Source organism: Gemmata sp. SH-PL17, assembly GCF_001610855.1.
In the GTDB taxonomy this organism is placed as follows: Bacteria; Planctomycetota; Planctomycetia; order Gemmatales; family Gemmataceae; genus Gemmata; species Gemmata massiliana.
In genome coordinates this window covers 7,482,672-7,598,014 of the sequence record NZ_CP011271.1, presented here as the reverse complement: position 1 = coordinate 7,598,014, position 115,343 = coordinate 7,482,672, and the positions used below count along the sequence as shown (strand labels likewise).

Here is a 115,343-nt window from a genome sequence, read left to right as displayed (position 1 = left end):
GACGGGTCCACGATGATGGGCAGGTGGCTCTGGCCCTTCACGTTCGGCACCGCGCTCATGTCGAGCATGTTCCGCGTGCTGTCCTCGAAGCTCCGGACCCCGCGCTCGCAGAGCACCACGTCCTTGTTGCCCTCGGACAACACGTACTCGGCCGACATGAGCAGGTCTTTGACGGTCGCGCTCATGCCGCGCTTCAGGAGCACCGGCTTCATCGCCTTGCCGCACTCTTTCAGCAGGTCGAAGTTCTGCATGTTCCGGGCGCCGATCTGGAGCATGTCCGCGTACCGGCACACGAGGTCGACCTGCCGCGGGTCCATGACTTCCGTCACGACGGGCATGTCGTACTTGTCGCCCACGTCCCGGAGGATCTTCAGCCCGTCTTCGCCCATCCCCTGGAAGGCGTAGGGGCTGGTGCGCGGCTTGAACGCGCCGCCGCGGAGGATGTTCGCGCCGCCGGCCTTCACGTACTTCGCGATCGTGTCGAGGACTTCGTACCCCTCAATGGCGCACGGCCCGGCGATCATGGCGAGACTGCCGCCGCCGATCTTCACCTTGCCCACGTAGACCGAACTGTCCGACTTGTGGAACTCGCGGCTCGCGAGTTTGAACGGCTTCATGATCCGCAAAACTTGCTCGACGCCCGGGATCGCGGAAAAGTTCTCCGTGCCGGGCTTCGCTTCGTCACCGATCACGCCGATGATGGTCCGGCTCTCGCCCCGGCTCATGTGCGGGGTATAGCCCAGGTCGCGCACCCGCTCGATCACGTGGTCGATCTGTTCAAGCGTCGCGTCGGGCCGGATGACGAGGATCATGAAAGAGCTATAGGGTTAAGTGGAGAGACTGCATGAGCAGGTGTAATAATCTTACTAACCGGAGCAGAATAATGCAGGGGGCGGACCGCACCAATTGCGCGGCCCGCCCCCTCGATTTCTCTTCGGGTTTATTCGCCGTCCGCCCGGGCTAACGGGAACGAGCCGAGAACGGTCACGGACTCGCACATGTCTTCGAGAACGGCGAGCACCTTCTTCACCCGCGTGTCCTCGCGGTGACCGTCGAAGTCCACGAAGAACACGTACTCGCCCTTTGCCTCGCGGAACGGGAAGGACTCGATCCAGGTGAGGTTGATCTTGTTCTGCTTGAACGCGGTCAGCACGTCGGCCAGCGACCCCGGCGTGTGAGCGATCTGGAACATTAGGGCCGTCTTGTCGGTGCCGGTCTTGGTCGAGTCCGTGGCGCCGATCACGGCGAACCGAGTTTCGTTGAACGGCGAGTCCGCGATGTTTTCCGCCAGGATGCCGAGGTTGTAGCGCACGGCTGCCTCGCGGCTGGCCACCGCCGCGACGTTCGGCTCGGTTTGCACGAGTCGCGCCGCGTCCGCAGTGCTGGAGACGGGGTGGAACGTCGCGTTCGGCAGGTTCTTCGAGAGCCAGTTGCGGCACTGGCTCAGCGCCTGTTCCTTCGAGTACACGCGGCGCACTTCGGCCTGGGCGCAGTTCGCGAGCAGGTGGTGTCGCACGCGGAGCCGGATCTCGGAGCAGATCTTCACTTGGTCCGGGAACCGCATGAACATTTCCAGCGTGTCCACCACCCGACCGTCGGTCGAGTTTTCCAGCGGCACCACGCCGAAGTCCGCGTGCTTGCGGTTCAGTTCCTCGAACACGGCCGCGATGTTGGCCGTGCGGTTGTAGATCGACGCTTCGCCGAACCGCTGGATCGCGGCGAGGTGGCTGTAACTGTACTCCGGCCCCAGGTACGCGATCTTCTGCTGCTTCTGGATCGCACGCGACCCGCTGATGAGTTCGCGGAAGATCGCCTTCACGGTGATCGTGGAGAGCGGCCCCTTGTGCGCGTCGAGGACGTTCGTGAGAACCTCTTCCTCGCGCGCGGCGGAAAACACGTTGCCGCCCTGATCTTCTTTGACTTTCCCGATTTGCGCCGCGACCGAGGCCCGCTTGTTGAGCAGTTCGAGAATGTTCAGATCGAGCTTGTCGATCTGCCCCCGAAGTGCCGCCAGATTCGAGGCGCCTTTGTCGGGCGCGGAGTTGGAATTGGAGTCGCTTTTGCTGCGTGCCATATCCGGGTCCGCGTGCGGTAGTTCACTGATGAATGCGGTGACTCTACCGGTGTGATATGAGTGCGTCAACGAAATGGGGGCACTCGGGTGACCAAAGTGGCTCGAAACGGGTGAATGGCCGCTCACCCCTGTGCGAGATTGGCCCGAGCTGCAATCCCATCACTGACGGGGAGTTGCGGCGAGACTGCTGATTTGGCAGGCGGCGAAAAAGTTGCGATCATGTCTCGTCTTGCAGCAACGTCACAAGTCGTGAAATTACCAGTTGTTGTGCGATTGCTGCCGAAGCAAGTGGGTAGTCGGCATGGTGATTGCAGTGGAAGCGGGAAAAACTTTGAATCGCTGAAGAGTTTGGGGCATCCAATCTCGGTGAAATGACACAACCCCGGACCGACCGACTCGGTGTCACAGAGCGCCCTGAACGAGGGATAAACTGACAGCGGGTTTTGGTGACGAGTGACCGGGGGAAACAGTAAAATTAACGTCACAAACAGGAGATAGCAAAATGGCCGAAGAAAAAATCATCGGTATCGACTTGGGCACCACGAACTCGGTCGTCGCCGTGATGGACGGCACCTCCGTGAAGGTGATCCCGAACCAGGACGGTAACGCCACCACCCCGAGCATCGTCGCGTTCACGGACAAGGGCGACCGGCTCGTCGGCGACCAGGCGAAGCGCCAGGCGGTCACGAACCCGAAGCGGACCATTTACTCGATCAAGCGGTTCATGGGCCGGCGCCACAACGAGGTGGAGAGCGAAGAGAAGCTCGTTCCCTACAAGCTCGTCGGCGGCCCGAACGATCTCGTGAAGGTAGACATCGACGGCAAGCAGTTCTCGCCGCCGGAAATCTCTGCCATGATCCTCCGCAAGTTGAAGGAAGCGGCGGAAGCGTACCTCGGGCACACCGTGCGCAAGGCAGTCATCACCGTCCCGGCGTACTTCAACGACGCCCAGCGCCAGGCCACCATCGACGCGGCGGCCATCGCCGGGTTCGACACCGAGTACGAGATCCGCGGGAAGGACGGCAAGATCGTCAAGCAGCGGATGCGGATCATTAACGAGCCGACCGCGGGCGCGCTCGCTTACGCGCTGGACAAGAAGCAGGATCAGAAGATCGCGGTGTTCGACCTCGGCGGCGGGACGTTCGACATTTCGATCCTCGATGTGGGCGAGGACGGCGTCTTCCAGGTGAAGAGCACCAACGGCGACACCCACCTGGGCGGCGACGACTTCGACCAAGTGCTGATGGACCACATCGCCGACGAGTTCAAGAAGCAGAACGGGATCGATCTGCGCAAAGACGCGATGGCGATGCAGCGGCTCAAGGTGGCCGCGGAGCAGGCGAAGAAGGACCTGAGCCAGCAGGTGAACGTGGACATCAACCTCCCGTTCATCACGGCCGACGCGGACCGCAACCCGCTCCACTTGGTGATGTCCATCAACCGCAACCAGTTCGAGCGGTTGGCGGAGCACCTCATCGAGCGGTGCAAGAAGCCGGTGCTCGCGGCCCTCAAGGACGCGAAGTTCACGCCGGCCCAGATCGACGAAGTGGTGATGGTCGGCGGGATGACCCGCATGCCCCGCGTGCAGCAGTTGGTAAAGGAGATCTTCGGTAAGGAGGGGCACAAGGGCGTGAACCCGGACGAGGTCGTCGCGATCGGCGCGGCGATTCAAGGGGCGCAACTGCTCCTCGGGGCCGCGGCCGACATCCAGTTGCTCGACGTGACCCCGCTCTCGCTCGGGCTGGAAACGCTCGGCGGCGTGCTCACGGTCATGATCCCGCGGAACACGACGATCCCGAAGAAGGCGAGCGAGAAGTTCACCACCGCGGCGGACAACCAGCCGTCGGTCGAGATCCAGGTGTTCCAGGGCGAGCGCCCGATGGCCCAGGACAACAAGCTGATCGGCAAGTTCCACCTGGACGGCATCCCGCCCGCGCCGCGCCAGGTTCCGCAAATCGAGGTGACGTTCGAGATCGACGCGAACGGCGTGCTCTCGGTCGGCGCCAAGGATCTGGGGACCGGTAAGGAGCAGCAGATCCGCATCGAGGGCTCGTCCGGGATGAACAAGGACGAGGTCGAGAAGATGAAGCGCGACGCGGAACTGCACGCGGACGAGGACAAGCAGAAGCGCGAGTTCGCGGACGCCAAGAACGGCGGCGAGACCCTGATCCACCAGATCGAGAAGATGTTCGCGGACGCCGGCGACAAGCTGACGGAGGCGAACAAGGCCCCGATCAACGCGGCCATCGGCAAGCTCCGGGAAGCGATCGGCCGCCACGACCTCGCCGCGGTGAAGGCCGCGACCGCGGAACTACAACAGTCGTCGCAGGCCATGTCGCAGCACATGCAGGCGAACGCGGGCGGCGCTTCGCCTGCGGGGGCCGAGGGCAAGAAGGACGGTCCGGACGACGTGATCGACGCCGAGTACGAAGTGAAGAAGTAACCTCCTGGGCCGAATGGCTCGGGTAACACGGTCCGCGGGTGGCGCCTGTTTGCGCGATCCGCGGACCGTTGTTTTTTGGTGGATCGGTCCGGAAGTTCACAAACACTCGGCGGGCGGGTATGTTAGGGTTGGTGGACACGTCCCCAAGAGGTTCCGTTATGCCGGCACCACAACCCACAACTCCTCCCAAAAATGCTCCCGCGAACGGAAAAGAGCCGTTCGTCGTCGAGGGGCCGCCGGACGAAGAATTCTGGGAGCGCTACAACCGTCGACTGGAGTTCCCGCTCGCGACGGTCGCGACGGTGTTCTTCCACGTGCTCGTGGGCGCGGTGCTCGTGTACGTCCTCGTGGGGCTGATGAGCGACGCGGACACCTCTGGCCCGACGATGCAAATCGCCGCGGTCGGAGGAATGGACGACACCGGTGAAGGCTCCGAAGGCTCCGGCGGGCAAGAGGATCCGGATCTCATTCGCGACGTTAAGCCGATCACGGCCGCGCAACAGGTGCTACCAACCCCGCAAGCGCTTGCGGACGCCAAAGAGACCATCCAGAAGATCGTGCTAGATGATCCAAATGGAAGGCTTCCTATTGCGCCGTCTAATGCGGCCACGTTCAGCCAGATCGACGAGAGCTTGCGGAAGAAATTACTTGGTGTGGGCGCTCAGAAGGGTGAGGGGAACCAGGGCGGTAAGGGGAGCGATGGCTCGGCGGGCACCGGCCCGGGGGGGACCGGCGCGGACTCCACCCGTGCACGCGGGCTGCGGTGGGTGCTGCGCTTCAAGGTCGCCAATGGGCGCGATTACCTCGCGCAGTTGCAGGCGATGAAGGCCGAGATTCTCGTTCCGATTCCCGGCACCGCAGACAGTATTCTGATTAAGGACATCAGCAACCCGGGCGCGCAGCGCAAGGCTTCGGACGCCGACCTGCGCGACCTGGCGAAGAAGATCCAGTTCAGCGACACGCGCCGCGATGCGGTGCAGGGCGTGGCCGGGGCGCTGGGGTTGGACTTCACGCCGAAGACGTTCTTCGCGTTCTTCCCGAAAGGGTTAGAAGAGGATCTCGCGCGGCTGGAGACGAGCTATCGCAACCGCCGCGCTGAGGACATTGAGGAGACGATCTTCCGCGTCACCATTCGCGGCGGGACTTACGAGTTCGTGGTGGACGAGCAGCAAATCAAGCGGTGATTACGAGTGAACCCCGACCGCGAGGTCGGCGGGTTGCACCCGATTGGCTGCGCCACCCGCCGACCTCGCGGTCGGGGTTCTCCTTTTAAGCCAGTATCTTCTCGATGACGTGCCCGTGAACGTCGGTCAATCGGCGGTCGGTGCCGTCGTGCCGCACGGACAGCAGCGTGTGGTCGATGCCCATCAGGTGCAGAATCGTCGCGTGGATGTCGTAGCAGTAAGTTCGATCTTTTTCCGTGCGCCAGCTCCACGGGTCGCTTTCGCCGTGGCTCACTCCGCCTTTCACACCCGCACCGGCCAGCCACGCGACCGACGTACCCTGGTTGTGATCGCGCCCAGTCGCGCCCTGAGTGAACGGCTGCCGCCCGAACTCCGTGCTGAACACAACCAGCGTGTCGGAGAGCATCCCGCGATCGTGCAAGTCCTGAAGGAGCGCCGCGGACGGTTGGTCGACGGATTTCGCCATCGGCGGCAGTTCCCGGATGATGTCGGTGTGGTTGTCCCAGTTGTTCGTCGGCCCGCCGGCGCCGCTCCACACCTGAACGAACCGCACGCCGCGTTCGAGTAACCGGCGGGCGAGCAGGCACCGGCGCCCGAACTCGGCGGTCGCGGGCTGGTCGAGGCCGTACTTCGCGCGCGTTTTCTCCGACTCGCGGTTGAGGTCGAGCGCTTCGGGCGCGTGCTGCTGCATCTTCGCCGCCAGTTCGTAGCTCTCGATGCGCGCTTCCAACCGCGAATCACCGGGGCGCGCGTCCGCGTGGGCACGGTTCACTTTGCCCAACAGTTCCAGTGCGTCCTTGTCCGCGCTGGAGGAGACGAATTTCTCTTTGGGGGACGGTGCGAGGTCCGGGATGGGCGGGTTACCGCCCGCGTTGAGAATGGTGCCCGCGTGCGCGACCGGGAGGAAGCCCGAACCGAAGTTGCCCCTCTGGTTGTACGGCAGCCCGCGCGCGTCCGGCAGCACGACGAATGTGGGCAGGTTATCGGTCAAGCGCCCCAAGCCATACGAGAGCCACGCGCCCATGCACGGGAACCCGGGGAGGATGAACCCGGTGTTCATCATGTAGCTGGCGGGGCCGTGAACGTTCGACTTGGACGCGACCGCCATGAGAAACGCCATGCGGTCCACTTGCGTCGCGAGGTGCGGGAACATCGAACTGACCCAGCGCCCGCACTGCCCGTGTTGCTTGAACGGGAACGGCGACTTCATCAGGTTGCCGGGCGTGCTGGTGACGCCCTCGACCTTCTCGCTGGTGCCGGGATCGAACGGCTTGCCGTGCCCTTTCTCCAGTACGGGTTTGTAGTCGAACGTGTCGGGCTGGCTGACGCCGCCGTTCATGAACAGTTGCACGACGCGCTTGACCTTCGCGGCGTGGTGCAGCCCGCCGTTGAACTCGGCCTTCGGCTTCACCGCGCCAGGCAATTCGCCCGCTTCGGCCATGAGTTGCGCGAGCGCGAGCCCACCGAGTCCGCCACCAAAGGACCAGAGGAAGTCGCGGCGCGAGTGCGTGGTCATGGGGAGAGGCCCTGCAGCGCGGAGAGTTCGGGCGGGCTAACGTGCCATCGGTCTTGAAAAGACGGCGGGACGATCAATGGTAACCCGGGTGCACGCGGAATGCGAGCGCCTGATTACCACCGATCGTCCCGCGTGGGAAACTAACCGTTGTTTAGTCGATGATCTTGGTAAGCGGGTACTCGACGATCCCGCTGGCACCGGCTGCTTTTAGTTGCGGGATGATGTGCCGGACCGTGTCCTCGTCGATGATCGTGTTCACGGCGACGAAATCCTGATCGGCCAGTGGCGCGATCGTTGGGTTCTTCAGTGCCGGGAGCTGCGCGAGCACGCGGGACAAATCGGCCCGGCGCACATTCATCATCAGCCCGACCTTCCCCTCGGCGGCCATTGCGCCCTTCAGCATGAGGATGAGGTCGTCCATCTTCTGGCGCTTCCACGGGTCCGCGGCCGCGTCCGGGTTCGCGACGAAACGCGTCGTGCTCTTCAGGAGATCGCACACGATGCGCAGGTTGTTCGCCTTGAGCGAACTTCCCGTTTCGGTCACCTCGACGATCGCGTCGGCGAACTTGGGCGGCTTCACCTCGGTCGCGCCCCAACTGAACTCGACCTGCGCGGTCACGCCGTGTGACGCGAGCCACTTCCGTGTGATGTTCACGACCTCGGTGGCGATGCGCTTGCCCTGCAAGTCCTTCGGCCCCTGGATCGGCGAATCGTTCGGCACCGCGAGCACCCACCGCACCGGCCGGCGGCTCACCTTGCTGAAGACGAGTTCGCTGAGTTCCACGACGTTGGCGTCGCTCTCCACGATCCAGTCGTGCCCGGTCAGCCCGCAGTCGAGCGACCCGTCGGCGACGTAGCGGCCCATTTCCTGCGCGCGGATGAGCGTGCAGTGCAGTTCCGGGTCGTCGATGGCGGGGTAGTAGCTGCGGGACGGGAACGTGATCTTGTACCCGGCCTTGCGGAACAGTTCGGCGGTGGCCTCTTGTAGCGAGCCGGCCGGGAGCCCCAACTTCAACACGTTGTTCATAATGCGAAAGCGTCCGAAACGCGGAGAGTGAACCGATCGCGAGCCGGTGCCCGGAACCGGTCCGAGTGCGCCGCAACCTTTCTGTCTTTTCTATTCCGCGGTCCGCGTTCCGCACTCCGCGTTTCGGACGACTTCGTGCCCCGGAAAAACGATACCGCCCGCGGTTTGGACCGCGGGCGGGAGCGTGCGTTCGGCCGGAAGCAGGAGATCAATACCGGACCTGGAGGCCGAAGGTGACGCCGCCCAACCAGTAATCGGACTGGAGGAGGGAGACGCCCGGGCCGCGGACCGCACCGCCCGTCCCGTAGTTCGACCCGAACGGGATCGCGGCGCTGCTGACGACCGGGTTCACCTGGTTGCCCGGGCGGATCACGTCCGGGAGGTACAGGAAGTTCACCCCGACGTACCCGGTCAGGCCCCGGGTGAGAGCGATACCGAGGGTTCCACCGAATTCCGGCATGTAGGTGAACCGGTCGTCGGTGTAGGTGCCGATGTTGCTCGGGTTCGCCAGCACCCCACCGTAGGCCCCGCCCGCCCCGCCGCCGGTGCCGCGGACGACCGGGGTGCTGATCTGCGAGCCCGACGCGCCCGTGAAGTCGATGAACGAGCTGCCGCCGAAGACGTCCAGGCGCTGGTGCAAGTTACCGATCGAGATCTTCGCACTCGCACTGGCGCTCACGATACCGCAGCGGGCCTCGGAGCGGAGCCCGAAGGACGCCCCGTTGAAGTTGTTGGTGGCCCGGAACGAGTCGCGAACGTTGACGAACGACGGCGTTTGGATGATGACCCCGCCGAAATTGGTCTGGTTCGGGACGACCCGCGTACCGACCTGCGTGACGATCCCGAACGGACCGGTCTGGAAGATCGGCAGGACCAGGCCGCTGTTCAGGGCCGTGAGGCTGTCGATCCACAGGTCTTCCTTGAGCTGGAAGAACCGGTACCCGGCCAGGAAGTCGACCGACCAGGACCGCCGTGCCCCGGGAGCGGACCGGTACAGGTTCCAGACCGCCGACGGTTCGATGCTGAACGTCGAGGTGCTGGTACCCACCTGCACGCTCGCCGGGCCGAAGTCCGCACTGGAGAGCACGATCGTGCTCGTCACCTGGTTCGCGTCCACGAACGGGCGGGCCAGCACCGGGATGCCCGAGAAGTTCCCGAGGCCACCGAAGTCCTGAATGTTCGACCGCTTCTCGGTGAAGAACCCGGTCAGGTTGAACCCGAACCGTCGGTCCGCGTCACCGAAGAACCCGGCCGACAACCGCATACCGCTCATGGCGTTGTAGCCGAGCGTCCCGCGGTCCACGAGGGCGACGGTGCTCGCCGCACCGAGGACGCCCTGGTCCGCCGGGGCGCTGGAGGTCAGCAGCGGGTAGCGGACCGGTTGGCCCTTGGTGAACCACAACAGGTACTCACCGTCCACCCACCAGCGTGGCGCGCTCCCGAGTTCGCCCGCGCCGCCCCCGGCCGGTGCCGGCTGGTACGACTGCGCCCCGTAGGGGCCGGGCATCGGGTACATCGGGCCGGGCGGCGGCCCGAACCCACCGACCGGGCCGAGGCCCAGTGGGTCGTCCGGCGGGCCGTAGTTGCCCGGCGGCATAATGACGGGCGCCGGCGCGCCCGCCCCAGCCCCTCCCACCGCGGGCGATCCGCCCAACGGCGCGCCCACACCGGGAACCCCGGCGGGTAGAGGAGTCGGTTCAACTGGAGACTGCCCCCAAGCAGCCCCCGCTCCGGCGGCCAGAGCCGCGATCGATCCCAACAAGCCTTTTCGCATGGCACGCTCCTGCTCTGCCAGCCGTGGCGGGACGAGGCGGCCGGCGGCCGAGCACTCCCCCAGATTCCGGCACTCCGAATCGTGGTCCGCGGGCATCCCCCGATACACCGCCCCCAACCCGGACAACGCACGTCGTCCTGCTACATGGAACAATCGGCACGATCAGATACGGACCTTGAGGCAGATTGCGATTTGGAGCGAGTGTGTCGGAAACGACGAGCAATTGGTTTCGTGGAGTTGGGATGGATTGGCGGATTCGGAGCAGGGCCGTTCCTTGTTTCATGTTGTGGATTTGAGTGCGGTTGGGTAATCGGGGCGCGTTGCCTCTTGGTCCCGGAGTTGCGCATGCCCCCTCGCACCCTGTACGACGCGCTCGCCACGCTCCCCGACCCACGCAGTCGCCACGGTCGTGTCCACCCCTTGCCTGCCGTTCTGGGACTCGTCGCGTTGGCCCTGCTCATGGGACGCAAGAGCCTCTCCGGGATCGCGCGATTCGGGCGACAACACGGAACCCCACTGGCCCACGCACTCGGGTTCCGACGGGGCCAAACGCCTACCACGTCCACGCTCTCGCGCACGCTCCGACGATTCGACGCGCAACAACTCGAAGGCGCCCTGTCGCGCTGGATCGAGGGGCGCATCGACCCCGCCGCGTTTGAACACCTCGCGCTCGACGGCAAGACCCTGCGTGGGAGTCGCGACGGGGACGTGCCCGGACTGCACCTGGTCGCCGCGTTCGCGCCGGCGGTCGCGGCGGTTCTAGCTCAGGTGCGCGTCGATTCCCGGACCAACGAACACAAGGCCGCGTTGGAACTGCTGGGGATCCTGCCCCTGACGGGCAAAGTGGTGACGGGCGACGCGATGTTCTGCCAACGGGATCTGGCGAAACAGGTGATCGAAGCCGGGGGCGATTACGTCCTCGTGGCCAAGAACAACCAACCGGCCCTGGTCATCGACATCGAGGGCGGGTTCGCGTTCGCAACCGCCGCCCGCTCGATCGCGGCGGCTACTTCCCCCTGAACCGGTCCCGACGCCCGCGCCGTCGGGCCGGTCGGCCACCTCAACGGACAAGGGCCACGGGCGTCGGGAGACGCGCACCCTTGAGGTCACGCGGATCCTGACGGTGAGCCCGATGTGGAAGGGACTCAAACAGGGCTTCAAGGTAACGCGCGAGCGCATGGTGAAGGGCGCGCGGACGGTGGAGGTGGTGCACGGGATCACCAGCCTCTCGGCGGAGCGAGCGGACGCGGCGACACTTCTGGGCCTGGTTCGGGATCACTGGCGCATCGAGAATCCGTTGCATTACGTCCGGGATGTAACTCTGGGCGAGGACGCGTGCCGGGTGCGCAAGGGCACCGCCCCTCAGGTTCTCGCGGCCTTGCGCAATGCCGTGGTTCATTTGTTGTCCGGAGTCCGGGCCAAGAATCACCCCGAGGCCATCGAACAACTTCAAATACACCCGGACCAAGCACAGGCGCTTATCGGCATCCCGCAGTGTGAATAAAGGAACGGCCCTGGGATTCGGAGGATTGGGAGGCGATTGCGATCGTGTTGACGCGGTTCGCCCAAGCTGCTATTGGCGGGCTGCGAAATTTGGGCAACGGGACCGTCTCATGACCGAAAACTCGCCGAGCCGCCTCACCCGCCGCGATTACGCACTCCTCGCCGCGTTCTGTTTCGCGCTCTTCTCGTTTTGCGCGCTCTTCGCCAAGACGCTGACCGGGCACGAATCGGTAGTCGCACAGAACAGTCGCGAGATGCTGGCAGGCGGCGACTGGATCGTCCCCCGCGTGGGAGGAGAGCCGTGGCTCGAGCGCCCGCCCGCGTCGGCGTGGTTCATTTGCGCGGTGTACGCAATCGCGGGCACGTCCACCAGCGACGCGGTCGCGCGCCTCGCGGCGGTGCTGATCGCGGTGCCACTCGTGCTGCTCGTGGCGCGCACTGGGGCTCTCTTCTATGGCCGCAACGCGGGTCTGGCCGCGGGCGGCATCTTCGCCACGATGCACGAGTTCTACGGCTACGCGAGCAACCCCGAAGCGGACATCTTCCTGTGCCTGATCGTGACCGCGACTGTTGCGGTGTTTGCGCAACTGGAATTCGGCCCGCGGGCGAGTCGCGTGAACGAATCTGGCTCGTTCTTCGGCTCGCGCCCGTTACTGGTGCTCGCGTTCTTTGCGCTTCTGGGAGCGACCAATCTGGCGAAGGGCGTGATCTTCGGCACCGTGATGGCGGGACTGCCGATCGCCGGTTACTTGCTGTGGAACCACTCGTGGGGGCAACTGAAACGCTACGTGTGGCTCTGGGGCGGGTTGGCCGCGGCGGGCGTCGCGCTCGCGTGGCCGATCGCGGTGATATCCCGGCACCCGGAAATCATCGATTTGTGGCGCGACCACTACCTCAATCGGTTGAACAAGGGCTACCTACAAGAGCCGTGGTGGTACTACGCGGTCAACGTGCCGTTCGTGCTGTTGCCCTGGACGCTCCCCGCGCTCGTCGGGCTGTGGCAAACGCGCCGGGCGGCTTTCGCCGGACCGGGACCGGAGCGCTTCTTGTGGTGCTGGGCAATTCTCCCGCCGCTCGTGTTCTCCGCGTCGGACGGGAAGCACCATCACTATTTGCTCCAGTGCATGGCACCGTGGGCGCTTCTCTCCGTGGGTGGTGCGGTCGCGATGTGGTCGTTCGCACGCGAGCGCATGCCGGCGTGGGTACGTAACCCGTGGGCGTGGGCCGGGCTGGTTGGGTGTGTGGCGGTGTGGGCCGCCATGAAGTACCGCGGAGCGATTGGCGCCCCGGAATGGCTCCTCGTGAGTTTGGCCGTTTCGTTGCCGCTGCTCACGTTCGCGTTCGTGCGGTTCGCGAACCACCCGAACCAGCGCGCGGCAATCGTGGGCGTGCTCCTTGTGTTCGCGGTGGCGTATTCCGAATGGACGTACCTCCGCGCAGCTACCCGCGATGCTTACGCGCCCGACAACGCGATGCTGCACCGCACCCCCGAGTTCGTCCCGTCGGACGCGCCGATTTACGTTCAGTACGACTGGCTTCGTCCGCTCGAAACGTTCTGGGTGCTGTACCACACACCGCAGCCGGGTACACTCGTGCGCGACCCGTGGGATCTGAAAGAGAAATCCGGCGGGCGCGAGAGCGCGTTCATTCTGGCGCGCCGACAGGACGCGGAGCAGTTCGCGGTCATTGGCTCAGTGGAACCGCTCCTGGAGAGCGAGAAGACGCGCCTCGAACCGCACGCCGGCTATCGGCGCACGCTCTATCGTGTGAAGTTCCACGCGACGGCCCCGCCCGCGCCCCCCGAAGTCTTGGCCGAGAGCCGCCGCACATTGTGGTAAGGGGTGCTTGTGTCGGGCGGGCGGGACGGTAGGCTGAGTACCGTGTCGCTCGCACGTCGTGAGTTCTGCCATGCTCTCACTTGCCGGTCGGCCGTCGCGTAACTGTTCCGGCCCCTCACGGCGCGAGTTCCTCCGCGCGGGCGGGTTGGCCGTTGGTGGGCTGAGCTTGCCGACGCTGCTCCGCGCACGAGCGGGTGAGTCGGCGAACAAAAACAAACCGCGCGCCAAGTCGTGCCTGCTCATCTTCATGGACGGCGGGCCGAGTCACCTCGAAATGTGGGACATGAAGCCCGAAGCACCGGCCGAGGTGCGGGGCGAGTTCAAACCGATCCGATCGAGCGTGACGGGCGTCACCGTGGGTGAACTGCTCCCGCTCACCGCACGCGAGATGCACCACTTCGCACAAGTGCGGTCGGTCCACCACGGCGTCAACGACCACAACGCCGGGAGCTTCTACATGCTGACCGGGAAGCACCCGGCGGACGGCTCGAAGCTCGTGCAGACCGACTCCGCGAGCACGTTTCCACCTTTTGGAGCAGTAGCCGCAAAACTGCGACCTGTCGAAAAGGCGATTCCGCCCTACGTGCTACTGCCCGAATACCAGTGGAACAACGGCGTCGACATCGGCGGGCAGAAGGGCGGGTTTCTCGGCGCGAAATCCGATCCGTTTGTGAGCGGCGATCCGAGCCTCCCGAGCTTTAGTGTGCCGGGGCTTGATCTGCTCCCGGAAGTGCCGCTCGATCGCCTCAATCAGCGTGACGATTTACGCAACGCGCTCGATGCGGCAATCGCCAAACGCGGGGACTCGGCCGCGGCTCAGCGACTGAACGTTTTCCAGCGGCAGGCGGTGGAAGTGGTCACGTCGCCGGACGCGCGCCGGGCATTTGATCTGACGCACGAACCCCGGGAGTTGCGCGAGCGCTACGGTACCGACGTGGGGAGTGATCGCAGTATCGAGGCGCGGAAGTTCGGCGGGCTGCCGCACATCGGTCAGACGTTCTTAATGGCCCGGCGCATGATCGAGGCCGGTGTGCGCCTCGTGACGGTAATGACCGGTCGGCGCATCGATCAGGCGTGGGACACGCACCGCGATCACTTCGGGCTGATGAAGAAGGCGCTGTGCCCGCCGTTCGATCAGGCGCTCTCGGCGCTGATCTCGGACATGGACGCGCGGGGGCTGCTCGATGAAACGCTGGTGGTCGTCATGGGCGAATTCGGGCGCACGCCGAAGATCGGGTTCGTGACGAGCAGCGCCGGGGCGTCGAAGAGCAACGGGCGCGACCATTGGCCGTACTGCTACACGGTCCTCTTCGCGGGCGCGGGCGTTTCGGGCGGCACGATCTACGGCTCGTCGGATCGCACCGCGGCGTTCCCGCGCGAGAACCCGGTCGGCCCCGAAGACATCGCGGCAACCATTTACGAACTCCTCGGAATCGACCCCACCACGGAACTCCACGACACGCAGAACAAGCCCTATACACTTTGCACCGGCAAGCCGATCTGCTCCGTGATGAGTTAGAATGGGAGGAGAGGAGGAGGAGATGCCGATTCACGATTGGACCCGAGTCGATCACGGGACGTTCCACGACTTCCATCAGGGTTGGGCGCCACAAATTCGGTCCGCGCTCAACAACGGGTTGTTGCCTCCGGATTACGAAGCGAAGGTCGAGCAACATACCGATGACGGTATTCCCGACGTCCTTGCCTTGCGCCTGACTTCCCTATTGGGAGGGAACGGCGAGGGGGCGCATCCGGGGCCAATTGGTGGGTTATCAACGGTCGCAATTGCTCCGCCGAAGGTTTCGTTCACGTCTGAGTTCGCGAGCGACCCGTACACACGGTTGCGAAAGACCATCACCGTTCGTCGCGACGATCGAATCGTTGCGCTAATCGAACTGGTTTCGCCGGGTAACAAGTCGAACCGCCACGGGATTCAGGCGTTCGTTCGGAAGGTGACCGCGGCCATCGACCACGGGATTCACGTTTTGGTTGTGGACCTGTTCCCGCCGGGGCCGCGCGACCCGAACGGGGTGCATCCGGTCATCTGGTCCGAGTTCCGGGACGAGCCGTACTCGCCACCCGCGAACCAACCGCTCACCCTCGTCTCTTATGAAGCGGGTGTGGTGAGTCGCGCGTACATTCAACCAATTGCCGTGGGGGAAGTGCTCCCGGAGATGCCACTGTTCCTCGAACCCGGTGCTTACGTGAACGTTCCGCTCGAAGCGACCTACATGGCCGCATTCGACGGCATCTCGCGCCGGACCCGCGACGAACTAACTGAAACAGGACAATGAACGGAACAGGTGGGCCTGCGCGAAACTTGGACCCACTCCACAAAATCGTCACTTCGCCGGCTTGTATCCTTCTGGGGGCAGGATCACCTCGAAATCCGAGCCTTTAACCTTTCGCAGTTCCTCGTGAAGCACCGGAATGCGCTCGTCGGGGGCGCACGAGAGCGCCCAGTCGATGCCGTTGTCCGCGACCAGCATCCCGTATTTCTTCAGCGCTTCCAGAATCACCTTCACTTCGGCCGTACACTTCGACGCGTCGAAGTCCTTCCGCAGCCGGATGCGCTCGCCCATGCGCGGCAGGTCCGCTTCGGTCCGGCGGCTCGCGAAGTGAGTCGCGGGGTAAACGTAAGATTTGGCCGACCTCGCCACGGTCACGCGCATCGCGTGCTCGATCGCGCCGCGCTTCAATTCGTCGTGGCGGATGATCGCGGGGAAAATTGGTAGCCCGGCCGCGTCGGAACTCGTCCAGCCGCTCGGTCGGAGCTTGTTGCTCTTGAGGTCGAACGTCGCCTCGCACGCGGCCTGCCAGCCCGTATCGGTCTTCTTCAGTTGGTAGAACTCGTACAGCATTCGGTTGGTCGGGTCGACGACGATCGCGTGTCGGTCGCCGTTCTCTTTCAACTTGTCGCGTTGAACGTCTTCGAGCGTGACGTCCTTCAGCTTGGCGTTTCGTTTGTAGTGTGCGGGCCAGCCCTCAATGGGCACGACGTCGGGCAGTGGGTACGGCCCCTTATCGGACTCTTTCGGGTAGCTCACGAGCTTCACATCGATCTTCTTCTCGCCGGGCGGGACCAGCACGAAACTCATGTCCGGGTTGCACCGTAGCGGCTTATTCGCGCCGATCGACGCGACGATTTCCTTCGATTTGGGGTGTAGCGGCCAGTCACTAACGACGAGGTTCCACGGGTTGTCTTCCGGGAACACTTCGAGCGCGGCGAGGATCGCATCGGCTTCGGGGGTGTCGAAGGAGACGGGCTTGTCGATCTTCGGCATCGCAGCCTTGCGGATGCGCTCGACGCGCGCCGGATCGCCCGAAACCAGCGGTTCCTGTGGGAACGCGACGCCGCTCGCCGTGGCCATCAACAACAGACACGCGATTCGCGAGCGCATAACGGCTCCGGGTTCATCGTGAGCGGACGAAAGCGACGAGGCCGACGAACGAGATCAGAAACATAACGGCGCTCGTTCGTGCGAGCGCCGGGTACTTCTTGCGGAAACGGTCGCTGCGCGCGCTTCCCGGTTCACCTCGAAACACGAAGCAAAAACTCACGACCACCACGAGCGCGACCAGCGCGCCAAGTTTCTCCCACGCTTCAAAATCGGTCCCGAATAACATGGGCGTGATCCCCAGTTATAGCTGCGTTTCGGCCACTTCGATCGCGCGAAGCAGGCTCGCGGCTTTGTCCACGGTTTCCTGGTACTCGGCCGCGGGGACGCTGTCCGCGACCAGCCCGGCGCCGGCCTGAACGTAAGCCGTTTGGCCGAGCAGCACCATCGTGCGTAGCGCGATGCACGTGTCCATGTTACCGCTGAAGTCAACGTACCCGACGGCCCCGCCATACGGCCCGCGGCGGTGCGGCTCCAGTTCGTCGATGATTTCCATCGCCCGCACCTTCGGCGCGCCCGAGAGCGTGCCGGCCGGGAGACTCGCACGCAGCGCATCGAACGCGGTCAGCCCCGGCCGGAGCTTACCCGTAACGGTGCTCGAAAGGTGCATGACGTGGCTGTAGCGCTCGACCGTGAGCAGGTCGCTGATCTTCACGCTGCCCAGTTCCGCGACGCGGCCGACGTCGTTCCGCGCGAGGTCCACGAGCATGATGTGTTCGGCCCGCTCCTTCGGGTCCGCGACCAACTCGGCCGCGAGCGCCGCGTCTTCTTCGGGCGTGACCCCGCGGCGCCGGGTGCCGGCCAGCGGGCGGTTCGTGATGACGCCGTTCTCGACGCGGCACATGATTTCCGGCGACGCCCCGACGAGCGTGACCTCGCCGGCGCGCACGAAGAACATGAACGGGCTCGGATTTACCACGCGCAGCGAGCGATAGATGTCGAACGGCCGCGCCCGCGTTTCGGTGCGGAACCGCTGGCTGAGCACGATCTGGAACGCATCGCCCGCGTTGATGTACTCGCGCACCTTCTCCACCGCGGCCTCGAACGCGGGGCGCGTGAAGTTCGATTGGATTCGCGCGTCGGGGATCGGCGACCGGGGCTCGGTAGAGGCCCGGCGCTTCGGGTCGATGTCCGTCAGTTGAATGTCCGCGACGCCACGCTGGAGGCGCCCGACCAGTTCATCGACCCCGCGGCACGCGGCCTGGTACGCCGCCCGCAGGTCGTCTTCGCGGTACTCCGAGCCCGACGCCTGGTACCCGTCCAGCCGGGCGTGCGCCACGACCAGGATCGTCTTCGCGGCGTGGTCGAAGATGACCATTCGGTCGTAGAAGCCGAAGCTCAGGTCGGGCAGTTTGCGGTCGTCCTCTGGGGCGTTGGGCAGGTGCTCCACGTACCGAACGGTGTCGTAGCCCGCGTAGCCGACGGCGCCGCCGCAGAACCGCGGTAAGCCGAACACGCTCGGGGCGCGGAACCGCGCGATCGTTTCTTCCAGGAGCCGGAGCGGGTCTTCGCACGTGAACTCGCGGCCCTCGCGCTCGCCCGCGTTCCGGACGACCACGTTTTTCCCGCGCGCCTGGAACGTCATGAACGGCCCGGCGCCCAGAAAACTGTACCGCCCCACGCGCTCGCCGCCGACGACGCTCTCGAACAGGAACGACCAGTCCCCTTCTTGCAACTTGCAGAACGCGGACACGGGCGTGAGCGTGTCGCCGGTGAGCTGGCGGTACACGGGCACAACGGTGTGCTCGCGCGCGAGTGCGGTGAACTCGTCGAACGTCGGACGGTGTGGCATGACAAACTCGTCGGAATGGGGACGAGTTTATTGTCGCTGACGGGGCGCTTTTCGGCGAGCGTGCGCGCCCCTGCAACAAAAAGAAAGAGCGCACCGGATGGAAGCCCGGTGCGCTCGACTCGGAGGCGCGTGCGGACTACTTCGGCTTGACCACTTCCATGTCGAGGCGGGCAATGAGAGCCCGTGCCGTGTCGAGCGTTTCCGTGTCCCCGCTGAGGACGATCGAGTTGGTGCGCGGGTCCGCCGTCATGGTGCCGTTCGGGAACAGCTTTTGAAGCACCGTGACCAGTTCTTCGGCTTTTGCGTGCTTTAATGTGAACACGTTGACGAACCCATCCGGCTTCCCGGGCGTCCCCGAACCACTCACGCGGGGCGTTGCGGGGGTATCGAGTTCCTTGATCCGCTTGAGCGCGCTCGTGAGGTCGTCCGGCGTGCTCGCGATGATGACCACCGCGTTCGCAGCGCGATCGGCCACGCTCTTGAACCCCTTCTTCTCGAATTCCTTCTGGAGCACTTTCACCACGTCGTCCGCCTTCGCGTTCTTCAGCGTTGCGACGCGGAACAGGTTTTGGTCGAGTGCGCCCGGGTTCGGGTTCGCACGCGGGCTGAATGGGTTCGTGCCGCCACCGCCTTCCGTACCACCACCGCCGGACGCGCCTTTGTTACCGGTTCCACCGCGAGCGGCCTCGTTTCGTGCGTGGTACTTGAGGTACTCGTCTTTGGTCATCGTGCCCTTTTCGGGGAGCGGAACACCGCCCGTTCGTTCGGTCATGCTCTTCAGGAAATCGCGCGTTTGTGGGGGGATCGCACCGAGATCCACGGTGTCGCCGGTGCTGTTCGTGAGCCGTTGGAGCATTTGCCAACTGCGCTCGGGGTCTGCTGACGCGCCGCGATTTCCGCCACCGCCGGTGCTACCACCGCCCCCGCCACCGAAGTTTCCTCCGAATCCGCCGCTACCTCCCCCGCCACCTGGGAAGTTGCCTCCACTACCGCCGAAGCCCCCGCCGCCCGGGGAGCTACCTCCGCCACCGAACCCACCTCCGCCTGGTTGACCGAATCCGGCTCCACCGAAACTGCCGCTACCTCCACCACCGAAGGGGTTGAAGCCGCTCGCTCCGCCCTTGGATTTCTTGAACACGAGGACGAGTTCCGCCGGACCGAAGCGCTCGGACGAACAGAATTCCCACCCGTCCTTGCCGTGCTGCGTGATGGCCGACTCGAACGCTTTGCGGTCGCTCCTCACGTCCACGAACTTGTATTCCCATGCGGGCGAAGCGGCTGTTCTGCCCGAACCGGTAGAACTAGTGGTCCCGCTCGCCGTGCTCGTACTCGTTCCGGTGTCATCCGCACCGGAGGAACTCGTTCCACTCGTCGTACCACTCGTCGTACCACTCGTCGTACCACCTGTGGATCCAGAACTACTCGTCGTGGTGCCGCTCGTCGTTCCGCCGCTTGAACTGGTGCCGGTCCCGCCCCCGGGCGGTTGGGCGTCGGCCTTCGACAGCAGCGCCGCGCCGCCCGTCAGCCCGAGCGCGGTGATTACCACGCTCACCATCATCAGTTTCACGCGCATTGTGATACCCTCGGTAAATCCGCGAGCGAGCACCGACGCGGCTTTCGAGGCCGCGGTCGGTGTGCTGGGAAAGGTTCTGACCGCGTTGAACAGTCGGCCCGGCACCGCGCCGGTGGTGCTGGCCGTTACTCCGATGCCGATCGCGACCGCGGGCGCGACCCCGCGGGCACTGAGTCGCTCCATGAGTCGCTGACGTGCTTTGCAGAGGCGCCCGGACAGTGACCCCAGCGGCCAGCCCAACCGCGCCGCGGCGTCCGGCTGCGACACGCCCTCCAGGTCGCACATCACGAAGGCGGTGCGCTCCACTTCCGGGAGCTGCTGAACTTCTTCGTGAACGGACCGGACGAGCGCGTCCCAGCTCGCGGACGCCACGGGGCGCTCGGACTCGGCGTGGGACGCGATCTGTTCCCGCTGGCGCCGGCGGGCGCCCGAGCGCTTCGCGCGGGTGGCGACGCGCACCGCGACCCCGTGCAACCACGCGGGCACAGTCCGGCCGTCGCGGATGGTCGCGGCGGACCGCACGAGCGCGAGGAACACGGCCTGAAACGCATCTTCGGCGTCGGCGTGGTCGGGGAGCATGTGCCGGCACACGGCCCACACGAGTGGCCCGTGTCGGCGCACCAGTTCTTCAAAGGCGGCGTGGTCCCGGTCGCGCGTGAACCGCGCGAGCAGGTCGGCGTCCGGGGTGATCGCCTCGGCTCTGCGGGCGACCGCGTGCAGCAGTGTCGTCATCACAACTAGGTTCCCGCGCCGCGGCGGTTCCTACCAGTGATGCGAAAATGAGAAACCCCGGTCGGCGCGCACGAGGCGCACCGACCGGGGCAGAAGGGAGAGAACGGGTTACGGCTTGGGTGCCACGAATTCTGTTGCAATCACTTCTTCTCGGTCGGGACGCGAACCCAGTTCACGGTGAGGCCGTTAGCGATCTCGAGAGCTTTGCCGTCCACCTTGATCGCGCTGGCAAATTTGATGGGTACCGGCGGGTTCACGTTTTCCGGGCCGAACTGCGCCGCGCAAGTACCCACGATTTTCGTCATCAGGGCCAGCGAGAAGCCACTCAGTTGCTTCCCTTCCGCGTTATAAGCCACGTTGTCGAGTGAGATCGTGCCGATCCCATCGGCTTTAAGTTCGATGGTTGCAGTCCCCTTACCCTGGAGCAGATTGATTGCGTCGGGGTCGGTCACTGCGATCGTCAGTTCCGGCCGGCGGTTCGGTTCTTCGACGGCCTCGATACCCAGGTTCTTGTAGCGGAAGGCGACCGTTAGCGTCGGGGCGCTGAACGCCGCCGGCGGTTTGGGTGTGGCCATCACGGGCGGTGCGGGGATCTGCACCACAGGAACCTCGATCGGGTCACTCGCGCCGTAAGGGGTCGCGACCTTGACCTCCACGTACAGTTTTCCGTCCTTCCGCAACGGCACGATCGTCTTGGGTACGGTCACCTTTACGACCGTACGGCTCAACACCTCTGCCACACAGGTCTTGCCCCCGGCGAACACACGGGTGTCGGCAGTGAAGTCGGTGCCGGTGAGCACGAGATCCGTGTCGCGCTCAAGGACGACCGTCTGCTTGTCGCCGATCTTGTTGAGGACGGGCGGGACCGGGTTCTTCGGCGCCGGCGCCGGTTCCGGCGGCGGCCCGAGAACCGGGATGCGCAGCGGCCCGCCCACCCCGTAGGGCGTGGCCAGGCGGACGTCGATGAACTTGCCGCTCTCGCTGTACAACCCGGCCTTGTCCTCGCTTACGGCCGCATTCTCTGGGATTGTGACACTCACGACCTGGCGGCTGATGAGCCTGGGCGTAACTTGTTTGCCCCCGGCGATGATGTTCGTGTTGACGACGCTGAAGTTGTCCCCCATGAGGAACAGCTCGACGGCCTTGCCCTCGTACCCGGCCGCGCCGTACCAGCCGCGGAGCTGCGGGGCCAGGTCGGTGATACCCGAGTTGAAGAACTCGAACCCGCCGAGCGTGTTCTCATAGGGCACCGGGAACTTCATGTCCTGGAGCGGGAGCCGGGCCGAGAGCATCTTGGCCTTGGCCTGCAGGCGGTTCAGCTCGCCGGCCTGGTAGCGCTCCAGGTCGCCCTTGGGGCACACTGTTTCGATCGCGTGCAATCGGCGGCTGAGTTGCACCGCCTCCTTCGTGCTGTGGCTCTTGTGCTTGGGGTCGTTCAGATTGAACCACGAACTGCTCACGTTGATCTCGGCGAACGGGACGAACGACGGCATGATGACCAGTGCGACGCACTCGCGCTGCCCGGGCTCCAGGCGCCGCTGGTGGACCTCCTGCCGCTTGGAGAACGCCTTCCCGCCGATCAGGTCGCGGGTCAGCACGGTCAAGTTACCGGGGATCTCCGGGGTCTGGAACCGCGGGTAGAAGCGCCACCCGAACGTGTTGTCCCCGTGCGAGAACCCGACCACGGTGCGGTTCAGATCGATGGTTTGGTAGTCGGCCTCCAGCCGCCGGGCGAAGCGGGTGAAGCTCTCCGCGGAGATGTTGCCCGACGCGAACGCGAGCGACAGGGCCAGTTGGAGTTCCCGGCGCTGGCTGAGCGTGTCCTGGACGTTCTGCTGCTCCGTAACCGGGTCCACGGCGAACGTGTACATGGGCCAGCGACACGCAACGTAGTCGTTGAACGCGCGGCGCGCGGTCGGGCTCGGCTCCGGGTGGAAGTAATCCTGCCACCCCTCCGCCGTGGGGACCGCGCCCTTGTGGGTCATCGTCTCCTTGATATCACGCACGAGTTGATCGTTCAGGAGCGCTGACTCGAGCAGCACCGCCCAGCCGAGGGCCTTGATCGCGAGCCGGTCGGACTCGATGCTCTTTTGGCCCCCGGACTCGCGCGCGAGCATTTTATCGTACTGGGCACGGTAATGGGCAATCGTGGTACCCCCGGTGGTACCGTTCACGTCGCGAACGGCCCGGGCCAAGTCGTGCGTGCATAGTGCCCATGTGTGCGGGTTGGCGGTGGTCAGAAACCGGTACCCCGCGACGACCTGTTCGCGGACCGCTGCGCGGGTGTCGTGCAGGTGAATCACCTGGTCCCGTTCGAGTTCGACCCTGTAGTGGGCCATAGCAGCGACGACGAGCGATTGAACGAAGGTCTCGCCGAACAACTCCTCGAGGTGGTTCATCGGGAACGCGTATTCGGCGTGGCGCGACGGTCGTGCGGCCGTGTATTTGGGGCGCACACGTGATACCATCTTTTGGAGATATTCCTTCTCCGTCGCCTTGGGGTACTTTTCCCGAGCGGCCGCGACTTTATCGGCCGATATGCCGGCTTTGTCGCCGAGGGCGGCGATCAGAGACTCGCGATCCGAGTTAAGCGCGACCGTCATCAGCTCGCTGAACTGATCGACCATGTCGTTGGTGACGAGGCTGCGGAACGTGCTCGGCAGCAGGTCGTCGCCGATAATGGGCTTGACCGACATCATGATTTCCGCCCCGTGGCCGGAATCGGTCCGCTTGCCCGGGAGCACCGAGACCGGCACTCGCACTAGGTACAGGGCGTACCCGGGCGAGTCGGCAGTGTCGTCCCCCTCGTTGACGCGGCGGATCTGGTTCAGGTGATCGAGAAACCGCTTTTTCTCGTCGAGGATGATCGTCGGTTCGAGCTGAAGACCCGTGGGGCCGGTGAACCCCGGTAGTTCGGGCAGCCGTGGAACGGTCCGCGTCACGTCCATCTTAGAATCCACGAAAGTCCTGAAATCGCTGGGGATCGTCGCGCCCTTGGGGATCTCAACAGTTTTCGGTACGGCCGTATTAAATGTTTGTTTTAAATCATCACCGGTATTGGCCTTTGATGTGGTATCCGTCGAACTCTTCTGGTTGTTCTTCACGACGGGGTCTTTGCCCGCCTCGTTGTCGGTAGAGTTGCCAATACCCACCGTGCCCGTCGAGTCACCGGTGGAATTGGACGTTAGCGTTCGTGTGCCCGTTACAACTGTGACCGGGTTCGGGTCGAGTAGCGCCGCCTGCCGCCCAGAAAAGGCGGCGTTGATCGCGACAGCCTGCGCGAGGAACGCCTGATCGGCCCGCGCGCGGGCGCCCTGGAACGCGGTCACCTTCTCGTCGATTTTGGCCGGGTTCTTGAGTTCCAGAGCAAAGATGGTTTCCACGTCCTGTTGGTACTTGGTCATGCGGGCTGAGCCCCACACGTCAGGGTGCTTCGTGGTGATGCTCCCCCAGAGGTCGATGTGCTTCTCAATGTGATCGATGTCACTGGCCACCGCTTCGAGGGTGGGATCTTTGTGACACGCGGGCGTGAGTCCGCCCGTGTCCCCGCACGGCTCCGGTGGCTTAATGAGCGTCTGACACGCCGCCAGTGCGAGAGGGAGCGCTAGCGCCGCTCCGCGCCCCAATCTTTGCAGTCTCGTTCTCATGAGCGATTCCCCCGAGTTACCTATCCCCTCTGGGCGATCCCGGCCCCCGCCGGGATACACCGACCACAGCACCGAACTGATTGTCTCAGAAGTGGTCGACTTTTATGGTCCACTGGCTTGAAGCGAATATGTGACTTGTAGCGGCGCGAAAATGATCGGCGGGATCGGTACTGTCTCAAGATCGCTCGGCGCGTGTACGAACGGTGTTCGGCCACCAACTTCTTGACGCGCACGTGCCCCGGGAGACAATGGCGACCGGTACCGTTCGTCACTCTCCCGGAGTTCCTCTCATGGCCACCGCCACCGCGCCCGCCACGAAACCCGCTCGCACCAAGCCCCGCGTCGTCGATCAGAAGATGCTGATCGGCGGCAAGTGGGTGAACAGCGCGAGCGGGAAGACGTTCGCCACCACCGACCCGACGGACGGGTCGGTCATCTGCAACATCGCGGAGGGGGACAAGGCCGACATCGATCTCGCGGTTAGGGCCGCGCGCGAGGCGTTTGAAAACGGACCGTGGGCGCGCATGAACGCGAGCGAACGCGGCCGACTGCTCAACAAGCTCGCCGACGCCGTGGAGGAGCACAAAGAGGAGCTCGCGGCGCTCGAATCGCTCGACAACGGCAAGCCCCTCAACGACGCGATGGGCGCCGACCTACCGCTCAGCATCGCCTGCTACCGCTACTACGCGGGCTGGGCCGACAAGATCTTCGGCCAGACCATCCCCATCAACGGCCCGTTCTTCACGTACACGCGGCACGAACCGATCGGCGTCGTGGGGCAGATCATCCCGTGGAACTTCCCGCTCCTCATGCAAGCGTGGAAGTGGGGACCGGCCCTCGCGTGCGGCAACACTCTCGTGCTGAAGCCCGCCGAGCAGACCCCGCTGACCGCGCTCCGCGTCGCGCAACTTGCACAGGAAGTCGGGTTCCCCGACGGCGTGATTAACGTCGTCCCGGGGTACGGCCCCACCGCGGGCGCGGCCCTCTCCGGACACATGGACGTGGACAAGATCGCGTTCACGGGCGAAACCGGGACCGGCAAGATCGTGATGACCGCCGCGGCGCAGTCCAACCTCAAGCGCGTGTCACTGGAGCTCGGTGGGAAGTCCCCAAACATCGTGTTCGCCGACGCGGACCTCGACGCCGCGGTCGAAGGGGCGTACTTCGGGCTGTTCTTCAACCAGGGGCAGTGCTGCTGCGCCGGGAGCCGGCTGTTCGTGCAGGACTCGGTGTACGATGCGTTTGTCGCCAAGATCGTCGAGAAGGCGAAGGGGCGCAAGGTCGGCGACCCGTTCGCGTCGGACACCGAGCAGGGGCCGCAAGTGAGCCAGGAGCAGTTCGATCGCGTGCTCGGTTACATCGCGGCGGGGCAGAAGGACGGCGCGAAGATGCTCACGGGTGGCGGGCGCGTGGGCGAGAAGGGGTACTTCGTGCAGCCGACCGTGTTCGGTGACGTGAAGGACGACATGAAGATCGCACAAGAGGAGATCTTCGGGCCGGTGATGAGCATCTTGCGCTTCAAGGATACCGACGAGGTAATCGCACGCGGGAACCGCACTCAGTATGGCCTCGCGGCCGCGGTGTGGACGAAGGACGTGAAAAAGGCCCTGCGCCTGGCGAACGGGCTGCGGGCCGGGACGGTGTGGGTGAACTGCTTCGACGTGTTCGACGCGGGCGCGCCGTTCGGCGGGTTCAAGATGTCGGGCATCGGGCGCGAGTTGGGGCAGTACGCGCTCCAACTCTACACCGAAGTGAAGACGGTCACGATGGCGATGTGAGCGGCGCGGGTGCCGCATAAATGAGCAGATGATTCTGTTCGCGAACGCACTTATATGAATGTGCCTCACCGGTGCAACGAATGCGTTCGCGACTTGCTCATTCCGGGAATAGACATTGATTATTAATTTTACTTGATTGATTAAGCTATTTTAAGCTGGCCAGTCCCCTTGCTTTTCCCGGACCCCCGTCCGTAAAATACACACCTCGCTCAATTCGGTTCGGTTGCCCGCCATCGCCCCGCCCGCCTTGCCGCCGATCGCCTACTAACTCGCCCCGGTTTTGAGGACTTTTTAAAGAGCGGCCCCGTTCGAGGTGGTACCCCACCTCCGGCGCGAGCGCGCAATTTTTCAGAACTTCAAATCTTCGGCACACGAGCGTGTGGGCTCGTTCGGATCTATTTCTCTCTCTAGGTCTGGAGTCTTGAATGAGACGGAACCGCGCATTCACATTGATCGAGTTACTCGTCGTCATTGCCATCATCGCCATTCTGATCGGGCTCCTGCTCCCCGCGGTGCAAAAGGTTCGTGAAGCAGCGGCCCGCATGAGCTGCCAGAACAACCTCAAGCAGTGGGGGCTGGCCATGCACAATTACCACGACGCGAACAACACGCTCCCCTACGCGGGCCAGCGCACCCCGCGCCGGACGTTCTACGTCGAACTCTGGTCGTACCTGGAACAGACGGCCCTGGCGAACCAGTACAACCGGAACGGCGGGTTCTACGAGTCGCCGAACTGCGTCATGAACCAGTTCACCGGGCTCGTGGCGCTCCCGCAGAAGATGTACTACTGCCCGAGCGACCGGCCGGGCGCCCTGTGGTCGTATGACCCGTACTACCGCGTCCGCGGGAACTACGTCGCGAACTACGGGGGCAACTACCTGTTCGCCGAGGGCACCGGCGTCGACCCCGCCGACGGCCCGTTCGGGTGGGTCTCCAGCGGCGGGTTCGGGGGCTACGTCCCGTACCGCCGCACGCTGGTCGGGATCAGCGACGGCACGTCGAACACGCTCATGCTGTCCGAAACGCGGCTCCCCGCCCAGGACAACGCCAGCGACGGCCGCGGGGACGTCATGAACGACGGCAACTCGCACTGGTTCATGACGCTCAATACCCCGAACGCGGGGATCGACCGGAACTCGAACGTGTGCTGGCCGAGCGTGGCCGCGAACCCGGACCAGACGATGCCCTGCGTCCAGGCCGGCGACAACCTGATGAGCGCCCGGAGCAAGCACACGGGCGGGGTGAACGCCGTGCGGTGCGACGGCTCGGTCGCGTTCTACACGAACTCGATCAACGCGGTCGCATGGAAGGCCCTGGGAACCGCCACGCACGGAGACATGGTCAATGAGTAACCGAAGCCGAATGTGGACCCGTGCCCTGTTCGCCGCCGTTGTCCTGACCAGCGCGTTCCTGGCCGGGTGCGGAGGGACGCCGAAAGCCGAAGTGACCGGTACCGTGACCCTGGACGGCGTGCCCGTCGAGAACGGGATCATCCAGTTCTACCCGGCGGGTGGCGCCGGGCAGAGTGTCGGCGGGGGTATCGAGAAGGGTAAGTACAAGGTCGAAGCCTCTGTCGGTGAAATGACGGTCACCATCAATGCGTCGAAGGTGGTCGGCAAGCACAAGATGTTCGACACGAAGGAAAGTCCGGAAGTGGACACGCTCCAGGAACTGGTCCCGGACGAGTACAACAAGCAGAGTACGCTCAAAATCACGCTGAAAGAGGGCGTGAACGAGAACGTGAACTTCGAGTTAAAGAGCACCAAAAAGAAGAAGTGAGCACCGGCAGTTGATACGGGTTCTCTTTCTGGGACATGTTTCAGAAGAAATCCTCGACGTTCTCTGGCCCGGAACTGCCGATGGTAGTTCCGGGCCAGAGTCGTTTTGCAACCGTGAGAGTGCGATTTTCGGCCCCACGATCCCGACATTGCTGGGCCGCGGGGATTTGGGGTACGTTGGGGTGAAGTTTGAGTGTGCTGAGGGGTGGTTTCATGTCGGCGGACGGTGCGGTTGATCTGGTTCAACAGGTGCGGGCGCACCTCGAATCGCTTCGTGCGGCGGGAGTATTGCTCGTACCGCGTGGCGAGCGTCTCGCTCCCCGTCGCCTCGTTGCACCGCCGATATTTGTTGCGCCCGTTGAGGCCGTGCCGAACGCACCCAACCCGATCGAAACGCGGCGCCAGGAACTAACCGTTCTCGCGAAAGAAATCGAGAACTGCGACAAGTGCAGCGAACTGTTCGCGGTCCGCACGCAACCGGTGTTCGGGGCCGGGCCGCTCGACCCGGAGGTCGCGTTCGTCGGGGATGCTCCCGGGTCCGAAGAGGACGCGCAGGGCGAGCCGTTCGTCGGTAAGGGCGGGCAGTTGCTTCGGCGCATTATTGCCGCGTGCCAGTTGCCGTCGTCGCAAGAGTACCTGCTCAACATCATCAAGTGCCGGCCACCGCGGAACCGCGCGCCGACGATGGCGGAGTGCGGAAACTGTCGCGACTTCTTCCGCCGACAGTTCGAGCTGGTGAACCCCAAGTACGTCGTTGCGCTGGGGCTCACGGCAGCGAAGCTACTGACCGGAAAGAACCTCACGATGAGCGCGCTGCGCGGGCAGGTTCACGAGTACCGCGGGGTGCCGCTGATTTGTACGCACCACCCGAACGACATCGAGAAGGACGCGACCGAGCGAGTGAAGCGCGAGACGTGGGAGGACATGAAACTGCTACTGCGCACGATGGGCCGGTCGGTGCCGGGCGCGAAGTAGTGGGGTCGGTGCTCGGTTCGTCTCGCCGCTGATCCGCGCGACGAACCGGTTATCTCAGGCGAACTTGATTAGGTCTTCGAGTTCGTCGTCGCTCAGGTTGGTCTTGAACACGCACCCGTGAATCCAGTGCCCGGCTTTTTCTGGTTCGATGCGCACCACGCGCACTTCGAGACGGGCCACTTCGGACTCACCCGTCAAAAACTCGATCGTCAGTTCGGTCCCCAACTCGAACCGGCGCGCGAGGAGTACGCCCAACCCGCTCGTTGATACGTCACGAACCACCAGTGGCCACATCTCCTCGCTCTCGGGGTTCCCGGTGCCCGTGGCCGAGGTATCGATCACGCCACACGTACCCATATCTAGCGCGTGCCGGATGCAGCCGCGGCGGTCGCTCGGACCAGCCGTTTTCTTGTACTGGAGCGTGCTCAGGTCCGGCACATCCGCCTCGAACTTCGACCGCGTGGTGAGCAGCTTGAAGAACTCCAGGCACGATTGGGGGCGCTGGTCCGGGTCAACGTGCAGTGCGCTCCGAATGGCCGCGTCCACGCGCTCGCTGAGTTCGGGCACCACGGACCGGGCGGAGAGCGTTTCTTTTTCTTTGCGCGCGAGGATCGCGAGTGGGAATTTCGCGTGAAACGGCAGTTTCCCGGTCACCGCGTTGTAAAGCGTCGCTCCGAGTGCGTACACGTCGCACCGGGCGTCGGCGGTTTTCGCGTTCCCGAACTGCTCCGGGGCCATGAAGTTCGGCGTGCCCAGCGCGCTGGCGTGGCTCGTCAGGTCGAGGTCGTTGTTGTAGTCCTTCGCCAGCCCGAAGTCGGTGAGCTTCGCGCGCCCGTCCGGTAGCACGAGGATGTTGTCCGGCTTGATGTCGCGGTGGACGACCTGGTGCAGGTGCGCGTAGTGGAGCGCCTGGGCCACCTGCGTGATGACCCGGACCGCTTCGGCCTCGGGGATCTTGCCCGCGGCCACGATCCGGTCGCCGAGGTTGGCGCCCTCAACCAGTTCGTACACGAGGTAGCTGATGGAGCCGTCGATCCCGATGTCGAGCGCGCGGACGATGTTCGGGTGTTCGAGTTGGGTCGCGGCGCGAAACTCTTGGAACAGGCGCTGGTGAACGGAGTGGTTCTCGGAGATTTTGGTCCGCAGCACCTTGATCGCGACCAACCCTTTGGTGGTGCGGTCGAGGGCGCGGTACACGGTCCCCATGCCGCCGGAACCGATCGCGGCGCCGAACTCGTAGCGGGGCACGGACGGCAGTCGGGCGTTTTTGACTGTCGCGGGCATAGGCTGGCTCCGCGCGTGCTATGGCGCGTTTGGGGCGGCCCACTTTCGGGGCGGAGGGAGAATCGCCGTAGAATCCCGCCTGAACTCTGGGAGCGCTTTGAGGTGTTGTCAAATTTCTGGTGCCGAGATCGACCCTAACAAATGACGGTAGCGGAAATTACGAAGAGCTGTATTCGGGGGGGGTAACTGGAAATCCACGGTGCCTCTTCCACCGGAGAGGCGTCCCGGTTCTGCGAGCCGGTCGCGACGAAAGTTGCGGCCCGTCAACTGTAGGGCGATAGCACCGCCGTCGCCGTCGCCCCCGCGCGCTCGATCGCGGCCGCAGTCCCAGGGCCGCGGCTGCGATCGAGTGCGAGGGTGTTGATCTAGTATCGGAGAGCGAGTAAATTTTAGACCGGTCCAGTAGGCCACACGTTCGACCGATACCACGAGGGGGCAGAATGGCGGAGATCGAGGAAATACCTCCGGAAGCGCGCACCTTGGGGCCACTGAAGGACGTGCTTCCCTTCCGGCAAGCGTACTTGTACTACGCGGCCATGTTGACCGCAGGCAGCTTGTTCGGGTTCGTTTTGGCAGTGTTGATCGCCCTGGACGTGATCGTTTTCGACGGGATCACCTCAACGGCCCGCGGGATCATTCTCGGGGCCGGGGTGCTGTTTTTGATTCTTGGAGTTGTTTACTTCGTTTGGGAATACATCGGCCGCGACCGGCGGTTGTTGGTTTTCCGGGACGGGCTGGTTTACGTCTACCGCGGTACTCCGCAGGTTTGTCGTTGGGCCGAGATTGATGAAGTTATTTGGACGCACCACGACGCGAATGGCGTGGCGAGCTACCATCTGAAACTGTCAGCGGCTCCCGATCTGCTTTTCAATAGTGTGTATTTCCGCTTCGAGGACATCATCCGGCTGGGAGAAATCCTGCGAGAAGAGTTGGAGTTGTACGACGACCAGGTCGTTTGGACCGAGTTTAGATGAGGCGGTTGGCGTTTTCCACACAGGTGCGATTCGCAAGCGGACGGTGGTCAGTAACCGGTGAATGAGGAGCTCCGCGGTTTGCTGACATGAGCCGCGGGGCCGCACACAAAACACTCACTCCGTGGCTTCACTTCCGGCGATAAACACCCAGCAAGTTGCATTCGGGGTAGCGCAGTGCCACTTTTCGTAGCGCGCTCCGGGTCACCAATTCCACAGTGTTTAAGAGCGGGAAGCGCGAGAGCGCGGAGCAATCGTCGACCCACGCGAACTCCGATTCGCAGAACCCGCCCCGAGCAAAGAGGCGCTTGAGATCGCGGCGCGTGTTCATCCGGTACGCGGTCGGGAACGTGTCCTTCTCCTCGCCGCCCCAAAGCAGCTTCTTCACTGGGTAGTGCAGGTCGAACGGAACCACACGTGACACCAATGTAATCGGCGACCACAGATCGACCGTGAACACGATCGCTAACCCACCGGGCTTCACGAGTCGCGCGAGTGCATTGATAACTGCGGTCGGCGAGGTGACGTGCTCCGCGACCATTCGGAGCGTCGCGAGGTCAAAGGGTGCGGGGGCGGTGTAGTCTTCGATGAAGGCCTGGTGCTTCTCGTGCGTGTACGGGTTGTCGAAGACGTTCGCGCTGGGATCGACCCCTACGAAGTGATTTGTGCGCGCGGCGAGTTCGCCCGCGAGTTTAGCGTTATCGGGGAATGGGCTCGCCCCGCCGCCCACATCAAGCCAGACGCAGCCGGGAAACACGGCGTTCGCCACGGTCGCTTCGTACACGTCCGCGGGCAGGAAATAATTGTGGGCGTGCCGGCGGCGCGGGTTCGGACCCGTCGTGGCGAGATCGCCGTACTTGAGCGCGAATAACTTGGCGAGATCAGCGGTGGAGGGGAGCACGCGGTGAGTCATGAAGTGAGCGTAGGACATTCCCACGCTCACTCGCAAGGGTAGGGCGGTGCTACTTGGCCGCGACGCCCGTGGGGGCCGTGCGCCAGTCGAGCGGGGAGGGGGCCGCGCCGAGCCGGTCGTGGTCGATCTTGCCCATCAGCTCGTTGTACACGTGCTTGACGCTGTCCTTGTTCATGTCGGTTTCCGCCACGCCGACGCCGGTCCACTCCTTGTACCACGGAAAGTCCAGGCCCTTCGTGATGTCTTCGATCGACTTCTTGTCTTCGATCCCCTTCTTCACCGCGGCGCGGAGCTCGGTGAAGTACCGCGTCTCCTTCGCGAGTAGGTCTTTGCGGGCCACTTTCCCGTGCCCGGGGCAGATGAGATCGATTTCCAGTTTGCCCATCGCTTCGAGGCACTTGATCCAGCTCGCGGAGTTGGAGTGGCCCATGTAGTTGAACGCGCCGTTCACGCAGGCGTCGCCGGTGCAGAGGATCTTGTGCTTCGGCAGGTACGCGCTCGCGTCGCCGGACGTGTGGCTGTGCCCGAAGTGCATGAAGACGACGTGCTGCGTTTCGTCCTTCAGCTCGAACTTGTCGTCGAAGGAAATGTCCACCTGCTTGAGTTCGTTGTCCTTGATGTCTTTGCGGTCCTTTGCGGCGTCCTCCCACTGCTTCGGGCCGTTCGCTTTTAGCAACCGGGCGGCGTTCTTGTGCGCGACGATCTGCGCGCCCTCCTTCGCCCAGATGGTGTTGCCGTAGGCGTGGTCGCCGTGGTGGTGGGTGTCCAGGACGTACTTGATGGGCTTCTTCGTGGTCTTCTTGATGTCCGCGATCACGTCGGCGGCTTCCTTCGGGAAGTTCGCGTCAATCACCACGACGTAATCTTTGAAGACGACCCAGGTGTGGTTGCTCCCGCCGAACGGGATCTTCGGGTCGTTGGCCGCGATGGACGAGTAGCGGAAGAAGACGCCCGGAGCGATTTCCTTGACGTCGTTGAACTTCATCTCGGGTACGGGCAACTGCTTGGACTCATCGGCCGCTTTGTCCGCGGAGGCGTACACAACAACAGCGAACGCGGCTCCGACGGACGCGAGTAACGCGAGGCGCTTCAACATGGGGTGAGGTTCCCGAAGTGAGTAGGAGACGTGAAGAGCGTAACCGGCGACGCGCGAAAAAGGAAGCCCCCACCCGGCGCTCCGCGGCGCGCCTCACTTCTTGACGCGCTCCAGCACGAACAGCATGGCCCCGGAGCCTTTTTTCGCCGCGAACTCGGTTGGGCGCTTGCCGTCCGTCTGCCCACAGATCGTGAGCTTGTCGTCTCCGGTGAACTTGTAAATGCTCTCGACCCGGTCGCCGCTCTTATCAATGATGTCCAGCGCCGCCGGCTTTTTGCTCGGGTCGATCTTGATCGTGGCCACGTCGTCTTTGTTGTCGAGCGGGACCAGCTTATCACCCTTAAACGACCAGGCTTGATCCTTGAGCTTGTCGCGCTTCCGCGTCTCGCCGTCTTTCGTTAGTTCGACCACTTTCCACTCACCCTGGAATCGTTTGAGTTCCTTTTCCGTGGTTTCATCCGCTCCGCGGGCCGGGGCGAGTACGAGGGCGATGGTGGTCAGGACGGTGAGAAGGGGAATGCGCACGTGTCGGCTCCGGGTTCGGGCAGTGAACGGGATTCTTAACCCGGACCGGGGATCAAAACAAGCGATCGTAACGATCGTTTTTCATTTCCGCTTCACATCTCATGGGCTACAACGCGACTACTCCCCGCGTTTCTCATTTTCACCTTCTTCGCGCGTGCCACATGACGCACACTCGCTGCCTCACACTCGGAACGTTCGCATCGCTGTCGGTTTTGTTGCTGGCCGGAGCGGGCCGGGCGGAACCCGAAGTCGCGCCGTTCCCCACCCCGGGCGGCTACAAGACGGTGAAAACCGCCAAGACGGTCAAGGATTCGCCCACAACGTCGGGTTCGTTTAACCTCGCGGCCGGGTACCTCGGCGTGATGGTGGGCGAAAAGGGCGGGCGCCCGGTGATCGAGGCGCTTGCGCCCGATTCGCCGGCCGAAGAAGCCGGGTTACGAGAAGGCGACGTGGTACTCAAACTCGGTAGCGAAGTTGCAACGACCGCCGCGTGGGTACGGGACGTACTGCGGAGCAAGCTGGCCGGCGATTCGGTCGCGTTCACCGTGTCCCGTGGCGGTAGCCCCAAGACCATCACGACCAAGTTGAAAGCCGCAACCAGTCCGATGGCGGCCGAGGCGGGCGGTGGTGGTGGGAAGGGCATGGGCTGGGACGACCGGCTGCCGCGCTCGTGGCGCAAGCCCACATACAATCTCGCCATCATCGGGGTCGAGTACCCGGACGTGAAGCACAACCCGAAGATCGAGGACCAGTCCTGGGAAGACTCGATGTTCAGCCTGGGGACGTACAAGGACAAGAACGCGACCGGGCAACAGGTCTTCGGCAGCATGAACGACTACTACAAGGAACTCAGCTACGGCACGTTCAAGATCAATGGGAAGTTCGTGGGGTGGGTGGAAGCGTCCAAGAAGCGCATGGACTACTCCAGCGGCAGCGGCACGAGCGCCGGCGAGAAGAAAGCGCTGCTGACCGAGGCGCTCGATCTGTACACGAAGAAGGCCGGGAAGGACTCGCTCAAGGAGTTCGACGGGGTGTTCTTCCTGTACGCGGGGGGCCGCGTGCAGACCACGCGGGGCGGGCTGTACTGGCCGCACCGGGCCAACGTGAGCTACGGCGGGCGCAACCTCCCGTACTTCATCGTGCAGGAGGGCGGTAGCACGATGAACGACATCAGCGTGTTCTGCCACGAGTTCGGCCACATGCTCGGGTTGCCGGACCTGTACGCCCGGCCCGAACTGCCGGGGAGCGAGGGCGTGGGGCAGTGGTGCGCGATGTCCAACCAGATCGGCAACGGGCGCCCGCAGCACTTCAGCGCGTGGAGCAAGGAAGTGCTCGGCTGGGTGAAGCCGACCGTGATCGACCCGAGCGTGAAGCAGAAGCTGATCCTGTCGCCGATCGAGAACGATCCGTCGCAGTGCTTCAAGATCAAGGTGCGGCCCGACGGGAGCGAGTACTTCCTGCTGGAAGTGCGCAAGAAGACGGGGTGGGACGAGAAGCTGCCGGGCGAGGGGCTGTTGGTCTGGCGTGTGGTGAACAACAAGCCGGTTCTGGAAGAATCGCACGGCGTCGAAGGCGCACGCGGACCGAACGTTCACCTGAGTTCGGTGCCGTACCCCAGCGCGGCGAACGACAGCTTCACGCCGTACACGATCCCGTCGAGCAAGAGCCAGTTGGGGGGCGGTTCGACCGTGTACATCACCAACATCCGCCGGCTGCCCGACGGTCGCGTGACGTTCCACATCGGTTACGACTACCAGTAACCAGAACCTCCGCGTGCGCACGACTCGTGCGCACGCGGGGAGAATCACTTCTGTTCGGTTTTGGGTTTCTGTTCGGGTTTGGGTTCCGATTGCGGTTCGGGCTTCGCGACAGGCTTTTGCTTCCAGAACTCGGTGAGCGTCGGCGCATCCGGGGGAGCCGTCGTCGCGAACAACAATCCGTACTCGCGAACGTAAAACGCCCCGCGGTTCTCATCCTGAAGTAACTGGAACCAGGCGCCGACTGAAAGCGTTTCACCCTGGGACATGATCCCGATGGTGCGCGGTTGTCCCGTGGAATCGAGCAATTGCCTGCCCGTGACGGCGTCAAATTCCGCTATGGGAAACCCGCGAACCGGGACATCCAATCCGGCCTCCTTCTTGAACATTTCCAACGCTTTCTCGAACGGCACTCTTTCACCCTTCGCGCCGAGCTTCACGGGCTTATCAAGTGCTGCGCGAATTTGGTCCGGTATCGCGCCGACCGGGGCTTTGCGTGCGCGAATCAAGAGTTCTCGTTGGGCAATTACCAAGCGTTCGAGTTCGGCATCTCGCTCGCGTGCCATACGGCGTTCTTCGAGCGCCACTAAATCGACCACCCGAGCTGTGAGTTTGTCACTGTCGCTGCCCGTGAGCAGCTTCCACTCGGCTTCGGCCAGTGCGAGGGCGGTCTTCGCCGTGGCGAGCTTCTCGCGCTCGACGAGCAGCGGTGCTTGAGGGAGCGTCCCCTTATCAACCATGCCTTTAGTTGCCTTGACGCGCTCCTCGGCTGCGACCAGTTCGCTCTTGAGTTGGTCGATTTTGGCCTTCAGCGTTAGCACCTTAAGGGTGACGACCTGGCGCGCTTTCGCGAGTTCGGCCTCGGCGAGTTGGATTTTCGCCTTCGCCATCTTCACGTCGGCGTCGTTAGCGAGCGCGGCGCTAATTCCCGCGTCCGTCGGGTCGGCCGGTTTCTTATCCACCTTCTCGCCCAGCGCCTTGGGCTGAGGTTCGGGATTCGGGGGCTGTGCGCTGATCGTTGTGGCGCAGAGCGTGAGCGCGAACAGCGCGCTAGCCGTCAGTCGTCGCATGGATCTTCTCCTTGAATGCCGCGTTCTTGAGGGACGTGAGTAACCACGAATCCTCCGGTTCCGGCGACAACGCGGTGTCGCCGCCCCGGGTAAGAAACAGTCGGTAGCACCGGGCCGCGTTCGCGTAGTCCTGTTCGGCGGCCAAATACTTGTCGCCCGCGCGCCGGTAGAGCGTGGCCGCGGCAGCGCCATCTGCTTGTTCCGCGTCCAGTTCGAGCCGGGCGGCGGTGAGCGTTGGCGGCGGAACAGATGGAGGCTCGGTCGCGGAGATCACAACCGGAACGACCACCGGGACCGTCGCCACGATCGTTTCCACTTCGCGGGTAACGACCACCTTTTCGCGCTCGGGCGGTGTACGCAGTGCCCCAACGCCGACGCCCACCACGAACACCGCGGCCACGGCCGCGACCTTGCCCGCGCGCCGGACCCACTTGGTTCGACCGACGCGGCGCTGAGTGGCGCGCAGGAGCGCGCTTCGTAACGCCGTGTCAGTCGATGGCGGTGGGGGCGCTAGTAGGTCGTCGAGGTCGTCAGGGGGTAGTGCGTCACTCATGGCCGTTCTCGTAAATCGCGCGGAACGCTTGTCGGGCGCGTGCGAGCAGAGATTCCACTGCTTTGGGCGAATCGTTGCGTGCGGCGGCGATCTCGTCGGCCGTTTGCCGGTCGAGGTATTTGGCCCGCAACACGGCCTCGTAGTGGTCGGGTAGTGCCGCGAGCGCCGCGGCTACGCACTCGGCCTTTTCGATTTCGGCCCGCGCGTCCGGACCGGGGCGGTCGTCGCCCGGCGCGAGCGGTCGGAGTCGCGCGTTTTGCCGGTATCGGGAACGGATCGCGTTGCGGGCGGCGTTGGACGCGATCCCGCAGAGCCAGTGGAAGAACGCGCCCCGCGCCGGGTCGAACGCGCGCACCCGCCGAACGGCCGTTAACCACGTTTCCTGGAGCACGTCGTCCGTCAGGTCGCGCAGCCCGCCGCAGCGCCAGCGGACGTAATCAGCGAGGCGCTCGTAGTGCGCATCGAACCACTGGCGCCACGCGGTCGCGTCGCCGGCCAGGACCGCGTCGCGGATCGCCCGCTCGTGCCAAGGGTCGCCGTCGCTCATCGTCCGGATATTGTCCGCGTGGGGGCGAAATCCCTCGCGGGAATTTTTTGCCGTAACAACTGAAGTGAGGGGTATCCTCAAAATGAGCGGAGAATGTCGAAAATGGCCAAAAATGGGCGCGTTGATTGCTCACTTTTTGGCAGGGACGGCCATTTTGGGCGTCTCGCACCCGTGAGGTATCATGATGCGTACCCTCGCTCTCTTCGCTCTGAGCGTTGCTTCATTCGCTGCGTTCGCGGACGACGCTTCGGCATGTGGTAAGAAACGCGGTCGGAAGTCGGCTACGGTTGCGTGTGCTCCCCCGCCGCCGTGTGGCGGTTGCGGTTCCAGCTATAGTGTCCCTCCGGGTGCGTACTATCCTGGCCAACCGGGTTACCCCGGCGGTCCGGCGCTGATGCCGGGGACCGTTCAGCCGGGCACGGTGGTTCCCGGTGGAACGGTCGTTCCGGGAAAGATGCCGCCTAAGTAGTGACAATCATCTGCGCTCCCGCCCGGTGAACCAGTCGCCGGGCGGGAGCGCTTTATTCGTGTCGTGTGACGCCCACCTGCTCGTCCATCGGCCGATAGCAAAATGCTTCTTCTTGAGGCGCCTTGCAGTGGGCAGCGGAGCTACTCTTTTCCCAGCAGCAAATCGATTACCCAACAGCCTCGAACGTGCGATGCCCCGCTGCGGCTGCGGCAGTGGTTCAGGATGTCGACGTCGTCGCACCCGGCGTCTCGAAGAGCGTCGGCAAGGATCGGCATACGGTCGAAGGCACGGTCTTGATAGATACCTTCGGCAGTGGCAACGACTGCGGGCGTTCGCCACGCCGCATCGAAGGTAACGGGGCGGAACGTAGCAATCCCCATCACATCCCGAAGCGTCTCGCAGACAAGCCACTGGAAGTAGTCGAGTGTGTCGGCGTCTTTTGGGGACAGCCGCAACCCACTCAGATCGGAGAGGCCGGAGACGGTCACCTCGGGCGGGAGGAACCGCCGGATGAGCCAACAGGCGGCAGACTCGACGTGGGCATGAAGAGGGCGAGCCTCCTGCACTGACCAGGGGTACCCTTCGTCGACCAGCACTTGACACGATGCGGCAAACGGCCGGAGTGCGTCGTATAACCCCTCGCCTGCAATGCGCCCCTCGGCATACCGATCCAGAATGGTGATGACCTCCCGGGTGGCAGCGTCGTGATGCCAAGTCAGTAGTGCATGGGCGTAATCGACCATAATGTGCCGCAACTTCCGGTCGCTCGCCTTTCCCTGTAGGAACCTCAGCATCGGCGTCGGATCGGTGCAGTCCAGCCACTCTTGTTCGGTCACGGTGTTGGCTCCGGTCGGTTCACGTCAGCATGACCGGAGATCGCGTGCAAGACAAGCGAGTAGGGCGGTGTGTAATGTGTGCGAATCGAAGTGAGATGCGCGACGTGCGTTCGTAACTTTTTCTTCGCGCTGCTCATTCTTACACCGCGCGTTGGTCGGCAAATATTGCCGGAAGAGTGAGGCAACTTCTGTGCCCCACCCCAACGAGTGCGACCGCGGCGCCATTAATCGAGCGGATACATCGGTCGGCGGATGCGCTTGTACTCGAACCGGGCCGCGTTGATCGCGGTCAGACCGGGCGTGTCCACTTCGATGATCTCGCCGCCGATCGGCTCATACGCCGCCTTGTACGCGACCGCGGCCTTCACGACAATCACGCGCGCCTGCTTCGGGTCGATGCCGATGCTCGTGAGCTGCCCGAGGCTGAAGGGCGGCATGCGGAGCGAGTTCAGCACGAGCTGGTTGCCGTCGGCGAGGTCGATGACGGCGGTGTGCCCCTGATCGTTCTGCCGGCGCCCGCCGTGCCGCGGTTCGACCTCCGTCCACTTCCCCTCGTGGAGCGACCGCACCATCCCGCGCACGCGGACCGGCTCGCCGTGCAGTACCCCCGTCGAGCCGCCGACGGTCACGTCGACCGTCCCGCCGACCCCAGCGCTTTTGGCTTGCTCGACGGCAGCGGGCGCGTGAATCACGACCACGAACCCCTTCGCGTGCTGCTTCAGAAGCTCCGCGAGCAGCACAGTGCCGTCACCGGCGGAGCCGCCACCAATGTTGTCGCCGAGGTCGACGAGTAGGGCCGGCAATTTCGTGCTCGTGAGCGCCATATGAACGGCCGCTTCCGGGCGCGGGCACGGGACGTTCAGTTGTTCGCGCACGGACCACATCGCGTTCGCGAGTTCGTCGGCCGCGGCCTTCGCGTGCGTGCGGTTCCCGTCGGCGACCACGATCACGCTCGCGCCCATGTCGGGCACGTCCGCGTAGGGGAAGCCGGCCATCAGGCTCACCGAGAGGATTCCGGGCTGTTGCTCCATCTCGCGCGCCGTGCGCATGAGGCCGGCCATCGGCTCGCGGCTCGTGTCCTGCCCCAGCAGGTTCAGGAGCATCGGCGGCTTGGCGACGTGGCACACCGGGCGCACCTCGCCCTTCACGGCCCGCGCGAGCAACTGCGCCGCGATCAGCCCGCGCTGCCGCTGGTCGACGTGCGGGTACGTCTGGTAGCCGATCAGGATGTTCGCGGTTTCGGCCATTTGCGGCGAAACGTTCCCGTGGAAGTCGAGCGTCACCGCGATCGGCACGTTCGGCCCGAGCGCGGCCCGAATTCGGCGCAGCACTTCCGCGTCCGCGTCCGGGTGCTTGGGCGTGACCATTGCGCCGTGAAGTGCGAGCAGCACGCCGTCGGCTCGGGCGAGCTTGCACCCCGTTGCCAGTGCGTCCGTGAAGTGGTCGAAGAACTCGTCGGTCACCGGACCCGCTGGGGTCGCCCAGGCCATTGCGACCGGGGCGAGGTCGTACCCGAATTTACCCGCGCCCTCGATGAACCCGCCCACTTCGTGGTGCGCGTCCTGCCAGACGGGGACCGTCGGATCACCGTAGGTGAGGCTGCCGTCGCGGAACCGCCGGAGGTCCGTCGGGAGCGGAGCGAAGGTGTTCGACTCGTGCATGAACCCGCCGATGGCGATTCGCATGAAGGCGCTGGGGTGGGAGGACTCACGGGCGCTCGGCCCGGTGCAATTTGAACGACGGCCCGCAGTGAGGCGCGAAGAACAATGTATTCTCTTCGCCGCGGCACGGCCGGCGTTTGTGGCCGCGGACCGGCGTGTTGCGATTTCCTTAACAACGAGAATTTGTATTGTTATCTGTGGGCGGAATGTTCCGTCCGAATCTCCAATAAGAGGTGCTACTGTGGCCGTGAACGTGGCGGTTGTCGGTGCGACGGGTGCCGTGGGCGATCTGATCCGGAAGGTGCTCGTGGAGCGCAGCTTCCCGATCAAGTCGATCAAATTCCTGGCTTCCGAGAAAAGCGCTGGTAAACCCGTCGAGTTCGCGGGGAAACAGTACACCGTCGAGCCGATCCGCGCCGAGGCGTTCGCGGGCGTGCAGATCGTGCTCAGCAGCACCCCCGGTTCGGTGAGCAAGGAGTTTTCGCCGATCGCGGCCAAGGCCGGTGCGATCGTGGTGGACAACTCCTCCGCGTGGCGCATGGACCCGGACTGCCCGCTCGTGGTGCCGGAGGTGAACGCGGACCAGCTCCACCACATCAAGAAGGGCATCGTCGCGAACCCGAACTGCGTCGCGATCCCGCTGTGCGTGGCGCTCAAGCCGCTGCACGATATTTCGCCGGTGAAGCGCATCGTGGTGGCGACCTACCAGTCGTCCTCGGGCAAGGGCGCGAAGGGGCTGGTGGACTTCAACGCGCAAGTGAGCGCGTGGGCCGCGGGTAAGCCCGTGCCGGCGCCGACGGCCCACCGCGCCCAGCTCGCGGGGAACGTCATCACGCTGGACTGGACGCTAGACCCGAACGGTTTCACGGAAGAAGAGAATAAGGTCATCAACGAAACGAAGAAGATCCTGGGTGACGCGACCATCGGCGTGAGCCCGACGTGCGTCCGCGTGCCGGTGAAGGTCGCGCACAGCGAGGCGGTCACGGTCGAGTTCGCACGCCCGATCTCGGTCGCCGACGCGCGGGCCGCGCTCGCCAAAGCCCCCGGCGTGGTGTTCATGGACGACGTGAAGGGCGAGTTCCCGCAGCCGATCCACGCGGAGGGGAGTGACCACACGTTCGTCGGCCGCGTGCGCCAGGATCCGAGCAACCCGAACGCCCTGTGCCTGTGGGTCGTGGCCGACAACCTCCGCAAAGGCGCGGCGAGCAACGCCGTGCAGTGCGCGGAGGAACTCGTCAAGCGCGGCATCGTGAAGTGATTTGGTGCCCCTACCTGCAACAGTGAACCCCGCCCGCAAGGGCGGGGGTGGCCGCGAAATAGCACCCGCCGACCTTGCGGGCGGGGTTCGCCCGAACCCATGCGCAACCTCAAACTCACCATCCGCTACGACGGGACGGATTTCTTCGGCTGGCAGACGCAGCCCGGTCAGCGCACGGTGCAGGAGACGATTGAGAAGGCCATCGGCGAAATCACCCGCGAGAGCCGCGTGCGCGTGAACTGTAGCGGACGCACGGACTCCGGCGTCCACGCCGTCGGGCAAGTCGCCAACGTTTACACCGCGTCGCGGTTAAGCTGTGAGACGCTTCTCAAAGCGATCAACTCGAAGCTCCCGAACGATGTGAATATTCGGGAGGTCGTCGAGGCGCCTCAAAGCTTCTGCGCGAACAAAGACGCCGTGCGGAAGATGTACCGCTACGTCGTTCAGGACGGGCGGCAGCAAGACCCGTTCTTGCGGAAATACGCCTGGTTCGTTCGACAGAACCTCGATGCGGAAATTATGGCGCGCGCCGGGCGGTGCCTGGTCGGGCGCCACGACTTTCGTTGTTTCGAGACGGAGTGGCCGAACCGCCTCACGAGCGTGCGCACCATCACGCACCTGAGTGTGAACCGGTTCGGCGAGTGCATCTGGATCGACGTGGAGGCGAACGGCTTCCTCTATAACATGGTCCGGGCGATCGCGGGCAGTCTGGTGCAGGTCGGGCGCGGGTTCTGGCCCGAAACGCAGATCGCCGACGTGCTCCGGGCGATGGACCGCCGGCTCGCCGGCCCCACCGCGCCGCCCGAAGGCCTCTTCCTCATGCGTGTAACGTACCACCCATGTCCGACGTGACTTACCCCGCCGAACTCGAAATCGCTCCGCTCACGAAGCCCGTCAACGCGGCCGTGACCGTCCCGGGCAGCAAGAGCATCACCAACCGCGCGCTGGCCCTCGCGGCGCTGGCTGTTAACCAGAAGCCCACGCTCCGCGGTGTTCTCCGGAGCGAAGACACCGAGGTCATGATCGAGTGCCTTCGCCGGCTCGGGTTCCAGGTCAGCGTGGATTGGTCGAAAAACACGGTGACCGTCACGAGCGATTCCGCACGTCTCATCCCGGCGAACGCGGCGGATTTGTTCGTGGCGAATTCCGGTACGACCGTGCGCTTTCTCACCGCGATGGTGAGCCTCGGCGAAGGGCGCTACCGGTTCGACGGTGTTCCGCGGATGCGCGAGCGACCGCTCGAAGACCTCTTGGAGTCACTCAGGCAACTCGGCGTCAACGCCCACAGTGAGGGCGGCAACGGGTGCCCCCCGGTTGTGATCGAAACGACTGGTTGGCGTGGAAGCGAAGTCACGGTCCGCGGAACGACCAGTAGCCAGTACCTCAGCGGACTGATGATGGCCGCCGCTTTCGCTTCGCGCCCGGTTACCATTCGGGTCGAGGGGGGACTCGTCTCTGAGCCTTACGTCGTGATGACGGAGCAGATGGTCGACGAGTGGGTCGGGAACATGTCACGCCCGTCCGCCGGCGTGTTCCAAACGACTCCCGGTCCGCACCGAAGTGTGAAAGAATACGCCATCGAGCCCGACGCTTCGGCGGCGTCGTATTTCTGGGCCGCGGCTGCGGTTGCGGGCGGTCGGGTCACGGTTACGGGGTTGAATCGCAAGTCGCTCCAAGGGGACGTGCGGTTCGTCGATGTGCTCGCACAGATGGGCTGCCGGATCGAAGAGAGCGACAACGGCATCACGGTTCACGGCGGGCACTTACGGGGTGTCGATGTCGATATGAACGACATCAGCGACACAGTAATGACGCTCGGGGCGGTCGCGTGCTTCGCGGAGGGGGCGACCACGATCCGCAACGTCGGGCACATTCGCCACAAGGAAACGGACCGCATCGCCGCACTCGCGACGGAACTGCGCAAACTCGGCGCGGAAGTCGAAGAACGTGACGATGGGCTGACGATCGTGCCGCGAGCACTAAAGGGTTGCGCGGTAGACACCTACAACGATCACCGGATGGCGATGAGCCTGGCACTGGTCGGGTTGAGGGTGCCGGGAGTGGTGATTCGCAACCCGGGCTGCGTCGCGAAGACGTATCCGGGGTTCTGGCAGGATTTGGAACGGCTCCGGGCCTGAAAAGCGAACGGGCGGTGAGACTTATGTGCCTCACCGCCCGTTGCGAAATGCTTCGCTATTTTATTACTTGCCTTCGGGCTTCGGCGGTTCGGTCCAGAACGGGCTGAGGCGCTTGATCTTGTAGAGAACCTTGTCTCGCGCTTCGCCGGTCGCGGTTTCCAGCTTCGCCTTGAGCTTCTTCATCTTCTTCTTGCGCCCGTAGCGCCGGTCCAATTCGATTCGCCGCTCGACCATATACTGCTCCTAGAAAGATGCACTTCCGAATACGGATGCGATGACACAAACTTACACGCCGCCCCCCCCAGCGACAAGCGCAACGTTCGGTTCGCTCCGGCGCGCGCTCGTCGCAGTGTGGGCCGTCATGACGCTCGGCGCGTTCGCGTTCGTGGCCTTTATCGGCACGAACGCTCCCTACGCCGACGAGTGGGAATTCGTCCCGGCGCTTTTGGGTGACGAACCGGCCGGGCCGTGGTTGTGGCAGCAGCACAACGAGCACCGGATGCTGCTCCCGCGGGTGGTGGTGCTCACGTACTTCAGGCTCACGCACGACTTCCGCACCGGAATGGTGTTGCAGGTCGCAATGCTGTCGGCACTTGCGCTCGTTCTCATGCGCCTGGCCGATAAGTTACGCGGCAAGCCCCACTGGGCGGACGTCTTCTTTCCCATCTCGCTGTTACACATCGGGCACTGGGAAAACTTCGTGATGGGGTACCAGGTCTGTTTCGCGATGTTCGCGGTGTTCGCAACGGCTCTCGTTGTTGTTGCTCTGCGAATCACGCGCGAGAATGCATTTCGGTCGGGGGCGATAGCGGGCGCGTGCCTCTTGTTACTCGCTCTGACGGGCGGTTCGGGGTTGGTGGTTGTTCCGCCCGTGAGCGCGTGGATCGCGTTCGTCGCGGTGAGCGTGTGGCGCGGGGGATCGAAGGGGCGCGCCGTGCTCCTGTTGGTTCTCGCGGTGCTGCCGCTCGCGTACCTCGGCGTGTACTTCCAGGATTACCACAAACCGCCCCTTCACCCGCCCCTGAGTACGGACCCGATCGCGGTGGGGAGCGTCACTGGGGAAGTCCTCGCGATGTCGTTCGGTGTGGGATTGAGTGGTGTTTGGTGGGCCGGGGCGGGTGGGGTGCTCGTGGTCGGTGTGCTCACGCTCGCGGTGCTCGTGCCACAGTGGAAGGAGCCGCGCGCGCGCCTGTCGATCGCGGGGTTAATTGCGGTTGCCGCGGGGGTAACCGGTGTGGCGCTCGCGATCGGATTGGGGCGTGCCGGGTTCCCGGGCGGGGACGAAATGGGGCTGTGGTCGCGGTACTCACTGTTGTCGTGGCCGCTGCTCGCCGCAACGTACCTCGTGTGGGTGAAGCTCGGCCGCAAGTGGGTGCCGGTCGCGCTGTGCGTCGCGTCCGCGCTCGCGTTTCCGGGCAATACGGGCATCGGAATGAAGAACGGGTCCGTGATCGCGGAGCACTACGGCGGTATCGCGGCCCAGGCCCAGAGCGGACTCACGGCGGAGCAGATCGTGACGGGGGAACCGTTTACGGTGAGCCACCAGTCCGGACAACCGGAGCGGGTGCTGCGCGCCATTCCGCTTTTGCGTCGCGACCGCATCGGGATCTTCGCGAGGTAGCGCCGATGGGGAGTTTGGGGTGGTGGTTCACCGGCGGCGTGGCGGTGCTCGTCCTGCTCGCGCTCGTCGCGCGGTGGTTGTGGCACCTCGGCCGGGTGGTTCACGTCGAGCGCTGTCGCGAACTGTTCCGGCTCCAGCACGAGCGGTTCGAGGAGCAGTTGGTGAAGGCGGCCAGTGTGTCGGGGCTGCCGCGCGGGCTGCGGTGGGTGCGGTGCGACATCACCGGCGACGCGGTCCTGGTCCGCGACACCGCGACCGGCGGAATCGTGGCGCTCGTGCCGGTATTGGTACAGTTCGAGCCGCTGGAAGACGGCGAGATGGCGGAGGTGCCCGCGGCCCGTGATCCGCGCCCCGCGACCGCGGTGTTCAGCTTCCACCAGGGGAACTGGCACACGGCCGGGCGCGTCGTGTTCAACCACACGCCCGAGCAGACCGTGGCCGCGTTCGCGGAATTACAGCGCCTCCCGGAACACGTGTGAGGCCGGTCACGACAGGAACGAAATCGCGAGCGGGTACCTCCACACGCGCCCCTCGTTCGCTCGCACCGCGGCGATGATCGGGAACACGACGTTCAGCACGCCGAGCGCGATGAGGAGCGGGATGCCGACGATCACGAACGCGAGCGGGATGCAAATCAGCAAGTAAAGGACGGACGAAATGATCCAGTTCACCGCGTTCTTGCCGTGCTGATCGAGCTTCGGTAGTTCGTCCTTTTTCGTCTGCCAGATGATGATGGGCACGATGATTCCGCCGAACGGAATGATGTGCCCCGCGAACAGCGAGAGGTGCAGGAACAGCCCCCACTCGCGCCCCTTCTTTTCCAGTTCGCGCGGCGACAACTCCTCTTCGTACTCGTCGTCGTAGTCGCGCCGGCGCGGGCGTCGGTACTCGCATTCCTCGTCATCGTAATCGTCTCGGTCGCGCCGGCGACCGCGGACCCGTGCTTCGTCGCGCTCCGCGTCGAGTTCGGCCACGGCGCGCTCGTACTGCTCCTCGGTGATGGTCCTGTCGTCGCGCATCTTTTTGAGTTTGTCCAGTTCTTCGGCGACGCTCATGGGGAACTCGCGGTTCGGGGAATCGCCCTTCTACCTACATGCGCAATTCGCTCGCGGCGGGGAGATATTGTGCCTCGGTCCAAAATATTCTGTCCGTGCGTATTGCACGCATTTTGCCAGAACTCGCGCCGTTTTGCTACCTCCCTGTCGCCCGCGCCGACTGATCTTTCGCAGATTCCCGCGAAACGCTATACCCCCACCGCGAACCGGTCGGACCGGTACGGCGCGGAGGGGCATCATGAGTCGGTGGAAGCACATCCGGGCGGCAGCGGGCGGCGGAGCGGCGGTCGTCGCGGTATGGGCTTTCGTCTCACTCGCCGCATCCGCACAGAAGCCGCAGCAATCACAGCTCACGTACTACAACTTGCCCGAAGCACCCGCTCCCAAGCCGGAAGTGTTTCCGCCACTTGTGGTTCCCACCGATTCCAACGTGGAGCAGGCGCAGTTCCAGCAGCGCGTGCCCGGCGGTTCACCGGGGCAATTAACCGGTGTTGCCGCATCTGTGAATGATCCGGCGTACCCCGTTGTCACGATCCGCGTGCGCGTGCCCGCCGACGCGGTACCCGGCGAGGATCTCAAGTACGTCATCGTGGTGCAGAACGTGTCAGCCGCGGACGCACATTCCGTGACCGTGCGCAACCCGCTCTCGCCGGACGCTGACATGGTCAGGGCCGAACCGCCGGTCGATGGACCAACTGGGGGGAAGGCGACTAGCGACGTGCAGCCGGGTGGCCTGTCACCACAGGGGAATTCGCGAAAGCCGCAACTTGTTTGGTCCCTCGGTACGCTCAAAGCGGGCGCGTCCAAGACCATCGAACTCGTTCTGCGCCCAAAAGCGGGCGTGACCGAACTGAACAACCTCGCTTACGTGAAGTACGAACACGGCCAATCGGTTACGACGAAGATCGGTAAACCCACGGTGAAGGTGACGAAGGCCGCGCCGAAGCAGACCGTGCGCGACGAGACGTACAACGTCCGCGTGCTGGTTGAGAACCTGGCGAAAGTGCCGGCCGATCACATCCGCGTGCTGGAAAACGTGCCCGCGTCGGCCGAGGTCGAACCGATCACCGCTGGGGGAAAGCGCGGGCAGCAAACCGAGAAGGATACGGGTACGCAGCAGTGGGTGTGGGAGATCGCCCGGCTTCAACCCGGCGAGCGGAAGGTGATCGAGTACCGAGTCACCCCGCGCGAGGCGAAAGAAATCTACACGCTTACGAGCGTGACCGGGCCGAAGCTCCACAAGGACCAGACCGCCGAGGCCCAAACGAAGGTACTCGTACCGGGGCTGAGCCTGAAATTCACGGGGCCGGACGGCGTGGTGGACGCGGGCTCGCCCGCGAAGTACGAGATCCTGGTGCGGAACACCGGCACGCTCCCGAGCACCGCTTTGAGAGTCACGGGTACGCTCCCCGCAGGCTGCCGACCGACCAAGAAGACTGACGGCGGCCAAATCTCTCGCGACTCCATCATGTGGCAGGTTCCGCGGTTGGAGCCCGGTGAAGCTCAGACGTTCCGGTACGAATTGAAGGCGAGCACGACCGGTCGGCGCACGGTGACGAGTCAGGTATCGGATTCCCGCGGTACGCGGGCCTCGCAGGAAGTCGCGACGACATTCGCGGGGACGGCGGCGCTCGTGTCGGAAACGAAGTTCGACTCGCTAACGGTGCAGGTCGGCAAGCAGGGTGTTCTCACGGTGGAGGTGAAGAACACCGGGAACGAAGCGGGGCGCAACGTGCGGGTTCAGATCGAGGTTCCGGACAATGTGAGCGTGGTACAGACCACACCGAGCGTCCGCGTCGAGGGTAACCTCGTTCAGTTCAACGCGGAGTCCGTTCCCAGTAACGGAAAGGCGACGTACACGCTTACATTCAAGGGGATGAAGGCGGATCAGGCTGAGTTCCGTGTTCGCATGAGCGCGGACAGCCTCGGGGATCGACCGACGACAACGGAGAAGATGGTCGAGATCATCAAGTAAAGCGAAATGAGACGATAGCCGTGGTGTTCGTACACCACGCAAGCACGAAAATATTCGGAATACAACGAACGCGGCGCGAATTGGGGCCGTCGGCCCCATCACATTTTCGCCCACGCACCTTCCGCTTGACAAGTCCCGGTGCTACGTTTCAAGTATGCGGAGATTTCCGCGGTCGCTGTTTGGATGCCGTACCTCGCCGGTATCCTTCCAAGGATGGCGCGTAAGTTTAAGCACCCAACACGAAAGCCGCCCTGTAAGGAGGAGGGGTATCATGACCGCGTTCAAGTCGCTCTCATCGAGCAACGCCATTTGCCGCGCGGCATGGGGGCGGCGCGCACGGGCTTTTGTGCTCGTGTCGTTCCCGGTTGCGCTGTTCGGGTGCGGTTCTGCTACTCCGCCCGGCGCGGACGCCGTGCAGACCTCGGCTAGCGGGCCGAACGATCCGGCGTGGGTGACGAACCGACCGAAACTCCCGCCGCCCGATGCGGACCGCATTAACTACGACGAACAGACCCGTACCCTCACGCTGTACGACCTGCCCGGGAACGACCGCTGGATGGTGCGGATGCCCGGCGAAATGTCCGGCCGCGCGATCACCCCGCAGCACCGCCTCCCGGCGGACACGGAGTTGTCGCAGGTGATGGTGTACTACGCACGGCCCGGCTTGAAGCCGTCGGCCCCGGTGAGCGTGAAGCAGATCCGCGATAGTGGGAACGCTCACAGCAGCCTCGCGGGTTTCCGCTAAATTGTTAGCGCGTACTGAGAAACGTTCAGGGGCCGGGAGATGCTAAGTGCGTCTCCCGGCCCCGAACGTTTGGTGGATCTCATTTCAAGAGCGTCGTTGCGGGCGAACGGGCTGCGATCCAAGGGCGCGAGAGTCAGAGCCGCGGATAACGCTGATAACGCGGATCAGACCAGAGCGTGATTTCGCGTCTCCGCGGGGTGATGGGAAGTGGTCCGAGGGCGGAGGGCAGCCCCGGACGTGATGAGCCGCGACCGACCACTTGCGGTCGCGGCTCGTTACGAGAGCGTCGAACTCAGCGCTCGTACCGGTCGTCCCGCAGGCCGTACTGCTTGCGCCACTGTTCCTTTTCCTTTTCGCGGTCGATGTACGGCACGCCCTTTTCCATCCACTCGGGCGCGGGCTTGTTCTTCAAGTGGTGCTCGAAGAACTGAAACATCCGCATGGCGAAGTCGCGCGCGGCCGGCTTCTTCGCGAGGTTGTGCGGCTCGCCGTTGTAGTTCAGCAAATAAGCCTCTTTGCCGAGGCGCCGGAGGGCCAGGAAGTACTCGATCCCCTGGTACCACGGCACCGCGTCGTCCTGGTCGTTGTGGATCATCAGGAGCGGCGTCTGCACCCGGTCCGCCATGAAGACCGGCGAGTTCTCGATGTAGCGCATCGGCGTTTCCCACAGCGTCGCCCCGATGCGGCTCTGCGTCTTCTCGTACTGGAACTGGCGCGGCAAACCGGTGCCCCAGCGGATGCCGTCGTAGGCGCTCACCATGTTGGACACCGGCGCCCCGGCCACCGCCGCCTTGAAGCGGTTCGTTTGGGTGACCATGTACGCGATCTGGTACCCGCCCCACGACTGGCCGTTGATGCCGATCGCCTTTTCGTCCACGAACCCTTTATCGACCACGGCCTGGATCGCGGGCAGCACGCATTTGATCGCGCTCGGGCCGGGGTACCCGATCTTGTACGCGATGTCCGGCATCAGCACGAGATACCCGTTGCTCGCGTAGAACGTCGGGTTAACGACCTGGCCCCGTGTCACGTTGGGCACGCGGAACTGGTGCAGGTTCTCTGACAGTCGCTCGTAGATGTACACCACCATCGGGTACTTCTTCGACGGGTCGAAGTTCTCCGGCTTGACGAGGATGCCGGTGAGCGGGGCGCCGTCCGTGCTGGTGTACCGGACCTGTTCCGCCCGGCCCCAGTTGTAGTTCTTCACGTGCGGGTTGATGTCCGTCACGCGGGTCAGTTCGTTGAAGTCCGGCGAAGTGACGTAGTAGTCCGGGTACTGCGAGAACGTCTGCACCGTGAGGAGGTACACGTCCGCGTCCTTCGCCTTGATCGGGTTGCCGTAGCTGCGGCCGCCCATCAACAACAGTCGCGGTTCCGCGCCCGGTTCGAGCCGGTAGAACCCGGTGTCGTAGGTGCGGAGATTCTCTGTACCGAGCAGGTGGGGCTTGCTTAGATCCACCGTGCGCTCGAGCGGGCTGCGATCGTCCGGACTGCGCGGGCGCAGGAGCGTGAACCGCAGACCCTGTGTGCGGCCCACTTTCGTGAGGTTCTCCGCGCCGGACCCGTCGGCGGCGATCTTCCAGATGTCGTACCGGTCGCTCAGCAGGACGAACTTGCCGTCCGAGGTCCACTGCGCCGCGCCGTAGGGCGGCGGGTCGCTCGGCGAGTCGTGTTCCTCGTCGAAGAACTTCACCGCGAGCTTTTCCGTCAGGTTCACCTTCTTGCCGTCCGGAACGGAGACGGTGGACCAGTCCTTGCCGTTGAACGATAGTAGGTATTTCCCGTTCGGGGCGAGGGCGAAGTTCGCCGTGCTCGCGGTCGCGACCGGCAACTTGGCTCCCGACCGCACGTTCACGAGCGCGTAGTCGTTGGCCACCGGGAAGGCGTACCCGGTGGTGTGCTTGTACTTCCGGTCGTCGGTGCTCATGGCCCAGTCGCCGACCGCGGCCTGTTGCACGGTCACCTCGTCGTCCGAGAGCTGGCGGAACTGCTTGGTGTCGAGGAGCATGACCGCGCCGAACGTGCGGTTCCGGTCCTGCGCCGCGCGCAGTTTCTGCATCGGCTGGATGTTCGCGTCCTTCCAGTGCCAGATGTCGAGCTGGATGTCATCGGTCGGCGGGGTGGTCGGTTGCGGGGCGCGTTCGGGCGCGGTGGCGACGTAGAGCTTCGTGCCGTCTTGCGAGAAGCTCAGCGTGTTGCCCGAGATCGTCCAGCCCTTCTTGATGCCGGGCGTATCGGGTCCGAGAACCTCATTGAGCGCGGCCGGGGCCGGAGCGTGGGTCGCGACCGCGGTCGCCGTGATTGCGCCGAACCCGCCGATCGCACCGAGTGGTAGGCGCGTGATCGGCTTCGGTTCGGTCTTCGCCGCGCGGTCCCACACGAACACGCGGTAGCGCGGGGGCGTGGGTGTGCTCGGGGTCGTTGTGATCGGAGTTCCCACCGACGAACCGGCCGGGTGTGGCGGCGGAGCGAGCGCCGCGGACGGAATCTGACTGTCGTCGAAGAAGAACGCGAGCTTGGTTTGCTTCTCGTCCCAGATCAGGTTCGTGTACCGACCCGGGCCGACCTTCAGCGGCGATCCGCCGGTGCCGAATTTCGGGTTCAGCGTGTACACGCCGTTCTTCTCGTCCTTGCGCGACGACACGGTGTACACCAGCGTCTGCTCGTCGGCCGAGAGGCTGTACTCGCTCACTTCGGTGATCGTGCGATCGGTAGTGCCGGAGAGGTCGCGGATGAACAGGTCGGACCCGTAGGTGCGCGACGGCCCCGCGGTCGCGCCGCCGGGAGCCGGGAGCGGTCCCTTACCCTTACCTTTGGCCGGAGGAGTGATGGGTTCTTTCGCCTCGGTCTTGCCCGGTTCGGGCGTGGTCGGCTTGCGGTAGATGAGGAACCCGTCGCCCTCGCCGCCGATCTGGAACGAACCGCTTCCCGTGATGCGATCCAGTTCCTTCCCGCTCGCCAGATCGATGATCGCGATCGTGGCTTTCGGGTACTCGTCCGTCTTCAGTTTGTCGGATTTCGCCTTATCGAGAGCCGCCTTTGTGGGCGTGAGCGGCAGCAGCACCTTTTTGCCGTTGGGGGTGAAGCGCGAGGACGTGCCGAGCACCGGGGTTCCGCTCGCGACGCCGCGCGGGAACCGGTACTCCCTTCCGGTGCTCACGTGTCGCACCACCGCTTCGCCGTCCGCGTTCTCCGCACCAACGAGGTACGCGACGAACTGTCCGTCGCGCGAGAGCGTCACGCTGCTCGCCGCGCGCCAGATGTCGTACTCCGCGAACGTGAGCACCTTTTTATTTGCGGGTTGGGCCGAAAGGGGGCCGGCGGACGCAACGATCAACCCGAACAGGGCAATCGCCGCGAACCCGCGCGACGCGAGCCGAGCGCGCAGCATGTGATGAGACCTCTGCGGTGGGAACTGAGGGCGGTAGCTCTAGTTTTATTCCCGAGTTTGCGCACGCGCGCCAGTCGTTTTCCCCAGCCTCGCCCAATTGCCCCGGTTGCCGGGTCGATTCAACCGGCAGGGTAGCTTCCCACAGCGCACTCGTCTGTATCATGAGGTAGACCCCGCGACCCGTCGGCAACGCCCACTTACTCAAGGCGGTTGGTATGATGCATACAACCGCTACTCTTGCGGACGGGCGCTTGGAGCGAATATGACCGATCCGGCGACAATCGAGAAACTGCGGCCGAAGCTGGACCCGTTCTACCGGGCGGTCGAGAGCGTGCTCATCGGTCAGCGCAAGTTGATCGATGGGCTACTCATCGGGCTACTGACGGACGGGCACGTGTTGCTCGAGGGCGTGCCCGGGCTGGCGAAAACACTCGCGGTGCGCACGGTCGCGAGCGCGCTGCACCTCAAGTTCGCCCGCGTCCAGTTCACGCCCGACCTGCTCCCGGCCGACGTGATCGGCACGCAGATTTACAACCCGCGGACCGGTGACTTCACCGTGAAGCAGGGGCCGGTGTTCGCGAACGTCGTGCTGGCCGACGAGATCAACCGCGCCCCGGCTAAAGTGCAGAGCGCGCTACTGGAAGCGATGGCCGAACGCCAAGTCACCATCGGCGAGAGTACGCTCCGGCTCCCGCGGCCGTTCTTCGTGCTCGCCACGCAGAACCCCATCGAGCAAGAAGGCACCTACCCGCTTCCCGAAGCGCAGGTGGACCGGTTCATGCTCAAGGTGGTGATCGATTACCCGAGCCGGGCGGACGAATTGGCGGTTCTGGACCGAATGGGCGGTTTGGCCACGAGTGTGGAAATCCCCCCGGCCCTCGAAGCGAACGAATTAGAAGAGTTGCGACGGGCGGCGGATTCGGTATACGTCGACGCGAAGGTGAAGGAGTACATGATCGACGTGATCCGCGCCACGCGCAAGCCGGCGGATTACGGACTCGATATGACCGGGCTGATTCAGTTGGGCGCGAGCACCCGGGCCGCGATCGCGCTGCTGCGTGCGGCCAAGGCCCACGCCTTCCTCGTGGGCCGCGGGTACGTGACGCCCGAAGACGTAAAAACCGCCGCGCCCGACGTGCTGCGCCACCGCCTCGTGATCTCCTTCGAGGCCGAGGCCGAAGACCTGCGCCCCGAATCGCTCGTCAAACAGGTACTGGACCGATTACCGGTACCGTGATTCTGGTGAACCCCGGCCGCCAGGTCGGGGGTGCTAGAACTCCACCCCGGCACTCGTGTGCCGGGTTCGCCAAGAGGATTCCATGCAACAAGTTCTGTTCACGATCCCGTTCTTCAAAAACTCGTTCCCGCCCGACGGCATCCCGATGTACGGGTTCGGGGCGATGCTGTTCGTGTGCTTCGTCGCGGTGACGGTGTGGGGGTCGCGGCGCGCCAAGCGGACCGCGAACATGCCGCCCGAGCGGTTCCAGGACATGGTCATCTGGCTGTTCGTGTCCGGGCTGGTCGGCGCCCGCACGCTGTACATGATCCAATACTCTCACCACTTCCCGGACCAGAGCATCGTCGGGCTGATCGGGGCGTTCTTCAAGATCTGGGAAGGCGGGATCATCTTCTACGGGTCCGCGCTCGGCGGGGTGATCGGTTACGGCCTCTTCTACTACTTCGTCCTGCGCCGGCTCGACGTGTCGGGTTGGCGCCTCGCGGACGCGGTGGCGCCGCTGCTCGCGCTCGGTCTGGCGATCGGCCGGATCGGGTGTTACCTCAACGGTTGCTGCTGGGGACAGGTCGCGTGCGAAGAGTGCCGCCCGGTGCCGCTCGGCGCCGCGCACTTCCCGATGCTCCCGGCGCACGCGCGCCAGTTGCTCGTGCGCGAACAGCACCTCCAGACGGCCACCGGGTTCACGATCGAACCCCGGCAGGTCGGAAACCCCTTTGAAGATCCGCGTGCGGTTGTGGCGAGCGTGGAAACCGGTTCGGCCGCCGATCGTGCCGGCGTGAAACCCGGCGACCGCATCACCCGGGTGAACGACCGGCCGAACTACATCGTCATCGAACTCAGCGGGGCGGACGAAAAAGCGCAGGCGACCGCGGATGCGTTCAAAGCGAAGGGGGCGGAGGTCGAAACCGGTCCCGGCGGGCGGGTCCGCGTGCTGTTCGATTCGTTCGAGAAGTATCGCGACGCACGGCTCGCGGTCTTCGGCGGCGCGGAGGGGGCCATCACGCGCGATTACTTCGACGTGCTAGTGGGCGAATGGCCGCGGGGGAAATCGGAACTGAAACTCACGGTCGAGCGGGGGGCGGAGCAGCCGGAGCTGCGGTTCGCGCCCGCGACCATCGGGCTGTACCCGACGCAGCTCTACGAAACCGTGAGCATGGTGCTCCTCATCCTGTTGTTGGTCGCGTACTATCCGTACCGTCGGCACGACGGACAGGTGATGGTGCTCCTCATGGTCGGCTACGCGATTCACCGGTTCATCAACGAATCGCTCCGGATCGAGCCGACCATCGGCGGCGGGCTGACGCTCTCGCAGTGGGGGAGCGTCGTGATTTTCGCGGCCGCTGTCGGCATCGAAGCGTACTTGTGGCTCACGATGCCGTCGCGCTGGTCGGGGCAATTGCCTCCGGACGAGCCGACCGCTCACACGAATCCCGGGGTAGCTCCCGCGCAGTGAGTGAGATGCAGTTTGATACTCCACGCGACTCTCCCGAGGTAACCACGCATGGACCGCCGCGAGTTTCTGGCCGCTTCTGCTGCGAGTGCCATCGCTGCGTCCGGGCCGTTGCCTCCTCCGGACTTCGAGACGCCCGGGTTCGCTTCGCCGAAAGAGGCGATGAAGGGGCCGCGCGAGGAGCTGCTTTTCGTCACCTGCACCTATGCGAACACCGGGATCGACAAACCCGATTACCTCGCGGTGGTGGACGCGAAGCCCGACTCGAAGACGTATGGGCAGGTCGTTCACCGGCTGAAAATGCCGAAGGTCGGTGACGAGCTGCACCACTTCGGCTGGAACATTTGCTCCTCGTGTCACGGCAAGCCGGGCGACCGCCGGTACCTCATCGTGCCCGGTCTGAAGTCGGGCCGGATTCACATCATCGACGCGAAAGACCCGCTCGCGCTGAAGGTCCACAAGGTGATCGAGCCGGAGGAGATCGCGAAGAAGGCCGATCTGTCCGCGCCGCACACGGCTCACTGCTTGCCGACCGGCGAAATCATGCTCTCGATGCTCGGCAACGCGAAGGGCGAGGCACCGGGCGGGTTCCTGTTGCTCGACGATAAGTACGAGATCAAAGGGCGGTGGGAAAAAGACCTGACGGGAATGAATTTCAACTACGATTTCTGGTACCAACCGCGACACAACGCGATGGTGTCGAGCGAGTGGGCCGCACCGAAGACGTTCGCTCCCGGGCCGAACTTCGACGACGTGAAGGCCGGCAAGTACGGCCAGAAGATCCACGTGTGGGACTGGAAAGAGCGGAAGATCAAGCAGTCCTTCGATTTGGGAGCGGCGGCGATCCCGCTGGAAGTGCGGTTCCTCCACGACCCGTCTCGACCGATCGGGTTCGTCGGCGCGGCACTGAGTAGCACGATGTGGCGGTTCGCGACCGACGGCAAGACCGACCAGGAGTGGTCCGCTGACAAGGTCATCGAACTCGCGCCGGTCAAGAACGACAAGTTCCCCGGCGGCGCGGTGCCGGGGCTCATCAGCGACTTCGTGATCTCGATGGACGATCGCTTCCTGTATCTGGCCGCGTGGTTGCACGGCGAGGTGAAGCAGTACGACATCACCGACCCCGGCAAACCGAAACTCACGGGCACCGTAAAGCTCGGTGGCGCGCTCGGCAAACCTGAAAAGCTGAAGGGGAAAGAGCTGGCCGGTGGCCCGCAGATGCTCCAGTTGTCGCTCGACGGCAAGCGCCTGTACGCGACGAACTCGCTCTACAGCACGTGGGACAACGTCTTCTACCCGGATCTGGGGAAGCAAGGCTCGTGGATGGTGCAGATCGACTGCGACACCGAGAAGGGCGGTCTGGCGCTGAACGACAAGTTCTGTGTGGACTTCGGCAAAGAACCGGACGGCCCGAGCCGCGCGCACGAGGTCCGCTACCCGGGCGGTGACTGCACGAGTGACATTTTCAGTTGAGATCGCATGGCGAAAGTATTTCGTACCGCTCTGTTCGTTTCTGCCGACCTCGCGAAAGCCGAGGGCGCGCGGTCGGCGTTTGATTCCGCCGCCGGGCGCCTGGGGATGCCCTGGCGCGGGGTAACTGTCGCGCCGGCCGCGTTCGCGGGCGTGGAAGTGATTGTTCCGCTCGACGGGGCCGCGCCGGACGGCTGGACCGGTCGCGTCGAGAAGTGGGCGGCCGGTGACACGGGCGCCGCGGCTGCGGGTCTGATCGCGCGGCTGCTCGGTGGCAGCGACGAGGTACTACCGCCCAAGCCCGCTTCCCCGCCACCGCCGGCGCCGCCGAAGAAGGTTCACACGGTAAAACTGAGCCGCGAAACTGCCGGGCGAAAGGGGAAGGGCGTCACGGTGGTGTCCGAGTTGCCGCTCGGTGAGGACGCGCTGAAGGAACTCGCGACGCAGCTCAAGAACAAGTGCGGCACCGGTGGCACCGCGAAGGACGGCCGAATCGAGATCCAGGGCGACCACCGCGACAAACTCGCGCAGGAACTGGAGAAACTCGGCTACAAGGTGAAGCGCTTTGGTGGGTGAGAGGCGTGAAGAGGAAATGCGCCACGGATGAACACAGAGAACACGGATTAAGACAGAAGGCAGATTGGCCACAAAAAGAGAGCCGAAGCAGAGGGCAGAGATCAGAAGCGTGGGTTCAGCCCCGCGAGGGCGGTCGCGTGTAGCCAGGGGTGAAGCGAGCGACGCGAGCGCAACCCCTGGCGCGCTCCCGCGAACCCCGATGTTCTGCGGCCACCCTCATCGCGACAAGGTAGTGGGTATTGGCGCGCCGGGGGTTGCGCTCCGCTTCACCCCTGGCTACTCGCTCACGCCCCTCACGGGGCTTCAAACCTCACACATTTCACGTTTTCCGTCTTCTGTCTCGATCCGCGTTATCTGTGTTCATCCGTGGCGTATTTCCTCACTCCTTCGTCGCTAACTCGAACAGGTGCCGCGCGGCTCTTCCGCTGATGGCGCCATGCTTCAGCAGTTCCGCGGCGATCAGTTGCACCGCTTTCCAGTTCCCCTCGTCCGCGAGCATGTACTCGACCTTGTCCAGCATCCGCTGCTCGTAGCGCTCGACCTGGCGGTCGGACTTGCGCTCCAGTGCGAGCCGGCGCACGAATCGCAGATCCTGTCCGGCTTCCTCCGTCGCGTAAGTGCCGGTGTGCCGGGCCTCGGCCGCCATGCCGCCGAGCGCGATCAGGATCTCGCGCTCCACCCAGTCGTCGGTCGGCTTCGCGCTACCCCGACCGAAGCGGCACTCGCCCATGCGCTCGCGGTTCGGCAGCACGCTCACTTTGTGGATGGTGCGCCCGAGGGCCAGCGCGATCACCGCGTGCCCGGCCTCGTGATACGCGGTCACTTCGTCGTGGGGCTGTTCCATGCCCGCATTTTACGCGCGTGAGAATGATCCAGAAAGTCGCCCATGCACCCATTGACGCGGGCGCCTCCACCGCGACAATTGGCGTGCCGCGTCCGCGCGGTTCCCGCCCCACAACTTCCCTCCCAGGTGCGTTATGTTTCGTCCGCTGCTCGCCGGCGTGTTCGTTGCCGGTCTGCTCGCTACAACGGGGTCTCCAGATTCGATCGCGCAAGACAAGAAGGGCGCTCCCAAGAAGCTGGCGCGCATCGCGATTGCAGAGCCGACCGAGGCCGCCAAAGACCCCGATTTCGCGATCCAGGGCGAGTACGAGGGCAGGTACAAAGAGGGCGAGAAAGAGGAGAAATTCGGAGTGCAAGTCATCGCGAACGGAGCCGGCGAGTTCACACTCAAGATGCTTCGCGGTGGGTTGCCCGGGGCCGGGTGGGTGGGTAAAAACGTGGCTCCATTCTCTGCTGTTCGGCAAGACGGTAAGGTCATCATCCGCGACGGGAAAAAGGAACCTGTACAAGGAAGCATCGGGGATGGAGTCTTCATGATGAAGCACGACGAAGCGGAATTTTTGGCGAAGAAGGTCGAGCGCAAGTCCAAGACGATCGGCGCCAAGGTGCCCGCGGACGCCGTCGTGCTGTTCGGTGCCGAGGGCGACGAGAAGAAGTGGACCGGCGGAAAGATCGTCACCCTTTCGGACGGCAAGTACCTCGACGTGGGCGTGACGAGCAAGCAGAAATTCGGCGCGTTCAAGGCGCACATCGAGTTCCGGCTCCCGTGGATGCCGAACAGCACCGGGCAGGGGCGCGGGAACAGCGGGGTGTACTTCCAGAACCGTTACGAGTGCCAGGTGCTCGACAGCTTCGGGCTGTCCGGCGAGAACAACGAGTGCGGCGGCATCTACACGCAGCACAAGCCGAGCGTGAACATGTGCCTGCCGCCGCTGGCGTGGCAGACGTATGACATCGAGTTCACCCCCGCGCAGTTCGACGCGAACGGCAAGAAGACCAAGAACGGCCGCGCGACGGTCTACCACAACGGCGTGAAGATCCACGACAACATCGAGTTCCCGAAGGAGTGCCCCGGCGGTCAGAAGGAAGACGCGAACCCCGGACCGTTCCAGTTCCAGAACCACGGCGACCCGGTCGTGTACCGCAACGTGTGGGTCGTCGAAGTGAAGTAGCAATCGATCGCTTCAACCCCGATACTTGTGTATCGGGTTCACCAGGAGCGGTGCGCGCAATACGTACCCTCCTTTCCGAGCACTTCTTTTCAATGTGCATCATTATGCTGCGCCTCTTCGCATCGTTCGTACTCGCACTCGTATTCGCGCTCCCCGCTCAAGCGGTCCCGCCGAACGTCGTGCTCATCGTGGGAGACGACCAGGGGGCGGGCGATTACGGGTTCATGGGCCACGAGCACATCAAGACACCGCACCTCGACAAGCTCGCGCGCGAGTCGCTCGTCTTCAAACGCGGCTACGTGCCCACCAGCCTGTGTCGCGCGAGTCTGGCGACGATGGTTACCGGGCTTTACCCGCACCAGCACCTGATGACCTCCAACGATCCGCCCATTCCGAAGGGGCTGACCAACGCCCAGGCGCAGAAAGATGTGGGGTTCTTGAAACAGCGACAGGAGATGATCGCCCTGTTTGAGAAGGCAGCCACGCTACCGAAGTTGCTGGAGAAGGAAGGGTACGTGAGCTTCCAGGCCGGGAAGTGGTGGGAGGGCAATGCGTGCCGGTGCGGTGGGTTCACCGAGGGCATGACGCACGGCGACCCCGCGAAAGGCGCGCGCCACGGCGACGAGGGGCTGAAGATCGGGCGCGAGGGGCTGCAACCCGTCTTCGACTTCCTCGACAAAGCCCAGAAGGACAAGAAGCCGTTCTTCGTGTGGTACGCGCCGATGATGCCGCACCTGCCCCACAACCCGCCCGACCGTCTCTTCAACAAGTACAAGGACAAAACGAAGTCCGAGTTCGTCGCGAAGTATTGGGCCATGTGCGAGTGGTTCGACGAAACGATCGGTGATGTGCTCGCGAAGCTCGAAAAGAGCGGACAGTCCGAGAACACGATCGTCATCTACTTGCACGACAACGGCTGGATTCAGGACGAAACTTCGGCGAACTTCGCCCCGAAATCGAAGCGCTCGCCCTACGACGGCGGTCTGCGCACCCCGATTCTCGTGAAGTGGCCGGGGCACGTGAAGTCGGGCGAGTCGGACCGGCTCGCGAGTTCGATCGACCTGGCCCCGACCATCCTGCGCGCGGTGGGGGCCAAGCCGAGTAAAGGCATGACCGGGATCGACCTGCTCGACGCCCACTGGGTCGCGAGCCGCGGCGAACTGTTCGGCGAAACCTTCGAGCACAACGCGGTCGACATCACGAAGCCGGCCGCGAACCTGCAGTACCGCTGGGTGCTCGACGGAAACTGGAAGCTGATCTTGCCGCACGAACCGAACGTGAAGGACGGCCAACCCGAACTGTACGACGTGGCCAAAGACCCGACCGAGAAAGACAACGTGGCCGCGAAACACCCCGACAAGGTGAGGGAACTAACGAAACGTCTCGATGCGTGGTGGAAGCCGTAATTGTGAGGGCAGGAAAAACCGCTACGGATGACCACAGAGGGCACGGATTAAGACGGAAAATGTATGAGGTTTGAAGCCCCGTAAGGGGGCGTGAGCGAGTAGCCAGGGGTGAAGCGGAGCGCAACCCCTGGCGCGCCTTGTCGCGATGAGGGTGGCCGCAGAACATCGGGGTTCGCGGGAGCGCGCCAGGGGTTGCGCTCGCGTCGCTCGCTTCACCCCTGGCTACACGCGGCCGCCCCTCGCGGGGCTGAACCCACGCTCTGATCTCTGCTCTCTGCTTCGGCTCTCTTTTTTGTGCTCTTTGTGCCTTTTTGTGGCCAATCTGTCTTCTGTCCTAATCCGCGGCTAAGTCCTCTTCCGCACCCCGCGAATGGCTTCTGCGGTGAGCGGGTCGTCGGGCCAACTGTGCTTCGGGTAGCGCGCACGCAGCTCCTTCCGCACGATCGGGTAGCCGTTCTTCCAGAAGCTCGCGAGGTCGTCCGTGACCTGCTGCGGGCGGTAGTTCGGCGCGAGTAAGTGGAGCAGCACTTTCACGCGCCCGCGGGCGACGCGAGGCGTTTCCGTCAACCCGAACATTTCCTGGATTCGCGCCGCGAGTACAGGTGGGCGCCCCTCCGCGTACTCGATCTGAATGTGGCTGCCGCTCGGCACTTCGATTCGTTCCGGAGCCTCACTCTCTACCATCTGAAGTTGCTGGTACGTCAATTGCCCTTTAAGGAAATCGAGCCACGGCCCGTTGCGCACATCGGCGAGTGACCGTCGGTTGCGACACAGCGCTTCGAGTGCCTCATGAAGATCCGCTGCCTCGAACGCGGGGAGTTCCAACTCGGGTACCCACGCGCGCAGGCACCGCACGCGAGTACGAAACGCTCCCGCTGCGGAGTCGGGCGGTGGCAGCACTTTTTCTAGGCGTTCTGCGGCGGCAGCGGCGAGCACGCTTGCGGCTTCGGATTCGTCGGCGATGTGCGCGTTCGTTTCGTCCAGAACGAGGTCGTTGAAGCGCGTCACCTTTCGCGCCGCCAGGCGCTCGGTCTTGTCATCAAATATTACTTCGATCCGTGTTGTTACACGCTCCGAGGACAGCCATTCGCGTTCCACGCCGGACGCGAGCCGCACGAACGAATCCGCTCCCCCAGCATCCACGTCGACGCACACGAACAGTTCCGGCTCGCTCACGCCACTCGTTTGCGCGAGCCTCACACCGCGTCCGCCCACGGTGAGCGCTTTTGTGCTCCCGGGTTCGCGCCGGCGCGCGAGACGATCCGGGTACGCGGTGAAGATGCAACGAAGAAGGGAGCTATCAGAACCTCTCCCCAACCCCTCCCCTAAAAAGGGAGGGGCTTCAAAGCCCCCTTCCTTCTTAGGGAAGGGGGGTTGGGGGTTAGGTCGTATCAGCCGTGCCAACTGATTTCGCACTTCCAGCACGCCGTGCGCCCCACCGCGATGCAGGCGCCCGAGCGGGCCATCGAGTCGGCCCCCGCGCTCGAACGCTTCGAGTGCCTCTACGCGGTCCAGCACGTCCGACACGGTGGGCGGGGCTCTTCGGACGGGCGGTCCGCTGTCAAACTCGCGCAGGAACGGGTCGCGTTCCGAGAGGAGCGCGGCGGCGAGTGCGGCGCGAGGCGCGCAGCCCAGGCGCTGACCTTCGAGAAGGAGCCGCCCGAGTCGCGGGTGAACCGGGAGCGCGGCCGCGGCTTCGCCGAGCGGCGTCAGGCCGTCGGCGTTCAGCAGTTCGAGTTGTTCGAGTAAGCGAAGCGCTTGCTGCACGGCCTCTTCGGTCGGCGCATCGAGCCACGGGAACTTGCGCACGTCGCGTTCGCCGAGCGCGGCCAGTTGAAGTGCCGCACCGCACAGGTCGACGCGCTTGATTTCGGGCACGGTCTGTTCCGGGCGCCCGCGGTGGCTCGGCTCGTCCCACAGTCGGACGCACACACCGGGAGCGGTACGCCCCGCACGGCCCGCGCGCTGATCGGCCGACGCGCGCGAAATGGGAACGAGCCGGAGCCGGTCCATGCCGACGTCCGGTGCGAACTCCATTTGCCGCGCGAGGCCCGAATCGACCACCGCGGTCACGCCGGCTACCGTCACGGACGTTTCTGCGACGTTCGTTGCTAGAACAATCTTCCGCTGATCGAGTTGCTGAAGCGCGCAGTCCTGTTGTTCGGGGGGGAGGTCGCCGTGAAGCGGCAGTACGGCAATGCCTTGTTCTCGTGCGAACGTTTCGAGATGCTCGGCGGTTTGGCCGATCTCGCGCAGCCCTGGCAGGAACGCGAGCACATCCCCGTCGCGCTCGGTGAGCACGTCCCGGACCGCGTCGGCGACCGCGAGCGGCACGGGCGTATCGGTACGGCGCGGGCGGTATTTCACGTCGACCGGGAACGTGCGCCCCGCGCTATCCACAACCGGGCACCCGCCGAAGTACGTGGACACCGCGAGCGGGTCCACGGTTGCGGACATCACGATGACTTTTAATTCCGGGCGCACGTTCTCTCGAACGAGGCGCACCATTCCGAGCGCGAGATCGGCTTCCAGACCGCGTTCGTGAAATTCATCGAATACTACGCACGCGGTTCCGTCCAAGAACGGGTCGTCGATGAGCCGACGGAGCAGCACGCCCGGGGTGACAACGAGTACCCGCGTGCGCGCGCTGGCTTTGCGATCGAACCGCACCTGGTAGCCGAACACATCGCCGATCGGTGACCCGTGCTCGATCGCCATGCGCCGCGCCGCGGCACGAGCGGCGACGCGGCGCGGTTCGAGCATCAGCACGAGGCCGGTCCCCGCGAGCCCACTTTCCACGACCGCGGGCGGCACGCGGGTGGTTTTGCCAGCGCCGGTGGGGGCACGCAGCACCGCGGCCCCGTTCGCGCGGAGCGCGGCGAGTAATTCGGGTAGCGCGTCGTCGATCGGGAGTGCGTCCTTCGGCATACCACAAGTTTAGTGGTGCCCCTTCGGGGGGCGCTGCTATACCACTCTGAATCGAGCTTTCACCCACAGGAGGTCCGCCAAGGTGAACCCACGCTGGTTGCTCGTCGCTGTCGCGGCGCTGGTCCTCGCGCCGCCGGTGCCCGGTCAGGAGAAGAAAGACAAGAAGGAGCTGCGCTGGGGCACCGACCCGACCGGCGGCGCCCCTTACGTTTATAAGGACGGTGATACGTTCGTCGGGTTCGAGGTGGAACTCGCGGAGTACCTCGCGAAAGAAATCGGCCGCACCAGCAAGATGGTCACCGGTGACTGGGACAAGCTACCCGAACTCCTCGGCAAACCCGCAGACGACGATAGTATCGATATCGTTCTGAACGGTTACGAACTCACCGAGGATATGGAGAAGAAGTACCCGTCCACGGTGCCGTATTACGTCTACAAGCTCGGCCTCATCATTCACAAGGATAGCGCGGAGAGCATTTCGGGTTGGAGTGATTTGAACCGCGAACAAGGTGGGGACGGAAATAAGCGAAAGACTTCCATCGGCGTACTCGGTGGGTCCGCGGCTCACAAGTACATGAAGGGTAAGAGATTTGGAGACAAGATCGATTTGGCAATCAATCCGGACGTAGCAACGGTTATTGGGTTGGTCGAGCAGAAACGCCTCGATGCGACCGTTCAGGACACGCCGGCCGCACTCTATTACATCAAGAACGGCAAAGAACTAAAGCTCGCGGACGAACCTCGCAAAGCGGGGTTCTACGTCATTCTCACGCGCCCCGCGGACAAAGAACTGCGCGAACAACTCAACGCGGCGATCAAGAAAGGCATCAAGGACGGTACGCTGAAGACGATTTACGAGAAGTACGGCTTGTGGAACGCGGACCAGGAACGGTTGCTCTACTGGACCGAGCAACCGTGGCCGCCACCGTTTCCGGCTGAAGACGAGAACGAAGAGGAGAGCGGAGGTGAGAAGGGGAAAGTTGATTGGGGCAAATTGACGCTGGAATTGCTCCGCGCTGCGGGCATGACCGTTTTCCTCGCGGCCGCGTCGTTCCCGATTGCGATGCTTATCGGGATGCTGGTCGCGCTCAGTCGCGTTTACGGGCCTGCACTGATTCGATTTCCTTTCGGTCTGTACGTCGAATTTCTGCGTGGCACACCGCTGCTGCTGCAGTTGTATTTCGTGTTTTACCTGCTCCCACCCCTGGTTCAGCAGGTCTTCGGCGTGAGCTTCAATCTCACGCCGATTCAGGCCGGCATTCTCGGGCTGGCGATCAACTACTCGGCCTACGAAGCGGAGAACTACCGCGCCGGGCTTCTCGCGATCCCGCGGGGGCAGATGGAGGCGGCGCTCGCGCTCGGGATGAACCCGCTGACGGCGCTCCGCGTGGTGATCGTTCCGCAAGCGGTACGGATCGTGATCCCGCCCGTGACGAACGACTTCATCGCGCTGTTCAAGGACACTTCGGTGTGCTCCGTGATCCTCATCACCGAACTGACGCGGAAGTACAACGAACTCTACAACTTCAACCGCGACTATATCATTCAACTCGCGTTCATCACCGCCGGGCTGTACCTCTTGATGAGCTACCCATTGGCGATCGTCGCGCGCGTTCTTGAAAAGCGCCTGGGTAGCGTCGGAGGTGCTCACCGATGATTCGCGTTTCCAACATCGTGAAGTACCACGGCGACGCCCGGATTCTGGACGGAGCGTCCGTCGAAGTGCGCCGGGGGCAGGTCGCAGCGCTCGTCGGGCCGTCCGGCGGCGGGAAGAGTACGCTCCTCCGGTGCATCAACGGCTTGGAGGAGTTTCAGGAGGGCGAGGTCGCCGTTGGCGATTCACTGAAACTCGTGGGCGGTGCGTCGCCTCACCGCTCAACGCTGGTCGAACTACGCCGCACGGTCGGGATGGTGTTTCAGCAGTTCAACCTGTTCCCGCACATGAGCGTGCTGAAGAACGTGATGGCCGGGCCGATTCACGCCCTCGGGAAACCAACTTCCGAAGCCGAAACGACCGCGAAGAAGTGGCTGGACCGCGTCGGGCTGGGACAGAAGTTTGATGCGCGCCCGGCGCAACTTTCCGGAGGCCAACAGCAGCGTGTTGCGATCGCGCGGGCGCTTGCGGTTAACCCCACGGCGATCCTCTTCGATGAGCCGACGAGTGCGCTGGACCCGAAAATGGCCGCCGAAGTCATGCGCGTGATCGACGACCTCGCGGACGACGAGCAGTTGCAGGTCGCTATGGTCATCGTCACGCACGACATCCCGGCCGTGAAGCGGATCGCCGACGTGGTCCACCTGCTCGATAAGGGGCGGGTCGTTTATTCCGGCCCCGCCGACGAAGCGTTCACCCCCGGCGGACCGGCCGAAGCCCTGGAATGATTCACCGGGCGGTAGAGCTAGAAAGAAACGGGACGCGCGTCCCGCGTGTTAAGTAAGGAACGTTCATGAGCACTGCAACGACACAGAAGGTGATCCGCGTCGGGCACAGCCCGGACCCGGACGATGCGTTCATGTTTCACGCGCTCGCCAACGACAAGATCCCGACCGGCGATCTCAAGTTCGTTCACGAGCTACAGGACATCGAGACGCTCAACCGCCGCGCGCTGAAGGGCGAACTCGAAGTCACCGCCGTGAGCATCCACGCTTACAGTTTCCTGCTCGACAAGTACGCGCTGCTCCCCACCGGGTGCAGTATGGGCGACAAGTACGGCCCGATGGTGGTGGCGCGGAAGCCGTTCGCGGTGGCCGATCTGCCCGGTATCAAGATCGCGGTGCCGGGCACGCTCACCACGGCGTTCCTCACGCTGAAGCTGCTGTTCGAGTCGATCGGCGCGCAGGACAAGCTGACGTATGACGTGATCCCGTTCGACGAGATCATCCCGGCCGTCGCGGGCGGGAAGTACGACGCCGGCTTGATTATTCACGAGGGGCAGCTCACGTTCCAGAACCAGGGGCTGCACCTCGTGACCGACCTCGGCGTGTGGTGGCAGGAGCGGACCGGGTTGCCGCTGCCGCTCGGCGGGAACGTGGTTCGCAAGGATCTCGGCGCGGCCACCATGAAAGAGACGAGCCGGCTCATCAAGCAGAGCATCCAGTACGCCCTCGATCACCGGCGCGAGGCGCTCGATTACGCCCTGAAGTACGCCCGCGACATGGACGTGTCGCTCGCGGACAAGTTCGTGGGCATGTACGTGAACGACTGGACGCTCGATTACGGCGAGCGGGGCCGGGCCGCGATCCGCAAGTTGCTCGGCGAAGCGCACCGCGCGGGGATCATCCCGAACCCGGTCGCGGTGGAATTCGTGGAGTGACGCCCGCGGGCCGCTCGCTCTATGAGCGGCCCATTTTTGAACGCAGTTTGATCGCCCACAACTCATCGCACTTTCGTTACCCGCGCGTTACATTCGCGGTGTCGCAATCGCCGATCGGTTCTGATTCGTCGAATAGATGGCGGTTCGCGTCCCGCACGCTCGGAAGACGACATGCGCACAACTCTCCTGCCGACCCTGGCACTTCTCGCGCTCGCTTCGCCCGCACGCGCCGACGACGCGAAACAGCTCGCGCAGCAAGCCAAAACCGTGTTGAAGACGCACTGTTACCGGTGCCACGGGCAGGACGGGAGCGTCGAAGGCGCGATGAACTTCGTGACCGATTTGGGCAAACTGGTCGCGCGCAAGAAGATCGTTCCCAACGACGCGAAGGGCAGCCGGCTGTTTCGCCGCGTGGACGACGGCACGATGCCCCCGCCCGACGAAAGCCCGCGCCCGAGCGCTGCGGAAATCGCGATTCTGAAAAAGTGGATCGAGGCCGGTGCCCCTACCGGCGAAACTGACAGTGCCCACAAACAGATCACACAGGCGGACGTGTTCGCGGCCGTTCTCGCGGATCTGGAGACGCTGGACCGGCGCGCCCGGCGCTTCCAGCGGTACTTTACACTCACGCACCTCCACAACGCGGGGCTTTCGGACGAGGAACTGCAAACGTATCGCAATGCGCTCGCGAAACTGGTGAACAGCCTGTCGTGGGGGTCGAAGATCGTGAACCCGGTCGCGGTGGACGCGAACCGAACGATCCTGCGCATCGATTTGCGCTGGTTCGTGTGGGACGCGACCATCTGGAACCGCATTCTGCAAGAGTACCCCTACGGCGTCCTCGACGATTCCGTGAGCGCGCGGGCCGTAGCCGTGGGCACCGCGGCGAAACAGCCCCTTCTGCGGGCCGACTGGTTCATCGCCACCGCGTCGCGTGCGCCGCTCTATTACGACGTACTTCAACTTCCCGCGAATCTCGCGGAACTGGAGAAACAGATCCGAGTGGACGCCGCGGAGAACATCCGGCAGGAGCGCGTTACGCGGGCCGGCTTCAACGGCAGCGGGATCTCGCGCTTCAACCGCGTGCTGGAGCGCCACGACTCGGCGCAAGGGATGTACTGGCGCACCTACGACTTTGACGAACCCCAAGCGAACCTCGTTGATCGCGTGAACGGCGGGTTACTTCCGGATCGCCGCAACATTTTCGCGTTCCCGCTCGGACCGGGGGGCCTCGCGGAGAACCCGTTCCAGCACGCGGGCGGCGAAGCCATCTTCGCGCTACCGAACGGACTACACGCTTATTACTTGATAAACGCCGTCAATACGCGGCTCGATAAGGGGCCGCTCAACATCGTGAGCGACCCGAAGCGCCCGGACCGCGCGGTCGAAGCGGGCGTGTCGTGCATGTCGTGTCACGTGACCGGTATTCTCCCGAAAGCGGATCAGGTTCTCGATCACCTCGGCAAGAACCCGAAGGCGTTCAAGCGCGAAGAGGGTGACGTGATCCGGGCGCTGTTCCCCGGCAAGGACGCGGTGCTCAAACTGATGGAAGCGGACGCGAAGAAGTACGCCGAAGCCGTTGCGAAAACGGGGGCGAAGGTGAGCCGGTTCGAGGCCGTCAGTACCATCACGCAGAAGTACGAAGCGGATGTGGATTTGGTCACGGGTGCCAGTGAAATTGGGCTGACGGCCGACGAGTTCCGCGGGCGCATCAGCCAATCGGAGCTTCTCGTGAAGCACGTCGGCCCTCTGCGTGCGGGGGGAACTGTTACCCGGCAACTCTGGGTGCAGGCGTTCGGCGATATTGTGCGCGAGCTGCAACTCGGTGGACTGTACCAAGCCAATTTGAACGGCCCGACACTAAAGGACAACACCGGCGAACTCGACCCGCTCGAAGCACGTGGGGATTCGGCCAATCAATGGGCGTTCACCCCGGACGGGCGCCGGGCGATCGTTGCGAGCGGTGACCGCAGCGTGCGCTACTTCGATGTGGAGGGCCGGCGCGACCTCAAGCGGTTCGTGGGGCACACCGCGAGCGTATGGGCGGTCGCGCTCTCTGCGGACGGTAAGTGTGCCGCGTCCGGTGGGATGGACGGCACGGCCCGCGTGTGGGATCTGGCGACCGGCCTCGAAATCGCGAAGTTCACCGACCACACGAGTCTCGTGAGCGCGGTCGCGTTCGTGCCGAATGGAAAATGGGTCGTGTCCGGGAGCTTCGACGGTACCGTGGCGTACTGGAAGACCGCCGATAGCAAAGAGGGCTGGCGCGTCGAGAAGCTCGGACTCGTTACCGCGCTCGCCGTGGACCCGCACGGGAAATTCGTGGCGGCCGCGACCGAAAACGCGCTCGTGATGCTCGACCTCGCCACCGGCACCGAACTCAAGCGCTACGGCAACTTCACGTCCCCGCTCTCCGCGATCGCGATTAGTCCCGACGGTCAGTGGATTGTCGCCGGCAACGACGCGGGCACGGTCCGCGTGTGGCAACTGGGCGACGAAAAGGCCCGATTCACGCTCACCGGGCACGAGGGCGGCGTCCGGAGCGTTGCAGTCAAAGATGGCGGGCGCTGGGTACTCACCGGCGGGGCGGACCGCACGCTACGCCTCTGGGATACGTCCGCCGCGAAGCAAGAGGTTCCCGTGTTCCGCAAGCACGGCGCGAGTGTGACGGGGACCGCGTTCCTAGGGAACGGCACGCAGACCGTTTCCGGCGACCGCGACCTCACCGTGTTGCCCTGGAAGATCGACAAGTTCATCGGCGCAGCGCCGGCCCCAAAGGTAGAAGCCCCCAAGACGCCGGACCGGATTCCTTACGCCGAGCCGTAAGCACTCACGCGCACCAGTAATTTGAGATTTAAGCGAACCTCGGGCGGCGGGCTAATTGTGCTTCCACTTTTCGGAATGGTGGAACCAGTAACAGCTACAGAACCGCCACTGGCACTTCCCGGTGGCCAAGTCAAACGCCTCCGCGTACATACCGTGCGACTCGGCGCCAAACACGAACACGGTACCGTCTTTTTCGCGGACCTCGACCCAGTGGTAGCCCTGGCCCCCGAGAAAATCGCGGTCGGTTCCCCACACGTCCGCCTTCCAGGTCGATTTCCCGCCCCGGCCCTCGAACCCCGCGATTTCAAATGCCTCCCCGCATACGGCCGTGTACCCCGCGACCGCGGACCGCTTCTCCCCGACCACTCCCGCGAACGAGTTGCTCAATTCGTCGAACGTGTCACTCGGAAACTCGACCGTTCGGCCCCCGACTGAGTACACCCGTTTCCCGTCCTTCTCCTCCATTTCGGCCCCGTCCGGAACCAGGGCGCCGGACTTTGATTCCCGGCACTTGGGTCCGGTGTCGCTCCCTATGAACGCATGGTGTTGCCCCGGGAACAGGTCCACGTCCGTGATGCCCCGTGCCCACCACTCGGGGACGGGGGCCTTGGTCCGCTCCTTGAAAAAGGCGACGAATTTACCGAGTTCGGTGGGATCGTAAATGTCGTTTGTGCGCGGCATCAGGGGCTTGGGCCGCTTGGCGGGCTTGGTGTAGGTTTCCCAAGCGGCTTGGAGCGCGATACCGGTGACCTCGTCCTTGGTTAGGTCTGCGAACCCTTGTCGCCCGACCTTCTCGAACAGCTTCTGGTAAGCCCCGGCTTTGTCTTTGGACGATGTGGCCTTCAGAACGTCCCCGCGGAGCGCCTTGGGGGTGTCGTCCGGGTCCGCGGGGAACGCGGTTCCGAAGCCCGTTAAGCAGAGCAGGCCCAAAACAGTGGTCAGCGCGCACGCCGGCGTCATGGATCGCCTCAATGTCGTGACGGTTTGGACCCAGAATAAGCTGCCGTCTATCGGCCTGCAGCCTCAAAAATTAAGGCGTTCACGGTACGTGCGGAGTTGTGGGCGGAGGGGGAAGTGGTTCTTCGCCGAGTCGCTGGAGGTACTCCGGCTCCCACGACTCCTGCTCGTCTACCGGCTCAACGTGAATCGTCACCGCCACTTCCGGCATCGCGGCGACGAGCGCGTCTTCGAGTTTCGACGCGATCTGGTGCCCCTCGCGCACGGAAATGTCACCGTCGACGAGCAAGTGAAACTCGATGAATCGGCGCGCCCCGGACAGGCGCGTGCGGAGCATGTGGAAGATCGCCCCTTCTGGGAGGTTCGCGCGGATCACTTCGCGGATGCGGTCGATTTCGTCGCGCGGGATCGCGTGGTCCATGAGGCCGTCGAACGACCGGCGGATCAGCCCCCACCCGGTCCAGGTGATGTGCAACCCCATGATGATCGCGAGCAACGAATCGAAGAACGTGAGTTTGGTCGCGTAGACGAGTGCCAGCCCCACGAGAACGCCGACCGAGGTCCACACGTCGGCCATGAGGTGCTGGCCGTCCGCTTCCATCACGATGGACTTGTGAACGCGCCCGTAGTGGAGCAGCACCCGGGCCACGGCGAAGTTCACGACCGACGCCCCCAGCGCCAGTCCGCTCCCGAGTTCGATCGCCTGGAGCGGTTCGGGGGTGATTAACCGCTGAACACCGTACCCAGCAGCGCCCAGACCGGCAACCACGATCAACACACCCTCAAGCCCACTTGAGAGGAATTCGATCTTCTCGTGGCCGTAAGTGTGCGTGGGGTCCGCGGGGCGGGAGGCGTACCACAGTGCGAAGTACGCGGTGACGGCCGCGAGCAGGTTCACCACCGATTCGAGCGCGTCGGTGAGCAGCCCGACGGACCCCGTGAGGGCATACGCCGCGCTCTTCATTCCGATGGTGACAAGGGCGGCGGCGATCGAGAGAACGACCGGCCAGTGCAGCCGTGCGAGAGGTTCCATTTTTTTAGTGTAAGAGAAGGTGTGAGGGGGCGAGCGGGTGAAGGGGTGAAAAAGCCAAGAACGTTGTGTCTTGCCTTTTCACCCCTTCACCCGCTCGCCCCTCACACCTTCTCTTATTTCCGGCCCGTCAGCTCGCCCACGCGCTTCTCGGCCTGCTTGATGTGGTCCGGGTTCGTGTCGTGTTCGACGACGGCCCGGTAGAGGTCGACCGCCTTCGTGCGCTCGTTCAGTTGGCGGTCGTAGAGCGTCGCGGCGCGGAGCCGGGCGTCGGTGCGCGACCCCTTCACCCACTGGAACGAGCGCTCGTAGTACTTGGCGGCCCGGTCGTACTGCTTGTACGCGCGGCTCTCGTAGATGTCGGCGAGCTGGTACGCCACGTCGCCGATCTTGTCCGAGTTCGGGTACTTGTCGAGCACCTCGCGGAGCAACAGTTCGGACCGGCGCATGTTCAGCACGTAGTCGTCGCCCAGCCCCTTACCCTTGTACTCCATCGCGGTCTTGTACAGCTCGTTCGCCTCGCGCACGTTCACGCGGGCCTCTAGGGTGGGGGGCGGAACGTCCTTCACGTCGAGGTTGTACGACGGCTTCCACACGAGGTGGTAGGCCATGAGTTCGCGCTCGGCCCACGCGAGGCGCTGCTTGTCGCCGGACTTGGTGTAGTGCTCGTAAAGCGCCTTGAGGCTGGCCTCGTACTCCTTGCGGGCGGCGAGGCAGCGCTCGACGAGTTGCACGTCGCTCGCGGCAGCGGCCGGCGCAGCCTCACCGGGCGGGAGGGCGCCCTTACCCGGCTCGGTCAGCGGTTTGCTCGGCTGCGCGCCCACCGCCCACGCGACAGTGCCGGCACTCAGCCCGGCCAATCCCAGCAGCAGCATGCGCATATCAAAAACCTCTCCAGGGGAGTGCGGCGTTGAACGTGTGCGTCTGTATTCGTGGCACGGGCCTCTGGCCTGTGTAAACGCTTCCACAGGCCAGAGGCCCGTGCCACCAAACAAAAAACACCAATCCAATACGGCAATAGGGAGCAAAAACAAAGAACCCACGGGTACTGCCCGTGGGTTCGCGCCGCCGGCCGGTCGGGGTGGGTCAGATCTTCGTGTCGCCACCCTTTAACGGCTCGTGCGGCCCCGACCCACTCGCCCCGCTCCGGGAGTCGCCCGGCCCGGTCAGATTCGTCGTGCTGCCGTTCCCCGGGTACGGGGTGTGCGACCCGCTCGCGCGCTGGTCCGGGCGCCCGAAGATCATGCGCCCGGCCGGGGTCTGGAGCACGCTCGTTACCACGATCGTGATGTCCTGCCCGATGAACGGCCGGCCCTGCTCGACCACCACCATCGTGCCGTCGTCGAGGTACCCGACCCCCTGACCGATCTGGTCGCCGGCCTTCACGACCTTGACCTGCATGTACTCGCCGGGGATCGCGACCGTCTTCAGGGCGTTCGCCACCTCGTTCAGGTTGATGACGTCCACGCCCTGGAGCTGCGCGATCTTGTTCAGGTTGAAGTCGTTGGTGACCACGCGGGCGCCGAGCGCCTTCGCCAGAATCACCAGGCGCTCGTCCACGCGGATGCGCTCGCCGGTCCGCAGCTCGGGCACGTTCCCGTCGTGCATCTGCAGTTCGAGCTTCGGGTTGCTCTGGAGGCGCTTCAGCACGTCCAGTCCGCGGCGCCCGCGGTTGCGCTTCATCTTGTCCGCGCTGTCCGCGATGGCTTGCAGCTCTTGCAGCACGAAGCGCGGTACGAGGAGCTTCGTGTCGATCAATCGAGTATCGCACACGTCGGCGATGCGGCCATCAATGATTACGCTCGTATCCAGCACGAGCGGCTTACCGCCCTTCACCTGTTTGGAAAATTCGACATAAGGGATAATGAACCGAAACTCGTCCTTGGTCTGCACAAACGTCGAAATCGTTACATAACAACACACGACGGTGAGCAGCACCCGGCCGAGCAGGATGAGCGGCGACCCGACCCCGAACGTCGATTCGAGAATCGGAACGAGTGCGATCGAGAACAGGTACCCGAGCAGCATGCCGAGCATGAGCCCGAAGTAGACCGCGGAGATGGTGGTGATCTGCTTCTGCTTCTCGCGCATGTCGGTGAGCAGCACCAGCCCGCCGATGGTGAGAACGCCGAGCGGCACGAGGACTTTCTTCAGAATTTGATCCGAATCCATCAGAAAGCTGAACGAAAGAACGGCCATACCGACGACGAGCGCGGCATAGGCGACACGTATCAATATCATCAGCATTTGAGTCCCCGAATATTGGTGAACGGCATCGTTTCGACCCGCACTTCGCAAAAACCGCTCACCTCAACAGGTGATTCTACAGTTCGATGGACGGCAAAAACAGGCGCCTGTATTCGAGTTGGGCGAACCGGTCCGTCATACCCGCCAGGTAGTCGCCGACGACGCGCTCCAGGCAGTCGAGCCGCGTGCGCGCCGCGGTGACCCACCCCAGGGGCGTCGGGCCGGCGATCGCGTCGGCCCCGGTCCAGCGCCGGAGGTGCTTTTCCGGGAGCAGCGCGGGGGCGCGAACGTACTCCGCGAACAGGGACTCCAGGATCCGCTTCCCGTTCGCCGTCATCCGCAGCACGCGGTGGTGCTTGTACACGCGCTCGCGCAGGAACCGCTCCAGTTCGGCCTTCAGTTTGCGCACCTCGGGGCCGAACCCGACGAGCGGCTGGCGCGCGGAACGAACGTCGTCTACGGACTTTACGCCGGCGCTCGCGAGCCGGTTCGCGGTCTCCGCGAGGAGGTCCGTCACCTGCCACGCGAGTAGCTCGCGGATCACGGCCACGCGCAGCGGCCCTTCGGACAGCCCCGGCGTGTGTACCTGCACGCGCTCCGTCGCGCGCGCCCAGAACTCGACGCGGCGCAGTTCGTCGAGCGTGATGAACCCCAGCCCGAGTGCATCATCCGTGTCGTGCGTGTCGTAGGCGATGGAGTCCACGATGTCGGCGATCTGGGCTTCGAGCAACGGCGCCCCGGTCGACCGGAACTCGGAGCACTCGGGGCGTCGCGCCGGCTGCTGTGCTGGACGAACGCCTCGCGCACTTCAAACGACAAATTCAGCCCGGGGAACTGCGGGTAGCGCTCTTCCAGCTCGTCGACCCGGCGCAGCCCGAACAGGTTGTGATCGAACCCCCCGAACGGCTTCAGGCACTCGTCGAGCGCGTCCTCCCCGGCGTGGCCGAAGGGCGGGTGGCCGATGTCGTGGGCGAGGGCGATGGCTTCCGCGAGGTCCTCGTTCAGTCGGAGCCGGCGGGCCACCGTGCGCGCGAGTTGGGTGACTTCGAGCGTGTGCGTGAGCCGGGTCCGGTGGTGGTCGTTCACGCTGGCAACGAGCACCTGCGTTTTGCCGGTCATGCGCCGGAACGCGGTGCAGTGGACGATGCGCTCGCGGTCGCGCTGGTAGAGCGACCGGTACTCGTGTTCCGGTTCGGTGTGCTTGCGCCCGCGGCTGGCCCGGGAGGGCATCGCGTAGGGCGCGAGCCACCCGTCCTCGAACGCGAGCCAGGCGTCGGTAGTGATCGGAGCTGCCATCGACCCAGAATATCACCGCCCCGGCGCACTGGCTATCGGCGGGTTCCAATAACCGCGAGGCGAATGTACCGCGCGGGGCATCCCCACGGCGCGCACGGCGTTCCCGGTACGGCGCGTCACTCGACGGTCCACAGGACGACCGAATCGGCGTCCTTCACGAAGATGCGGTTCCCGGTCGCGATCGGGTAGGCATACGTCTTCCCGGCGCCCACCTTGTAACTCGCGATCTTCTTGAATTCCTTGTCGCTCGGCTCGAACACGGTCAACTGGCCGTTCGGCGGGAGCGCGAGGAGCACGGTCCCGGCGTCCACGACGTTCCCGTACCCGCGCCCGCCCGCGAGCGGTTCCGTCCACGCGACCTTGCCGGTTTCCGCGCTCACGCAGAACAGGCTGTCAGCCGATGTCAGCCCGAACACGCTCCCGCTTTTCAGCACCGGCGTGTTGTACAGTGCCGACTGCTCTTTATTGTTCCACACTTCTTTCGCGGTGTACTCAGCGCCCTTCTTTTCGATCTTCAGTGCCCGCGTCCCGCGGTTGGACCCGGAGAAGATCACGGTTTGCCCCTCCACGATCGGCGTGGACGAGTTGTACCCGCGCCCGCCGGTCACCGGGTAGGCGCTCTTCCAGAGCAGTTTCCCCTCAGCCGCGTCCAGCCCGACGACGTTCGCCGCGGTCTCCGCGATGACGGTTTGGGTTCCGTCCACGGTCATGAGCACCGGCGAGGCGTAGGCGGTGCCGTCGCCCGTCCACTTCCATTTCTCGTTTCCGCTTTCTAACTCGTAGGCCGCGATCCCGCCGCTACTTTCGCCGCCGAACTGGGCGATCACGAGTTTGTCGACGATCACCGGCGAACTGGACGTGTGGAACCGCGGTATCCCCTTGGTTTCGACGCGCCAGAGCTTCTTGCCGCTCTCGGCATCGAGGCACGAGAGCGTGCCGTTGACGCCCAGCGTAACGACCTTCCCACCAGCCACGGCGGGCGAGCACCGCGGACCCGGGAACCCGGCGTCGGCGGTGGGTTTGAACGCCACCTCGTACTTGTCGGCCCACACCTCTTTGCCGCTCGCAGCATCCAGACACCGGGTAACTTCCGAGTTGTTCTCGCGGGTGAACACGAACAGCTTGTCGCCGACGAGTGCGGGCGTCGCAACTCCGTCACCGACGGTCACTTTCCACTTTTGGGTGAGTTCCTTGGGCCACGTTTGCGGCGCTTTGAAGTCGGTGGCCCGACCGTCGCGGTTGGGTCCGCGCCACTGCGGCCAGTCCCCCGCGCCGAGTGTCGCGAGGCTCGCAAACAGCGCACCGACCGCGCACGCGGAGGTGAGTACGAATCGCCGGTTCACGGACCGCAAAAGTGTGCGTGGCATGTGTGGAGGCTCCGGGCCGAACGAGAGCGAGAGGTGATTCCCGCGCTCATCCTAACCCCGAACCGCCGCAATTGGTTCTGAAAATAGCGTGAGACGTGGCGAGTGGACTGTTACCCAGGTTGTCGTAAGGCCGAGGCGCTTAATATTGCGTTTTCCGTGATGACGAGACGATACAATCTTGGGATTTCGTTTACTCGCTTTCGGTCGCCCCATGTCGAACGGGTCTGTCCTCGAACTCGAAACGTTGCCCGCAATTCACCCGCGCTGTGGTTTGGCGCTCCTCGAACAATGTGCGACGTCGGCGATCCTGCGCTTAAGTCTTGACCCAACTGCCCTCCCACCGGGTACGATGAATAGGGCGGTCGCTGTTGATTGGCTCGCTCGGCCCGGGAGCGGGGCAGCGGTCCAGGAGACACGAGGCGTCGGGTGGAACGGACTTGTGAAGTTCGCTGGTGATTTGGCTGTTCAATGGAATGTTGCCGTTCCGCCGCAAGACATTACCGAACAAGCGGCCATTGCGGTAATGGCGCTGCTGATTCACAATCTGGCTCGGGGAGAGATTCTTCGAGTTCTTCCGATCGGGAGTGGCGGGGATTACTCGGTTCAGGTGAGTGGGTTGAAGAGACCGATCCAGGCCGAAAGCAGCGGCATCCGATCGGACCCTAGTGGTTCGCAGTCGCGTGCCAGACTGGGCCAGAAAAAGCTCCAGGTGTTGACGGTGTGTCGGGCGGGGTTCGCGGCGGTCACCACTTTCGCTCACGCACCAGGAGCCAATGTCCACAGTTATCTCCATTACGTTTGCAAGAAACCTCGCAAGAGGAAAAAGAAGCGGAACAAGAAGGCGAACCCGTGACGAGCGTTTTTTTGAGTGAAACGAGTGAGCCGGCTACGCTTGCTGCGGCCGAGGGCCAAGCGGCACTCGGCGTGGGCGACACCGCGCTCGCTCGGCAGAAGTTCGCCGAAGCCGGGGCGATTCTCGAACGAGATATGAAAGCCCACCGCGGCGGTGGCGAGAAACAATTCCTTCGGTTCCTGGCCGCGACACAATACTACAAAAGTGGCCACTATCAAAAGGCCCAGGAACTCGCGTCGAAGATCGAAGCTCGCGTGCTCCCGCAGAACGTGCGCGGCCTACTGCCGCAATTCCTGAAAGACGTCAAGGAGCGCACGTCGCCGGGCTACGGAGCCGGGGTCCAACAAACGCTACTGAGGCAGCAACAAGAGCGGCGCCCCAACGACCTGCTTCGCACACTTCAGGACCACCCGTATGTCCTGAAACCGGGCGTTATGGCATTTTTGCGTGCTACTGCGTGCGAAACGATCGGAGATTTTCGAGCCGCGGCGCTGTTCTTCCGCACCGCACAAAAGTATTCCCCTGATGATCGCTTAGCCTTGTATTTGGCAACGACGACTGTCCCCGTTTATTTGGCTACTCATCATTACGAAGCGGAAGCCCAGAAATATACGCAACATCAAGTCGAATTGCTTCCGCACCCGGTGACTTTTGTTACCGCTGCCGTTGTTGCATTTTGCCGCGCAACGAGCACCGTTCCGTTCCGGCGTGGCGATCTCGAACAACAGGTTCAATACCTCGATAAAGCGTGGGAAGGATACCAGCAACTTCCCGAGGTACAGCAAAGCGATCGCAACTTGCTTAACTACCTGGGGAGTGGTTTTGCAACCGGAGCGAGGGCGTGGGGCCACCTCGGGTCCAAAAATCGAGCAATGGAGTACGCGAATCGAGCGGTCCAATTGAAACCTGACTCCGCGCTCCCGTGGGTCGTCAGAGGGATAATTACCTACCCGGGCCAGCAATCGATTCAGGATTTCCGTGCGGCGGTTGAACGAGAGGAAACCGCCGTGACGCCGTATTACTACCTTGCGCACCACTCACTCTCTCAGAGTGATTTTCGCTCGGCGATTGATTGGTGCCGCCAGGCACTCACGCGGAACTCGAATCAACGAATTGCGGCCCAACTACAAGGCTGGCTGGCTGTATGTCAGGAGCGACTCGGGGAGAGCCGCGACACCGTCGAGGCCGCCTTCCGCAAAGCTCTCGATTCGGACCCGACACACGGAGAGGTGATCGAGAACTATCGAGCGTTTAAAGAGCCCGTGCGCGGAAGCAAGAAGGGGCACTTTTTGTCTTGGGTACCGCAGCCGATTCGCACCGAAGAAGAGGACTCACTTACGGCGCGAGAGGTGGAACTTTCTCTTCTCCGGACGCGAACGGATACTATTCGGGAAATGTTCGCTATTGGGACGTGAACGAGCAAACCGCATCAACGAGTGATCGAATTGCTTGAGGCGCTTACCCCGTTGCGCCGGCGCGGGCGGTGTCGCCCTCGGTAACGGCGCGGACGATCTGGTCCTGGCGGAACGGCTTGAACAGGACGTGGCGCATCCCGTCCGCGCGGGCCTTCACGATCGAGTGGGCCACGTCGTACCCGAATCCCGTGGTGAGCGCGACGGTCGCCGACGGGCACGCGGCTCGCAGGCGCCGATAGCAGTCGTACCCGCCCATGTCCGGCGGTTTCACTTCCTGAAAGATCGTGTCGTAGTCGGCGTCGGCCGCCAGTGCGATACCGTCCGCGCCGGTGCCGGCCGTTTCGACCGTTGCCCCCAACCGACCGAGCATCAGGTGCGCCATGCGGCGGATGCGCTCGTCGGAATCGATTACCAGCACTTGTTTGCCCAGGAGCGGCTGGTTCCCTGCCGCGGGCGCTTCGGTCATGTCGCGCCCGACCTGGGCGATGCTGTCCTTCACCTGGCGGGCGGCGCCGAGGATCTGCCGCAAGCGCACGGCCGCGTCCGGGTCAGAGTCCGCGAGCCGTTCGAGCAACACGCTCGCCCCGGTCAGCACCTCGTCGAGCGGCAGCGCGATCTCTTTGTTCACCGACTCGATCGACTGCCCCGCGGTACACACCTGTTGGGCGCTCAGCAGGTCGAGCGTGTGAAGCGCGGCCGCGACTTCCCGGCTGAAGAGTTCCGTAAACTGGAGATCGGCCGGCCCGAACCCGTTGACGCGCGGGCTCTCGACGTTCAGCGTACCGATTACGACGTCCTGGAACTTGAGCGGCACCGTCATCGAACTGCGGGCGCCGGCGGCCCCCGCGATGTAGTGCGGGTCGTCGGCCGTGTCCGGGCACAGGTAGCTCACGCCGGTGGCCGCGACGAACCCGGTGACCCCGTTCCCGGTCGGGCGCGCGAACAGCACCCGCTGCGCGGCCTCGGGCAGCATGCCGTCTTCGAGGAGCGGCCTCAGCTCGTCCGTTTTGCGGTCGAGTAACCGGACTTCGATTGTGTCGTAGTGGAGCAGGTCGTGAATGGTGCGCCGCAGGTTCGACTTGAGCAGCTCGACGCGGGCCTCGACGTTCATGTCGGTGAGCTGGTCCGCGTCCAGGCCCGCGAGTTCGCGCCCGGCCGCGTGGAGCGCGTCGAGCTTCTGCTGCTGGACCACTTGCGAGGTCACGTTCCGCACGAGCGCGGTCAACTGGCTGACCTTGCCGTCGGGCGCGATCACCGGCCGGACGTCGATTTCGATAAAGGGCTGTTCGGTGTTGGCCGGGCAATGGACACGTAGTGCGGTCGCCGCGCCGCGCCGGGCCGGGCTGAGCGGGTCCGCGGGGTCGTCGCTCTCGGTCGCGGCCGCGATCACGCGCCCGTTCGCGCTCTCGACGTGCTCGATCGAGACGCGGTCGCTCCCGAGGAAGTCGAACAGCGAGCGCCCCACCGGTTCGCCGCCCCCACCGGAGCGGAACACTGGGTTCGCCCACAACACGGTCCCGGTGGAATCGAGAACCGCCAACCCCTTTTCGATGTGGCTGATGATGAGTTCGTCGCGGTGGAACCGGTCGATCATCCCGGCGACCAGGTCGGGCGCGGCGACCACGCCCTCGAACTGTCCGGTCCGGAGCCGCTGCGCGATCTCGGCGGCGCCGGCCGACACCGGCTCCACGTCCGCGATCCCCGCGAGCGCAGCGTCGAGCGACCCGACGGACGGGCCGATGAGTAATAGTCGGGGTCGTTCCGTCACCGACACCTCCGGGGCGGCGAACCGCAGCATTCAAAGTATAGCCGGGAACCTTCCGTTCCCACAAGCGCCCGCGGTGGGTTAGACTGAAGTGGGGGAGAGTTCATGCAAGTTACATCGGCTACACTGTTAGAGCGGCTCCGCGACCCCCGCGATTCGGGCGCGTGGGAGCGGCTCGTCGAATTATATGCCCCGCTCATCCGAGTGTGGGCGGAGCGCCTCAACGTGCGCGGGGCCGACGCCGATGATCTCGTCCAGGAGGTCATGGCGGTCGTCGTGCGCCGGTTCCCGGAGTTCGTCCACCCCGAAAAGCCGGGCGCGTTCCGCGGGTGGCTCCGCGCGATCGCGGCCAACTGCGCCCGCACCGTGTGGAAGGGCCGAAAAGTTCAGCCGACCGCGCCGGGCGGGTCCGATTTCGGAACCTACATCGCGCGCCTCAAAGACCCGACCGACGACCTCGCCCGGGCGTGGGAGCGCGAACACGACCTCCACATCACCCGCAAACTGCTGGAGCGCATCAAACCGGACTTCGAGGCGCGCACCTGGGAATTATTCGGCCGGTTCGTCCTCGACGGGCTGTCCGCAGAGGAAGTCGCGGCCGAGGTCGGGGTCACCGCGAACGCCGTTTATATCGCAAAGTCCCGCGTCCTGGCCCGGTTGCGCGAAGAAGCGGGGGGACTGTTGGGTTAGGGTGTGAGTCTCAAGTTTCAAGTCAAGGGCGAAGAGCCGAACGCAATCAGTGCGTAGAATTATGAGTCGGGCCTGAATCGACACGTTGTTTGTTCTCGCGCGCCGAATGGCGACAGATCCTCCTATTTTCGTGCCATTATTCCTCCGAGTGCCGGGATTCGCCCACGAAGAGGTTCCGTTCGATGCCCGTAGCTGCTTGTCCCCGTGCGGAAACCCTGGCCGCGTTCGCACGCGGCGACCTGTCGTCGACCGAGCTGACCGGTGTCGCGGACCACGTGGCCGGGTGCGCGGCGTGCGGCGAAGCCCTGAAGTTCGTACCCGAGGACTCGCTCGCGGACCTGGCCCGCGCTGCGGCGGCCGTGCCGCCCACGGTGAAGTCCGTCGCGGATGGCGCGCCGACCGGCCCCACCGTCAAGAGCGATAAAATCCCCCCCGCGTTGGCGAACCACCCGCGGTACCGCATCATCAGCGAACTCGGCGCCGGTGGGATGGGCGTCGTGTACAAGGCCGAGCACCGCCTGATGGGGCGCGTCGTCGCGCTGAAAGTGGTCGCCCCGCACCTGACCGCGAAGGCCAGTGCGGTCGAGCGGTTCGTGAAGGAGTTCAAGGCGGCCGGCAAGCTCACGCACCCGAACATCGTCACCTACCACGACGCGGACGAAGCGGACGGGCTGCACTTCCTCGCGATGGAATTCATCGAGGGTACTAGCCTCGATCGGCTGGTCGCGAAGAAGGGACCGCTTCCCGTGCCAATGGCATGCGTGTTCGCGCGCCAGGCCGCGCTCGGGCTTCAGCACGCGGCCGAGAAGGGGATGGTTCACCGCGACATCAAACCGCAGAACCTGATGGTGACGCGCAAGGGGCAGGTGAAGGTGCTCGACTTCGGTCTCGCCCGGTTCGCCCAGGCGGACGAGGCCGACGCCCCGGTCGAAATGGACCCGGCCCGGACCACGCAGCTCCCACTTGGTGGCGGACGAACGCTCGGCGGTGCGGACGTAGGCGTGACGAACCCGAACGTGCTCATGGGCACGCCGGACTATCTCTCGCCCGAACAGGCCCGGAACTCGCACGACGTGGACGCCCGCAGCGACATTTATTCGCTCGGCTGCACGCTGTACTTCCTGCTCACGGGTAAAGCACCGTTCCTCGGCGCGACCACGCTCATCGATAAACTGCTCGCCCACACGAGCGAAGCCCCGCCGCCGATCCGCACGGTTCGCCCGGAAATACAACCGGCGCTGGCCGATGTGCTCGAGCGCATGATGGCGAAGAAACTGGAAGACCGCTACCAGACCGCGGCGGAGGTGGCGAGCGCGCTGCTCCCGTTCACGCGGTCCGATTCCGCGAAGGAGCCGGTGTTCGAGATCGTGGACGCGGTCGCGGTCGCTCCCGTTCACACACCCGCGCCGGTCGCGTCACTCGCGTTCGATACGCCCCCGATCACGAGCGGCCCGACACTGACCGACACCCAACGCCAGAAGCGCCCGAAGAAATCCAAGAAGTCCGCACGGCGCCAGCAGCAGAAACGGGCCGTAATCGGAGGAGCGGCCGCAGCACTGTTCCTGTTCGCTGCGATCGCGGTTGCGGTTGTGGTGACCAGTAAGAAGAAGGCGGGTGATGCGCCGACCGATCCGCCCGCGGTCGCCAAAACAGATCCGCCGCAAACCAAGAACGACAAAGGCGACAAGGCTGAAAAGGGTGAGAAAGGCAAACCCTCCCCCACCGCGCCAACGGCCATCACTCCCTCGTCGAAGGGTGTGAAGATCCTCTTCGTGCTGCCGAGTAGCGGCGTTTGGCTGGACGACTTTTTGCCGGTGCGCAACCGCTTCGTGGAGCGCGGCGCGACCGTAGTGACCGCCGCGTTCGAGGGGGACCGCGCCCGACCGTCGCCGGGTACGCCCGGGGACGACGTGCCCATCGACGTGCGCCTCGAAGCGAACATGAACCTGACCGATTACTCCGCGCTCGTTTTCTGCGGCGAGCGCACGGAGGAGTACATGGGGTTTGGCCGCGCATCGGGCACGGTCGGCCCGGTGATTCAGAAGATGCGGTCAGCGGGCAAGCCGGTCGCGGCGATCTGCGTGGGGCAAGGTGTTTTGGCCACGCACGGTGTGCTGAAGGGGAAGAAGGTCGCTCCCTGCGATCACCTCTTCAAGAAGCACCCGTTCCTGCCCTGGGACAAGATGAACGTGACCTGGGACAAGCCGGGCGTGACGGTGGACGGCAAGGTCGTCACCGCGAGCGGCCCGCCCGACGCGGTCCCGTTCGCCGACGCGATCCTGAAACTGATCGAAGCGAAGTGAGGGCGGAGCACCGAATCACTCGGTCGTGGTTGGGGCAGCGCTTGGTTCGGCGGGGCGGTGCCGCTCCGAATTAATTTGCTTCTGTCGGTAGGTGCTCCACAAATTCTCGGCGACACCGAGCACCGGGATCACGGCTGCTAACAGCATCCCGAGAAGCGCGAGCCACCGCCCGCGGAGGCGTGCCGGCGAGGAGCGGATGTTCATCCAGGCTACGAACCCACAAGCACCGGCCGGGAGGCCCGTCCAGAACCACGCCATTACGGGCAACAGGAATATTTCTCCAGCGACCCGGCCGTTTGCCGTCCAGCTCACCCACAAGCACCAACCGAACGATGCCGCCCAGGGTAAATTGAGGACACAAGAAGCGATGGCGTAGGAAGAGTAACGGCACCGTTCCATTCGCTCCGCCCTCCGAGGCCGAATCGTAACGCTGGCAGCTACAAACCGCTCGTGTTGCCGAAGGCATTACAGTGTTGGGTGCGGTGGATTAGTTCACAGTTGCAACTCGGACCATGCGAAACCCGTGCGCCATTCGGAACCACCAGTCAGGTACGAGCGGAACGCCCGACGCACCTGTTCCAGTGTGGCGTGCCCCACCGCCCGGAACTGGTACCCGCACTCACGGTGTTCCAACAGCCACGGGTCCGAGTCGTGCGCGTCCAGGAACGCCCGGCAGTCCTCGTCGGGTTGCCAGTCGTTGCCCGCTTGGATGAACGCCTCACCGGACGCACTCAAGATCGCGAATGCGCCGAAAACGTCAGTCGCCAGTATTTCGTCCATTCCGGCAGGAGTTACGTTCGGCACGTCACCGAGGTCTTCGGTGGTAAATGTCATTTGCTGTGCCCTTCTGCGGGCGCAGTCCCGCACCACAATTTACCGAGCACGTTTTACAGTGATTCAACGTCGCGTCGGGCTTGGTATTCCGTGCGTCGTGCGGTCAACCCACTCAGTGCGACACCCAATCCAACCGGATACTGTACCATCAGCACCATCATCCCGACGAACACAGAAGAAAGGATTGCAGGTGCAGGTTCGCCACTAAATAGTGTGGGCCACATCTCGTTCACGACAAACCCCGTAAGCACCGCGCCAGTCACCACAACGATGGCTCCGAGAAGCCGGTCGATCCGGGACGGTGAGAACCAGTACCCGATCGCCGTGAGCAGATACGGCCCGAGTAGGATCAGGCCGAACGCCGGCCATTCGCTCGGTCGATTACCGTACCGGATGCACCCGCAGGTCACGCCGACGAGCAACAAACCAACCGACGCGACACCAATTGCCCACGCACGGTTCATTCGTCCTCCACTTACCGGATAAGATCGTTTTCCGGTCACAAAGGATTGTGAACTGGTGCACCAAATTACGCATCTAGCAGTGGCTGGGTTCGATCTCGGATTCCGCACCCGATCAGGGACCACGCGGCTTGCGTGCCCGTTTGAGGACCGCCAGCGTCTGCCGGCCGCTGGGCGTTTCCAACTGCACCACCAACTGATCGAACTCCGGGTTGCCGTCCAGTCGCAACTCCTCGACCACCGCGTTGCCGTCCCGCACGCGGCGCACCACTCCCCCGTCCTTGCCGACCATCGACTCGCCTTCCGGGGTTTTCCGGTACGGCCCCGGGAAGGGCGGCGCGCGATCTAATTCCCACCCGCTCGCTTTGTAGCTCGCCAGAACCGCGTCCAGGTCCGTGAACGGTTGCTCTCGGCCCTGGGGCACACGGCCCGTCTCGCGCGACCACAACCACAAAGCCGCGCCGACCCCCACGATGACCACCGCCATGACCCAACGTCGATTCATCCGATGCGATCTCGCGCTGCCGAGCATGTTAACCATTTACGGACCGAGTTAGGGACCAAGGTTTGATGCGCTCGGCAAGTACACAGGATGGAACCGAGCGCCGATGCACGCCATGAACCGTTCTGCTGAGTACACATTTTACAGCAGTTCGGTGCCACGCAGAGGCGGTTCCTCGCTCAGTCGCACTGATTACTGACCCGGATCGTGTAACACTTCGGGCACATCTGGAAAATCAACTGCACACCGCCTCCCCACCGCCCGAACGTGTGGACGCCCCTCACCGGTTCCGCCGGCATTAGTGCGATCGAGATCAATTGCCCGCGCGTCTTCCGATTGGAACACTCCGGGTTCAAACAAGGGCCGTCCGGCTTCCCCTGCATGAAAGGGCGGGACAGCGCTTGCTCAAAGTCTTCCTCCGTTTCCGGAATCCCCAGTCCCAAGCTGTCCATAATTTCGGAGACGCGCGCCTTTGCAGTCGCCTGGTCGGGCGCTGAAAGCTTTCCGATCCCGAACGCACCGGCCCACTGAAATGCGTCTTCGAGGTTAGTGGGATCGTAGTCGCGGGGCGCGATCTTGATGGGCGATTCGGGGAACTCCGGTGGGAAGTTATCGTCGGGCCACGATTCTTCTTGGGACACGTTCGGGTCGTCTTCGGGGAAGAACGTAACCAGCTCCTCGTCGGAAATGAGTTGGTAGCCGAGGTCATTGGCGCGAAAGTCGAAGCAGTAATAGAACGGCAGCCACCGAACACCGGGGATGGCAATCGGGACGGCCGGGTCCGTCAGGTCGAGTCGGTGCAGCAGGTGAATCAGAATCCCGTTACAGTCTTCACGCGACGTGCCCTTGCGGTCGTGTGCTCCGCCGAAGGTGTGCTTGTACCCGCTCCGGCCGCTGGTCGCCGTTGCGATGCGGTAATCGCCGAACAGAAACGTGTTGAGCGTCTTCGCCACGAGTCACCCGAAGGAGCCGAACGTTGTGCTGGCTCCCGCGGTGAGTGACACCTCACCCGAAGGAGCCAACACAACGTATTCGCGCGTCACTTCTTGGACCAGGTTTCCCGTGATCCCTTTCGTGATCCAGTTGTAAACGGTCGTGCGCGTCTTGCCGACCCGCTTCGCCGAGACGATTTCCGTCTCGGCGAAGCGGTCGATCGTGTACAGATCCTCCGGGGTGAATGCGGCGCGTTCGACGCGCCGCCCGGAGCAATGTTAGACGATGGTAAAGGCAAGCGCGCGGTGAAGTTGGGAGCGGGCGGCTGGGGTACCCCTTGTGCCCGGCCGTCGGGCAGAGGTCGGAACCGAGGGGCTCAGTCCAGACTCGCGACCTCGCCGCCGTTCATCGTGCCGAAGGCGCGGTACGTTGACAGGGCGATGCTGTTCGAGACGAAGCGCACCGAACCGTCCCCGAGCGCGAAGTTCAGCCCGTTGGTGTGCCGGCTGCGGAACGAGTACACGTTCGGCCAGTCGCCGCGCGAAGCGACCGTGTTGAGGTTGTTCGGCGGGATCGCCGTCGTCCCGGTGCAGCTGTTGAAGTGCGGCCACGAGAGGTGCTGGTTGAAGTCGGCGACGTCTTCACCGACGAAGAACGTGTTGCTCGTCCCGTCGGAGATGCTGGCCATCGTCCGCGGGCCCGGGAAGTTCTGGCCACCGTTCGACCGATAAACCCACCCGTTCCCGCTGTCCAGACCGGGGTTGGTTCCGGTGACGCCGGAGGCACCGGTTGCATATGACCCCCACATCCAGGCGCTGCCGCTCACCCCTTTGTAGTTCGTCATCGCCACGGCGAACGTCGTGTTGTACGCGATGTTCGTGTCGGTGCGGGGGGTGGTGTTGTTGGAGTCCGACGGGCACAGGAAGGTCTTCACGTTCGTCTGCACGGCCGCCGGGTTGGTGTTGAGCACCGCCGTCGGCGCGCCGGTCGCGCGGTACAAGTTGTCCTGCTCGATGTACGGCAGGATCTTGACGAGCCAGCTCCAGTTCTGGGTGTTGACGCTGTTGTTGTCCACGTACCCCGGCGCGCCGGAGGTCGGGAACTGGTTGACCGCGTCGTGGTACGAGTGGGTGGCGATGGCCAGCTGCTTGATGTTGTTCTGACAGGACATGCGGGCGGCGGCCTCGCGGACCTTCTGGACCGCGGGCAGCAACAGGCCGATCAAGATAGCAATAATAGCGATGACGACGAGCAGCTCGATCAGCGTAAACGCCGACCGTCGAACCGTGCGGGACATATGACGTCTCCGGAAGCGAGAGAGTAGGGCGAATGAACCGGTGACGGGCGATCTGTGGGCGACCCACGCGGGGTCACTTGGATGAGACCTTGAAGTCCGGCGCTTTCGGCGCGTCCGGGCCGGCGGTTACCTTGAATCCGCTGGCGCCGAAGTCGCTGTACTTTGCGGCGATCAGAGATAGTGGCGGGGCATAGGCGGACTTCTTCAGCCCCGCTTCGTCCGGCTTGTTGTAGACCACCCGGACGGTCCACGCGCCGGCCTCGATGCCGGGCTGGTTGTTGGTGGAAACGGTGTACGTGCCGTCCGGCCCAATGGTGCCCCGGGGCAGGTGTGCGGACGTGTTCCCCGCTCCCTTGTCCGCCGTGAATTCGACGAACGCGATCTCCCCGTCCTTCGGGGCGACGGGCGCGTCGTTAAACAACACCTTGCCGGACAGGGGGTGCAGTTTCGGCCCGGACCCGCACCCGGTGAGGGCGATGGCCGCGATGGAGAGGATGGACCAGAGCACACGCGACATCAAGGCGGCTCCCGGAGAGGAAGGGCGCATTTTGAATGCACACAATAACGGACCGCTCGTGAGGGGCAAATGAAAACCCACTCAAACGCGGGCCGGCCGCCCCCCGGAACCGCTCCCAGCATGACCGATCTGGCGCCCGGTGCAAGGGCCGATGGGCGTGGTGCGGGCTACCGAGTACCCGGAAAGCGAAGAGTCACCGTACCGCCATTCCAAAGGCACCACCAAAAGATTTCGCCCTCGTCCTCGTAGGTTATGTGGTCAACATGGGCAATCGCTTTCATGTAGCTTCGATGGCTGATTTCTCCCGTCTCCAGGTCAAATACTTGGATGCCGTCTTTGCTCCAAAACACGACGTTGGTCAGCGACGGATTGGCGGCGTGAGCTTGGATTGGCCGAATGTCCGCCGGAAGCACTTTATCCAAAGAGGCGTACAAGGCGGTTTGCTTCTGCTCGCGCTCATCGACGGGAGCTGTTTCGGGCCGGTTAACCTTCTCTTTTGGTGGAGGCGCCTCACTCAAGGGCGACTCACTGCTTGGACGGGGGGGCAGCAATTGACGTCGGAGGCGATTGCGTTGCTACGGGACCACTGTTGGAGGCGGTGCAACCCAATAGGGCGAGCGTCACCAAAAGCAATGTCGTTGCTGCGCCGCGCATCTTCTGTTCTCCGAAAGTGGAGCAGCGAATACCACGCGTCGTGAATGGCGTCAATTGGCCTGAGCGGTTTCCCGTTCCCGGGTCGAGAACCGCCGCGGGTGGAACGAACACCATCGGGTTGCTCCTGCGATCCTGGAATCACGTTCTTCTGTTTGAATTTTTACATGGCATTGCGTATACTATCGGTAGGCAACGTGGACGGGCCGGTGCGGAGTGTAACGTTTTGGGGTGAAATTTGGGTGTAGTTGCAGCATTCGGGGCGTGCGGAGTCGCAAAAATGATGCTGCGTGTGGGTGGATGTTAGCCATTTGGGGAGATTTTTGGAGAAATTGTCGCGTCTTAAGGTGTTGTGAATGTGGGTTTTGGAGCTGTCTCTGAGGTACCCGCGAGAGCGTTCCGGTCCGAAAAGGTTAGCAAGTGTTAGCTTTCGGGTCGGGTCGGCTTCAGCAGGTCCGCGTTACTGGAACCGTGGTGCGGTGTCGACCGTTCGGGTTACTGGTGTTTCCCAAACGTCGCGGGTTGGTGAGTACCCTGGACACCTCGCGGTGCGCGAGGGATAATTGCGAGCGTTGCTCGTGCGTTGTTGGGGGCTCTCATGGTGTTTGCGGAACAGCCGTCGGCCGCGCTACAAGAGGCGCTACAGTTGCTCGCCGAGGGGCGCGCGGAAGAAGCCGAAACGGTCGTGAAACGGGCCGCGAAGGTGGCCAAGGGGAAGCACGGGTCCGGGTCGCACCCGCTGGCGATGGCGTATGCGGACATGGCCCGGCTGCACCTCCGGATGGGGAAGTTCCAGAAGGCCGTGGCCGAGTTCCAGCACGCGAGCAAGGACGCGATGCCGCCGGACACGCCGAGCCGCCGCGATCGGCTCAGCTTCCTGTACGGGCTGGCCGAAGCGTTCGCCGGGTTGCGCAACTTCGATGAAGCCCAAATGGTTCTGCGCCAGTGCGTTATGTTCGCCAAGCGGATGTACGGGTCGTCGTCCGGGCTGGCCGCGGTCGCAACCGTGCCGCTCGCCGACGCGGTCCTTCGGGCCAACAAGTCGCTCGAATCGCTCCGGATCGCTCAGGAGGCTTACGACACGCTCTGGCGCCTCGGCGACGTGCTCATCGCGAAGGTGGCCCCGGTGCGGGCCGAGGCGTGGAAGGCGGTCGGTAAAGCGGACAGTCCGTTCGCGGATTTCGCGGGCTTGCCGGACGAACTGGTGAGCCGGATCGTGGCCGAGGTCATTGAGCACGTGCCGAACGGGAACCCGGTTCACATCCGAGCGGTTCTTGCGGACCTGCTCGCGTTCGTGGACAAGATGTACGGCGACGGGCACCCGATAACGTGTGACGTGCTTGCGGCCGTCGCGCACCACGAAGCGGGACTGGGGGCCGGGGCCGATGCGAGTGCCCGTGATGCGGCGGTGCGCCGATCGGTGTGGTCGTACACGGTCCGGCGGTTAACGGGCGGGCTGCTCGCGAACCTCGAAGTCGAGTTCGACCCGGACGGAACGCTACACCTTGTTCCGCACCTCGCCCGCGAGCCGGAAGGGGACGAGGCCACGCAACTCGAAGGCGTTCTAACGCAGGCCGTTGACGACCTGTACACGCGGCCCGCGGCGAAACCGTAACGGTTCGCGATCGGCGCTCGTTATTACAAGGGCATCATGCGATTCGCACTTTCGATTGCGGCGGTCCTGATTCTCGCGCCGGTTGTTTCGGCCCAAGAGCCGAAGGGTTCTCCGTTCCCGCGTCGGGTGCTGTTCGTTCAAATCGGCGGCTACCTGTACCTGAACCCGCTCACGCACGCGGCCCCGGGCGGACCGGATCGCGTGCGCGCGGTCGCGGATCGTTTTGCGGCCGGTTTCCGAACCCCGACCGCGAAGGGGAACGAGCAACTCTTCGTGCTGTCCGATACGCTGGCGACGGACGCGCGATTGCCCACGAAAGACGCTCTCGCGAAGACGATCGCGGGCTTCTGCTCGACGACGCGGCCACACGACCGCGTCGTGATTTACCTCGGCGTACACGCAGTAGAGAAGGACGGACGGGCGTTCGTCGTGCCCGTTGACGGCGACCCGGACGCGCCCGAAACCCTGCTCCCGGTGGCGGACGTCTACGCGAAGTTGAAGGATCTGCACGCGGCGCAGAAGATCGTGATTTGGGACGTGTGCCGGCACAACCCGGAGCGAGTGCGCGGGCGCCGTGATCCGGGACCGATGACACCTGTTCTTTTTAAGGCACTCACGACTCCGCCCGAGGGCGTGCAAGCGCTGGTGGCGTGTTCGCCGGGCGAGCATTCGCTGGAATACTCGGCTCCGCGCGGTCCGGCCGGGATCTTCGCGGGGAGTGCGTATCTCGATGCCCTGCGCCACGCAGCGGCCGATACCGCTGCCAAAGCCGCGCCGGGTGACGCCATCCCGATCGAGCAGCTACACAAGTCCGCGTGCCAGTCTGTTGCAGCCCTGGGAAAACAGACGCCGGTGCTCGTGGGGACCGCTCCCAAACTGCCCGCCGCTTACGATCCCAAAGCCGCGCCCGCGAAACGATTCGAGCTTCCCGCAGCGCCGAAGGGAATTCCTGGCGCTGATGCAAAGGCGATTCTCGATGAACTCGCACTGCCGCCACTATTCGAGGGCGACACCGGGGCCATCGAGTTGCTGCCGTTCTCGGAGGCGTTGTTAAAGGGATACGCGAGCGACGTTTCGGCCGATGACGCTCTAAAGAACGGGGACAAGTACCCGCTTCGCGTCGCGACCCTTCGGGCGCAGCAAGCGGTGCGCGACACGTGGCCGCTGACCGCGAAGGAACCAAAGGGCGTCACACCGCTGACCGCGCCGATCGTGGACCGGACCAAGAAGGCGATCAGCGACGCACAACTCCCGCTCGCTCAGGCGATTACGAGACTGGAAAGCGAATTAGAGGGGCTACTGGCCGCGGCCAAACACCGTGAGAAGGAAACGAAGCGCTGGCAGGCGCATTACGACTACACGCTGGCCGAACTGCGGCTTCGGCTGGTCGTGCTCAACGAGTACAACTTGCTTCTGGCTCGCGTGCGCACCGAAACGCTTCCCGATTTACCCGCCGGCGCAACGGGTTGGCGGCTCTGCCCGGCCGAGAAACTCACGTCGCGTCGAGAGGTGCGTGCGATGTTCGATGCGGCCCAAGAAGAGTTCAGCAAGCTGGCGACCGACCACAAGGACACACCGTGGGGCGTGCTCGCGAAGCGGTCGCGTGCGTTCGTGCCGGGGTTGCGTTGGGAGCCGGTCGTTCCGCCGAAAGTGGGCGAGAACTAGGGCGGCCGTTCGTCCCGACCGCTACAGAGCTTGGGGCGAGCGAATCGCTTACTTGGCGGCGCTGACGTCGGCGGTTTGTGCGGCGGTCCACTGGTCGATGGTGCCGATCGGGAGCCAGTAGTTCGCAGCGACAACGTGGAACGGCCCCTTCGCCGCGAGCTGGCTGACCGCGTCGGTGATCTCGTACTCGTTCCGCGGTGAGAGCGGGAGCGTCAGCTCGAACACCGAGCGCGGGAACATGTACCCGCCGATGTTCGCCAGTTGAGGTGGGGTTAACCCTTGGGGCTTCTCCACGATCTTTTCGAGTGTGCCGTCGGGGTTCCGGAACGTGATACCGTAGTGCTCGGGTTCGTTCACGGGGTGCGTGAGGATGCCCATCGGCACCGTGGCAAGGTTCGCGAGATCCGAGCGGCCGATGAGGTCGTCGCCGTTCAGCACCATCACCCGATCGGACGTGACCGCCCCGCGGCAACTCATGAGCGCGTCGCCGGTGCCGCGCGGTTCGGCCTGTCGAACGGTGGTCCAGTTCTTCGCGTGCGTTTGCTTCGCGAGGTAGCTCTCGATTTGCTCCGCGAGGTAGTTGACCACGACCACGAGGCGGTCGACGGGCGGAAGTGCGCCGATGATCCAGTCGAGGATCGGCCGCCCCTGAACGTCGAGGAGCGGTTTGGGGGTCGTTTCGGTGTGCGGGCGCAACCGGGTGCCCTTACCGGCCGCGAGGATGATAGCGTCCACGTTCGGATACCACTGAGAGAGAATGCGTGCGCGACCGGTGCGCGCTTCACAACCAGTTTAGAGAGGGGAGCGGGAGAAACCGCGCGGTTCGGCGAAAACGAGTGAACCCGGGCAACGGGGGCCGTCGATATAACCGGCGTCGGGTGCGGTAGCGGCGGAGTCCAACACTCACCCGGCCTCTGGTGGTTCGCGCATGGAAGCGGGCCATTAGTGCGTTCACCCTCCCGTGCTGCCGTCGGGCTTGGGCACCGGTCACACGGTGTTCTTCCCGGCGGCGGCCGTGGGTGGTCGATGTCTCTTTCGACTTCAACACGCCACGGACGGTTACGGTCATGCGCCGATACATCGCGTTGACGTCTGTTCTCGCCGCGCTGGTTGCCGCGATCGGCTGCAACCACGTTGGTGGTAAGTGTGATTGCGGGTACAACCCCAGCGACTACCAGATTTCCGGGCCGACGAACCCGTACCCCTCCGCACCGGTGCCGGCCGCCAAGCCGACCCCGCCGAAGGGTGGCGGGAACGAGTAATTGGGGACTGGAAGGTCGAAACGGGTGGCCGCGGTCAGTCGGATTAGTCCGATCGATCGCGGCCACCGGTCTTTTGTTTACCGGCGCTTGGCGCGGCGAACCGGCTTGGGAGTGACGGGAGCGGTTGGGGGCGGGGGCGGCGGTTCGTTGGCTTGTTCCAGGAACCGCACCTGGCTCCGCAGCGGAGGTTGGCCGTCGGGCGGCGTCACGCGGTGGTAGTGCCCGTCCGGGAGCAGTTCGCGTGCTTTTGCGGTGTCCGCGAGAGTGGTTTTGAGCACGTCGATGACCCGCTGCTTCAGGTCCGGCTGCTCGATCGGGAACACCACCTCCACGCGCCGACTCAGGTTGCGGTCCATCCAGTCGGCACTGCCGACGAACACTTCCGGCGAACCGCCGTTCTCGAAGTAGAAGATGCGGCTGTGTTCGAGGAACCGGTCGACTACCGAAATGACGCGAATGTTCTCGCTCACACCGGGGATTCCAGGGCGCAGTGAGCAGATCCCGCGGCACGCGATGTCGATTTTCACCCCGGACTGGCTCGCGCGGTACAGCGCTTTCACCACCGCGGGTTCCAGGATGCCGTTGACCTTCACCAGCAGGCGCGCGGGCTTCCCGGCTTTGAGGTTCGCGGCCTCGCGGTCGATCTTCTCGATCATCTGCGTTTGCAGGCGGGTCGGCGCGACGAGCAGCTTCCGCATCGCCGGCAGCGGGGTGCTGGCGGTGAGGTGGTTGAAGAGGAGTGTCGCGTCCTCGGCCACTTCCGGGTTGCAGGTGAACAGCCCGAGGTCCGTGTACACGCGGGCCGTCTGCGGGTTGTAGTTCCCGCTACCCAAGTGGACGTACCGGCGGATCGCGTGATCCTCGTCGCGGCGCACGACGAGCGACACCTTGCAGTGCGTTTTCAGCCCGACGAACCCGAACACCACGTGGACCCCGGCCTTTTCCAGCTCCCGCGCCCAGAGGATGTTCCGCTCCTCGTCCATGCGGGCCTTCAGTTCCACCACGGCCGTAACCTGTTTGCCCAGGTCGGCGGCTCGCTGGAGCGCCCGGACGATCGGCGAATCGCTGCTCGTGCGGTAGAGCGTCTGCTTGATCGCGAGGACGCGCTCGTCGGACGCGGCGGCCTGGATGAACTCCACGACCGGCGCGAAGGACTCGTAGGGGTGGAACACGAGCACGTCGCGCCCGCGGATGACCGACCACGGGTTGCTCGCCTGGACGAACGCGCTCACGGCCGCCGGGGTGAACGGCGGGTCGCGCAGGTCCGCGAACCCGGGCACCGCGAGTATCTGGAACAGGCCCGTCAGGTCGAGCGGTCCCCGCGTCGGGTACACGTCCGCCGCACTGAGGTTCAGCCCGTCGGTGAGGAACAGTTGCATGTCCGACGGGGCGCCGTTGTCGATCTCCAGGCGCACCGGGTGTCCCCGGCGCCGCGCGCGGACGTGGGCCTCGATCTCTTCGAGCAGGTCGTCCACTTCGTCGTCGATTTCGTACTCACTGTCCCGCGTCACGCGGAACGCGACCGCGTTCCCGATCTCCAATCCCGGGAACAGTTCCCGCAGGTGCAGGCGGATCGCGTCTTCGAGTGGCAAAAATGCGTGCGGCGTCGGGGCGAGCGTGACGGGGCGCGAGGCGAAGGGGATCACGCCCGAGGTTTCACCGTTCGTACCCGCCCTCACCTTCTCCTCGGTCGGGCCGAGCGTTTCCGTTCGGGGGACGGGTAGGGGTAAGAAGCGCGGGAGCACGCTGGGCACCTGAACGACCGCGTAGAGCGGGTCGGCGTCGTTGGGCCGGTGCAGGACGACGGCGAGGTTGAGGGACTTGTTCTGGAGGTGCGGGAACGGGTGCGCCGGATCGGTCGAGAGTGGCGTCAGGACGGGGAAAATCTCCCGCGTGAACAGCTCGCGGACGTGCGCGCGGTCCGCTTCCGAGAGTTGGTCGGCGGTGCGGAGTACGATCCCGCGCACGGCCAGCGTCGGTAGCACTTCCTCGTGCAGCACCCGGTACTGTTCGGTCACGAGTTCGCGCGTGGTCGTTCGCACCTGTTCCAGTTGCACCCGCGGGGACAACTGATCGGCCCCGGACCCGATCGGAATGTTGGCCTGGACTTTCTGTTGGATCCCGCCCACCCGGACCATGAAGAACTCGTCCAGGTTCGAGCTGAAGATCGCGAGAAATTTCAGCCGTTCCAGCATGGGAACGGTCGGGTCTTGGGCCTCTTCCAGCACGCGCCGGTTAAAATCCAACCAGCTCAGATCGCGGTTGATGTAGAGGGCCGGGTCGTCGAGGTTCGCGGGGCTTGTAGAATTTGCGGGCGGTTGCACGACACCTGCTCCCGGGGCGCACACGTTCGTAAGGTCACAGTATAGCCAAGCGCCGAGAACAGAAGACAGTGCAACCAACGATCCCGAAAGAAGTAGGAAGTGTGAAGACGATGAAGAAAACCCCATCGCATTTTGGCTTGCGCCTCAATACGATGGGGCCGGAACAGAGAAGAGGCAGAACTTCTGGGTATACTGAGCGGGTTCACAAAAGTTGTCAACGCCAACCGCGGAAGTTTTCGCCCGGTACAAATCTCAACAAGCCGTAACTCACAGCGGCGCCGGGAGATCGCGGCGGGTAAATGTTCGTAACGCGATCGCGTAACCCACACCCCCCACCGTAAACAACACTCCGACCGCGGGCACGAAGAAGCTGCCCCCGAGGTTCCACGAATTATTGAGATCGACGGTCCAGACGTCCGCGATCATCGCGCGCTGGGGTTGGTAGTAGTAGAAGAACGTGAGCGGGCGCACGAACCCGGCCGGTTCCCACAACTGACCGATTGTGTTCCCCACAAACATCACCACCAGTACCAGCACCGCGAACCCCACTACCTTCCATCGGCTCCGGCCGAACGCGGACATCGCGAGCGTCATGCCGCTGATCGCGAACATCAGCGCGAGCGTGTTGACCAGCCCTGTGATCTCACTCATTCCGCTAACGTCCAGTGGAGTGGTGTCGCGCGGGAGGTTCTTCAACTGCGGGATCTCGTCCAGCGCGGTGTAGTTCGGTACGAACGGGCCGGCCGTTGCGAGACCGAACTGCGTGCCCGCGAAGAACGCCAAACACAACGCTGGTAGCACGACGCAATCAACAATGAGGTGGGCAAGAAGCAATCGGTTCCGCGGAACCGGTTGCGACATGAGCAGTTCCATCGTACCGCGGTCGAGTTCGCCAGCCACGGCACTGGCCCCGCGCCCCACGCACCACACCACGGACAGGATGAGTACGACCGGGTGCAGCATCCCGATGGACAGGAACTCCGTCGGGCGCTCGAAGTTGATCTCGCCCCACCCGAGGGCGGCCTGGGACACCTTGCTCGGCCCGCGCATCATCAGATTCTCGAACCGCTTCGGGTCGCCCATCGCGACCGTGGAAACGATCTTGAACATCGGCGCGATCTCGGTCGTCACGCGCTGTGTGATCTTCACCCAGAGCATCGCGAACGCGAACAGGATGACGGACACCGCGATGAACGCGGGGCGCACGTCGCGGAGCAGTTTGCGAACGAGGATTATGGTCATATGTGCTTCCGGCGAACGGCCGGCGTGGGCCGGCTGGTGAGTGACACGTGCTCTGCGAGTTCTGACCAGCCGGCTCACGCCGGCCGTTCGCCCGGTTAGCCGTGGAACTTCTTGTAGATCGGTGTCAGGCCCTGCGGCTCGATCACCAGGTCCGCGAGCGGTTGCTTCGCGAGCCAGTCGAGGAGCGCCGGGAGCGGGCCACGGAACGTTAACTGGAGGCGCCCGTCGGTCGTGATCGCGCTCGGATCGAGGGGCGCCCCGCCGGGGCCGAGAGCGGGCGGGGCGCCGGTGAGTCGCGCGCTTACGTTCCGGCCCTCGCGTAGCGAACTCATCTCCTGTACGTGAACCAGTTCGCCGCGGCGCAGAACCGCGACCCGGTCACACACCGCTTCGACTTCCTGGAGCACGTGCGACGAGAACAGGACCGCCTGACCGCGGTCGCGTGCGGCCTTGAGTTGGTCGAGCAGCTCGTCGCGCATCGTCGGGTCGAGCGTGTTCGTCGGCTCGTCGAGGATGATGAGCGGCACCTTCGGCACCAGCACCGCGAGCAGCGCGACCTTGCGTTTCATACCGCTGGACATCTGCGTGAGCGGCCGGTCGATGTCGATGTCCAGTTTCTTCGCGAGGTCGTCGATCTCCGAGCCGGTGACGTCGCCCCGGAGCTGCGCGAGGAATGTGACGAGCCGGCGCCCGGTCATGGTGTCGTAGAGCCGCAGTTCGCCCGGCAGGTACGCGACCCGCTTGCGCGCCTCGACGCTATCGGCCCAGCAGTCGAACCCGCCGATGCTCGCGCGGCCGTTCGTCGGGCGGAGGAAGCCGAGCACGAGCCGCAGGGCCGTGGACTTGCCCGACCCGTTGGGGCCGAGCAACCCGACCACTTCGCCCGGGTTGACGGAAAGGGTGAGGGCGTTCAGCGCGCGGAACGAGCCGTAGTCTTTGGTCAGATTTTCGGTCGCCAGTATCGGCTCGGTCATGCGCTCCCCGGGTTCGCACAGCGGACAGGTGCATTGTCGGGCGCGGGGAAACAAAGGCGAGCCGGGTGCGCGAGTGGCCGGAGGTTTTGCGCTTGTAACGCAACGCCTCCGGCCACTCGCGCACCCGGCTCTACTGTACGTCACCAACTCACTGTCGCGTGGGCAGCGTGATGGTGAGCGGGGGCAACCCATCGGGCAGCGGCGCCGGGTTCGTGGGCGCCGCTGTCGTCGGAGCCGCGGTCGTTGGGGCCGCTGGAATTACCGGAACTACACCCGCCGGCGCTGCGGGAGCCGTGCTCGGCGCGCCCGCCGGAACCGTACCCGGCGGGATCGGCATCATGGCGCCGTTCGGCTGAATCGTCATCATCGGGGCCGCACCGTTCGGTTGGATCGGCAACATGGCGCCGCCCTGCGGGATGGGCACCATTGGGGCCGGTCCGTTCGACTGAATCGGCATCATCGTGCTAGGCGCCGCCGCCCCGCCGAGCGGGATCGGCGCGCCCGCTGCACCGGAAATCGGCATCACGCCACTCGTCGTCACCCCGCCCAGCCCCGGCATTGAACCGGCACCGAGCGGCTTTCCGGGAACAATCGGCGTCGACACGTTCGACTTTTCGGCCCACATGCGCGGGTCTTGCGACACGCTCGTGTCGAACGTGATGTTGTTCGGCGTCGAGAACAGCGTGTGGCCGTTCTCCGGATCGTAGCGGGCGGAGATCCGCACCCGCGTGACGTCCGGTGTGTACGACGGCCACGGGAGGAACAGCACGTAGCTCTTCCCGAACGTTTCGTCGCGGGCCTGCAGGTTCCGCAAGATCTCCTTGCTGAACTGCCACCGCTCGGGCTTGGCCGCGGGCTGCCCCGGTTGGCGCGGGGTCTCGTCGACCAGGTCCACGGTGAGCGTACCGTCGGCCTGGGCGAACTCCAGTTTCGTCCCCCCGAAGAGGAACATCTGCCCCACGATGCCCGGGCTCATGCGCCCGTTGCGCACCGGGTCCGGCAGCGAGGCGATCCGGTTCTGCCAGCCCACCGCCATCTCGGTCGCGACCACCTTGCGCTCGGGCCGCGAGCTCAGTTTCGCGAGCGGCGACACGGGCTCCGTAGGCGCTTGCGGGTTCCCCACGGACATAGCTGGGGCCGTTCCGGATGCCGGGACTACCGATCCACCCGGTCCCACAGCGGACACCGGGCGGGTCGTCTCCTGGGGCGGCGCCAGCACGCCCGGTTGCGTCACGTCGGGCTTCTTTGACTCGATCTTCTTCGCGTCGGTGCTCGCGCCCGTTGTGGTGCAGCCGCTACCGAGGGCCAGCATCCCGGACGCCAACACGATCAACGGAAGATGTTGTTTCCGGTACCCCATTGCGTACCCTCCGTGGTTTTGGGAAGCGGCTTCTTGTCCGCCGGCGGGGTATCCTTACCCGTTGCCGGTTGTGGTTGAGCGGGTGCCGCCGGAGCGGGCGCACCGCCGACCATCGAGAACCCGCGCCCCGCGGTGTTCGGTGCCCCGGGGGGCGCTACGGGCTGTGCCGGCGCACCGGGCACTTGCATCGTGTAACCCACCGGTGCGGGTTGAACCGGGATCGATTGCGGGTACACCGGGGCCGTTGCGACGGGCGGTACGAAGCCCGGTTGCACCACCGCTTGAGTTGAAGCCGGAGGCGCGAACGTCGGCTGGGTCGCGCTGATCGGCATCACGCCCGCGGCGGGCTGGTTCGGCCACAGTTGCGGGGCCATTGCCCCGGGCGCACCCGGGAGCGGGGGAAGCGTCCCCGTTCCCGGTACGAACTGCCCCGGCATCGGGGTGCCCGGTTGCATCGGCTGGGGCGCCATTGGCAGAATGGCCGCGCCGCCCGGCGGCATCAGGTTATTCGGCTGCACCGCCCCCGGTTGCGCGCCCGGCGGGATGTACGCCGGTTGCAGCGTGCCCGGTTGCAGTGTGCCCGGTGCGGCCCCGGGCTGGTACGCCGAGGTTCCGTCGAGCGGGATCGGGTTGAACGTACCGATGTACGCGGGGCCGGGAACGGGCTGCTGAGCGCCGCCCTGCGGCCCGCCCACCGGAACCGGGCGGGCGCCATGGGACGCCGGTCCCATGACCTCCATCCCGTGGGTGTGCGCCGCGGCCACTTCGGGCAGGCACCACTTCATCTTGGCCGACTCTTCCGCCAGCACGCGAGCCTGGTCGTACTCGTTGCGGACAATGTGCGGCGTCATGATCACCAGGATCTCGCGCCGCTGGAGCGTGTGCGTGCGGTACCGGAACAGCGACCCGACGTAAGGAATGTCCTTCATGTACGGGATGCCCGTTTCGTTGCGGGTCTCCTGCCGGCTGATCAACCCGCCGAGCACGATCGTTTCGCCGTCGGAGGCGAGCACGGTCGTCTGCACCGTTTGCTGGTTGAACACGGCCGCCTGGATGCCGCCCACGCTGACCGAGCCCGGTTGGACGCTGGACACGGTCGGTTCGACCCGCATCAGCACCTTGCCGTCCGGGTTCACGCGCGGCGTGACCTGGAGCGTGATCCCGATGTCGACGTAGTTGATCCCCTGTTGGGACAGCCCGTTGGTGATCGTGGACCCCGTCGCGACCGGGAACTTCTGACCGACGTTCATGTACCCGGTCTGGTTGTCCGCCACCTGGACCTGCGGGCGGCTGAGCACGTCCACCCGGCCCTGCGCCTTGAGCGCCCGGACCAGGAGGCTGAACGTGTCGCTGGACGCGGAGAACACGAACCCGCCGACGCCCTGCGTGGGCGACGTGCGCCCGACGCCCAGGTTCCCGAGCCCCTGGAACCCGACGGTCCCCTCGCTGACCGCCACGTTCGGCAGCGCGGCGGTGGTGTTGAAGTTCAGCCCCGTGCCGCGGTTGAACAGTACCGGGGTCTGGAGCCCCAGTTCCACCCCGGCCTCCTCGGTGTTGTTCAACTGCACTTCGGCGATGGTCACCTGGATCACCACCTGCGGCGGCTGCGAATCGATCTTGTCGATGATCCGCTTGATCTCGCCGAAGTACTGCGGGGTCGCGGCGATGAGCACCGTGTTGCTCACCGGTTCCGCGATCACCACCACGTTGCGCTGGAGCTGCTGGTAGACGCTGGTGAACTGCGCCCCCGTGTAGGCCGCGAGCGAATTCGTGAAGAACGTTTGCAGGGCGGTGGCCACGTCCGCGGCGGCGGCGTTCCGCAGCTTCACGACCTCGTGGTGCCGGGCTTGGGCGTCGGTCCCTTCCAGGCGCGCGATGACGGCGCGGATGGTGTCGAGGTCGTTGAGCGAGCCGGCCACGATGAGGCTGTTCGTGCGGTCGTCCACGGACAGCCGCAGGTCGACGAGCGAGGCCCCGTCCGACGGGTTCGGGGACAGCGTGAGCAGCGGCCGGGCCTGGGTCGTGTTACCGAGCCCCTGCTGCCCGATACCGGTGGTGGCCTGCCGCCCCTGGCCGGTGAACAGTTGGGCGATCAGGTTCGCCGTGAGGGTCGCGTCCGCGCCCTTCGAGAGCTGGAACACGTTCACGTAGGACCGGGCCGCGGCGACCGTGTCGAGGCTCTCGACCAGTTGCTCGATCAGCTTCATCGTCTCGGCCGGGGCCGCGATGACGAGAGCGTTGATCCGGGCGTTCGAGACGATGTGCACGTCCGTCAGGAACCCGGTCTCGTAGGCCTTCCCGTCCTTCGCGGAGTAGAACCGGATCGCGGTCGACTTGGTGTGGAGGCCGCCCGCGCCGCCGGTCCCGATGGTCGGGATGAGGGCGTTGATCTGCTGGACCTGCTGGGCGCCGTTCAACCCGCCCTGGTTCTGCTGCCCGAGCTGGTTCTGCTGCCCGAGCTGCTGCCCGGCCTGGTTCTGCAGCCCTTGCTGCCCTTGCTGCTGGGTCGTGAACCCGCCGAACGCCGTTTGGCCCCCGGCCGTTTGCGCGAGCGGGCTGGTGAACTGCTGCTGCGGCTGCTGACTGAGCACGTTCGCGGTCAGCGCCTGGCTGAGCACCTGGCCGAGTTCGTCGGACAGCGCGTTCTTGAGGCGGAACACGCGCAGGTCGTTGACGGCCTTGGACACGGACGTGTCCATCAGGGAGATCAGGGTCTCGGCGTCTCTGAGGTCGCTGGGGCTACCCTGGATAAACACGGTGTTACTGGCGATGTCGAACGTGACGCGGAACTGGTTCCGCTGGAGCGACTCGCCCGGGTACCGCGTGTTCCAGAAGTTCTGGAGCTGCTGTGCGACGATTTGCGCAGAGGCGTTCTTCAGGTGGAACGCCTTGAGCGGTGCGCCGCTCGGCTGGTCGAGGCGCTTCAGTTCCTTCTTGACGTCCTCGAAGCGCGCCTCCGGCGCGACGAGGAGCACGGCGTTGAACCGCGGCAGCGCGAGGGCGCCGACGTTCTGCGAGCCCGCGGTCCCGGCGCCGCCGAGCGCGCCTTGGTTCCCGAACCCGGGCGACGTCACCCCGGTCCGGGCGGCCGGGACGTAGTTCCCGTTCTGCCCGATCTGGACGCGGGTGAGCACGGCGTTGAACGCATCGGCGATGTAGTTGCAGTCACCGTGTTCGAGCGCAACGACCTCGATCTTCGGTTGAACTTCCTTGGCCTGGCGCTGGAGGAGCTCGATCAATTGGAGCACGATCTCCAGATCCTTCGCGTCCTGGGAGCGAATGACGATGGAGTCGAACCCGGTGATCGGGATCGCGGTGACCGTGCCGCGCGGGGCCGATTCTACGGGGCCACCGGCCATGCCGGTACCCGGCTGGGCGTACCCGGGAGGCACCGGTGGTTGGGGCATGGTCTTGGGCAACGGGGTGCCGGGTTGCACCGGTGGTTGGGGCTGGTGCGCACCCGCCTGCATCACGTCACGACTCTGGGCCGGTCGGTTGTAGCCGAAGTCCGGCGCATCAACCATCGGGTCGTAGATCTTGGAGACGGCCGAAGGGGCGTCCGTGCCCCGGTAGTCAAAATTTAAGGGGCCCTCCGTCGTGCCCAGGCTGGCCTGGCGCCCGCCGCCGCGGGTCGCTCCCCGCCGCCACCGCCACGGTTCCCGCCCCTCCCCCGCCGCCGCCGCGGTTCCCTCCGCCGCCCATACCGGCCCCGCCGCCACCGAACCCACCACCTCCGAATCCACCCCCGCCAAATCCGCCTCCACCGGGGCCGCCGCCACCGAAGCCGCCACCACCAAGGCCCCCGCCACCGCCCTGGTTGCCACCACCGAAGCCGCCGCGGTTACCTTGCTGCTGACGGGTGTCGCGGCCCTGCATGGCGTTGATCGCCTGCTGGACCACGTTCGGATCGATGCCCTTGAGCTGAACCAACTTCACCGTTTCGGTGGTGTTGATCGTGGCGTTGTCCAAGCTCAGTGCCAGTTCTTTGATGTCCTGGTACATGGGCTCGGCGCAGACCAAGAGGAGGCTGTTGCTCCGGTCGTCCACGGAGAGCGAGAGCGCCGGCGGCCGCTGTTGTTGCTGCTGCCCGCCCCCGCCGCCGAGCGCGGCCGCGGCGAACGGGTTGAACACGGGGAGCCCGCCGGCCTGTCCCCCGGAGGGGAGCATCGCGCTGCGGTACAGCTCCCGAATGCGCGTCGCGATGTCGGCCGCGTCCGCGTTCTTGAGCGGGAGGATGAACGTTTTCATGACCACGGCGGAATCGTTGGGGCCGCCGTCGATCGCCCCCTCCAGCAGCTTCTCGATCAGCACCAGGTCGAGCGGGCTGGCCTTCACCACAACCAAAGAGTTGCTGCTCCGCTCCGCGACGACGCGGACGCGCCCCGGGGCCGGCGGGGTCTGGGTGGCTCCGCCGAACCCGCCGAACAGGGCCAGCGGGTTGAACCCGCCCTGCCCGCGGTTCCCCCCTTGCTGTTGCTGCTGCGGCCCGTTGAAGATCTCGGTCAGTTCGCGCGCCGCGTCCTCGGCGGACACGGACCGCAGTCGGATCACTTTGAACAGGTTCTCGTCGGCCTTCGCGCCCTCGGTGGTGATGTATCGGGCCAGTTGCGAAAGAACTTCGAGCGCCTTCGTGTCGTCGCTCTGGATGAGGAGCTTCCCGCCGGTCACCGTGATGATGATCGGCTTATCGTCCTTCTTTTCCGGGTCGCTGATCTGCGCGGAAATCAGGAAGTCGCGGCCGGGTAGTTGGTCCCGGGTGCCCAGGGTCGGCGGTTTTGTCGGGGCCGGTTGCCGCGGCGCGGGGTCGCCACCGGGCGGCAGCCCGCCCGCCGGCGGACGGAGCACCGGCGGCTTCGGGTTGAGCGGGTCGTTGATGATGACCCGCTTGCCCATCCCCTCCATCGCGCGGCCGAGCAGTTCGGCGACGACCGCGGCGTTGGTGTTCCCGCCCAGGGTAATGGTGCGCGAGGTAGGCGCCAGTCCCGGGGGCACCGCATCGACGCTACCGAGGCTGGTTTCACCCAGGAGCCGCAGCGTGTTTTTAGCTTCGGCGATCTGGGCGGCGGTCCCCTTAATCAGAAGCCCCGGTGTGACACCGGTCTTCTGGGGCTCAATACTCGGCCCGCCCGTGGCCGGGAAGAGCTTCACCAACGAAGCGGCCGCTTCGCCCGGGTCGAGCACGTTGAGCGCGATGAACACGGTTTCTTGGGCCGTGCCGCCCGGTTGGTCGAGACCGAGGTACTTCTCCACGTCCTTGTGATCGGCGGGCGCCGCGGACACCAGTACCTGGTTCTGGGCCGTGAGCGCGATCGTTTGGACCCAGGGGAACTTCGCCTGCACGTTCTTGGCGACTTCGGCCGCGGCCCCGACCTGAACGTTGTAACTTTTCATCACCGGGTCGGCCGGTTTCAGCTTTTCCTGCCCCGGAAAGAGGGGGCGGTCCTGCTCTTTGATGAGCTTTTCCGCAAGTCCGATCTTGTCCTGTGGAGCGGTGACGAGAATCGCGTTGCGGCGCGCGTCGACCGCGATCTGCACGGTCTTCACGCGCCCGCTGCCGACGGGTTGTTGACCGCCCGGTCCGCGGCGCTGGTCGCCACCGCCCCGGGCCCGCCGCCCCAGCGCGGATCCCCGCCGCCCCAATTACCGCCCCCACCCCAGCCCCCGCCGCGCGGATCGAAGGACTGTTGCATCTGCTGGGTGCCGGTGACGTCGATCCGGGTCGTGGCATCGGACATCAGCGTTTTGAGAACTTCGGCGATCTCTTGCGCCCGGCGGTACTCGCACACGTGATTCAGGGAGTCCGAGCCCTTGGTCCTGTCGACGATCTCGTCGAGGGTCTTCTGGATGCGGGCGATGTTACCGACCGTGTCCTGGATCAGCAGCGCGTTCGGCTTCGTCAGCGGCACCATCGTGCCAAAGGGCGTGAGCAGCTTCTTCAGTTCTTCGGTCGCGTCCTCGACCACCATCCCCTCGACGGGCACCACGACCTGCACGATCTCGGTGCGCCCGCGCTCGGGCAGTTCGGAGAGCGTGACCCGCGGGAGCAGGGTCGGGTCGATTTTCTCGTCCGACGGCTGGATGAAGAACGTCATGTGCCGGCGAATCAGAATGAACTTCTGTTGCATCATCGCCTCATTGATGAGGTCGGTGACTTCGCCGATGGTGAACTTGCGGTCCTTGCCCGGCTTGATAGCCACGGTGCCGGTCGGCTTGACGGTGGTGATGAGCGTCAGCCCGGTTTCCTTCGAGTACCAGTCGAGAACCTCGTCCCAGCCGGCCTTCTCGAAGTGGATGCTGACCGTCTTCGCGGGTGCGGCCGGAGCCGCGGCCGGTGCAACCGGTGCGACGGTGCCGGGCACCCCGGGAACCGACATCGGGGCGGGTTGGGCCAGTGCGCGATCGACCGGCCCGGTCAGCCCGGCGGCCGCGGCGAGGATGCCGGGCAGCCACTTGCGGAGCTTCAGGAGCTTCCAGAACGGAACCGCTCGCGCCTGCGAGCCGCGACGCTGACCCATAACATCCCCCAAGAACTGCGAAGCCCTCGCGGACCGGGTTCCCCGCCACCGAGCGGCGGGTTCGCGGGCGCCCGTTCCCCAACAGGCGCCCCGCCGAACCGACGAGAGTGTTCACACACGTGATGAGGCTGAATATCGTCCGTCACCGGGGCCAGCAACGGGAAACTGCCGAAGCACGGGAACTTTTAATCTGACCCCAGTTTATCTCAGTTGCCGCGTCGACACACCGTTAGATCGGGATGAGAGAACGCGACCAATCTTGGTGCCCGTGGCCACTTGGGGCGCGCCCGCTATTGGCGCGTTCTCACGCGACGGCGGGCTTTGGGCTGCGGTCGGTGCGTCCCTGCCGACGAATGTGACGTCTTGTCGAAGAATGGTCCGCTCGCGAGGGCGAACGTGATCCGGATCGTTGACCGAAGAGCGGGGCCGAAATGGGGCGTTGTTCTTCGTTGCTACCCCGTGTCGCGGGTTGTGCCGCGGTACGGGGGCATCTCTCGTTGGCTGTAAGGGGGCCGAGTCGGTCCGGCCCTCGTCACTGCGCACCGATCGCCGCGACTTCCGCCATCGGGCCGTTATCGGCGGCCTGTTTGAGGAGCCGCTTGGCCTCGTTGTCGGGGAGCTGCACGATGGTCAAAAGGGACTGCCCCACGGTCCACCGATAGAGCTTGGGCGGCGCGGGCGCGACCCCCGCGGCCATGTTCCCCGCGATCGCCGAGATCGGATTGGTCGCACTCGGCTTGGCCGGGGCGCCGCCCTTGCCCGGCCAGTTGGTGGGGCCGGATTTCGGCTTCGCCGCCGCGGTCGGCTTTTGGTCCTCGAGTACCAGGGCGTCGTTCTCCACCGCGACGATTTTGAACGTGCGCTTGGTTTTGCTGTTGTCGTCCGAGATCGTGAGCACCCCGTGGGCGTCGGTGTCGTCTTCCTTCTTCTTGTCCTTGATGTAGTAGAACTTGCTAACGAGTACCTTCTTGCCGTTCACCTCGATCTCGTAGCGCTGGCGGTTGGCGGCGTCGCGGATCGCGGCGGACGCGGTGCCGTCGGAGCGGAACGTGACCATCGTGAGGATGATGGCCCCGTCGACTTCGGGGCGCCGGTCCTCCACAACTTTCGCCGCCTCAACGGTCACCTTGAACGACGTCTTCTCGACCTTACCGTCGGCAGAAACCGCGACGACCGAGACGGTCTCGGTGCCCTCGCTGGCAGACGTCTTGGGCAACTCGATGGCGAGCGTCTTGGGATCGACCTTGAGGGCGCCCTCGGCGAACACCTTACCCGACGCGGTGGCCGTAACCTTCGTGCCCTGCGCCCCCTCGCCGCTGACCGCGACCTTCACCGGCGACGGCCGCTCGTCCTGAACGATCTTCACGTCCTTGATCGAAGACAGTTTGAACGGCGGCGGGGGTGCGAGCGGCCCGTTGAACGGGTCCTTCAGCACGATCAGGCTGTAGTCCCGGCCCTTGGCGAGCACCGAGTTCAGTACCTGGGGCGTGACCCCGCGCCCGTACTCCTTTTGGGACGTCATGGCCGCGTACAGCCCGCCGCCCCCGGCCGCGCCGAACGCGTTCGGGATGCGGAGCAGCGTCCGGCGGTTCTCGGCCCCGTCCACGATAATGGCCTCGGTGGTGAGGTCCACCGTGAGGTCGTTGCGCTTGGCCCCGTTCTTCGCGCCCTCGTCTTCTTTCTTGATGCTGAAGTGCGTGATCTGGTGGAGCAGCCCGAGATCGTAGTACCCCTTGAGGAAGTCCTTGACCACCCACATGTCGGCCTTCTTGACCTGCACCGTGCAGACGACGCGCGTGTAGACCGGTTTGCCCTTCGAGATCTCGGGCACCTGCTTGGAACTGGTGCTCGACTCCTGCTTCGCGGAGATGACGTACCCCTTCGGGGCGCCGGCCGCGTCGAGCAGGCGCCCGAGGGCGACGACGTACTCGTTCCGGGCCAGGTCCGAATCGGCCGGGAGGCTGCGCATGCGCGCCGCGGCCAGCTTCTTGGCGTTGGCCAGTTGCGCCCGCTCGCTCGTCTCCAGATCCGCGATTTCGGTCTGGAGCGCGAGTTCGGTCTCGCGCTGCTTCTCGAGCGGCGACCAGACCAACAGGTACCCGCCGGCCCCGCCGGCGCCCAGTACCATCATGCCGATCAGAATGAGGGCCAGTTTTTGTTCGCGTGGGGTCATCGGATCGGGCCTTCTTCGGTCGCGGTGATTCGTGGGTTAGTGGGACGCCGGGCCGAGTTCGGTGGCCGCCGCTACGGGGCCGACTTCCCTTCGGACGGCGAGGGAGCGAGTTCGGCCGAGTTCTCGGGGGCCGGGGTGAACAGGCCCCAGCTCCGCTTCGGCGGCAGGAAGGTCGGGCGGGCGGTGTACTTTTCGGGCTCGCGGTGGTTGATCTTCGTGACCAACCCGAACCCTTGTGTGTACTTGCCCGCGCTCGCGGGGAGCGTCCCGAGGACGCTCACGGGAGAGTTCACGTAGAACTTGGTCGCCGGCGTGTTGTCGTGCTCGGTGGCGGACACCAAGTTGTTGACCGGCCGGGCGTCCGTTGCGGCGATCTTCAGTTCCAGCCGCGATTGCGCCTCTTGCTTGTCCTTGACCACCGGGTACGGGGTCGCGGAGAGGCTCGTGATGCGCATGCTGTCGTCGGCGGGCATCCGGTTGGCGAGGTCGTGCAACTCGTCGAGCCACACCACTTCGCGCTTGGACCAGCCCTCGATCGCGGTCACTCGGGTCGTGTCCGGCTTGCCCTTTTCGAGCTTGTCCTTGAGGTCGTCCCGCTGCCGGGTCAGTTCCGCCACCCGGGCGTCGGCGGAGTTCGTCATCACGTAGCCGAAGACGGCGCCCCCGGCGAGCAGCACGGCGGCCGCGACCGCGGCGAGCACGACCCGTTGCTTCGCGGGGTCGCGGTCGGTCGTCGGTTGCCGCGGCGCGGCGAAGTTGATCGGCAGCGCCCCGTGCGCCTGACCCGCGAGCAGCCCGACGGCCCCGGCGAAGCGCCCGCGGAGGGGCTCGGGAACGTTCGGCAGCGCCCCGGCGAGCGGGTCGTAGGCGTGGACCGGGACGCCGAGGGCCGAAGCAAGGCGCGCGGTCCAACCCGGCCCGACTTCCGCGAGGTACAGCGCCTGAATCGGGTGCCCGGGGTGCTGGCCGGCGTAGACGGTGAGGTTCCGGCGCAACTGCGCGACGAGCATGTTCTCGTTCGCCAGCACCGGGCTGGGGATCGCCAGCGTCAGCACCGTCTCGCCGTTGCGCACGACGGTGAACTCGCCCCCGTTGGGGCTGAGGGTGAGGGCCGCGACCGCGTCGGTCTTGTGCTCCGGGGCCGGGGCCGCGCCCGCGGCGAACGCCCGGGTCAGCCCGGCGGCCACCGCGTAGGGGCGCGGGGTGACGCCCGCGAGTTTCAGCCCGGCCGCGGTACACATCGCTTGGACCGCGTTGAACACGTCCTTGCGCAGCATCACCGCCATTGCCCGGCGCTCCGCGGCCGGGTCGAACCCGGCCCCGTTGCTCAGCGGGACGTAGTCGAGCACCACGTCGTCGGGCGACTCGGACATCTCCTTGATGGCCTGGAACTTGATGATGGCCGGCTCTTCGCGCGGGGGGACCGGCGGGTGCTTCAGTTCCTTGAGGATGACCCGGTCGCGGCCGATCGAAACGAGCACGGGCGCGACCGGGGCACCGGCGGCCCGGAGCTTCGCGCGGAGCGCCTCGCCAAACGCGCGGGCGGTGTCGATGGTGAGCGCCGGTGGTGCCTCCCCGTCGGCACCGGTCCACGCGACCGCGTGGGTCACCTTGACGGACCCGCGCGCGGCGCCGGCGACGGCGTACACGCCGTTGGGTTCCAGGTCGATCGCGATGAAGTTGGACACAGGCGCTCCGCTCTGGGTGTCAAGTCCCGGGACCGGGAACGTGAACCTCGTAGTTACTGGCTCGTTTTCGTCGGGTCGAACCCGCGCGGGTTCTCCAGGTCCGTCAGGTCGCGGATGTGGAGGAACCGCGGGGCGCCCTGGTTCGTGTCGATGACGGCCTCCATGCGGGCCACCGGTCCGCTGCCGCCCAGGTACCCTATCGACTGCACGCGGTACACCATCGTGCCGCCGGTCACGTACTTTTCCATCTGTTGAAACGTGGCCGGCGGGACGTTAGCGACCGTAATGAGCCACGCACCGGAGACGGTCGCGGCATCGGTTTGTAATTGGTCGCCCCGCGTGTTGATGATCGTGTCGGCGTACTGTTCAGTCATGCCCGGGATGCCGAGGAGCACCTCGCGCTGCGCGGTGTTCACGTTGATCCGCGGCACCATCTCGACGTCCTTGGTCACCGTGGTCTTGTCCATCAGCGACGCGAGCAACTCGTTCCGCTTCGTGGTGTCGAGCAGGGGCGAGTACGCGACCACGTCGGGGTCGTCCTGCTTCGCGTCCTTCGCGCGAGGAAGGGTGATCCGAGTGTTAATCAGATCGAAGATCGAGTTCACCTTGTTCTTACCCGTCCAGCCGTTCGCTTCGCCCTGGGTCTGTACCGCGGCCTGGAGTTGGGCCAGGGTCGCTTTCTGCACGGCTTTTTGTTGGGCTTGGGGCTGGGTAGAGGTGATGGTCACCGTCATGGTACCGGACGTACTCCCCGAACCGCTGCTCGTTGAGAGCGTGGCCGTGGACGTGGACGTGGTTTGAGGGTTGCCGCTGGCGTCCGTCTTGGTCGCGGTGAACATCTTGTACGCGATGATGTACGTCGCCAGTTCGTCCCCGAGCAGCGGGGTGAGTTGGGGCAACATCGTGTCCAGTTCGCCGTTGAGGTACGCGCGCACGGTGCCGGTCGAGTCCACGTTCAGCTCGCGCCCATAGACCGTAAGGAAGTCCGACCAGCCGAGGTCGCTGGTGCCGTCTTCGCCGTCGTCGTAGGTGCCGTTCCGGTTCCGGTCCCCCCCGTAGAGCAGTTCCGGGGTGACGCCCTTGACGAGTAACAACTCGTCGAGCGAGTTAAGCGGGCCGTTGCGTGCCTTGTACGGGTTCGGGCGCGACTGGTACTCCGACGACTCGGCGCCACTGGCCCGCGGGACGTCGTCTGCGTCCACCCAGTCCACGATCGCGTCGGCGACGTCCGCGCTCATGTTGGGGAGTTGCATGAGCGCGTTGTAAAGCATGTTCCCGGTCGAGTCGAGCGCCATCATGCTGTTGATGTTGATCTTACCGCCCTCGTCGATGGCCCCGAACCGCTGCTCGTAAGTGCCGCCGTCCAGACGGGCCACGGAGCGGATGTCGAAGTACGCGCTCCGACCGGTCCCGCTGCCCCCGCTCGACGAAATCTCGACGCGCTCGAACACGTCCGAGTTGTCGAACGGGTTCCCATCGAGTTCGCTGGCGAACGTCTCGCGATCGGAGAGTACCGCGGCGGCGTAGTGCAACCCGGACACGGCCGCGAGTTTGACCTGTGCGTCGGTGCGGGCACGAGCACTGGCCTGGGCCTCCGCCGTCATGGTCGCGGTGAACCGGTACGCAACCAGCGACAGAACGACGATGACGACGAGTACGGCGAAGATGACGTACCCACCGCGCCGGATTGAAGCGCCCGGGCCGTTGACCACGCACGAGCGACGGTTCAGTTTCACTTCCCGCCTCCGCTCTTGCCGCCCGTCGATCCGCTACCCATTGACGCCCCGGAACTGGCGCTCTGTTTCGTCCCGCCTGAACTCCCTGTGGACGGGCTGCTCGTTGTGCCACCCCCCGAACTTCCCGTCCCGCCTGAGCTACTCGCCCCGCCCGTACTACCGGTCGTTCCGGAGCCGGTACTCGACGAGCCACTCGTCGTTCCGCTCGACGTGTCGGTCGCGCCGTCGACCGGCGGTTCGACGAACACCGGCGTGTTTGTACCGGGCGCCGACCGGACCGGGATCACTTGGGTCAGGGTCTTCTCGACCGTCTCGTTGCTCCTGCCCGTGGAGACTTTGATCACGAGCGTGATGCGGATCGCACGGGGTGGGCCGAGTGGTGTCACACCGTCCGGACCGGGATCGGCCCCGTTCCACTCCGCAACCCAACTCGATCCGTCGGTGTACTCGAAAGTCACGTCGGACACTTCCGGGGCAACGAGCACCGCGTCGGGCGATTCCGGATCGGGGTCGGCATCGGACTCGAGTGAGCTGCGCACGTCGTCGGACGTGACCCAGGGGCGCTCGAGCCGGTACAGGCCACCGTCCCCGACCCAGTAAATGATCTGGCGCTGGTCGGCGCGAACCTGTTCGCTCCGTTCCCCGAACCGGCCGAACACTTCCGGCACGCGACCCGCAAAAACTGTAAGTCGCTTATCCTTTCCGATCACGCCCCCCTGGAACGAAGAGTCCGCCGCTCCCGTACTGGTGGTATCGGTACTCGCGTCCGTCGAAGTTGTTCCGGTCCCGCTCGTTGTGGTTCCTGTTGTGGGTGCGGAAGCCGCACTGGTTGCCGGAGTGGTAGATCCGCTAGAACCGGTTGTGTCGCCGGTGCCGCTCGACGTGGTTGCACTCTGCGTAGACGACGAACTTGTACTCGCCAATGGGTTCCCGCCGGACCGTGGGGGGAGCGGGGCGAGCACGCCGTTTAGGTCCACGGTCATCTTGTTGAAGATGCCGCGCGATAGGTCTTCGACCTCGCTCGCGTCGCGACTGACCTGCGTCTGGCGCAGCGTCACGGTCATCATCGTGTACAACGCGGCGAGTAGCAGGACCGCGATCAGGGTGGCGAGGAGAATTTCGAGGAGCGTGAACCCCGCCCGGCGGGTCGAGCGGGCACGTCGAGAGCGGAGCATCACGGCGTCGTTCCTCCCGTGGTCGTGGAACCCGAAGTCGCACCGGTCGTTGCCGAGTCAGTGGTCGTAGACTCCGCCGGGGGGCGCTCGGCCTGGGCCGCGGACCCCACCACGGTCGGGTCGAAGATCATCTGCGTCAGCACGATCTCGAACTCACCCTTGAGGCTGCGGGAGACCCGAACGGTCACGGTGTACAGGTTCGGGGGCCGGCCGGTTCCGGGGTAACCGTGAACGTCCATGCCGCGTCGTCGCCCTCGAAGTTACCGGTCGCTTCGCCCGTCAGGGGCACGACACCGGCCTCGACTTCGGCCATTTTCCCCTGCGCCAATCGGGTTCCCCGGGTCGTGGCCCGGGCCCGGTTTCCGTGGTCGGAGCCGATGTCCACAAGTTGACTGACCGCGGCGAGAGCGATTACCAGGATCGTCAGTGCGAGCAGGACTTCGATGAGCGAGAGGCCGCGGCGCGGCGCGGGGCGGGGGAGCATCAGCGGACCTCCGTGCCGGCAGGCAGCACGCGCGACGTGCCGGTCAGCCCGCGGATCTGGACCCGGAGCGGGCCGTCTTGTCCCTCTCGCACCCCGACGATGATGTTGTCGTCCAGGCAGGTGCCGTTGGGCAGGACCACCGCGATCGTGACCCAATCGCTGCCGGTATCGGGGGCCGCGGACGGGTCCGAGAGCAGTTCCGCGGTGACGTGCTCGAAGGGGTATTCCACCGCGATGGCGCCCCCGTCGGCGCGATCGAACCCGCCCGTTTCGGTGAACTCGGGGCCGTCCGGGGCGCGACGGATGCGGCTCCCGTTCGCCCCGATCGCGATTCGGTACGGGCGGCCCTCGGTCATCGCCCGCCCGCGGGCCGCGGCCAGTTCGCCGCGGATCACGTCCACGCCGGCCCGCGGGCGCGAGTCGCCGCGGAACGCCCCGATGCTGGGCAGCACAACGACCGCCAGCAGGAGAAGGATCGCCATTACGACGAGCACTTCAACCAGGGTAAAGCCGCGGCGAGTGGAGCAAGTGGGCACGGCCGTCCTCAATCTGAGATCTCGGATCCGCGGAGCTTACTGGTTCTTCGGCTCGGCGTTCAGACCGACGCCGTACTGACTGATCCGGGTGCCGTCCGGGGCAGAAGCGACAATGAGGAGGAAGGGCGTCTTGTCCGGGCGCGTGCGCTGTTCGACCCCGTAATCATGATTCCACGGATCTTTCAGACTCGCCGCCCCTTCGGGCAAGAACGACGGCCCGCCGAACGGCGGTGCGACCAGATCGTTCAGCGAGGTCGGCAGCCCTTCGTCGTTACCCTGGTTCGGGTTCGACGTGCTCATGTGATACGCTTCGACGGCCCGTGAGATCGTAACGCACCCGAGTTGGGCCTTGCTCTTTTTGGCCTCGTCGATCTGCTTGGGCACGGCGACCGCGGCGATGGTCGCCAGGATCACGAGGATCGCGACCACCACGAGGACTTCGATCAGGGTGAACGCGGAGCGGCGCCGGGAAGAGGCCGGGCGGATCGCGGCACGGCGGGTTGTTACGAGCATCATGGGTCGGAACCTCTTACGTTGGGCGAGTGGGAGCGTGGATGTAGTCAGTATACCTGGCAGAGCGGTTAGCCAGCCATGAGAGATTCGATTATGTCACTTCAACGTTGTGCTGAGTTTGAACACGGGCATCAGTAGCCCGACCGCGATGGTGCCGACCACCACCGCCATAAACAGGAGCATGATCGGTTCGAGCAGTTTGACCATCAGTTCGAGGTTCCGGGCGGTCCGCTTGTCCAGCCCGTCGGCGACGTCGATGAGCACCTTTTCCAGGCTGTTCGCCTCTTCCGCGATCGTGATCATTTCCACGATGTCGGTCGGGAAGTGGCCGCTCTTGCGGAGCGGGTCGGCCAGTTTCTGCCCGGCGGTCACGTTCTCCGCGGCGCGCTCGACGGCCGCGGCCAGCACCTTGTTACCGGTCGAGTCCTTGGAGATGTGCAGCGATTTCAGGAGCGGGATACCGTTGTGCAGCATCGTCCCCAGGATGCGACAGAACCGCGACAGTGCCAGCCCCATGAACACCGGCCCGAACAGTGGCAACCGGATCTTCACGCGGTCCACGATCATGCGCCCGTTCGGGGTCCGCGCCCAGGTGCGGTACCCGAAAAACACCGCGGCCGCGCCCCCGAGCCCCAGCCACCAGTAGTCCCGGACCGAGTGGCTCACCCAGAGCAGCAGGCTGGTGATCTTGGGCATTTCGCCCTGCTCCTTCAACTTCTCGAAGATCGACTCGAACTTGGGGACGAAGAACACCATCAGCACCGTGACCACGCCGAACCCGGCGAGGGCCAGGAACGCCGGGTACGCGAGCGAGCCGATCACCTTGGATTTCAAGTCTTCCTGG

The 115,343-nt window shown here is 64.6% G+C and carries 93 protein-coding genes (2 of these 93 cut by a window edge); 36 read left to right on the top strand and 57 right to left on the bottom strand.

The annotated features are described in order from the left end of the window. Window positions 1–812: the 5' portion of a 3-deoxy-7-phosphoheptulonate synthase gene (gene aroF / locus VT84_RS31465; protein ID WP_052557224.1), read on the bottom strand. It extends 220 nt beyond the left edge of the window; the window shows 812 of its 1,032 coding nt (coding positions 1–812); it begins with the start codon at window positions 810–812; its stop codon lies beyond the left edge, outside the window. A gap of 128 nt (window positions 813–940) precedes the next feature. Then, the gene (gene pheA / locus VT84_RS31460) at window positions 941–2,074 is read right to left on the bottom strand and encodes a prephenate dehydratase (RefSeq protein ID WP_082842309.1); all 1,134 of its coding nucleotides are present in this window, start codon (window positions 2,072–2,074) and stop codon (window positions 941–943) included. 502 nt (window positions 2,075–2,576) lie between these two features. On the opposite strand from pheA, the gene dnaK reads away from it, so the two are divergent. Both dnaK and VT84_RS31450 read left to right on the top strand, forming a co-directional pair. Continuing rightward, entirely contained in the window at window positions 2,577–4,517 is a 1,941-nt protein-coding gene (dnaK, locus tag VT84_RS31455; RefSeq protein ID WP_082842308.1) for a molecular chaperone DnaK, read from the top strand. A 158-nt stretch (window positions 4,518–4,675) separates the two neighbouring features. Then, window positions 4,676–5,701: a hypothetical protein gene (locus VT84_RS31450; protein ID WP_082842307.1), complete on the top strand. Its 1,026-nt coding sequence runs from the start codon at window positions 4,676–4,678 to the stop codon at window positions 5,699–5,701. Window positions 5,702–5,786: 85 nt separating this feature from the next. Here VT84_RS31450 and VT84_RS31445 read toward each other — a convergent pair whose 3' ends face one another. The 3 genes from VT84_RS31445 to VT84_RS31435 form a co-directional block, all read right to left on the bottom strand. Further along, on the bottom strand, window positions 5,787–7,217 hold the full coding sequence (locus VT84_RS31445; protein WP_082842306.1) for a DUF1501 domain-containing protein: 1,431 nt from the start codon (window positions 7,215–7,217) through the stop codon (window positions 5,787–5,789). 151 nt (window positions 7,218–7,368) lie between these two features. After that, a complete protein-coding gene (hisG, locus tag VT84_RS31440) occupies window positions 7,369–8,244 on the bottom strand; it encodes an ATP phosphoribosyltransferase (protein WP_052557213.1) in 876 nt (291 codons plus the stop codon). Window positions 8,245–8,452: 208 nt separating this feature from the next. Further along, window positions 8,453–10,018: a BBP7 family outer membrane beta-barrel protein gene (locus VT84_RS31435; RefSeq protein ID WP_157470050.1), complete on the bottom strand. Its 1,566-nt coding sequence runs from the start codon at window positions 10,016–10,018 to the stop codon at window positions 8,453–8,455. Window positions 10,019–10,363: 345 nt separating this feature from the next. Here VT84_RS31435 and VT84_RS31430 point away from each other — a divergent pair, with 345 nt between their 5' ends. From VT84_RS31430 to VT84_RS31410, 5 genes are all read left to right on the top strand, one after another. Continuing rightward, a complete protein-coding gene (locus VT84_RS31430) occupies window positions 10,364–11,038 on the top strand; it encodes an ISAs1 family transposase (RefSeq protein ID WP_082842304.1) in 675 nt (224 codons plus the stop codon). Then, on the top strand, window positions 10,929–11,522 hold the full coding sequence (locus VT84_RS31425) for an ISAs1 family transposase (protein ID WP_239465947.1): 594 nt from the start codon (window positions 10,929–10,931) through the stop codon (window positions 11,520–11,522). Before VT84_RS31430 ends, VT84_RS31425 begins: the two co-directional genes overlap by 110 nt. A gap of 109 nt (window positions 11,523–11,631) precedes the next feature. Next, window positions 11,632–13,359 (top strand): ArnT family glycosyltransferase, encoded by a 1,728-nt coding sequence (locus VT84_RS31420; protein ID WP_082842303.1) that lies wholly within the window; start codon window positions 11,632–11,634, stop codon window positions 13,357–13,359. 70 nt (window positions 13,360–13,429) lie between these two features. Further along, entirely contained in the window at window positions 13,430–14,878 is a 1,449-nt protein-coding gene (locus VT84_RS31415; RefSeq protein ID WP_082842302.1) for a DUF1501 domain-containing protein, read from the top strand. Window positions 14,879–14,900: 22 nt separating this feature from the next. Continuing rightward, on the top strand, window positions 14,901–15,653 hold the full coding sequence (locus tag VT84_RS31410) for a DUF4058 family protein (RefSeq protein WP_052557209.1): 753 nt from the start codon (window positions 14,901–14,903) through the stop codon (window positions 15,651–15,653). A 48-nt stretch (window positions 15,654–15,701) separates the two neighbouring features. On the opposite strand, the gene VT84_RS31405 is transcribed toward VT84_RS31410, so the two are convergent. From VT84_RS31405 to VT84_RS31385, 5 genes are all read right to left on the bottom strand, one after another. Beyond that, window positions 15,702–16,760, bottom strand: coding sequence for a hypothetical protein (locus VT84_RS31405; RefSeq protein WP_082842301.1), 1,059 nt, complete (start codon window positions 16,758–16,760; stop codon window positions 15,702–15,704). Window positions 16,761–16,773: 13 nt separating this feature from the next. Continuing rightward, the gene (locus VT84_RS31400; protein WP_082842300.1) at window positions 16,774–16,986 is read right to left on the bottom strand and encodes a hypothetical protein; all 213 of its coding nucleotides are present in this window, start codon (window positions 16,984–16,986) and stop codon (window positions 16,774–16,776) included. A 15-nt stretch (window positions 16,987–17,001) separates the two neighbouring features. After that, window positions 17,002–18,549 carry an anthranilate synthase component I gene (gene trpE, locus VT84_RS31395; protein ID WP_082842299.1) on the bottom strand — a complete coding sequence of 516 codons (1,548 nt, stop codon included), beginning with the start codon at window positions 18,547–18,549 and terminating at the stop codon, window positions 17,002–17,004. Between the two features lie 136 nt (window positions 18,550–18,685). Continuing rightward, a complete protein-coding gene (locus VT84_RS31390) occupies window positions 18,686–20,854 on the bottom strand; it encodes a sigma-70 family RNA polymerase sigma factor (protein ID WP_082842298.1) in 2,169 nt (722 codons plus the stop codon). Between the two features lie 140 nt (window positions 20,855–20,994). Continuing rightward, window positions 20,995–24,501, bottom strand: coding sequence for a hypothetical protein (locus VT84_RS31385; protein WP_157470046.1), 3,507 nt, complete (start codon window positions 24,499–24,501; stop codon window positions 20,995–20,997). Window positions 24,502–24,791: 290 nt separating this feature from the next. On the opposite strand from VT84_RS31385, the gene VT84_RS31380 reads away from it, so the two are divergent. From VT84_RS31380 to VT84_RS31365, 4 genes are all read left to right on the top strand, one after another. Continuing rightward, on the top strand, window positions 24,792–26,279 hold the full coding sequence (locus VT84_RS31380; RefSeq protein ID WP_082842297.1) for an aldehyde dehydrogenase family protein: 1,488 nt from the start codon (window positions 24,792–24,794) through the stop codon (window positions 26,277–26,279). 425 nt (window positions 26,280–26,704) lie between these two features. Next, window positions 26,705–27,631: a DUF1559 domain-containing protein gene (locus VT84_RS31375; RefSeq protein WP_082842296.1), complete on the top strand. Its 927-nt coding sequence runs from the start codon at window positions 26,705–26,707 to the stop codon at window positions 27,629–27,631. Next, window positions 27,624–28,058, top strand: coding sequence for a hypothetical protein (locus tag VT84_RS31370; RefSeq protein ID WP_157470044.1), 435 nt, complete (start codon window positions 27,624–27,626; stop codon window positions 28,056–28,058). Before VT84_RS31375 ends, VT84_RS31370 begins: the two co-directional genes overlap by 8 nt. A 212-nt stretch (window positions 28,059–28,270) precedes the next feature. Next, a complete protein-coding gene (locus tag VT84_RS31365; RefSeq protein WP_052557193.1) occupies window positions 28,271–29,032 on the top strand; it encodes a uracil-DNA glycosylase family protein in 762 nt (253 codons plus the stop codon). A gap of 54 nt (window positions 29,033–29,086) precedes the next feature. Here VT84_RS31365 and VT84_RS31360 read toward each other — a convergent pair whose 3' ends face one another. Beyond that, window positions 29,087–30,316, bottom strand: coding sequence for a serine/threonine-protein kinase (locus VT84_RS31360; protein WP_052557191.1), 1,230 nt, complete (start codon window positions 30,314–30,316; stop codon window positions 29,087–29,089). 440 nt (window positions 30,317–30,756) lie between these two features. Between VT84_RS31360 and VT84_RS31355 the strand changes: the two genes are divergently transcribed. Then, the gene (locus VT84_RS31355) at window positions 30,757–31,290 is read left to right on the top strand and encodes a hypothetical protein (protein ID WP_082842294.1); all 534 of its coding nucleotides are present in this window, start codon (window positions 30,757–30,759) and stop codon (window positions 31,288–31,290) included. A gap of 127 nt (window positions 31,291–31,417) precedes the next feature. Here VT84_RS31355 and VT84_RS31350 read toward each other — a convergent pair whose 3' ends face one another. The 3 genes from VT84_RS31350 to VT84_RS31340 form a co-directional block, all read right to left on the bottom strand. Further along, complete coding sequence (locus VT84_RS31350; RefSeq protein ID WP_082842293.1) at window positions 31,418–32,218, bottom strand: class I SAM-dependent methyltransferase; 801 nt, start codon at window positions 32,216–32,218, stop codon at window positions 31,418–31,420. A gap of 31 nt (window positions 32,219–32,249) precedes the next feature. Next, window positions 32,250–33,296: an MBL fold metallo-hydrolase gene (locus VT84_RS31345; protein ID WP_052557187.1), complete on the bottom strand. Its 1,047-nt coding sequence runs from the start codon at window positions 33,294–33,296 to the stop codon at window positions 32,250–32,252. A 93-nt stretch (window positions 33,297–33,389) separates the two neighbouring features. Continuing rightward, window positions 33,390–33,821 (bottom strand): TIGR03067 domain-containing protein, encoded by a 432-nt coding sequence (locus tag VT84_RS31340; protein WP_162271903.1) that lies wholly within the window; start codon window positions 33,819–33,821, stop codon window positions 33,390–33,392. 161 nt (window positions 33,822–33,982) lie between these two features. Here VT84_RS31340 and VT84_RS31335 point away from each other — a divergent pair, with 161 nt between their 5' ends. Further along, the gene (locus VT84_RS31335; RefSeq protein ID WP_162271902.1) at window positions 33,983–35,581 is read left to right on the top strand and encodes a M6 family metalloprotease domain-containing protein; all 1,599 of its coding nucleotides are present in this window, start codon (window positions 33,983–33,985) and stop codon (window positions 35,579–35,581) included. A 44-nt stretch (window positions 35,582–35,625) separates the two neighbouring features. Here VT84_RS31335 and VT84_RS31330 read toward each other — a convergent pair whose 3' ends face one another. The 5 genes from VT84_RS31330 to VT84_RS31310 all read right to left on the bottom strand — a co-directional run bounded on the left by VT84_RS31330 (window position 35,626) and on the right by VT84_RS31310 (window position 40,738). Beyond that, window positions 35,626–36,648: a hypothetical protein gene (locus tag VT84_RS31330; RefSeq protein WP_157470042.1), complete on the bottom strand. Its 1,023-nt coding sequence runs from the start codon at window positions 36,646–36,648 to the stop codon at window positions 35,626–35,628. Next, the gene (locus tag VT84_RS31325; protein WP_082842289.1) at window positions 36,629–37,201 is read right to left on the bottom strand and encodes a hypothetical protein; all 573 of its coding nucleotides are present in this window, start codon (window positions 37,199–37,201) and stop codon (window positions 36,629–36,631) included. Before VT84_RS31325 ends, VT84_RS31330 begins: the two co-directional genes overlap by 20 nt. After that, complete coding sequence (locus VT84_RS31320; protein ID WP_082842288.1) at window positions 37,194–37,748, bottom strand: RNA polymerase sigma factor; 555 nt, start codon at window positions 37,746–37,748, stop codon at window positions 37,194–37,196. Before VT84_RS31320 ends, VT84_RS31325 begins: the two co-directional genes overlap by 8 nt. Window positions 37,749–38,357: 609 nt before the next feature. Continuing rightward, complete coding sequence (locus VT84_RS41400) at window positions 38,358–39,053, bottom strand: hypothetical protein (protein ID WP_239465514.1); 696 nt, start codon at window positions 39,051–39,053, stop codon at window positions 38,358–38,360. 224 nt (window positions 39,054–39,277) lie between these two features. Then, on the bottom strand, window positions 39,278–40,738 hold the full coding sequence (locus tag VT84_RS31310) for a M81 family metallopeptidase (protein ID WP_082842287.1): 1,461 nt from the start codon (window positions 40,736–40,738) through the stop codon (window positions 39,278–39,280). Window positions 40,739–40,961: 223 nt separating this feature from the next. Between VT84_RS31310 and VT84_RS31305 the strand changes: the two genes are divergently transcribed. The 3 genes from VT84_RS31305 to aroA all read left to right on the top strand — a co-directional run bounded on the left by VT84_RS31305 (window position 40,962) and on the right by aroA (window position 44,110). Then, window positions 40,962–41,972, top strand: a complete 1,011-nt coding sequence (locus VT84_RS31305) for an aspartate-semialdehyde dehydrogenase (protein ID WP_082843458.1) — start codon at window positions 40,962–40,964, stop codon at window positions 41,970–41,972. Window positions 41,973–42,071: 99 nt separating this feature from the next. Then, the gene (gene truA / locus VT84_RS31300; RefSeq protein ID WP_082842286.1) at window positions 42,072–42,824 is read left to right on the top strand and encodes a tRNA pseudouridine(38-40) synthase TruA; all 753 of its coding nucleotides are present in this window, start codon (window positions 42,072–42,074) and stop codon (window positions 42,822–42,824) included. Continuing rightward, window positions 42,812–44,110: a 3-phosphoshikimate 1-carboxyvinyltransferase gene (gene aroA / locus VT84_RS31295; RefSeq protein ID WP_082842285.1), complete on the top strand. Its 1,299-nt coding sequence runs from the start codon at window positions 42,812–42,814 to the stop codon at window positions 44,108–44,110. The genes truA and aroA overlap by 13 nt, the downstream gene beginning before the upstream one ends. A gap of 63 nt (window positions 44,111–44,173) precedes the next feature. Here aroA and VT84_RS40335 read toward each other — a convergent pair whose 3' ends face one another. Continuing rightward, a complete protein-coding gene (locus VT84_RS40335; RefSeq protein ID WP_174265989.1) occupies window positions 44,174–44,344 on the bottom strand; it encodes a DUF6800 family protein in 171 nt (56 codons plus the stop codon). Window positions 44,345–44,384: 40 nt separating this feature from the next. Between VT84_RS40335 and VT84_RS31290 the strand changes: the two genes are divergently transcribed. Continuing rightward, complete coding sequence (locus tag VT84_RS31290; protein ID WP_082842284.1) at window positions 44,385–45,731, top strand: hypothetical protein; 1,347 nt, start codon at window positions 44,385–44,387, stop codon at window positions 45,729–45,731. Window positions 45,732–45,736: 5 nt separating this feature from the next. After that, complete coding sequence (locus VT84_RS31285) at window positions 45,737–46,210, top strand: hypothetical protein (protein ID WP_052557167.1); 474 nt, start codon at window positions 45,737–45,739, stop codon at window positions 46,208–46,210. A 6-nt stretch (window positions 46,211–46,216) separates the two neighbouring features. On the opposite strand, the gene VT84_RS31280 is transcribed toward VT84_RS31285, so the two are convergent. Then, window positions 46,217–46,786 (bottom strand): DUF4870 domain-containing protein, encoded by a 570-nt coding sequence (locus VT84_RS31280; protein ID WP_204249670.1) that lies wholly within the window; start codon window positions 46,784–46,786, stop codon window positions 46,217–46,219. Window positions 46,787–47,024: 238 nt separating this feature from the next. Between VT84_RS31280 and VT84_RS31275 the strand changes: the two genes are divergently transcribed. After that, window positions 47,025–48,761 (top strand): DUF11 domain-containing protein, encoded by a 1,737-nt coding sequence (locus tag VT84_RS31275; RefSeq protein WP_162271901.1) that lies wholly within the window; start codon window positions 47,025–47,027, stop codon window positions 48,759–48,761. 271 nt (window positions 48,762–49,032) lie between these two features. Further along, on the top strand, window positions 49,033–49,506 hold the full coding sequence (locus VT84_RS31270; RefSeq protein WP_052557164.1) for a hypothetical protein: 474 nt from the start codon (window positions 49,033–49,035) through the stop codon (window positions 49,504–49,506). 292 nt (window positions 49,507–49,798) lie between these two features. Here the strand turns inward: VT84_RS31270 and VT84_RS31265 are convergent, their stop codons facing one another. Further along, window positions 49,799–52,897, bottom strand: a complete 3,099-nt coding sequence (locus tag VT84_RS31265) for an alpha/beta hydrolase family protein (RefSeq protein WP_082842282.1) — start codon at window positions 52,895–52,897, stop codon at window positions 49,799–49,801. A gap of 262 nt (window positions 52,898–53,159) precedes the next feature. Here VT84_RS31265 and VT84_RS31260 point away from each other — a divergent pair, with 262 nt between their 5' ends. From VT84_RS31260 to VT84_RS31245, 4 genes are all read left to right on the top strand, one after another. Next, on the top strand, window positions 53,160–54,134 hold the full coding sequence (locus VT84_RS31260; RefSeq protein WP_082842281.1) for an AAA family ATPase: 975 nt from the start codon (window positions 53,160–53,162) through the stop codon (window positions 54,132–54,134). Window positions 54,135–54,216: 82 nt separating this feature from the next. Further along, complete coding sequence (locus VT84_RS31255; protein WP_052557160.1) at window positions 54,217–55,587, top strand: prolipoprotein diacylglyceryl transferase family protein; 1,371 nt, start codon at window positions 54,217–54,219, stop codon at window positions 55,585–55,587. 48 nt (window positions 55,588–55,635) lie between these two features. Next, the gene (locus VT84_RS31250; protein WP_082842280.1) at window positions 55,636–57,057 is read left to right on the top strand and encodes a selenium-binding family protein; all 1,422 of its coding nucleotides are present in this window, start codon (window positions 55,636–55,638) and stop codon (window positions 57,055–57,057) included. 6 nt (window positions 57,058–57,063) lie between these two features. Beyond that, window positions 57,064–57,630, top strand: coding sequence for a translation initiation factor (locus VT84_RS31245; RefSeq protein ID WP_239465513.1), 567 nt, complete (start codon window positions 57,064–57,066; stop codon window positions 57,628–57,630). Between the two features lie 379 nt (window positions 57,631–58,009). Here the strand turns inward: VT84_RS31245 and VT84_RS31240 are convergent, their stop codons facing one another. Continuing rightward, a complete protein-coding gene (locus VT84_RS31240; protein WP_052557156.1) occupies window positions 58,010–58,474 on the bottom strand; it encodes a hypothetical protein in 465 nt (154 codons plus the stop codon). Window positions 58,475–58,607: 133 nt separating this feature from the next. Here VT84_RS31240 and VT84_RS31235 point away from each other — a divergent pair, with 133 nt between their 5' ends. Beyond that, window positions 58,608–59,645 carry a DUF1080 domain-containing protein gene (locus tag VT84_RS31235; RefSeq protein WP_082842279.1) on the top strand — a complete coding sequence of 346 codons (1,038 nt, stop codon included), beginning with the start codon at window positions 58,608–58,610 and terminating at the stop codon, window positions 59,643–59,645. Between the two features lie 92 nt (window positions 59,646–59,737). Next, window positions 59,738–61,051, top strand: a complete 1,314-nt coding sequence (locus VT84_RS31230) for a sulfatase (RefSeq protein WP_239465511.1) — start codon at window positions 59,738–59,740, stop codon at window positions 61,049–61,051. Between the two features lie 345 nt (window positions 61,052–61,396). On the opposite strand, the gene VT84_RS31225 is transcribed toward VT84_RS31230, so the two are convergent. Further along, window positions 61,397–63,979 (bottom strand): ATP-dependent RNA helicase, encoded by a 2,583-nt coding sequence (locus VT84_RS31225; protein WP_082842278.1) that lies wholly within the window; start codon window positions 63,977–63,979, stop codon window positions 61,397–61,399. A gap of 82 nt (window positions 63,980–64,061) precedes the next feature. On the opposite strand from VT84_RS31225, the gene VT84_RS31220 reads away from it, so the two are divergent. The 4 genes from VT84_RS31220 to VT84_RS31205 all read left to right on the top strand — a co-directional run bounded on the left by VT84_RS31220 (window position 64,062) and on the right by VT84_RS31205 (window position 70,119). Further along, on the top strand, window positions 64,062–65,636 hold the full coding sequence (locus VT84_RS31220) for an ABC transporter permease subunit (protein ID WP_082842277.1): 1,575 nt from the start codon (window positions 64,062–64,064) through the stop codon (window positions 65,634–65,636). Beyond that, the gene (locus tag VT84_RS31215) at window positions 65,633–66,361 is read left to right on the top strand and encodes an amino acid ABC transporter ATP-binding protein (RefSeq protein ID WP_082842276.1); all 729 of its coding nucleotides are present in this window, start codon (window positions 65,633–65,635) and stop codon (window positions 66,359–66,361) included. The genes VT84_RS31220 and VT84_RS31215 overlap by 4 nt, the downstream gene beginning before the upstream one ends. A gap of 65 nt (window positions 66,362–66,426) precedes the next feature. Beyond that, on the top strand, window positions 66,427–67,293 hold the full coding sequence (locus tag VT84_RS31210; protein ID WP_082842275.1) for a menaquinone biosynthesis family protein: 867 nt from the start codon (window positions 66,427–66,429) through the stop codon (window positions 67,291–67,293). A gap of 171 nt (window positions 67,294–67,464) precedes the next feature. After that, the gene (locus VT84_RS31205; RefSeq protein WP_082842274.1) at window positions 67,465–70,119 is read left to right on the top strand and encodes a c-type cytochrome domain-containing protein; all 2,655 of its coding nucleotides are present in this window, start codon (window positions 67,465–67,467) and stop codon (window positions 70,117–70,119) included. 51 nt (window positions 70,120–70,170) lie between these two features. Here VT84_RS31205 and VT84_RS31200 read toward each other — a convergent pair whose 3' ends face one another. The 7 genes from VT84_RS31200 to VT84_RS31175 form a co-directional block, all read right to left on the bottom strand. Further along, window positions 70,171–71,079, bottom strand: coding sequence for a hypothetical protein (locus tag VT84_RS31200; protein ID WP_082842273.1), 909 nt, complete (start codon window positions 71,077–71,079; stop codon window positions 70,171–70,173). 79 nt (window positions 71,080–71,158) lie between these two features. Beyond that, entirely contained in the window at window positions 71,159–72,109 is a 951-nt protein-coding gene (locus VT84_RS31195; protein ID WP_082842272.1) for a cation diffusion facilitator family transporter, read from the bottom strand. A gap of 113 nt (window positions 72,110–72,222) precedes the next feature. Next, entirely contained in the window at window positions 72,223–72,987 is a 765-nt protein-coding gene (locus VT84_RS31190) for a tetratricopeptide repeat protein (protein ID WP_052557145.1), read from the bottom strand. A 205-nt stretch (window positions 72,988–73,192) separates the two neighbouring features. Next, complete coding sequence (locus tag VT84_RS31185) at window positions 73,193–74,353, bottom strand: PIN/TRAM domain-containing protein (RefSeq protein WP_082842271.1); 1,161 nt, start codon at window positions 74,351–74,353, stop codon at window positions 73,193–73,195. 76 nt (window positions 74,354–74,429) lie between these two features. Continuing rightward, complete coding sequence (locus VT84_RS41395; protein WP_239465510.1) at window positions 74,430–74,945, bottom strand: hypothetical protein; 516 nt, start codon at window positions 74,943–74,945, stop codon at window positions 74,430–74,432. Continuing rightward, window positions 74,894–75,649, bottom strand: coding sequence for a dGTP triphosphohydrolase (gene dgt, locus VT84_RS41390; RefSeq protein ID WP_239465509.1), 756 nt, complete (start codon window positions 75,647–75,649; stop codon window positions 74,894–74,896). Before dgt ends, VT84_RS41395 begins: the two co-directional genes overlap by 52 nt. 116 nt (window positions 75,650–75,765) lie before the next feature. Then, the gene (locus VT84_RS31175) at window positions 75,766–77,016 is read right to left on the bottom strand and encodes a PQQ-binding-like beta-propeller repeat protein (RefSeq protein ID WP_082842270.1); all 1,251 of its coding nucleotides are present in this window, start codon (window positions 77,014–77,016) and stop codon (window positions 75,766–75,768) included. Window positions 77,017–77,865: 849 nt separating this feature from the next. Between VT84_RS31175 and VT84_RS31165 the strand changes: the two genes are divergently transcribed. Then, window positions 77,866–79,284 (top strand): tetratricopeptide repeat protein, encoded by a 1,419-nt coding sequence (locus VT84_RS31165; RefSeq protein ID WP_082842268.1) that lies wholly within the window; start codon window positions 77,866–77,868, stop codon window positions 79,282–79,284. A gap of 43 nt (window positions 79,285–79,327) precedes the next feature. Here VT84_RS31165 and VT84_RS31160 read toward each other — a convergent pair whose 3' ends face one another. Next, entirely contained in the window at window positions 79,328–81,052 is a 1,725-nt protein-coding gene (locus tag VT84_RS31160; protein WP_157470040.1) for a GAF domain-containing protein, read from the bottom strand. A 102-nt stretch (window positions 81,053–81,154) separates the two neighbouring features. Between VT84_RS31160 and VT84_RS31155 the strand changes: the two genes are divergently transcribed. Both VT84_RS31155 and VT84_RS31150 read left to right on the top strand, forming a co-directional pair. After that, the gene (locus tag VT84_RS31155) at window positions 81,155–81,739 is read left to right on the top strand and encodes an RNA polymerase sigma factor (protein WP_082842266.1); all 585 of its coding nucleotides are present in this window, start codon (window positions 81,155–81,157) and stop codon (window positions 81,737–81,739) included. 182 nt (window positions 81,740–81,921) lie between these two features. Further along, window positions 81,922–84,042 carry a protein kinase domain-containing protein gene (locus tag VT84_RS31150; RefSeq protein WP_082842265.1) on the top strand — a complete coding sequence of 707 codons (2,121 nt, stop codon included), beginning with the start codon at window positions 81,922–81,924 and terminating at the stop codon, window positions 84,040–84,042. 15 nt (window positions 84,043–84,057) lie between these two features. Here VT84_RS31150 and VT84_RS31145 read toward each other — a convergent pair whose 3' ends face one another. The 8 genes from VT84_RS31145 to VT84_RS31110 all read right to left on the bottom strand — a co-directional run bounded on the left by VT84_RS31145 (window position 84,058) and on the right by VT84_RS31110 (window position 89,104). Continuing rightward, a complete protein-coding gene (locus tag VT84_RS31145) occupies window positions 84,058–84,354 on the bottom strand; it encodes a hypothetical protein (protein WP_157470038.1) in 297 nt (98 codons plus the stop codon). A gap of 180 nt (window positions 84,355–84,534) precedes the next feature. Beyond that, complete coding sequence (locus VT84_RS31140; RefSeq protein WP_157470036.1) at window positions 84,535–84,876, bottom strand: hypothetical protein; 342 nt, start codon at window positions 84,874–84,876, stop codon at window positions 84,535–84,537. A gap of 53 nt (window positions 84,877–84,929) precedes the next feature. Then, entirely contained in the window at window positions 84,930–85,340 is a 411-nt protein-coding gene (locus VT84_RS31135) for a hypothetical protein (RefSeq protein ID WP_052557127.1), read from the bottom strand. Window positions 85,341–85,452: 112 nt separating this feature from the next. Further along, entirely contained in the window at window positions 85,453–85,842 is a 390-nt protein-coding gene (locus tag VT84_RS31130) for a hypothetical protein (RefSeq protein ID WP_157470034.1), read from the bottom strand. Window positions 85,843–86,018: 176 nt separating this feature from the next. Beyond that, complete coding sequence (locus VT84_RS31125; protein ID WP_052557122.1) at window positions 86,019–86,792, bottom strand: hypothetical protein; 774 nt, start codon at window positions 86,790–86,792, stop codon at window positions 86,019–86,021. Window positions 86,793–87,148: 356 nt separating this feature from the next. Then, window positions 87,149–88,069: a DUF1559 domain-containing protein gene (locus VT84_RS31120; protein WP_052557120.1), complete on the bottom strand. Its 921-nt coding sequence runs from the start codon at window positions 88,067–88,069 to the stop codon at window positions 87,149–87,151. Between the two features lie 73 nt (window positions 88,070–88,142). Then, window positions 88,143–88,586 carry a hypothetical protein gene (locus VT84_RS31115; RefSeq protein WP_082842261.1) on the bottom strand — a complete coding sequence of 148 codons (444 nt, stop codon included), beginning with the start codon at window positions 88,584–88,586 and terminating at the stop codon, window positions 88,143–88,145. Window positions 88,587–88,753: 167 nt separating this feature from the next. Further along, window positions 88,754–89,104, bottom strand: coding sequence for a hypothetical protein (locus tag VT84_RS31110; protein ID WP_052557118.1), 351 nt, complete (start codon window positions 89,102–89,104; stop codon window positions 88,754–88,756). Window positions 89,105–89,835: 731 nt separating this feature from the next. Between VT84_RS31110 and VT84_RS31105 the strand changes: the two genes are divergently transcribed. Both VT84_RS31105 and VT84_RS31100 read left to right on the top strand, forming a co-directional pair. Further along, window positions 89,836–90,852, top strand: coding sequence for a tetratricopeptide repeat protein (locus VT84_RS31105; RefSeq protein ID WP_082842260.1), 1,017 nt, complete (start codon window positions 89,836–89,838; stop codon window positions 90,850–90,852). A 36-nt stretch (window positions 90,853–90,888) separates the two neighbouring features. Further along, on the top strand, window positions 90,889–92,517 hold the full coding sequence (locus VT84_RS31100; protein WP_082842259.1) for a caspase domain-containing protein: 1,629 nt from the start codon (window positions 90,889–90,891) through the stop codon (window positions 92,515–92,517). Window positions 92,518–92,565: 48 nt separating this feature from the next. Here VT84_RS31100 and VT84_RS31095 read toward each other — a convergent pair whose 3' ends face one another. Further along, window positions 92,566–93,252 carry a nucleotidyltransferase family protein gene (locus VT84_RS31095; RefSeq protein WP_052557110.1) on the bottom strand — a complete coding sequence of 229 codons (687 nt, stop codon included), beginning with the start codon at window positions 93,250–93,252 and terminating at the stop codon, window positions 92,566–92,568. A gap of 332 nt (window positions 93,253–93,584) precedes the next feature. Between VT84_RS31095 and VT84_RS31090 the strand changes: the two genes are divergently transcribed. Further along, complete coding sequence (locus VT84_RS31090) at window positions 93,585–93,779, top strand: hypothetical protein (protein ID WP_157470032.1); 195 nt, start codon at window positions 93,585–93,587, stop codon at window positions 93,777–93,779. A 77-nt stretch (window positions 93,780–93,856) separates the two neighbouring features. Here VT84_RS31090 and ppk1 read toward each other — a convergent pair whose 3' ends face one another. From ppk1 to VT84_RS31010, 16 genes are all read right to left on the bottom strand, one after another. Then, window positions 93,857–96,103, bottom strand: a complete 2,247-nt coding sequence (gene ppk1 / locus VT84_RS31085; RefSeq protein ID WP_052557106.1) for a polyphosphate kinase 1 — start codon at window positions 96,101–96,103, stop codon at window positions 93,857–93,859. A gap of 267 nt (window positions 96,104–96,370) precedes the next feature. Next, window positions 96,371–97,345: an ABC transporter permease subunit gene (locus VT84_RS31080; protein WP_082842257.1), complete on the bottom strand. Its 975-nt coding sequence runs from the start codon at window positions 97,343–97,345 to the stop codon at window positions 96,371–96,373. 95 nt (window positions 97,346–97,440) lie between these two features. Continuing rightward, entirely contained in the window at window positions 97,441–98,319 is an 879-nt protein-coding gene (locus VT84_RS31075) for an ABC transporter ATP-binding protein (RefSeq protein WP_162271900.1), read from the bottom strand. Window positions 98,320–98,467: 148 nt separating this feature from the next. Further along, window positions 98,468–99,679: a hypothetical protein gene (locus tag VT84_RS31070; RefSeq protein WP_082842255.1), complete on the bottom strand. Its 1,212-nt coding sequence runs from the start codon at window positions 99,677–99,679 to the stop codon at window positions 98,468–98,470. After that, window positions 99,649–103,203 carry a secretin N-terminal domain-containing protein gene (locus VT84_RS31065; RefSeq protein ID WP_157470030.1) on the bottom strand — a complete coding sequence of 1,185 codons (3,555 nt, stop codon included), beginning with the start codon at window positions 103,201–103,203 and terminating at the stop codon, window positions 99,649–99,651. The genes VT84_RS31070 and VT84_RS31065 overlap by 31 nt, the downstream gene beginning before the upstream one ends. Before the next feature lie 49 nt (window positions 103,204–103,252). After that, window positions 103,253–105,223 carry a secretin N-terminal domain-containing protein gene (locus VT84_RS31060; protein WP_162271899.1) on the bottom strand — a complete coding sequence of 657 codons (1,971 nt, stop codon included), beginning with the start codon at window positions 105,221–105,223 and terminating at the stop codon, window positions 103,253–103,255. Then, entirely contained in the window at window positions 105,220–106,194 is a 975-nt protein-coding gene (locus VT84_RS31055) for a hypothetical protein (RefSeq protein WP_082842252.1), read from the bottom strand. The genes VT84_RS31060 and VT84_RS31055 overlap by 4 nt, the downstream gene beginning before the upstream one ends. 532 nt (window positions 106,195–106,726) lie before the next feature. Beyond that, window positions 106,727–108,367, bottom strand: coding sequence for a hypothetical protein (locus VT84_RS31050; RefSeq protein WP_082842251.1), 1,641 nt, complete (start codon window positions 108,365–108,367; stop codon window positions 106,727–106,729). A 71-nt stretch (window positions 108,368–108,438) separates the two neighbouring features. Continuing rightward, window positions 108,439–110,055: a type IV pilus biogenesis protein PilM gene (gene pilM / locus VT84_RS31045; RefSeq protein WP_082842250.1), complete on the bottom strand. Its 1,617-nt coding sequence runs from the start codon at window positions 110,053–110,055 to the stop codon at window positions 108,439–108,441. A gap of 53 nt (window positions 110,056–110,108) precedes the next feature. Next, window positions 110,109–111,791, bottom strand: a complete 1,683-nt coding sequence (locus tag VT84_RS31040; protein ID WP_082842249.1) for a type II secretion system protein GspK — start codon at window positions 111,789–111,791, stop codon at window positions 110,109–110,111. After that, window positions 111,788–112,966 carry a prepilin-type N-terminal cleavage/methylation domain-containing protein gene (locus VT84_RS31035; protein ID WP_082842248.1) on the bottom strand — a complete coding sequence of 393 codons (1,179 nt, stop codon included), beginning with the start codon at window positions 112,964–112,966 and terminating at the stop codon, window positions 111,788–111,790. Before VT84_RS31035 ends, VT84_RS31040 begins: the two co-directional genes overlap by 4 nt. Continuing rightward, window positions 112,966–113,154 (bottom strand): hypothetical protein, encoded by a 189-nt coding sequence (locus VT84_RS31030; RefSeq protein WP_082842247.1) that lies wholly within the window; start codon window positions 113,152–113,154, stop codon window positions 112,966–112,968. The genes VT84_RS31035 and VT84_RS31030 overlap by 1 nt, the downstream gene beginning before the upstream one ends. After that, a complete protein-coding gene (locus VT84_RS31025; protein WP_082842246.1) occupies window positions 113,151–113,450 on the bottom strand; it encodes a prepilin-type N-terminal cleavage/methylation domain-containing protein in 300 nt (99 codons plus the stop codon). The genes VT84_RS31030 and VT84_RS31025 overlap by 4 nt, the downstream gene beginning before the upstream one ends. After that, complete coding sequence (locus VT84_RS31020) at window positions 113,450–113,986, bottom strand: prepilin-type N-terminal cleavage/methylation domain-containing protein (RefSeq protein ID WP_162271898.1); 537 nt, start codon at window positions 113,984–113,986, stop codon at window positions 113,450–113,452. Before VT84_RS31020 ends, VT84_RS31025 begins: the two co-directional genes overlap by 1 nt. Before the next feature lie 36 nt (window positions 113,987–114,022). Beyond that, window positions 114,023–114,502, bottom strand: coding sequence for a prepilin-type N-terminal cleavage/methylation domain-containing protein (locus VT84_RS31015; protein ID WP_082842244.1), 480 nt, complete (start codon window positions 114,500–114,502; stop codon window positions 114,023–114,025). Between the two features lie 93 nt (window positions 114,503–114,595). Continuing rightward, on the bottom strand, window positions 114,596–115,343 hold the 3' portion of the coding sequence (locus tag VT84_RS31010) for a type II secretion system F family protein (RefSeq protein WP_082842243.1). The gene runs 467 nt beyond the window's last position; only the last 748 of its 1,215 coding nucleotides appear in the window; its start codon lies off the right edge, out of view; its stop codon occupies window positions 114,596–114,598.

Coding starts and splice junctions, on each gene's coding strand:
- VT84_RS31115 (WP_082842261.1), bottom strand. CDS start 88,586: ATGTCGCGTGTGCTCTGGTCCATCCTCTCCATCGCGGCCATCGCCCTC.
- VT84_RS31055 (WP_082842252.1), bottom strand. CDS start 106,194: ATGGGTCAGCGTCGCGGCTCGCAGGCGCGAGCGGTTCCGTTCTGGAAG.
- VT84_RS31360 (WP_052557191.1), bottom strand. CDS start 30,316: ATGCCCGCGACAGTCAAAAACGCCCGACTGCCGTCCGTGCCCCGCTAC.
- VT84_RS31035 (WP_082842248.1), bottom strand. CDS start 112,966: ATGCTCCGCTCTCGACGTGCCCGCTCGACCCGCCGGGCGGGGTTCACG.
- VT84_RS31265 (WP_082842282.1), bottom strand. CDS start 52,897: ATGCTGCGCGCTCGGCTCGCGTCGCGCGGGTTCGCGGCGATTGCCCTG.
- VT84_RS31430 (WP_082842304.1), top strand. CDS start 10,364: ATGCCCCCTCGCACCCTGTACGACGCGCTCGCCACGCTCCCCGACCCA.
- VT84_RS31150 (WP_082842265.1), top strand. CDS start 81,922: ATGCCCGTAGCTGCTTGTCCCCGTGCGGAAACCCTGGCCGCGTTCGCA.
- VT84_RS31330 (WP_157470042.1), bottom strand. CDS start 36,648: ATGCGACGACTGACGGCTAGCGCGCTGTTCGCGCTCACGCTCTGCGCC.
- VT84_RS31390 (WP_082842298.1), bottom strand. CDS start 20,854: ATGACGACACTGCTGCACGCGGTCGCCCGCAGAGCCGAGGCGATCACC.
- VT84_RS31400 (WP_082842300.1), bottom strand. CDS start 16,986: ATGTTATTCGGGACCGATTTTGAAGCGTGGGAGAAACTTGGCGCGCTG.
- truA (WP_082842286.1), top strand. CDS start 42,072: ATGCGCAACCTCAAACTCACCATCCGCTACGACGGGACGGATTTCTTC.
- VT84_RS31025 (WP_082842246.1), bottom strand. CDS start 113,450: ATGCTCCCCCGCCCCGCGCCGCGCCGCGGCCTCTCGCTCATCGAAGTC.
- VT84_RS31275 (WP_162271901.1), top strand. CDS start 47,025: ATGAGTCGGTGGAAGCACATCCGGGCGGCAGCGGGCGGCGGAGCGGCG.
- VT84_RS31385 (WP_157470046.1), bottom strand. CDS start 24,501: ATGAGAACGAGACTGCAAAGATTGGGGCGCGGAGCGGCGCTAGCGCTC.
- hisG (WP_052557213.1), bottom strand. CDS start 8,244: ATGAACAACGTGTTGAAGTTGGGGCTCCCGGCCGGCTCGCTACAAGAG.
- VT84_RS31335 (WP_162271902.1), top strand. CDS start 33,983: ATGACGCACACTCGCTGCCTCACACTCGGAACGTTCGCATCGCTGTCG.
- VT84_RS31285 (WP_052557167.1), top strand. CDS start 45,737: ATGGGGAGTTTGGGGTGGTGGTTCACCGGCGGCGTGGCGGTGCTCGTC.
- VT84_RS31350 (WP_082842293.1), bottom strand. CDS start 32,218: ATGTCCTACGCTCACTTCATGACTCACCGCGTGCTCCCCTCCACCGCT.
- VT84_RS31205 (WP_082842274.1), top strand. CDS start 67,465: ATGCGCACAACTCTCCTGCCGACCCTGGCACTTCTCGCGCTCGCTTCG.
- VT84_RS31410 (WP_052557209.1), top strand. CDS start 14,901: ATGCCGATTCACGATTGGACCCGAGTCGATCACGGGACGTTCCACGAC.
- VT84_RS31190 (WP_052557145.1), bottom strand. CDS start 72,987: ATGCGCATGCTGCTGCTGGGATTGGCCGGGCTGAGTGCCGGCACTGTC.
- VT84_RS31070 (WP_082842255.1), bottom strand. CDS start 99,679: ATGGGGTACCGGAAACAACATCTTCCGTTGATCGTGTTGGCGTCCGGG.
- dnaK (WP_082842308.1), top strand. CDS start 2,577: ATGGCCGAAGAAAAAATCATCGGTATCGACTTGGGCACCACGAACTCG.
- VT84_RS31445 (WP_082842306.1), bottom strand. CDS start 7,217: ATGACCACGCACTCGCGCCGCGACTTCCTCTGGTCCTTTGGTGGCGGA.
- aroA (WP_082842285.1), top strand. CDS start 42,812: ATGTCCGACGTGACTTACCCCGCCGAACTCGAAATCGCTCCGCTCACG.
- VT84_RS31260 (WP_082842281.1), top strand. CDS start 53,160: ATGACCGATCCGGCGACAATCGAGAAACTGCGGCCGAAGCTGGACCCG.
- VT84_RS31375 (WP_082842296.1), top strand. CDS start 26,705: ATGAGACGGAACCGCGCATTCACATTGATCGAGTTACTCGTCGTCATT.
- VT84_RS31270 (WP_052557164.1), top strand. CDS start 49,033: ATGACCGCGTTCAAGTCGCTCTCATCGAGCAACGCCATTTGCCGCGCG.
- VT84_RS40335 (WP_174265989.1), bottom strand. CDS start 44,344: ATGGTCGAGCGGCGAATCGAATTGGACCGGCGCTACGGGCGCAAGAAG.
- VT84_RS31290 (WP_082842284.1), top strand. CDS start 44,385: ATGACACAAACTTACACGCCGCCCCCCCCAGCGACAAGCGCAACGTTC.
- dgt (WP_239465509.1), bottom strand. CDS start 75,649: ATGGCAGCTCCGATCACTACCGACGCCTGGCTCGCGTTCGAGGACGGG.
- VT84_RS31105 (WP_082842260.1), top strand. CDS start 89,836: ATGGTGTTTGCGGAACAGCCGTCGGCCGCGCTACAAGAGGCGCTACAG.
- VT84_RS31380 (WP_082842297.1), top strand. CDS start 24,792: ATGGCCACCGCCACCGCGCCCGCCACGAAACCCGCTCGCACCAAGCCC.
- VT84_RS31155 (WP_082842266.1), top strand. CDS start 81,155: ATGCAAGTTACATCGGCTACACTGTTAGAGCGGCTCCGCGACCCCCGC.
- VT84_RS31080 (WP_082842257.1), bottom strand. CDS start 97,345: ATGACCATAATCCTCGTTCGCAAACTGCTCCGCGACGTGCGCCCCGCG.
- VT84_RS31365 (WP_052557193.1), top strand. CDS start 28,271: ATGTCGGCGGACGGTGCGGTTGATCTGGTTCAACAGGTGCGGGCGCAC.
- VT84_RS31175 (WP_082842270.1), bottom strand. CDS start 77,016: ATGCCACGCACACTTTTGCGGTCCGTGAACCGGCGATTCGTACTCACC.
- VT84_RS31370 (WP_157470044.1), top strand. CDS start 27,624: ATGAGTAACCGAAGCCGAATGTGGACCCGTGCCCTGTTCGCCGCCGTT.
- VT84_RS31405 (WP_082842301.1), bottom strand. CDS start 16,760: ATGCGCTCGCGAATCGCGTGTCTGTTGTTGATGGCCACGGCGAGCGGC.
- VT84_RS31215 (WP_082842276.1), top strand. CDS start 65,633: ATGATTCGCGTTTCCAACATCGTGAAGTACCACGGCGACGCCCGGATT.
- VT84_RS31100 (WP_082842259.1), top strand. CDS start 90,889: ATGCGATTCGCACTTTCGATTGCGGCGGTCCTGATTCTCGCGCCGGTT.
- VT84_RS31235 (WP_082842279.1), top strand. CDS start 58,608: ATGTTTCGTCCGCTGCTCGCCGGCGTGTTCGTTGCCGGTCTGCTCGCT.
- VT84_RS31345 (WP_052557187.1), bottom strand. CDS start 33,296: ATGTTGAAGCGCCTCGCGTTACTCGCGTCCGTCGGAGCCGCGTTCGCT.
- VT84_RS31310 (WP_082842287.1), bottom strand. CDS start 40,738: ATGCGAATCGCCATCGGCGGGTTCATGCACGAGTCGAACACCTTCGCT.
- VT84_RS31240 (WP_052557156.1), bottom strand. CDS start 58,474: ATGGAACAGCCCCACGACGAAGTGACCGCGTATCACGAGGCCGGGCAC.
- VT84_RS31450 (WP_082842307.1), top strand. CDS start 4,676: ATGCCGGCACCACAACCCACAACTCCTCCCAAAAATGCTCCCGCGAAC.
- VT84_RS31065 (WP_157470030.1), bottom strand. CDS start 103,203: ATGGTTGATGCGCCGGACTTCGGCTACAACCGACCGGCCCAGAGTCGT.
- VT84_RS31415 (WP_082842302.1), top strand. CDS start 13,430: ATGCTCTCACTTGCCGGTCGGCCGTCGCGTAACTGTTCCGGCCCCTCA.
- VT84_RS31355 (WP_082842294.1), top strand. CDS start 30,757: ATGGCGGAGATCGAGGAAATACCTCCGGAAGCGCGCACCTTGGGGCCA.
- VT84_RS31230 (WP_239465511.1), top strand. CDS start 59,738: ATGTGCATCATTATGCTGCGCCTCTTCGCATCGTTCGTACTCGCACTC.
- VT84_RS31195 (WP_082842272.1), bottom strand. CDS start 72,109: ATGGAACCTCTCGCACGGCTGCACTGGCCGGTCGTTCTCTCGATCGCC.
- VT84_RS31435 (WP_157470050.1), bottom strand. CDS start 10,018: ATGCGAAAAGGCTTGTTGGGATCGATCGCGGCTCTGGCCGCCGGAGCG.
- VT84_RS31140 (WP_157470036.1), bottom strand. CDS start 84,876: ATGACATTTACCACCGAAGACCTCGGTGACGTGCCGAACGTAACTCCT.
- trpE (WP_082842299.1), bottom strand. CDS start 18,549: ATGCCACACCGTCCGACGTTCGACGAGTTCACCGCACTCGCGCGCGAG.
- VT84_RS31320 (WP_082842288.1), bottom strand. CDS start 37,748: ATGAGCGACGGCGACCCTTGGCACGAGCGGGCGATCCGCGACGCGGTC.
- VT84_RS31130 (WP_157470034.1), bottom strand. CDS start 85,842: ATGAATCGACGTTGGGTCATGGCGGTGGTCATCGTGGGGGTCGGCGCG.
- VT84_RS31325 (WP_082842289.1), bottom strand. CDS start 37,201: ATGAGTGACGCACTACCCCCTGACGACCTCGACGACCTACTAGCGCCC.
- VT84_RS31090 (WP_157470032.1), top strand. CDS start 93,585: ATGCGCCGATACATCGCGTTGACGTCTGTTCTCGCCGCGCTGGTTGCC.
- VT84_RS31250 (WP_082842280.1), top strand. CDS start 55,636: ATGGACCGCCGCGAGTTTCTGGCCGCTTCTGCTGCGAGTGCCATCGCT.
- VT84_RS31225 (WP_082842278.1), bottom strand. CDS start 63,979: ATGCCGAAGGACGCACTCCCGATCGACGACGCGCTACCCGAATTACTC.
- VT84_RS31255 (WP_052557160.1), top strand. CDS start 54,217: ATGCAACAAGTTCTGTTCACGATCCCGTTCTTCAAAAACTCGTTCCCG.
- VT84_RS31075 (WP_162271900.1), bottom strand. CDS start 98,319: ATGACCGAGCCGATACTGGCGACCGAAAATCTGACCAAAGACTACGGC.
- VT84_RS31015 (WP_082842244.1), bottom strand. CDS start 114,502: ATGATGCTCGTAACAACCCGCCGTGCCGCGATCCGCCCGGCCTCTTCC.
- VT84_RS31420 (WP_082842303.1), top strand. CDS start 11,632: ATGACCGAAAACTCGCCGAGCCGCCTCACCCGCCGCGATTACGCACTC.
- VT84_RS31210 (WP_082842275.1), top strand. CDS start 66,427: ATGAGCACTGCAACGACACAGAAGGTGATCCGCGTCGGGCACAGCCCG.
- VT84_RS31200 (WP_082842273.1), bottom strand. CDS start 71,079: ATGACGCCGGCGTGCGCGCTGACCACTGTTTTGGGCCTGCTCTGCTTA.
- VT84_RS31245 (WP_239465513.1), top strand. CDS start 57,064: ATGGCGAAAGTATTTCGTACCGCTCTGTTCGTTTCTGCCGACCTCGCG.
- VT84_RS31135 (WP_052557127.1), bottom strand. CDS start 85,340: ATGAACCGTGCGTGGGCAATTGGTGTCGCGTCGGTTGGTTTGTTGCTC.
- VT84_RS31050 (WP_082842251.1), bottom strand. CDS start 108,367: ATGACCCCACGCGAACAAAAACTGGCCCTCATTCTGATCGGCATGATG.
- VT84_RS31185 (WP_082842271.1), bottom strand. CDS start 74,353: ATGCTGATGATATTGATACGTGTCGCCTATGCCGCGCTCGTCGTCGGT.
- VT84_RS31280 (WP_204249670.1), bottom strand. CDS start 46,786: ATGAGCGTCGCCGAAGAACTGGACAAACTCAAAAAGATGCGCGACGAC.
- pheA (WP_082842309.1), bottom strand. CDS start 2,074: ATGGCACGCAGCAAAAGCGACTCCAATTCCAACTCCGCGCCCGACAAA.
- VT84_RS31120 (WP_052557120.1), bottom strand. CDS start 88,069: ATGTCCCGCACGGTTCGACGGTCGGCGTTTACGCTGATCGAGCTGCTC.